Source organism: Microbacterium sp. LWH10-1.2, from assembly GCF_038397765.1.
Taxonomy (GTDB): Bacteria; Actinomycetota; Actinomycetes; order Actinomycetales; family Microbacteriaceae; genus Microbacterium; species Microbacterium natoriense.
The window spans coordinates 3,880,641-3,994,233 of sequence record NZ_CP151638.1; the positions used below are offsets into that span (position 1 = coordinate 3,880,641).

96 protein-coding genes (2 of these 96 only partly in view) are annotated in these 113,593 nt (G+C 70.4%); 50 read left to right on the top strand and 46 right to left on the bottom strand.

Annotation, left to right across the window (positions count from 1 at the left end):
• The 3 genes in view from MRBLWH10_RS18190 to MRBLWH10_RS18200 are tightly spaced (each overlapping or abutting the next) and all read left to right on the top strand, a layout consistent with a single transcriptional unit that may run on beyond the window.
• Positions 1-183: the final stretch of an FGGY family carbohydrate kinase gene (locus MRBLWH10_RS18190; RefSeq protein ID WP_341941011.1), read on the top strand. 1,356 nt of this gene lie to the left of the window's left edge; only the last 183 of its 1,539 coding nucleotides appear in the window; its start codon lies beyond the left edge, outside the window; it ends in the stop codon at positions 181-183.
• The gene (locus MRBLWH10_RS18195; RefSeq protein WP_341941012.1) at positions 180-2,732 is read left to right on the top strand and encodes a GH116 family glycosyl-hydrolase; all 2,553 of its coding nucleotides are present in this window, start codon (positions 180-182) and stop codon (positions 2,730-2,732) included. The genes MRBLWH10_RS18190 and MRBLWH10_RS18195 overlap by 4 nt, the downstream gene beginning before the upstream one ends.
• Positions 2,729-4,366: a fucose isomerase gene (locus tag MRBLWH10_RS18200; RefSeq protein ID WP_341941013.1), complete on the top strand. Its 1,638-nt coding sequence runs from the start codon at positions 2,729-2,731 to the stop codon at positions 4,364-4,366. The genes MRBLWH10_RS18195 and MRBLWH10_RS18200 overlap by 4 nt, the downstream gene beginning before the upstream one ends.
• Before the next feature lie 74 nt (positions 4,367-4,440).
• Here MRBLWH10_RS18200 and MRBLWH10_RS18205 read toward each other — a convergent pair whose 3' ends face one another.
• Positions 4,441-5,706: an endo-beta-N-acetylglucosaminidase family protein gene (locus MRBLWH10_RS18205; protein WP_341941014.1), complete on the bottom strand. Its 1,266-nt coding sequence runs from the start codon at positions 5,704-5,706 to the stop codon at positions 4,441-4,443.
• A gap of 141 nt (positions 5,707-5,847) precedes the next feature.
• Between MRBLWH10_RS18205 and MRBLWH10_RS18210 the strand changes: the two genes are divergently transcribed.
• Positions 5,848-6,870, top strand: a complete 1,023-nt coding sequence (locus MRBLWH10_RS18210; protein ID WP_105676382.1) for a LacI family DNA-binding transcriptional regulator — start codon at positions 5,848-5,850, stop codon at positions 6,868-6,870.
• 57 nt (positions 6,871-6,927) lie between these two features.
• Here the strand turns inward: MRBLWH10_RS18210 and MRBLWH10_RS18215 are convergent, their stop codons facing one another.
• A complete protein-coding gene (locus MRBLWH10_RS18215; protein ID WP_341941015.1) occupies positions 6,928-8,214 on the bottom strand; it encodes a glycosyl hydrolase in 1,287 nt (428 codons plus the stop codon).
• A gap of 158 nt (positions 8,215-8,372) precedes the next feature.
• On the opposite strand from MRBLWH10_RS18215, the gene MRBLWH10_RS18220 reads away from it, so the two are divergent.
• From MRBLWH10_RS18220 to MRBLWH10_RS18240, 5 genes are all read left to right on the top strand, one after another.
• Positions 8,373-9,647: an extracellular solute-binding protein gene (locus MRBLWH10_RS18220; RefSeq protein WP_341941016.1), complete on the top strand. Its 1,275-nt coding sequence runs from the start codon at positions 8,373-8,375 to the stop codon at positions 9,645-9,647.
• A 25-nt stretch (positions 9,648-9,672) separates the two neighbouring features.
• The gene (locus MRBLWH10_RS18225; RefSeq protein ID WP_341941017.1) at positions 9,673-10,620 is read left to right on the top strand and encodes a sugar ABC transporter permease; all 948 of its coding nucleotides are present in this window, start codon (positions 9,673-9,675) and stop codon (positions 10,618-10,620) included.
• Positions 10,617-11,507 (top strand): carbohydrate ABC transporter permease, encoded by an 891-nt coding sequence (locus tag MRBLWH10_RS18230; RefSeq protein ID WP_341941018.1) that lies wholly within the window; start codon positions 10,617-10,619, stop codon positions 11,505-11,507. The genes MRBLWH10_RS18225 and MRBLWH10_RS18230 overlap by 4 nt, the downstream gene beginning before the upstream one ends.
• Positions 11,504-12,964, top strand: a complete 1,461-nt coding sequence (locus MRBLWH10_RS18235) for a family 20 glycosylhydrolase (protein WP_341941019.1) — start codon at positions 11,504-11,506, stop codon at positions 12,962-12,964. The genes MRBLWH10_RS18230 and MRBLWH10_RS18235 overlap by 4 nt, the downstream gene beginning before the upstream one ends.
• A gap of 92 nt (positions 12,965-13,056) precedes the next feature.
• Positions 13,057-16,059 carry a glycoside hydrolase family 38 C-terminal domain-containing protein gene (locus MRBLWH10_RS18240; protein WP_341941020.1) on the top strand — a complete coding sequence of 1,001 codons (3,003 nt, stop codon included), beginning with the start codon at positions 13,057-13,059 and terminating at the stop codon, positions 16,057-16,059.
• A gap of 30 nt (positions 16,060-16,089) precedes the next feature.
• On the opposite strand, the gene MRBLWH10_RS18245 is transcribed toward MRBLWH10_RS18240, so the two are convergent.
• On the bottom strand, positions 16,090-17,430 hold the full coding sequence (locus tag MRBLWH10_RS18245; RefSeq protein ID WP_341941021.1) for a DUF2252 domain-containing protein: 1,341 nt from the start codon (positions 17,428-17,430) through the stop codon (positions 16,090-16,092).
• A gap of 42 nt (positions 17,431-17,472) precedes the next feature.
• On the opposite strand from MRBLWH10_RS18245, the gene MRBLWH10_RS18250 reads away from it, so the two are divergent.
• Entirely contained in the window at positions 17,473-17,883 is a 411-nt protein-coding gene (locus tag MRBLWH10_RS18250; RefSeq protein WP_341941022.1) for a hypothetical protein, read from the top strand.
• A 147-nt stretch (positions 17,884-18,030) separates the two neighbouring features.
• Here the strand turns inward: MRBLWH10_RS18250 and MRBLWH10_RS18255 are convergent, their stop codons facing one another.
• On the bottom strand, positions 18,031-18,621 hold the full coding sequence (locus MRBLWH10_RS18255) for a hypothetical protein (protein WP_105676369.1): 591 nt from the start codon (positions 18,619-18,621) through the stop codon (positions 18,031-18,033).
• Positions 18,622-18,719: 98 nt separating this feature from the next.
• On the opposite strand from MRBLWH10_RS18255, the gene MRBLWH10_RS18260 reads away from it, so the two are divergent.
• From MRBLWH10_RS18260 to MRBLWH10_RS18270, 3 genes are all read left to right on the top strand, one after another.
• Positions 18,720-19,859, top strand: coding sequence for a hypothetical protein (locus MRBLWH10_RS18260; RefSeq protein ID WP_341941023.1), 1,140 nt, complete (start codon positions 18,720-18,722; stop codon positions 19,857-19,859).
• Positions 19,860-19,961: 102 nt separating this feature from the next.
• On the top strand, positions 19,962-21,176 hold the full coding sequence (locus tag MRBLWH10_RS18265; protein WP_341941024.1) for a glycosyltransferase: 1,215 nt from the start codon (positions 19,962-19,964) through the stop codon (positions 21,174-21,176).
• A gap of 16 nt (positions 21,177-21,192) precedes the next feature.
• On the top strand, positions 21,193-22,392 hold the full coding sequence (locus MRBLWH10_RS18270; RefSeq protein WP_341941025.1) for a glycosyltransferase: 1,200 nt from the start codon (positions 21,193-21,195) through the stop codon (positions 22,390-22,392).
• A 16-nt stretch (positions 22,393-22,408) separates the two neighbouring features.
• On the opposite strand, the gene MRBLWH10_RS18275 is transcribed toward MRBLWH10_RS18270, so the two are convergent.
• The 4 genes from MRBLWH10_RS18275 to MRBLWH10_RS18290 are packed head-to-tail and all read right to left on the bottom strand — an operon-like array spanning position 22,409 to position 24,269.
• Positions 22,409-23,041 carry a LysE family translocator gene (locus MRBLWH10_RS18275; protein WP_341941026.1) on the bottom strand — a complete coding sequence of 211 codons (633 nt, stop codon included), beginning with the start codon at positions 23,039-23,041 and terminating at the stop codon, positions 22,409-22,411.
• A gap of 21 nt (positions 23,042-23,062) precedes the next feature.
• The gene (locus MRBLWH10_RS18280; protein WP_341941027.1) at positions 23,063-23,503 is read right to left on the bottom strand and encodes a hypothetical protein; all 441 of its coding nucleotides are present in this window, start codon (positions 23,501-23,503) and stop codon (positions 23,063-23,065) included.
• Between the two features lie 12 nt (positions 23,504-23,515).
• Positions 23,516-24,067 (bottom strand): hypothetical protein, encoded by a 552-nt coding sequence (locus MRBLWH10_RS18285; protein ID WP_341941028.1) that lies wholly within the window; start codon positions 24,065-24,067, stop codon positions 23,516-23,518.
• 40 nt (positions 24,068-24,107) lie between these two features.
• Positions 24,108-24,269 carry a hypothetical protein gene (locus tag MRBLWH10_RS18290; RefSeq protein ID WP_181155953.1) on the bottom strand — a complete coding sequence of 54 codons (162 nt, stop codon included), beginning with the start codon at positions 24,267-24,269 and terminating at the stop codon, positions 24,108-24,110.
• Positions 24,270-24,357: 88 nt separating this feature from the next.
• On the opposite strand from MRBLWH10_RS18290, the gene MRBLWH10_RS18295 reads away from it, so the two are divergent.
• A complete protein-coding gene (locus MRBLWH10_RS18295; protein ID WP_105676360.1) occupies positions 24,358-25,329 on the top strand; it encodes a helix-turn-helix domain-containing protein in 972 nt (323 codons plus the stop codon).
• 91 nt (positions 25,330-25,420) lie between these two features.
• Here the strand turns inward: MRBLWH10_RS18295 and MRBLWH10_RS18300 are convergent, their stop codons facing one another.
• The 12 genes from MRBLWH10_RS18300 to MRBLWH10_RS18355 all read right to left on the bottom strand — a co-directional run bounded on the left by MRBLWH10_RS18300 (position 25,421) and on the right by MRBLWH10_RS18355 (position 35,844).
• Positions 25,421-25,561, bottom strand: a complete 141-nt coding sequence (locus MRBLWH10_RS18300) for a hypothetical protein (protein ID WP_181155952.1) — start codon at positions 25,559-25,561, stop codon at positions 25,421-25,423.
• A 149-nt stretch (positions 25,562-25,710) separates the two neighbouring features.
• Positions 25,711-27,963: a chitosanase gene (locus MRBLWH10_RS18305; protein ID WP_341941029.1), complete on the bottom strand. Its 2,253-nt coding sequence runs from the start codon at positions 27,961-27,963 to the stop codon at positions 25,711-25,713.
• Between the two features lie 109 nt (positions 27,964-28,072).
• Complete coding sequence (locus MRBLWH10_RS18310) at positions 28,073-28,783, bottom strand: NRDE family protein (RefSeq protein WP_341941030.1); 711 nt, start codon at positions 28,781-28,783, stop codon at positions 28,073-28,075.
• Complete coding sequence (locus MRBLWH10_RS18315) at positions 28,783-29,250, bottom strand: MogA/MoaB family molybdenum cofactor biosynthesis protein (protein WP_341941031.1); 468 nt, start codon at positions 29,248-29,250, stop codon at positions 28,783-28,785. Before MRBLWH10_RS18315 ends, MRBLWH10_RS18310 begins: the two co-directional genes overlap by 1 nt.
• Entirely contained in the window at positions 29,247-29,717 is a 471-nt protein-coding gene (gene moaC / locus MRBLWH10_RS18320) for a cyclic pyranopterin monophosphate synthase MoaC (RefSeq protein WP_105676196.1), read from the bottom strand. Before moaC ends, MRBLWH10_RS18315 begins: the two co-directional genes overlap by 4 nt.
• Positions 29,710-30,978 carry a gephyrin-like molybdotransferase Glp gene (gene glp, locus MRBLWH10_RS18325; RefSeq protein WP_341941032.1) on the bottom strand — a complete coding sequence of 423 codons (1,269 nt, stop codon included), beginning with the start codon at positions 30,976-30,978 and terminating at the stop codon, positions 29,710-29,712. Before glp ends, moaC begins: the two co-directional genes overlap by 8 nt.
• Positions 30,979-30,982: 4 nt before the next feature.
• A complete protein-coding gene (locus MRBLWH10_RS18330; protein WP_105676200.1) occupies positions 30,983-31,231 on the bottom strand; it encodes a MoaD/ThiS family protein in 249 nt (82 codons plus the stop codon).
• 57 nt (positions 31,232-31,288) lie between these two features.
• A complete protein-coding gene (locus tag MRBLWH10_RS18335; protein ID WP_341941033.1) occupies positions 31,289-31,933 on the bottom strand; it encodes a hypothetical protein in 645 nt (214 codons plus the stop codon).
• Positions 31,934-31,989: 56 nt separating this feature from the next.
• Positions 31,990-32,619: a hypothetical protein gene (locus MRBLWH10_RS18340; RefSeq protein ID WP_341941034.1), complete on the bottom strand. Its 630-nt coding sequence runs from the start codon at positions 32,617-32,619 to the stop codon at positions 31,990-31,992.
• A gap of 206 nt (positions 32,620-32,825) precedes the next feature.
• Positions 32,826-33,467 (bottom strand): hypothetical protein, encoded by a 642-nt coding sequence (locus MRBLWH10_RS18345; protein ID WP_341941035.1) that lies wholly within the window; start codon positions 33,465-33,467, stop codon positions 32,826-32,828.
• Positions 33,468-33,544: 77 nt separating this feature from the next.
• On the bottom strand, positions 33,545-35,485 hold the full coding sequence (locus MRBLWH10_RS18350) for an alpha/beta hydrolase (protein WP_341941036.1): 1,941 nt from the start codon (positions 35,483-35,485) through the stop codon (positions 33,545-33,547).
• A gap of 17 nt (positions 35,486-35,502) precedes the next feature.
• The gene (locus tag MRBLWH10_RS18355) at positions 35,503-35,844 is read right to left on the bottom strand and encodes a DUF6507 family protein (RefSeq protein WP_341941037.1); all 342 of its coding nucleotides are present in this window, start codon (positions 35,842-35,844) and stop codon (positions 35,503-35,505) included.
• A 118-nt stretch (positions 35,845-35,962) separates the two neighbouring features.
• On the opposite strand from MRBLWH10_RS18355, the gene MRBLWH10_RS18360 reads away from it, so the two are divergent.
• A complete protein-coding gene (locus MRBLWH10_RS18360) occupies positions 35,963-37,165 on the top strand; it encodes a ThiF family adenylyltransferase (RefSeq protein WP_341941038.1) in 1,203 nt (400 codons plus the stop codon).
• Entirely contained in the window at positions 37,162-37,569 is a 408-nt protein-coding gene (locus tag MRBLWH10_RS18365; RefSeq protein WP_341941039.1) for a molybdenum cofactor biosynthesis protein MoaE, read from the top strand. The genes MRBLWH10_RS18360 and MRBLWH10_RS18365 overlap by 4 nt, the downstream gene beginning before the upstream one ends.
• 190 nt (positions 37,570-37,759) lie before the next feature.
• On the opposite strand, the gene moaA is transcribed toward MRBLWH10_RS18365, so the two are convergent.
• The 5 genes from moaA to MRBLWH10_RS18390 all read right to left on the bottom strand — a co-directional run bounded on the left by moaA (position 37,760) and on the right by MRBLWH10_RS18390 (position 42,069).
• Complete coding sequence (gene moaA, locus MRBLWH10_RS18370) at positions 37,760-38,854, bottom strand: GTP 3',8-cyclase MoaA (RefSeq protein ID WP_341941040.1); 1,095 nt, start codon at positions 38,852-38,854, stop codon at positions 37,760-37,762.
• 113 nt (positions 38,855-38,967) lie between these two features.
• Positions 38,968-40,038, bottom strand: a complete 1,071-nt coding sequence (locus MRBLWH10_RS18375; RefSeq protein ID WP_341941041.1) for an ABC transporter ATP-binding protein — start codon at positions 40,036-40,038, stop codon at positions 38,968-38,970.
• Positions 40,035-40,859: an ABC transporter permease gene (locus MRBLWH10_RS18380; RefSeq protein ID WP_341941042.1), complete on the bottom strand. Its 825-nt coding sequence runs from the start codon at positions 40,857-40,859 to the stop codon at positions 40,035-40,037. Before MRBLWH10_RS18380 ends, MRBLWH10_RS18375 begins: the two co-directional genes overlap by 4 nt.
• Positions 40,856-41,665 carry a molybdate ABC transporter substrate-binding protein gene (modA, locus tag MRBLWH10_RS18385; RefSeq protein ID WP_341941043.1) on the bottom strand — a complete coding sequence of 270 codons (810 nt, stop codon included), beginning with the start codon at positions 41,663-41,665 and terminating at the stop codon, positions 40,856-40,858. The genes MRBLWH10_RS18380 and modA overlap by 4 nt, the downstream gene beginning before the upstream one ends.
• The gene (locus MRBLWH10_RS18390) at positions 41,662-42,069 is read right to left on the bottom strand and encodes a TOBE domain-containing protein (protein ID WP_105676275.1); all 408 of its coding nucleotides are present in this window, start codon (positions 42,067-42,069) and stop codon (positions 41,662-41,664) included. The genes modA and MRBLWH10_RS18390 overlap by 4 nt, the downstream gene beginning before the upstream one ends.
• A 240-nt stretch (positions 42,070-42,309) precedes the next feature.
• Here MRBLWH10_RS18390 and MRBLWH10_RS18395 point away from each other — a divergent pair, with 240 nt between their 5' ends.
• Positions 42,310-42,822: a nucleoside deaminase gene (locus tag MRBLWH10_RS18395; protein WP_105676210.1), complete on the top strand. Its 513-nt coding sequence runs from the start codon at positions 42,310-42,312 to the stop codon at positions 42,820-42,822.
• Between the two features lie 131 nt (positions 42,823-42,953).
• On the top strand, positions 42,954-44,465 hold the full coding sequence (locus MRBLWH10_RS18400) for an NCS2 family permease (RefSeq protein WP_105676212.1): 1,512 nt from the start codon (positions 42,954-42,956) through the stop codon (positions 44,463-44,465).
• Positions 44,466-44,674: 209 nt separating this feature from the next.
• On the opposite strand, the gene MRBLWH10_RS18405 is transcribed toward MRBLWH10_RS18400, so the two are convergent.
• The 4 genes from MRBLWH10_RS18405 to MRBLWH10_RS18420 are packed head-to-tail and all read right to left on the bottom strand — an operon-like array spanning position 44,675 to position 50,284.
• Positions 44,675-45,283 (bottom strand): NTP transferase domain-containing protein, encoded by a 609-nt coding sequence (locus MRBLWH10_RS18405; RefSeq protein ID WP_341941044.1) that lies wholly within the window; start codon positions 45,281-45,283, stop codon positions 44,675-44,677.
• On the bottom strand, positions 45,280-48,030 hold the full coding sequence (locus tag MRBLWH10_RS18410; protein ID WP_341941045.1) for a molybdopterin cofactor-binding domain-containing protein: 2,751 nt from the start codon (positions 48,028-48,030) through the stop codon (positions 45,280-45,282). Before MRBLWH10_RS18410 ends, MRBLWH10_RS18405 begins: the two co-directional genes overlap by 4 nt.
• Positions 48,027-48,986, bottom strand: a complete 960-nt coding sequence (locus MRBLWH10_RS18415) for an FAD binding domain-containing protein (protein WP_341941046.1) — start codon at positions 48,984-48,986, stop codon at positions 48,027-48,029. The genes MRBLWH10_RS18410 and MRBLWH10_RS18415 overlap by 4 nt, the downstream gene beginning before the upstream one ends.
• Entirely contained in the window at positions 48,977-50,284 is a 1,308-nt protein-coding gene (locus MRBLWH10_RS18420; protein ID WP_341941047.1) for an XdhC/CoxI family protein, read from the bottom strand. Before MRBLWH10_RS18420 ends, MRBLWH10_RS18415 begins: the two co-directional genes overlap by 10 nt.
• Positions 50,285-50,569: 285 nt before the next feature.
• Between MRBLWH10_RS18420 and MRBLWH10_RS18425 the strand changes: the two genes are divergently transcribed.
• From MRBLWH10_RS18425 to MRBLWH10_RS18440, 4 genes are read left to right on the top strand one after another with little or no spacing between them, the layout of a single operon-like run.
• Positions 50,570-51,919, top strand: a complete 1,350-nt coding sequence (locus MRBLWH10_RS18425; protein WP_341941048.1) for an MFS transporter — start codon at positions 50,570-50,572, stop codon at positions 51,917-51,919.
• A 2-nt stretch (positions 51,920-51,921) separates the two neighbouring features.
• Complete coding sequence (locus tag MRBLWH10_RS18430; RefSeq protein WP_341941049.1) at positions 51,922-52,701, top strand: SDR family oxidoreductase; 780 nt, start codon at positions 51,922-51,924, stop codon at positions 52,699-52,701.
• On the top strand, positions 52,701-53,141 hold the full coding sequence (locus tag MRBLWH10_RS18435) for an RbsD/FucU domain-containing protein (RefSeq protein ID WP_341941050.1): 441 nt from the start codon (positions 52,701-52,703) through the stop codon (positions 53,139-53,141). The genes MRBLWH10_RS18430 and MRBLWH10_RS18435 overlap by 1 nt, the downstream gene beginning before the upstream one ends.
• Before the next feature lie 7 nt (positions 53,142-53,148).
• The gene (locus MRBLWH10_RS18440; protein ID WP_341941051.1) at positions 53,149-53,907 is read left to right on the top strand and encodes an IclR family transcriptional regulator; all 759 of its coding nucleotides are present in this window, start codon (positions 53,149-53,151) and stop codon (positions 53,905-53,907) included.
• A 282-nt stretch (positions 53,908-54,189) separates the two neighbouring features.
• Here the strand turns inward: MRBLWH10_RS18440 and xdhC are convergent, their stop codons facing one another.
• Genes xdhC through MRBLWH10_RS18455 form a run of 3 tightly spaced genes read right to left on the bottom strand, consistent with a single transcriptional unit; the run spans position 54,190 to position 58,846 of the window.
• On the bottom strand, positions 54,190-55,020 hold the full coding sequence (xdhC, locus tag MRBLWH10_RS18445; RefSeq protein ID WP_341941052.1) for a xanthine dehydrogenase accessory protein XdhC: 831 nt from the start codon (positions 55,018-55,020) through the stop codon (positions 54,190-54,192).
• A gap of 8 nt (positions 55,021-55,028) precedes the next feature.
• Complete coding sequence (gene xdhB, locus MRBLWH10_RS18450; protein ID WP_341941053.1) at positions 55,029-57,380, bottom strand: xanthine dehydrogenase molybdopterin binding subunit; 2,352 nt, start codon at positions 57,378-57,380, stop codon at positions 55,029-55,031.
• The gene (locus MRBLWH10_RS18455; protein ID WP_341941054.1) at positions 57,377-58,846 is read right to left on the bottom strand and encodes an FAD binding domain-containing protein; all 1,470 of its coding nucleotides are present in this window, start codon (positions 58,844-58,846) and stop codon (positions 57,377-57,379) included. Before MRBLWH10_RS18455 ends, xdhB begins: the two co-directional genes overlap by 4 nt.
• Positions 58,847-59,004: 158 nt before the next feature.
• Here MRBLWH10_RS18455 and coaBC point away from each other — a divergent pair, with 158 nt between their 5' ends.
• The 7 genes from coaBC (at position 59,005) to MRBLWH10_RS18490 (ending at position 65,401) form a co-directional block, all read left to right on the top strand.
• Positions 59,005-60,234, top strand: coding sequence for a bifunctional phosphopantothenoylcysteine decarboxylase/phosphopantothenate--cysteine ligase CoaBC (gene coaBC, locus MRBLWH10_RS18460; RefSeq protein WP_341941055.1), 1,230 nt, complete (start codon positions 59,005-59,007; stop codon positions 60,232-60,234).
• A 45-nt stretch (positions 60,235-60,279) separates the two neighbouring features.
• Positions 60,280-61,146 (top strand): CoA ester lyase, encoded by an 867-nt coding sequence (locus tag MRBLWH10_RS18465; protein WP_341941056.1) that lies wholly within the window; start codon positions 60,280-60,282, stop codon positions 61,144-61,146.
• A gap of 89 nt (positions 61,147-61,235) precedes the next feature.
• Entirely contained in the window at positions 61,236-61,703 is a 468-nt protein-coding gene (gene bcp / locus MRBLWH10_RS18470) for a thioredoxin-dependent thiol peroxidase (protein WP_341941057.1), read from the top strand.
• Between the two features lie 231 nt (positions 61,704-61,934).
• Entirely contained in the window at positions 61,935-62,438 is a 504-nt protein-coding gene (gene uraD, locus MRBLWH10_RS18475) for a 2-oxo-4-hydroxy-4-carboxy-5-ureidoimidazoline decarboxylase (protein WP_105676241.1), read from the top strand.
• Positions 62,435-62,776, top strand: a complete 342-nt coding sequence (gene uraH, locus MRBLWH10_RS18480) for a hydroxyisourate hydrolase (RefSeq protein ID WP_105676242.1) — start codon at positions 62,435-62,437, stop codon at positions 62,774-62,776. The genes uraD and uraH overlap by 4 nt, the downstream gene beginning before the upstream one ends.
• 7 nt (positions 62,777-62,783) lie before the next feature.
• Positions 62,784-63,677 (top strand): factor-independent urate hydroxylase, encoded by an 894-nt coding sequence (pucL, locus tag MRBLWH10_RS18485; RefSeq protein ID WP_341941058.1) that lies wholly within the window; start codon positions 62,784-62,786, stop codon positions 63,675-63,677.
• Between the two features lie 209 nt (positions 63,678-63,886).
• Positions 63,887-65,401 (top strand): nucleobase:cation symporter-2 family protein, encoded by a 1,515-nt coding sequence (locus MRBLWH10_RS18490; protein WP_341941059.1) that lies wholly within the window; start codon positions 63,887-63,889, stop codon positions 65,399-65,401.
• A 280-nt stretch (positions 65,402-65,681) separates the two neighbouring features.
• Here MRBLWH10_RS18490 and MRBLWH10_RS18495 read toward each other — a convergent pair whose 3' ends face one another.
• Positions 65,682-66,431, bottom strand: coding sequence for an SDR family oxidoreductase (locus tag MRBLWH10_RS18495; protein ID WP_341941060.1), 750 nt, complete (start codon positions 66,429-66,431; stop codon positions 65,682-65,684).
• Positions 66,432-66,487: 56 nt separating this feature from the next.
• On the opposite strand from MRBLWH10_RS18495, the gene aceE reads away from it, so the two are divergent.
• Positions 66,488-69,184: a pyruvate dehydrogenase (acetyl-transferring), homodimeric type gene (gene aceE, locus MRBLWH10_RS18500; RefSeq protein ID WP_341941061.1), complete on the top strand. Its 2,697-nt coding sequence runs from the start codon at positions 66,488-66,490 to the stop codon at positions 69,182-69,184.
• 386 nt (positions 69,185-69,570) lie between these two features.
• On the opposite strand, the gene MRBLWH10_RS18505 is transcribed toward aceE, so the two are convergent.
• On the bottom strand, positions 69,571-70,338 hold the full coding sequence (locus MRBLWH10_RS18505) for an IclR family transcriptional regulator (RefSeq protein WP_105676250.1): 768 nt from the start codon (positions 70,336-70,338) through the stop codon (positions 69,571-69,573).
• Between the two features lie 201 nt (positions 70,339-70,539).
• Here MRBLWH10_RS18505 and MRBLWH10_RS18510 point away from each other — a divergent pair, with 201 nt between their 5' ends.
• From MRBLWH10_RS18510 to MRBLWH10_RS18520, 3 genes are read left to right on the top strand one after another with little or no spacing between them, the layout of a single operon-like run.
• Positions 70,540-71,940, top strand: coding sequence for an NAD-dependent malic enzyme (locus tag MRBLWH10_RS18510; RefSeq protein ID WP_341941062.1), 1,401 nt, complete (start codon positions 70,540-70,542; stop codon positions 71,938-71,940).
• Positions 71,941-71,945: 5 nt separating this feature from the next.
• On the top strand, positions 71,946-73,217 hold the full coding sequence (locus tag MRBLWH10_RS18515) for an aldolase (protein WP_341941063.1): 1,272 nt from the start codon (positions 71,946-71,948) through the stop codon (positions 73,215-73,217).
• Positions 73,214-74,041: a bifunctional allantoicase/(S)-ureidoglycine aminohydrolase gene (locus tag MRBLWH10_RS18520; RefSeq protein WP_105676252.1), complete on the top strand. Its 828-nt coding sequence runs from the start codon at positions 73,214-73,216 to the stop codon at positions 74,039-74,041. Before MRBLWH10_RS18515 ends, MRBLWH10_RS18520 begins: the two co-directional genes overlap by 4 nt.
• 361 nt (positions 74,042-74,402) lie before the next feature.
• Here the strand turns inward: MRBLWH10_RS18520 and MRBLWH10_RS18525 are convergent, their stop codons facing one another.
• Positions 74,403-75,803, bottom strand: coding sequence for an MFS transporter (locus tag MRBLWH10_RS18525; RefSeq protein WP_341941064.1), 1,401 nt, complete (start codon positions 75,801-75,803; stop codon positions 74,403-74,405).
• Between the two features lie 230 nt (positions 75,804-76,033).
• Here MRBLWH10_RS18525 and MRBLWH10_RS18530 point away from each other — a divergent pair, with 230 nt between their 5' ends.
• The 8 genes from MRBLWH10_RS18530 to MRBLWH10_RS18565 all read left to right on the top strand — a co-directional run bounded on the left by MRBLWH10_RS18530 (position 76,034) and on the right by MRBLWH10_RS18565 (position 87,360).
• Positions 76,034-76,819, top strand: a complete 786-nt coding sequence (locus tag MRBLWH10_RS18530) for a TIM barrel protein (RefSeq protein WP_341941065.1) — start codon at positions 76,034-76,036, stop codon at positions 76,817-76,819.
• Positions 76,820-76,844: 25 nt separating this feature from the next.
• On the top strand, positions 76,845-77,723 hold the full coding sequence (locus tag MRBLWH10_RS18535) for a 2-hydroxy-3-oxopropionate reductase (protein WP_105676257.1): 879 nt from the start codon (positions 76,845-76,847) through the stop codon (positions 77,721-77,723).
• Between the two features lie 213 nt (positions 77,724-77,936).
• Positions 77,937-79,724 carry a glyoxylate carboligase gene (gcl, locus tag MRBLWH10_RS18540; protein ID WP_341941066.1) on the top strand — a complete coding sequence of 596 codons (1,788 nt, stop codon included), beginning with the start codon at positions 77,937-77,939 and terminating at the stop codon, positions 79,722-79,724.
• A gap of 9 nt (positions 79,725-79,733) precedes the next feature.
• Positions 79,734-80,849, top strand: coding sequence for a glycerate kinase (locus MRBLWH10_RS18545; RefSeq protein WP_341941067.1), 1,116 nt, complete (start codon positions 79,734-79,736; stop codon positions 80,847-80,849).
• Positions 80,850-80,978: 129 nt separating this feature from the next.
• Positions 80,979-82,511: an NCS1 family nucleobase:cation symporter-1 gene (locus MRBLWH10_RS18550; protein WP_341941068.1), complete on the top strand. Its 1,533-nt coding sequence runs from the start codon at positions 80,979-80,981 to the stop codon at positions 82,509-82,511.
• A 16-nt stretch (positions 82,512-82,527) separates the two neighbouring features.
• Positions 82,528-83,253, top strand: coding sequence for an aspartate/glutamate racemase family protein (locus MRBLWH10_RS18555; protein ID WP_341941069.1), 726 nt, complete (start codon positions 82,528-82,530; stop codon positions 83,251-83,253).
• A gap of 60 nt (positions 83,254-83,313) precedes the next feature.
• On the top strand, positions 83,314-84,708 hold the full coding sequence (gene allB, locus MRBLWH10_RS18560; RefSeq protein WP_223585693.1) for an allantoinase AllB: 1,395 nt from the start codon (positions 83,314-83,316) through the stop codon (positions 84,706-84,708).
• A 438-nt stretch (positions 84,709-85,146) separates the two neighbouring features.
• Positions 85,147-87,360 carry an AAA family ATPase gene (locus MRBLWH10_RS18565; protein WP_341941070.1) on the top strand — a complete coding sequence of 738 codons (2,214 nt, stop codon included), beginning with the start codon at positions 85,147-85,149 and terminating at the stop codon, positions 87,358-87,360.
• Between the two features lie 120 nt (positions 87,361-87,480).
• On the opposite strand, the gene MRBLWH10_RS18570 is transcribed toward MRBLWH10_RS18565, so the two are convergent.
• Both MRBLWH10_RS18570 and MRBLWH10_RS18575 read right to left on the bottom strand, forming a co-directional pair.
• Positions 87,481-88,506, bottom strand: a complete 1,026-nt coding sequence (locus MRBLWH10_RS18570; RefSeq protein ID WP_341941071.1) for a lipase family protein — start codon at positions 88,504-88,506, stop codon at positions 87,481-87,483.
• On the bottom strand, positions 88,503-89,924 hold the full coding sequence (locus MRBLWH10_RS18575) for a M28 family peptidase (RefSeq protein ID WP_341941072.1): 1,422 nt from the start codon (positions 89,922-89,924) through the stop codon (positions 88,503-88,505). The genes MRBLWH10_RS18570 and MRBLWH10_RS18575 overlap by 4 nt, the downstream gene beginning before the upstream one ends.
• An 87-nt stretch (positions 89,925-90,011) precedes the next feature.
• On the opposite strand from MRBLWH10_RS18575, the gene MRBLWH10_RS18580 reads away from it, so the two are divergent.
• A complete protein-coding gene (locus MRBLWH10_RS18580) occupies positions 90,012-90,989 on the top strand; it encodes an AsnC family protein (RefSeq protein ID WP_341941073.1) in 978 nt (325 codons plus the stop codon).
• Between the two features lie 488 nt (positions 90,990-91,477).
• Here the strand turns inward: MRBLWH10_RS18580 and MRBLWH10_RS18585 are convergent, their stop codons facing one another.
• Both MRBLWH10_RS18585 and MRBLWH10_RS18590 read right to left on the bottom strand, forming a co-directional pair.
• The gene (locus tag MRBLWH10_RS18585) at positions 91,478-92,803 is read right to left on the bottom strand and encodes an MFS transporter (RefSeq protein ID WP_341941074.1); all 1,326 of its coding nucleotides are present in this window, start codon (positions 92,801-92,803) and stop codon (positions 91,478-91,480) included.
• Positions 92,804-93,089: 286 nt separating this feature from the next.
• On the bottom strand, positions 93,090-94,451 hold the full coding sequence (locus MRBLWH10_RS18590) for a glucose-6-phosphate dehydrogenase (protein WP_341941075.1): 1,362 nt from the start codon (positions 94,449-94,451) through the stop codon (positions 93,090-93,092).
• Positions 94,452-94,676: 225 nt separating this feature from the next.
• Here MRBLWH10_RS18590 and MRBLWH10_RS18595 point away from each other — a divergent pair, with 225 nt between their 5' ends.
• From MRBLWH10_RS18595 to MRBLWH10_RS18605, 3 genes are all read left to right on the top strand, one after another.
• On the top strand, positions 94,677-96,044 hold the full coding sequence (locus MRBLWH10_RS18595; protein ID WP_341941076.1) for an 8-oxoguanine deaminase: 1,368 nt from the start codon (positions 94,677-94,679) through the stop codon (positions 96,042-96,044).
• Positions 96,045-96,097: 53 nt separating this feature from the next.
• On the top strand, positions 96,098-97,561 hold the full coding sequence (locus MRBLWH10_RS18600) for a nucleobase:cation symporter-2 family protein (protein ID WP_341941077.1): 1,464 nt from the start codon (positions 96,098-96,100) through the stop codon (positions 97,559-97,561).
• Between the two features lie 80 nt (positions 97,562-97,641).
• Complete coding sequence (locus tag MRBLWH10_RS18605; RefSeq protein WP_341941078.1) at positions 97,642-99,438, top strand: glycoside hydrolase family 15 protein; 1,797 nt, start codon at positions 97,642-97,644, stop codon at positions 99,436-99,438.
• Between the two features lie 186 nt (positions 99,439-99,624).
• Here the strand turns inward: MRBLWH10_RS18605 and MRBLWH10_RS18610 are convergent, their stop codons facing one another.
• Positions 99,625-100,212: a nitroreductase family protein gene (locus MRBLWH10_RS18610; protein ID WP_105677248.1), complete on the bottom strand. Its 588-nt coding sequence runs from the start codon at positions 100,210-100,212 to the stop codon at positions 99,625-99,627.
• A gap of 201 nt (positions 100,213-100,413) precedes the next feature.
• Between MRBLWH10_RS18610 and MRBLWH10_RS18615 the strand changes: the two genes are divergently transcribed.
• Positions 100,414-101,127 (top strand): DUF998 domain-containing protein, encoded by a 714-nt coding sequence (locus MRBLWH10_RS18615; RefSeq protein ID WP_341941079.1) that lies wholly within the window; start codon positions 100,414-100,416, stop codon positions 101,125-101,127.
• 138 nt (positions 101,128-101,265) lie between these two features.
• Here MRBLWH10_RS18615 and MRBLWH10_RS18620 read toward each other — a convergent pair whose 3' ends face one another.
• Positions 101,266-102,192, bottom strand: a complete 927-nt coding sequence (locus MRBLWH10_RS18620) for a LysR family transcriptional regulator (RefSeq protein ID WP_341941080.1) — start codon at positions 102,190-102,192, stop codon at positions 101,266-101,268.
• Positions 102,193-102,331: 139 nt separating this feature from the next.
• On the opposite strand from MRBLWH10_RS18620, the gene MRBLWH10_RS18625 reads away from it, so the two are divergent.
• Positions 102,332-105,787, top strand: coding sequence for a bifunctional proline dehydrogenase/L-glutamate gamma-semialdehyde dehydrogenase (locus MRBLWH10_RS18625; RefSeq protein ID WP_341941081.1), 3,456 nt, complete (start codon positions 102,332-102,334; stop codon positions 105,785-105,787).
• A 340-nt stretch (positions 105,788-106,127) separates the two neighbouring features.
• Here the strand turns inward: MRBLWH10_RS18625 and MRBLWH10_RS18630 are convergent, their stop codons facing one another.
• The 5 genes from MRBLWH10_RS18630 to MRBLWH10_RS18650 form a co-directional block, all read right to left on the bottom strand.
• Positions 106,128-107,216, bottom strand: a complete 1,089-nt coding sequence (locus MRBLWH10_RS18630; protein ID WP_341941082.1) for an ABC transporter permease — start codon at positions 107,214-107,216, stop codon at positions 106,128-106,130.
• Positions 107,213-108,109, bottom strand: a complete 897-nt coding sequence (locus MRBLWH10_RS18635; RefSeq protein WP_105677256.1) for an ATP-binding cassette domain-containing protein — start codon at positions 108,107-108,109, stop codon at positions 107,213-107,215. The genes MRBLWH10_RS18630 and MRBLWH10_RS18635 overlap by 4 nt, the downstream gene beginning before the upstream one ends.
• Positions 108,110-108,416: 307 nt before the next feature.
• Positions 108,417-109,586, bottom strand: coding sequence for a benzoate/H(+) symporter BenE family transporter (locus MRBLWH10_RS18640; protein ID WP_341941083.1), 1,170 nt, complete (start codon positions 109,584-109,586; stop codon positions 108,417-108,419).
• Positions 109,587-109,625: 39 nt separating this feature from the next.
• Positions 109,626-110,318: a response regulator transcription factor gene (locus tag MRBLWH10_RS18645; RefSeq protein WP_341941084.1), complete on the bottom strand. Its 693-nt coding sequence runs from the start codon at positions 110,316-110,318 to the stop codon at positions 109,626-109,628.
• Positions 110,315-111,565 carry a histidine kinase gene (locus tag MRBLWH10_RS18650; RefSeq protein WP_341941085.1) on the bottom strand — a complete coding sequence of 417 codons (1,251 nt, stop codon included), beginning with the start codon at positions 111,563-111,565 and terminating at the stop codon, positions 110,315-110,317. The genes MRBLWH10_RS18645 and MRBLWH10_RS18650 overlap by 4 nt, the downstream gene beginning before the upstream one ends.
• A 171-nt stretch (positions 111,566-111,736) precedes the next feature.
• On the opposite strand from MRBLWH10_RS18650, the gene MRBLWH10_RS18655 reads away from it, so the two are divergent.
• The 3 genes from MRBLWH10_RS18655 to MRBLWH10_RS18665 form a co-directional block, all read left to right on the top strand.
• Positions 111,737-112,165: a VOC family protein gene (locus MRBLWH10_RS18655; protein ID WP_341941086.1), complete on the top strand. Its 429-nt coding sequence runs from the start codon at positions 111,737-111,739 to the stop codon at positions 112,163-112,165.
• 1 nt (position 112,166) lies between these two features.
• On the top strand, positions 112,167-112,868 hold the full coding sequence (locus MRBLWH10_RS18660; protein ID WP_341941087.1) for a helix-turn-helix domain-containing protein: 702 nt from the start codon (positions 112,167-112,169) through the stop codon (positions 112,866-112,868).
• A 200-nt stretch (positions 112,869-113,068) separates the two neighbouring features.
• Positions 113,069-113,593 carry the 5' end (the start) of a carboxypeptidase regulatory-like domain-containing protein gene (locus MRBLWH10_RS18665; protein ID WP_341941088.1) on the top strand. The gene runs 1,527 nt beyond the window's last position, so the window shows 525 of its 2,052 coding nt (coding positions 1-525); its start codon is at positions 113,069-113,071; its stop codon lies beyond the right edge, outside the window.

Below are 113,593 nucleotides of genomic sequence, written 5' to 3' on the forward strand. Positions count from 1 at the left end.
GCGACCGCCGAGGGAGAGCTGGCGGAGATCCGCGATTGGAACCCGATCGTCGAGAGCATCAACCCGGACCCTGAGACACGAGCGCTCTACGACGAGCTCTTCGACCGCTACCGGTGGCTGTACGAGTCGTCCAAGGACCTCGTGCACGAGCTCGCCGCAGACCAGAGAGAGGCATCCGCATGACCCGCAGGGCCCGCGGCATCCCGCACACCTCACATGCCACGGCCTTCCCCCTCGGAGGCATCGGCACGGGCAACGTCTCGATCGGCGCCCGCGGAGAGCTGCGCGATTGGGAGTTCGAGAACCTTCCGGACAAGGGGCGCGACAACCCGTACTCCTTCTTCGCGATCCACGCGGCCCCCGAGGGCGGCCCTGCGGTGACCCGCGTGCTGGAGGCGCGGCTCACAGGACGCCACGACGCCGACGCCGGCTACGCCTTCGACCGGCTCTCGGGCCTTCCCCGCCTGGACGCGGCCACGCTGCACGGCGAGTACCCGGTGGTCGACGTCGACTTCGAAGACGCGACGTTGCCGGTCGACGTCTCCCTGCACGCCTTCACCCCGCTCGTTCCCCTCGACGCCGACGCCTCCGGCATCCCCGCCGCGATCCTCCGCTACCGCGTGAGCAACCCCGGCTTCGCGCCCGTCGCCGTGACCGTGGTGGGCAGCGTCTCGCACACCGCCGGCCGAGGTGCGCCCGGTCCCGATGCGCCCTGGGGCATGCGCGCGACGCAGACCGTGCGCTGGCGCGAGGAGGGCGGAGTGCGCGGCCTCGACTTCGGCATCGACCTCCCCGCAGACGACCCCGGGTACGGCACGCTGAGCCTGACCACGACGGATGCCGCCACCACGGTGAAGCCGCAGTGGGTGACCAGCTACTGGCCAGACGGCGCACGGCTGTTCTGGAACGACCTCACCGACGACGGGCTGCTCGCCCCCGAACCGCGGCTGACCCTGGAGGACCGCCCGCGCGGGCTGTTCGCCGAACTCGACGCCGACCCCGACGCTCCGCCGCTGACCGAGGAGGAGATGCTCGCCAAGCTGCCCCGCATCCGCACCGGCTCCCTCGGCATCGTGCACACCCTCGCCCCGGGGGAGAGCCGCGACTTCGAGTTCGCCCTGTCGTGGAGCTTCCCCCACCGGCGGCGCGGGTGGCACGGGCACATCGTGATGGCGGATCCGCCCGGCGACGAGATCGTCCGCAACCGCTATGCGACACTCTGGCCCGACGCGTGGGCCGCGGCCTCGCACCTGCACGAAAACCTCGGTGCACTGGAGTCCGCGACGGATGCCTTCGTCGACGCGCTCTACGGCGGCACCCTCGACCCGGTCCTCGTCGATGCGATCGGCGCGAACATCGCCGCGGCGCGATCGACGACCGGATTCGTGCTGGAGTCCCCGAACCCCGAGCTGGGGGAGGGGCCCGTCTTCGCGGCGTGGGAGGGGTCCTTCGACCACGGTGGCTCGTGCGAGGGCACCTGCACGCACGTCTGGTCGTACGCCCAGACCCTAGCGTGGCTGTTCCCCTCACTCGAGCGCAGCGCCCGCCGGGTCGAGTACCTGCTCGAGACCGACGACGCCGGTGCGCAGAAGTTCCGCGGCAACCGCATCTTCGGCGGCCCCTCCTGGTTCATGGGTCCCGCCGTCGACGGGCAGCTCGGCACCCTGCTGCGCCTGCACCGGGAGTGGCGGTTCAGCGGTGACGAGGGGTTCCTCCGCGAGCTGTGGCCCGCGGCATCCCGCACCCTCGACTACGCGACCCGCGAGTGGGACAGAGACGGCGACGGCCTGCTCGACGGCGAGATGCACAACACCTACGACATCGAGTTCCACGGCGCGGAGCCGCTCGCGAACGGCGTCTACCTCGCCGCGCTGCGGGCGGGGGCGCGGATGGCCTCCCACCTCGGCGAGGCCGAGCGCGCCGCCGCATGGACCGCGCGCGCCGACCACGTCGCCGCCGCGATGGACGAGACGCTGTGGAACGGCGAGTACTACCGGCAGGTCATCGACGATGCCGACGCCCACCGCTACCAGTACGGCGACGGCGTGCTGTCCGACCAGCTGCTCGGGCAGTTCCACGCGTTCGTGAACGGACTCGGGCTCCTCCTCCCGGCGGAGCGCGTCGACTCCGCGCTCGCCGCGATCGCCCGCCACAACCTGCGCGACGACCTCTCCGCCCACGAGAGCACGCAGCGCGTGTACGCCCTGAACGACGAGGGCGGACTGCTCCTCGCGTCCTGGCCGCGCGGCGGGCGGCCGGCGATCCCGTTCGTCTACTCCGACGAGGTGTGGACGGGCGTGGAGCACCAGGTCGCGGCATCCCTCCTCTTCGCCGGCCGCTACGACGACGCCCTCCGCATCGAACGGGCGCTGCGCTCGCGCTACGACGGAGCCCACCGCAGCCCGTGGAACGAGATCGAGTGCGGCAACCACTACGCCCGCTCCCTCGCGTCCTGGGCGCTGCTGCTCGGCGCGAGCGGAGCCCAGTGGGACGCCCCGCTCGGCGTGCTCTCCTTCGCTCCGGCGACAGACGGTCCCTTCCGCAGCCTCTTCACGACCGGCGACGGCTGGGGCCGCGTCGAGATCGACGGAGACGCCCTCACCCTCCGCCTCGACGGCGGATCCCTCGACATCGACGATCTGCGGCTGCACGGCCGCAGCGTCGACCGCGGCATCCGACTCCGAGCCGGGGAGTCGCACACCACCCCCATCCAGACACCGGAGGCATCATGACCACCTACACCCTGCCGACGCCGGTCACCCGGCCGGCATCCGCCCCGAAGACCGCCTACCTCATCACCTCCGGCGATCTCCGCGAGTCGGCGAACGTCGCCGGCTGGCCCACCCAGGTCGAGCTCGAAGAGGGCGTCACAGGGGTGCTCGACGGCCTCGGCTGGACCGTCATCCGCCCCTTCGGCGTCGACCCGGCGACCGGGCACGGGTTCATCTCCAGCCAGCGCATGGGTCTGGAGGTCTTCAGGGACATCCCCGTCGACGCGCCGCTCGTGGTGGCCATCGCCAACTGGCAGTACTCCCACCACGTGCTCGCGGGCCTCCGCACGCACGAGGGGCCGATCCTCACCGTGGCGAACTTCGCGGGCGACTGGCCGGGGCTCGTCGGCCTGCTCGGTCTCAACGCGGGACTGACCAAGATGGGCAAGCCCTACGCCACCACGTGGTCGGTCGACTACACGGACGCCTGGTTCACCGACGCGATCAGGGAGTGGACCGAGACCGGCTCCATCACGCACGACGACTCGCACGTGCGCCCCCTGCCCGAGCTCCCTGACAGCCCGGAGAAGCGGCTCGGCGAGGCGCTCGCCGCCCAGCTGCGCGCGGAGAAGGCCATCATCGGCGTCTTCGACGAGGGCTGCATGGGCATGTACAACGCCATCTTCGACGACGAGCTGCTCAACGGCACGGGCATCTACAAGGAGCGCCTGTCGCAGTCCGCGCTCTACGCCGAGATGCTCGACGTCACGGAGCAGGAGGCGGATGCCGCCTACGACTGGCTCGTCGCGCACGGCATGACGTTCAAATACGGAGAGGATGCCGCGACCGAGCTCACCCGCGAGCAGGTGCAGTGGCAGATGAAGATGTACATCGCCGCGCTCCGCATCGCCGACGACTTCGGACTCGACGCCGTCGGCATCCAGTACCAGCAGGGGCTCAAGGACCTCGTGCCCGCGTCGGACCTCGCCGAGGGCATCCTGAACTCCACCGAGCGCCCTCCCGTGACCTCGCGCGACGGCTCGCGCGTGCTGCACGAGGGGCGGGCCTTCCCGCACTTCAACGAGGCCGACGAGGGCGTCGCGGTCGACGCGCTGGTCACCGATCGCGTGTGGCGAGCGATGGGGCTGGTGCCGGACAACACCCTGCACGACGTGCGCTGGGGCGAGGACTACGACGGCGAGTTCGTGTGGGTGTACGAGATCTCGGGCTCGGTGCCGGCCTCGCACCTGGGCGGGTGGCAGAACGCCGAGGGCTGGCGCCAGGGTCACGTGTTCTTCCCGGCGGGAGGGGCGACGATCAACGGCGTCTCGAAGCCGGGCGAGATCGTGCTGTCGCGGGTGTTCATCGCCGACGGGGCGCTGCAGGCAGACATCTTCCGTGCATCCGTCGTGGAGCTGCCGGAGGAGGAGACCCGGCGCCGCAAGGAGGCCACCAACCCCGAGTGGCCGATCGCGCACGTCGTGCTGCACGGGCAGACGCGCGATCAGTTCATGGCGCGTCACAAGGCCAACCACGCGCAGCTCGTCTACGCCCCCGACGCCGAGACCGCCGATCGGGCGCTGGTCGCGAAGGCCGCGATGTTCGCGGGCATGGGCATCCGCGTCAACCTCGTGGGGGACGTGACGTCGCTCTGACGCAGCAGTGAGGGGCCAGTGAGTGCGGCATACGGGTCTCTCGACCCCGCACTCACTGGCCCCTCACGTGATCGTCAGCGACGGAAGAGCACCGTCACGGGGGCGGATGCCGTGCCCTTCACGCTCTGCGTCACGGCGACGGACTGCGGCCGCGTCAGCTTGCGGTCGAGGACCAGCGCCCAGGTGCCGTCGGCGGCGACAGACGCGGTCGCGGGTGATGCCGTGCGCCCCGGGCCGCTCGTGAGCGCCGTGACCTCGGCGCCGGCGACGCCGGTGCCGCGGATCGTGATGCGGTCGCGGTCGAGCGCGGCGGTCGGCGCGGCCGGCGGCTGCGGGGTGACTCCCGCGGCCTCGTCCTGCACGGCGGAGAGGTTCGTCATCCACGTGAAGTCGGTCTTCGTGATGCTGTTGTCGCCGAACACCTTGCCGTCACGATCGACGGCGTAGGCGAAGAAGCCGCCCTTCGCGCCCTCCTCCGGCTGCCAGATCGCGTACTGGTATGCGGTCGACGACGGCGCCGTGGCCGGGTCGTAGATGCCCTCGGCGTCGCCCCAGTGGGTGCGGTCCTGCTCCTCGTAGAAGGAGAAGCCGGGGAGGAAGCGGCACGGCGCGATGTCGTCGGCGAACGTCTCCCACGTCGCCTGCATGCCGCCCGTGCCGCGCCCGTACGCCTGCAGCAGCACGTAGGAGACGGTGTCGGAGACCGCCTCGAACAGTGCGGTGTCTCCGTCCTGGTTGGTGTCGTAGATGAAGATCCGGTCGGTGCCGGACTTCGGCCCGATGAGCTCGCCGAGGGCTCTGAACACGCCGATCGCGCGGGTGAGCTCGTCGCCCTGGGGGTAGGACTCGACGTCGATGTCGATGCCGTCGAGCCCGTACGGCGTGACGTAGGTGTCGACGAGCTCCTGCGCGTAGGCGGCGTAGGCGGCATCGGTCAGGGGGATGTCGGCCTTGGCGAGCCGGTCGATCCACAGCGTGTAGACGACCTTCGTCCCGCGCGCGTGCAGCGTGGGCACGTAGGTGTCGCGGAGCGTCGGCCAGTAGTCGGTGCCGGCGGTGGCGCCGGCGTCGAACACCATCGCGACGTCGATCTCGGACGGCAGGTCGGTCATGCGCGTGACGTTCGGGTCGGGCAGGTTCGAGTTCGCGCTCTGCGGCACCGTGACGTCGCGCCAGGTGCGGTAGTACGCCATGGTCTGCGGAGTGCTCTCGCACTGCGCGGTGCTGGAGGCGGAGGATGCCGCCGGAGCTGCGGTCGTGTCGGCGACGGCGGGTTGCGCGGCGAAGGCCGCGAGTCCGGTCAGCAGTGCGCTCAGTGCGAGCGCCGTCGTTCGCTTCATTGCTCTCTCCTTCGAGGGGTGGGGTGCTCAAGAGCGGCGAGTCGGCCGCCGCTACTTAAGCGCTTTAGTGGCACCGTAGCAGAGCGCAACTGTTGTGCCCAGTCCAATTTCACGATCGGCCTTGATCGCTACAGTTGTGGAATGTCCAAAGCCAAGCGCGTGACCATCACGGACATCGCCCGTCTGGCCGGGGTCTCTCCCGGCGCGGTGTCCTTCGCGCTGAACGGGCGCCCCGGAGTCAGCGAGCAGACGCGCCAGCGCATCCTCGACATCGCCGAGGAGCACCAGTGGCAGCCCAGCTCCGCCGCCAGGGCGCTGGTCGGAGCCCGCGCGGGGGTCATCGGCTTCGCGGTGAACCGTCCAGCCGACACGCTTGGCAACGAGGCCTTCTTCACCGACCTCATCGCCGGCGCCCAGTCGGCCCTCGCCGCCCACCGCATCGCCATGCAGATGGTGCTCGTCTCCTCGATCGAGGAGGAGGTGGCGACCTACCGCCGCTGGCGCAGCGCCAATCAGGTCGACGGCGTGATCGTGATCGATCCGCGCGACGACGACCCGCGCCTCGCCGTGCTCCCCGAGCTGGACATGCCCGCCGTCGTGATCGGCAGCCGTTCCTCCGAGGAGGGGCAGCCTGCGTCCATCTGGCTCGACGACAGCCAGGTGGCCCACTCGCTCTTCGACTACCTCTCGGCGCTGGGACACCGCTCGATCGTCTACGTCGCCGGCCCCGAGGAGTTCCAGCACACGCGGCTGCGCATCGACGTGCTGGCCGGTCTCGCCGCCCGCGGCGTGACGGGAGAGGTGATCACGACGGACTTCTCGCCGCTCGCGGCATCCGCCACCATGCGCCGTGTGCTGAGCCGCCGCGATCGACCCACCGCCGTCGTGTTCGACAACGACGTGATGGCCATCGCCGGACTCCGCATCGCGCAGGAGATGGGCGTCTCGGTGCCGGGCGACCTCTCGATCGCCTCCTTCGACGACTCGGTCGTCGCAGGGCTCATGCACCCCTCGATCACCTGCGTCACGCGCGACACCTTCGGCCTCGGAGCGGATGCCGCGGCCTTCCTCCTCGAGCAGATCGAGGTGCCGGACGTGCTGCCCGACCGGGTGGGCGCGCTGCCCGTGCTCACCGTGCGCGAGAGCACGAGCGCCCCGCGCTAGCGGCTTCCCCTTCGGGACGGAACGGGCCGGAACGGCGCGGCGGCGGATGCGGTGCGGTCAGACGACCGTGTTCTGCGAGGCGTACGCGGGGCCGCCGACTCCGGGGCGCACGAGCTCGGTGATCCCTCGCGCCGCGAGGACCTCGGGCTTCTCGGCATCCGCCGACGTCACGAACGCGGGGTCGACGCCCGACTCGCACGCATCGACCCAGGCCTGGAACACCGCGCCGCCGGGACCCAGGGCCGCGCGGCTGACGGGGGTCTCGTCCTCATCGACCTCGACGACGATGCCGAGGGTCCGTGCCGGAGCGTCCTGACGCTCGCGCAGCTCGGGGATGAGGTCGGCGAAGCGGCGGCCGATCGGCTTGGCCGATCCGTCCTGATCGATCAGCCCGAGCGTGTACTCCAGCTCGGGGAAGTCGGCGAGGCTGCGGCTGACGTCGTGGGAGCACCACCACGTCACGCCCCACAGGTTCTCGGTGCGGGCGGCCGAGCGCAGCGTCGCCTCGAGGAACCCGGGCGTCTGCTCCGGAGTGAGGCAGTTGGAGGGCGCGCCGACCTCCTGCAGCCAGATGGGCCGCGCGGGGTCGGTGGCGAAGCCGCGGGCCAGCTCGATCATGTACTCGGCGTGGCGGTCGGATGCCGTGGATCGGCCGCCGTAGCGCTGCGCCGTGCCGTTGAAGATCCAGGAGTGCACGGTCGTGATGTCGCCGAGCCGCGACGCGAGCCGCGGGGTGAAGCCGTGACCGTCCATGTACCAGGCGGCGTCGTACTCGCTGTGCACGTGCTGCTGCGCGGGGGCCGCTGCGCGGGCGGCGTCGAGGAGCGTGGTGATCCAGTGCGCGGCCTCGGCCTCGGTCACCGGCCACGGCGACGGGTGCGTCTCCGCGGAGAACTGGTTGGTCTCGTTGCCCAGCGTGAAGCCGAGGAAGTTGCCCGCCTCGCTGAGGTTCGCGCCCAGCCGGGTGACGAGCTCGGCCTGGCCGCTCAGCGCGTCGGGGTGCGTGAACATGTTCTTGTCGTGCCAGGTGAACAGCCACGAGGGGATGAAGTCGAAGCTCGACAGGTGCCCCTGGATGACGTCGACGCTCGCGTCGAGCCCGAACTCCCCGGCCATCTCCACCACGGCGCGCACGTCGTCGATGGCGTCGCTGCGGATCAGGGTGCGGTTGGGCTGGAGCTGCGTCCACAGCGGGAAGATCCGCACGTGGTCGAGCCCGAGTCCGGCCAGCGCCTCGAAGTCGCGGCGGACCTCGTCGAGGTCGAGCGACATCCAGGAGTGCATCCACTGCGAACGCGGGGTGTAGTTGGCGCCGAAGCGCAGCGGGGCGACGAGACGGGGCATCGCTGTCCTTTCGAGAATCGACGCTGACACGAAGCATCCCGTGGCTGGACCGTCATGGCGACGGTGTGGCATGCTAAGGTCACTATACCGTTTTAGTACGGGTTGTGACAGCGACTCGAGCGAGACGCGCCAGCCTGGCCACTTCGAAGGAGAAGTCCATGAAGCACCGTTCCACAGCAGTCGCGGGCCTCGCGGTCGCGGCATCCCTCGTCCTCGCCGGATGCACCGGCGGCGGCGCCTCCGCCCCGTCGGGTGGCGACGGCGAGATCGGCGGGGAGATCACCTTCCAGACCTGGTCTCTCAAGAATGACAAGTTCACGCCGTACTTCGAGGACGTCGTCGCGGCGTTCGAGAAGGAGCACCCCGGCACGAAGGTGAAATGGATCGACCAGCCCGGCGACGGGTACGAGGACAAGATCCTGCAGCAGGCCGAGTCCGGCGAGCTGCCCGACGTGATCAACCTGCCGCCGGAGTACGCGTACTCGCTGGCATCCGCCGATCAGCTGCTCGACCTCGGCAGCGCATCGAAGGTCATCGACGACTACGTCGCCGGCGGCGTCGCGGCCTACCAGTACGACGGCGTCGAGGGCTCGTTCGCCTTCCCGTGGTACCTCGGGACCGAGCTGAACTACTGGAACAAGGCGCTGCTCGCCAAGGGCGGCGTGACCGAGGCGCCGAAGGACTTCGACGAGACCCTGGATGCCGCCGAGAAGCTCGCCGCTGCCGGCGTGCCGATGTTCTCCTCCGTGCCCAGCCCGAAGACGCTGCAGATCGTCGGCGCCTCGCCCGACATCTTCAAGGACGGCGAGTTCGTCTTCAACACCCCCGAGGCCGCGAAGATCGTCGACCGCTACGCCGAGCTCTACAAGGCGGGCGCCATCACGGCCGAGGCTCTGCAGGGCGCGGGAACGGCGAACTCGAACATCAACATCTTCAACACCGGCGGCGTCGCCTGGACCACGGCCGGCCCGAACTACATCGACAAGGACGTCGCGGTCAACGCGCCGAACCTGCTCCCCGACGTCGACGTGACCAACGGCTTCGGCAACCCGCCGCTGTTCGTGCAGGGCATCAGCGTCTCGAAGAACTCGAAGAACTCCGCCACGGCTCTGGCGTTCGCCGAGTTCGTCACGAACACGGAGAACCAGATCGCGTTCGTGAAGCTCGCCGCGGGCTTCTTCCCCGGGACGATCGCGGCGAACGCCGACCCGTCCGTGTTCGCCGAGGCCCCGGTGAACGAGCTGCAGGGCACGGCGACGACGCTCGCCGCCGCGCAGATGGCCGATGCGAAGCAGACCGGCGCCCCGCAGTACACCGAGGCGATGGAGACCTACGCCAAGCAGCAGATCGCCCTCGCCATCACCGGCGAGATCTCCGGCCAGGAGGCGCTCGACAAGGCTGTGGAGTACGCCCAGCAGAACCTCGTCGGCTGAACGACGCGGCGGAGAGGACGAGACCGTGAAGAGACAGAGATGGTTCACGCCGTATCTGCTGGTGCTGCCGGCGGTGATCTGGGTGTTCGTGTTCGCGCTGTGGCCGTTCCTGAACACCGTGATGCTGGCCTTCACGGATGCTCGTCCGCTCCGCCCCGCCGAGTTCGTCGGGCTCGCGAACTTCGCGAAGCTCTTCGAGGACGAGCGGTTCGGCTACGCGCTGTCGACATCGCTCGTCTACGTCGTCGTGTGCGTGCCGCTGCTGACGTTCCTGCCGCTGCTGCTCGCGATGCTCGTGCACAACAAGATCCCCGGCATCGGGTTCTTCCGCACGACGTTCTACTTCCCGGTGATCGCCTCGGCCGTGGTCGTGGCGATCGTCTGGGAGTTCCTGTTCTCCGGCAGCGGCACCGTGAACTCGGCGCTGAAGTTCTTCGGGCTCGCCGACCGGCCGATCGAGTTCCTCTCCGACCGCTGGCTGCTGATCGGCTGCGCGATCGGCCTCACGGTGTGGAAGGGTCTCGGCTACTACATGGTCGTGTACCTCGCGGCCCTCGGGAACGTCGGCCGTGAGCTGCACGAGGCGGCGGCGATGGACGGCGCCGGTCGCTGGCGCCGGTTCTGGTCGGTGACCGTCCCGGGGGTGCGCGGCCCGATGATGCTCGTCTCGGTGCTCGTCTGCGTGGGGGCGATGCGCGTGTTCACCGAGCTCTACGTCCTCTCCAACGGCTCGGGCGGCCCCGGCGGGCGCGCGATGAGCATGGTGATGCTCATCCAGTCGATGGGCAAGGGCCTCAACGGCCAGGTCGGCTACGCATCCGCCATCTCCCTCGTGCTGTTCCTGCTCACGCTCGTGCCGCTCGCGGTCGTCGGCATCCTCAACAACAGCGACACGATCAAGGAGGCGCTGGCGACCAGGCGCACGGCCAAGGCCGCGAAGGTCGCCCGCCGCGCGCAGGAGGTGGCCCGATGAGCGTTGATCAGAAGCTGCGCCGTGAGCGCCCGTACCGCACGAGCGGATCGGTCGACATCATGAAGCCGTCGCTCGGCGGCCTGATCGGCAAGTACGCACTGCTGCTCGTCGTGCTCGCCGTCATGGTGTTCCCGTTCCTGTGGCAGATGTCGACGTCCTTCAAGGGCGCCACCGAGAACATCTACGACTTCCCGCCCTCGCTGATCCCGCAGGCGCCGACGCTCGACAACTACGCCGAGGTGTTCCGCACCATCCCCGTGCTCGACTACGCCTGGCATTCGCTGCTGGTCGGCGTGGGCACGGTCATCACCAACGTCATCTTCGCCACCATCGGCGGCTACGCGCTGGGGACGATGCGCTTCCGCGGCAAGTGGATCGTGCTGGCGATCATCTTCTCGACGCTCCTGCTGCCCGGGGAGGTCACGCTGACCAGTCAGTACCTGACGGTGAAGTCGCTGGGGCTCGCGAACACGCTGTGGGGGGTCTTCCTCCCCGGAGCGATCGCCGCGATCAACGTGCTGCTGATGATGGCGGCGTGCCGCATGATCCCTCCGGACACCCTGGACGCCGCGACCATCGACGGCGCCAACACGATGCAGCGGCTGCGTCACATCGTGTGGCCGAACGTGCGGGGCATGGTCTCGGTCGTGGCGCTGTTCGCGTTCATCGGCGCGTGGGACGACTTCCTCTGGCCGCTCGTCGTGCTCTCCGACCCGGCGAACTACACCCTCACCGTCGGCATGCAGTACCTCAGCTCGAACTTCTCGGCGAACCCGCGCGTCATCGCGGCGGGCACGATGATCGCGCTCGTGCCGATCATCCTGCTCTTCGCGGCGCTGCAGCGGCAGTTCTTCAAGGGCGTCGAGGAGGGCAGCGTCAAGGGATGACAGCGGATGCCGAGAACACACCGCGCTGGCTGGCGCTCCCGCAGCCTCGGACGGCGACGCTGACCGGAGGGCTCTGGCGCCCGGCATCGGTGCGCGTCGTCGCCGACGACCCCGCGTTCGCGCGGGAGGCCGTGCGACTGGAGGCGGAGCTCGCCGCGCGGGGGATGCCGAGCGGCGACCGCTCGATCATCCGCCTGGTGGCCACCGCTCCGAGCGCGGCCTCGACGGAGGCGTTCGAGATCGACATCGCCGACGACGTCGAGGTGCGCGCGTCGAGCCCGGTCGGGATCTTCCGTGCGACCAGGCAGCTGCTGCACAACCTCCGAGCGCAGGGCGCCGTGCCGCACGGGGCGGTGCGCTCCGCGCCGTCGGTGGCGGAGCGCGGCCTCCACCTCGACGCCGCCCGCAAGCACTTCCCGACCGAGAGCATCCTCGCCCTCCTCTCCGCGCTCGCCGACGTCGGCCTCACCTCCCTCCAGTGGCACGTGTCGGAGCACGAGGGCTTCCGCATCGGATCGGAGGCGTTCCCGGAGGTCGTCTCGGCGGAGCACGTCTCGCGCACGGACGCGGCGGTCATCGCGGAGGCGGCGGCGGATCTGCACATCGACCTCATCCCGTCACTCGACATGCCGGGGCACCTCGGGCGCGTCCTCGCCGCGCACCCGGAGCTGCGACTCCCCGCGGCGGACGGGAGCCCGATCGAGGGAGCCCTGGACATCACCCGCGACGAGGCCGTGGCGTTCGCATGTCGGCTGATCGATGACGTCGCCCCGCTGTTCCCGCACAGCACGCGGTGGAACCTCGGCGGAGACGAGTTCGTCGACTTCACCCGCATCGACGACCATCCGGCCCTCGCGAGGGCTGCGCGTGAGCGCTTCGACGACCGCGCGACGGGCTTCGACCTGCTGACCGACTTCGTCAACCGCATCGCCGCGCACCTGCGCGATCACGGCTTCGCCGCGCGGGCGTGGAACGACGGGATGCTGCGCGGCGAGGTCGTCCCGCTCGACCCCGACGTGACGCTCACGTGGTGGACCAACTGGCACGTCGACATGCGCCCGCTCTCCGCGGCGCTCGCGGCGGGCGCCCGGCTGGTCAACTTCCACGACGGCCTCTTCTACTACGTGCTGGGGGAGAAGGCCGGCTACCGCTACCCGACGAGCGCGCGGATCTGGGAGGCCGAATGGCACCCCGGGCTGTTCCCCTCGCTGCCGGACGGGACGCGTCAGGAGATCGCGGCGCCCTACCCGGCGCTCCTGCTCGGCTCGTTCTTCTCGGTGTGGTCCGACGACTCCGACGCGCAGAGCGTGGAGCAGGTGCTCGACGGCATCCGCTCACCGCTGCGGGCGATGGCGGAGCGCGCGTGGACCGGCGGCTCGCGCCTCCGGCTCGCCGAGTTCGACGAGATCGACGCGCGGATCGGTGTCGCGGCTCCGCCCGCGTCAGCGGCCCGGTAGCGTCGAGGCGTCGAATCGATTCCGTGCGCTCCATCGAATTAATAAAGTAATCTGAGTAATCCCCCGACCCGTCAAACGGAGACACCCCCCTCATGCATGACGACACCTCTCTCACCGTCGGCCGCGTCAAGCGGGTGCTCGATGAGCGCATCCGCCCCGCCATCCACTCGGCCTCTGTGCCGCTGACGGTGGAGCGCAACGAGCTGCCGGGCGAGCCGATCGTGCCCGCAGAGGGCCTGGCGCTGCCCTTCGCCCCGGACTCCGTGCCGAGCGTGTGGGGACCCGCCTGGTCGACGACCTGGTTCAAGCTCACCGGTCGCGTGCCGGCGGAGTGGGCCGGCCGCAGGGTCGAGGCCGTCATCGACCTCGGCTTCGACATCAACATGCCGGGCTTCCAGTGCGAGGCGCTCGTCTATCGCGCTGACGGCACCCCGGTGAAGAGCATCAACCCGCGCAACCAGTGGCTGCCCATCACCGAGACCGCCGACGGCGACGAGCCGGTCGAGCTGTACCTCGAAGCCGCCGCCAACCCCGTGCTGCTCGATTACCACCCCTTCCTGCCGACGCAGGAGGGCGACATCCGCGCCTCCTCCACCGAGCCGCTGTACCGCACGCGCCGCATCGACCTCGCCGTCTTCGAGAGCGAGGTGTTCGAGCTCTCCCTCGACCTCGAGGTGCTGTTCGAGCTGCAGGCCGAGCTCCCCGCGACCTCCCCGCGCCGCATGCGGATCCTGCAGGCGATGGACGATGCCCTCGACGTGCTCGATCTGCAGCGCATCGCCGCCACGGCATCCGATGCCCGCGCGCGGCTCGCCGACGTCCTCGCGGCGCCCGCCGAGGCGAGCGCCCACCGCATCTCGGCCATCGGGCACGCCCACATCGACTCCGCCTGGCTGTGGCCCGTGCGCGAGACGATCCGCAAGGTCGCCCGCACCACGTCCTCGATGACGACGCTGCTCGAGGAGCAGCCCGAGTTCCAGTACGGCATGTCGAGCGCACAGCAGTACGCGTGGCTCAAGGAGCACCGCCCTGAGGTGTACGCGCGGGTCAAGGCCGCCGTCGCCGACGGCCGCTTCCTTCCGCTGGGCGGCATGTGGGTCGAGTCCGACACCGTGATGCCGACGGGTGAATCGCTCGTGCGGCAGTTCTCCTACGGCCAGCGGTTCTTCGAGAGCGAGTTCGGCATCCGATCGAAGGGCGTGTGGTTGCCCGACAGCTTCGGCTACTCGCCCGCCCTTCCGCAGCTCATGCGCAGGGCCGGGTTCGAGTGGTTCTTCACGCAGAAGATCTCGTGGAACCAGCAGAACGTCTTCCCGCACCACACCTTCCTCTGGGAGGGCATCGACGGCTCGCAGATGTTCACGCACTTCCCATCGATGGACACGTACAACTCGCAGCTCAGCGGCATGGAGGTGGCCAAGGCCTCGCGGCAGTTCAAGGAGAACCGCCTGAGCTCGCGCTCGATCGCCCCCGTCGGCTGGGGAGACGGCGGGGGAGGCACCACCCGCGAGATGACCGGCAAGGCCACCCGCCTCGCCGATCTCGAAGGCAGCGCCCAGGTCGTGTGGGAGCACCCCGACGTCTTCTTCGACGCCGCGCGCGCCGAGCTGCCGCACCCCGCGGTGTGGGTCGGCGAGCTCTACCTCGAACTGCACCGCGGCACGCTCACCAGCCAGCACGCCACGAAGGCGCTGCACCGCTGGGCCGAGCACGCGCTGGTCGAGGCCGAGCTGTGGGCCGCGACGGATGCCGTGCGCACCGGCGCCGCGTACCCGCAGGAGGCGCTCGACCGCCTGTGGCAGACGGTGCTGCTGCACGAGTTCCACGACATCCTCCCCGGCACCTCCATCGCCTGGGTGCACCGCGAGGCCGTCGAAGTGCTGTCCGGGGTGCTCGACGAGGCGCGAGCGCTCGCCGACGACGCCCGTCGCTCCCTCGCGGGGGAGGGCGACCGCGAGCTGCGCTTCGTGCCCAGCTCCGTCGGTGCGGGCGGTGCGGGTCGGGCGCTGGGCGCCGTGTTCGCCGAGGCCCCGGCCGCGGCATCCGTCTCCCTCGCCGAGGAGAGCGGCGGCTGGCGTCTGGAGAACGACCTCGTGTCGGTGCTCATCTCGGCCGACGGGCTGATCGTCTCCGCGGTCGACCGGGCCTCCGGGCGCGAGGCCGTCGCCGAGGGCGCCGCCGCGAACCTGTTCCAGCTGCACCAGGACTTCCCCAACATGTGGGACGCGTGGGACATCGACCGTTACTACCGCAACAGCGTCGACGACCTCACCGAGGTCTCCGAGATCACGGCATCCGTGGTCGACGGCGCCGCCGTCGTGAAGGTCGTCCGCCCGTTCTCGGAGTCGTCGATCGCGCAGACGATCATCCTCCGCCCTGGATCGCGCACGGTGCTCCTGCGCAACGAGATCGACTGGCACGAGACCGAGAAGCTGCTCAAGCTCGCCTTCCCTCTCGACATCCAGGCCGCGCACACCGAGGCCGAGACGCAGTTCGGGTACCAGTCGCGCGTGACGCACACGAACACCAGCTGGGAGGCCGCCAAGTTCGAGACGTCCATGCACCGGTTCGTGCTGGTGCGCGAGCAGGACTTCGGCGTCGCCCTGGTGAACGACTCCATCTACGGCTACGACACCTCGCGCGAGGTCCACGACGACGCGGTCACCACGACGGTGCGGCTCTCGCTGCTGCGCGCCCCGCGCTTCCCCGACCCCGACACCGACCACGGTCACCACGAGATCGAGATCGGCTTCGTGATCGGGGCGGATGCCGCGATCGCCACCGCCGAGGGCATCGCGTTGAACTCCCCGGCGACGGTCGTGCAGGGCGCCCGCGAGGTCGCGCCGCTCGTGTCGGTGCAGGGCGACGGCATCGTCGTGTCGGGCGTGAAGCTCGCCGACGACGGCTCGGGAGACGTGATCGTGCGGCTCTACGAGGCGCTCGGACGCCGTGCGACGGGTTCGATCACGGCGGACTTCGAGCACAGCGGGATCCGCGAGGTGAGCCTCATCGAGGACGCGCTGGACGAGCCGCGTCTCGGCGGCGAGCTGCGGCTGCGTCCCTTCGAGGTGCGCACGCTGCGCATCGTGCGCTGAGCCCTCGCGACGGGAGCAGGCGGCGTGTCCTCAGGAGGCGCGGAACGCCTCGAAGTCGGCGCGCGAGACGTCGGCGTAGGCGCGGGCCCAGTCGAGCAGCGCCGACGCGACGGCGCGGCCTCCGCCGATGTACCCCGCGACCTCGGATGCCGTGACCGACTGGCTGTGCGCGCGGGCGACGGTCGCCGCGCACGCCTGCGCGTAGGTCACGAAGGGGCCGTCGTCGAGGTCCTCGACCTCGATGCTGCCCTTCATGTCGTGGAACTGCCGCACGTAGAAGTCGGCGTTCGGCGACCGCAGGTGACCGAGGAACGGGTCGGAGAGCGCCTGCAGGATGCGCTGCATCGACACGACACGGGCCCCCTCTCCGTGAGCCTCGATCAGCTCCTGCAGCGCGGGCGGCTGCTCGACGCGGCCGTACTCGACGAGCACGCTCTGCGCGGCCTCCTTCGGCTGCATCAGCACGGTGCTGTCCTCGCCGTCCTGGAAGAGCACCAGGTAGCAGCGGGTGCCGACGCTGCCGACCCCGACGACGCGGCGTGCGACGTCGCTGACCGTGTAGTGCTCGAACAGCAGCGCCACGTCGGGGCTCGCCGTCCGGCGGTACTGGTCGACGAGGTCGTGCACGACGGCGAGCAGGCCGTCTGCGACGGGTGCGGTCGTCGGCTCCTGGTGGAGGAAGCGCCGGCGTCCGTCGGCATCCGCCTGCGTCAACCGCCGGACCGCGCGCTCGCCGGTGCGACGCTCGGCCTGCTTCACCGCGCTGCGGATCGCCTTCTGCGACGCCTTGTCGAGCATGCTGCGGGTCTGGTCGACGTCGAAGTGCGTGAAGTAGCGGTCCTTCGGGCTGAGCGCGGTGGCCCTCGCGATGCCGCGGGAGTAGGTGGTGACGGCGGCGAGGGCGGCCTGGTCGATCACGGCATCCGTGCGTCCTGACGCCTGACCGCCGATCACGATGCTCGCGACGAGCCGCTTCACGTCCCACTCCCACGGCGCCCAGGCGGCCTCGTCGAAGTCGTTGAGGTCGAACATGAGGCTGCGCTGCGGCGACGCGTAGAAGCCGAAGTTCGACACGTGGGCATCGCCGCAGGACGCGACGAGGATGCCGCTGTGCGGAGCATCGGCGAGATCGGCCGCCATGAGCGCCGCTGTTCCGCGGTAGAAGGCGAACGGGCTCGCCGACATGCGCTCGGTGCGCAGCGGCACGAGGTCCTGCAGCCGTGTGCGGTTCTGCCTCTCGAGGATGCCGAGCGGATCGCGAGCGCCCGTGGAGTGCTCAGCCAGCATGCGCCGCGGTGTGCTCTTGCGCGCCTCGGCTCCCTTCTGGAGGAGGGTGGCGTGCGAGGGCGGCGGTGTCCACAGAGCGACCATTCCGTCATTGTGGCAGGAGTCCGCGCGGAGGACGATGGCGGGATGGCGAACATCGACGACGTGCGGGAGATCGCGATGGCGCTCCCCGGGGTGGAGGAGCGCACCGGCGGTCACACGGGGGAGCCGGTATGGCGGCTGAAGAGCGGTCAGATCGCGTGGATCCGCGGGCCGAGGGCGACGGACCTGCGCCAGCTGGAGGAGCTCGGCCGCTCCTGGCCGGACGGCCCTGTGCTCGGGGTGCGCGTCGGGTCGCTGGAGGAGAAGGCGGCGCTGCTCGCCGCCGAGCCGGATGCGCTGTTCAGCATCCCCCATTTCGACGGGTACCCGGGGCTGCTCGTGCGACTCGATGCGATCGACCGCGACCGTCTGGCGGAGATCATCGCCGACGCGTGGCTGCTGCGCGCTCCGGCGCGGATCGCGAAGGAGTGGCTCGCGGAGCGCGGGCTGGAGTAGGGCCGCTCCAGGACTCCGGACAATCGGGCGGAATCCGGGCGGGAAGAGGCGCGGCCGGTGTTCTTCGGAGCCGATCTCCGGAGTTCTGGAGCCAGCGCGGGGCTACCGGGGCTACCGGGGCTGCCGGGGCTAGCGTCCGCCGCCGACTCAGGCCGGAGGCAGCCGCAGCACCTCGGGCGACTCCCCGCCGGTGAGGTCGTCGGCGATGCGGATGCTGCGCGCCAGCTCGTCGAGCGCGCCGATCAGGGTGCCGAAGCGCTCGCGCTCGCCGCAGATCGCCGTGAGCGTCACGAGATGCGTTCCGGTGTCCCACGTGTAGGACGCGAAGGGCGGAGAGGAGGGCGACGCCGGCATCGGCACGACGAGCTTCTCACCCCGGCCGAGCCAGCGGCTCTGGAACGACTCGGTGTCGTCGTAGTCCATCGGCATCGACGCCCGCGCGATGCGCACGTCGGGGGTGAGCGCCTGCGCCGTGACCATCGCGACGACGAGCTCGGGGTCGGCCTTCCACGTCCACACCAGCACGCGGCCGTCCGCGCGCTTCATGAGCAGCGGCGCCGCCTGGCTCATCACCCATGCGCCGAACTTCGACCCGGGGCGCTCGACGGCGCCCAGAGCGGAGTTCGCCTGACCCAGCAGCATCCGGATCGCGGCCTTGCGATGGCGGCGGCCCTTGAATCCGAGCGAGTCCGTCACGGGGATCCAGAGCTGGGGGTCGGCGTCGGCGATCAGTCGCATGACACCACGGTAGGGGGTGAGCCTGTGCGGATGCCGGTGCACGAACGGAACAGGACGCCGCTATCGTGACCGTGGGCGGAGTTCTGGGAGGGCAGCGCATGAGCGGGTTCGAGCGTCGGACGATCACGATCGATCGCCGCGATCAGCGGGCCGTGCTCGGCGGCCACCTCAGACAGTCGCGCAGGGTGTTCGTCCTGCTCGGGGTCGTCGTCGTGCTGTTCGCCGTGGCGGCCGGGCTCAGCGCCCTCGACGGTTCGCCGTCGTCCGTCTGGGGGATCGCCGTGGGCAGCGTGTGCCTCGTCGTCGCGCTGGTGGCGCTCCTGGTCGGGAATCAGGCCCTGATGGTCCGCCGGCAGCTGCCGCTCGGCGCCGAGTTCAGCCTCACGGTCTCCGATGACACCCTCGACATCGACGGCCCCGGCGGCGCCGATCGCATCCGGTGGCGTCAGCTGTCGAACCTGACGAGGATCGGCGGCGGCGTCTACGTCACGATCGCCCCGTCGAACGCGCGCCTCGGGCTACCGGGGCGACTCATCGACGATGAGGCGCTGGCGGAGGCCGTGGAGTCGATCCGCCTGGCCGACGGCGTCGGTGGTCGGGCGGACGACATCGCTTCCGCAGACGCGCCCGCTTCCGCTTCTGCTCGCGCGGACGCTCCCGCTCGCGCGGACGCTCCCGCTCGCGCAGACGTGCCCGCATCCGCTGTCGCAGACGCTGTCCCGTCGGCTCCCGCGCTCAGCGCCTCCATCGTGTTCGCGGCGGGCGACCAGCGCGTCGCGCGCGCCGCGCTGCTGCGTCGGTCGGGACCGCTCCTCGCCGTCTTCGGGGTCCTCGGTGCGGTCGGCATCGCCGGACTCGCGGCGGGAGCCACCGGCATCCTGCCTCGCGACACGATGGGGTTCTCGGCCGTCATCGCGGCGATCGCCGTCGTGTGCCTGATCGTCCTGGTCGTGGCGGTGAGCCGTGCGGTCACCCGGACCCTCGCGCTCGGTACGGCGCAGACCCTCACGCTCGCTCCGGACGCTCTCGAGCTGACAGGCCCCGGTGGCGAGACGCGACTGCTCTGGAATCAGCTGTCCGGGCTCAGGCGCGCGGGGCGCGCCGTGACGGTGAAGACGGCGCCGTCGCGGACGACGCTCCTGTTCGTCGGGCGCCTCATCGACGACGAGATGTACGCCGCGATCGAGCAGCGCATCGAGTCGGCGCAGAGGAGCGGAGCGGACTCGCACCGGGTCTGACTGTGCCGATGCCGGTACGCCTGAGCCGCGGGATCAGGGGCCTCCGGTAAAGTGGCGACCGCCCGACCAGGGCTTTCCTTGGCCGCCGAACCGTAAGGCAGCATGTCCTCTTCTCCCATCGATTCGACGAGTGCCCCCGCACCCGCGCCTCGCGCGCTGAAGATCCTCATCGGGTGCGACACCTTCTCGCCCGACATCAACGGCGCCGCCCGCTTCGCCGAGCGCCTCGCCGCCGGACTCGTGCAGCGGGGCCACGACGTGCATGTCGTCGCCCCCAACCAGGCCTACCGTCGTGCCGCTGCGCGCACCGAGGTCATCGAGGGTGAGCCCATGACGCTGCACCGTCTGCCGTCGGTCCGCTGGGTCGCGCACGACTGGATCCGCTTCGTGTGGCCGTGGCGCTCGAAGCACTACGCGCGTCAGATCATCGACCAGGTGAAGCCCGACGTGGTGCACATCCAGTCGCACATCGTCATCGGCCGCGGGCTCGCCCGCATCGCCCACGAGCGCGGCATCCCCGTCATCGCGACGAACCACGTCATGGCGGAGAACATCCTCGACCACTCGATGATGCCCAAGTTCATCGACGACCTCGTGCTCAAGTACGCGTGGGCCGACGCGAAGAACACCTTCGACCTCACCCGCGCGGTGACCACCCCGACGCGTCGCGCGGCGGACTTCCTCGAGAAGACGGTCGATGTGAAGGGCGTGATCCCGATCAGCTGCGGCATCGACCGCACGCAGTACACCCCGGTCATCGGGCCGCGCGAGAAGAACCGCATCATCTTCGTCGGGCGACTCACCGCCGAGAAGCAGGTCGAGGTCATCCTGCAGGCGATGACGAAGCTCGACCCGGGGCTCGAGGCGACGTTCGACATCGTCGGCGGCGGCGACCAGCGCAAGAACCTCGAGAACCTCGCGGTCAAGCTCGGGCTCGGCGACCGCGTCACCTTCCACGGGCGCACGACCGACGAGCAGCTGCGCGCACTGCTGTCGCGGGCCTCGGTGTTCGCGATCGCCTCGATCGCCGAGCTGCAGTCGATCGCGACGATGGAGGCGATGGCGTCGGCGCTCCCGATCGTCGCCGCGGATGCCGTCGCCCTCCCGCACCTCGTGCACGACGGCGAGAACGGCTACCTGTTCGAGCCGGGGAACGTGGAGGAGCTGGCCGCACGCCTCACCGACGTGCTGACCGCCGACAAGGCGGAGTACGAGCGGATGCAGCAGGCATCCCTCGACGGCGTCGCGATCCACGACATCAACCGCACCCTCGATACGTTCGAGGCTCTGTACCGCGACGAGAAGCTGCCCGAGTAGCGGGCGGCCCGGCGCGATGCACATCGTCTTCTTCGGCGATCAGCACCTCGACTCCCTCGGCGGGGCGCAGGTGTCGATGCGGCTGCAGCGCGAGTTCCTCGAACGCGCCGGTCACACGGTCACCGTCGTCGCGCCGAGGATGCACGGACCGCGCGCCGGCGGCTTCGACGCGGCGAACGTCGATCTGCCGTCGATGCCGATCACCGCAGACCGCGAGTACGCGATGAGCTGGCCGGGGCGCTCCACCGACCGCTTCCTCGACCGCGCGATGACGCGGCGTCCGCCCGTCGATCTCGTGCACGTGCAGGCCGACTTCTGGGGCGGCTTCATCGGACACAGGTATGCGGAGCGCCACGGCATCCCCGTCGTGCACACGATGCACAACCGCGTCGACGTCGGCATCCGCGCGGTCACGCCTCTCGCCGCCCCCGTGCTGGCCTTCCTGAACGCGTGGCGCCGTCGTGCGCTGCGCGGCTCGGGATCGGGGACCGACGGCTGGGCGTTCCTGCGGGGGCTCGCCGCCGGAGCCGCCGCGGTCACGGCGCCCTCGACGCACTTCGCCCGCAGGCTCGAGGAGCACGACGTGTTCTCCCCGGTCGACGTGGTGTGGAACGGCATCGACGACGACGTGCGCGAGGCGACCCTCGCGGCGGCGCCGGAGGAGCGGGCGCCCGGCCGGCCGCGCTTCGTGTGGCTCGGACGGATGAGCCCCGAGAAGCGGCTGCTCCCGTTCCTGGAGGCGTTCGTCGCCGCGGGAGTCGACGCCGACCTCGAGATCATCGGAGGCGGTGCGCAGCGAGCAGCCGCGGAGAAGATCGTCGCGGGGCTCCCGCACGTGCGGTTCGCAGGAAAGCTCAGCTACCCCGAGACGCTCGCCCGCATCGCGGCGGCCGACGCCCTCGTGCAGACCTCGATCGGCTTCGAGACCCAGGGCATGACCCCCTTCGAGGCGGCGACCCTCGGCACCCCGTCGGTGATCAGCGATCCGGACATCGCGGCAGAGCTCGGCGGCGGCCTGTGGGCGGTGCCGGATGCCGACGGCGACGAGCCGCGACGCATCGCCGCGCTCGCGGAGACGCTGCGGCAGGCGGCATCCGACATCGCGGGAGGCACCGCACCCGTGCCGCTGCCGTCCGTCGCCGAGGCGTTCCGTCAGTCGTCGCGCACGGCGGCGATGGTCGAGGTGTACGAGCGGGTGCTCGCCGGAGCTCGCTGAACCGGACTCGCGGTCGTCAGCTCTTCGCGCCGGTCAGGGCGAGTGTGCCGCCGAGGCCGATCATCATGACGCCGCCGGCGCCGGAGAGCGTCGACATGCGCCGCGGAGAGCGCCCGAACCACGCGCGGGCCGTGCCGGCCACGAGGACCCACATGCTGTCGCAGACCATGGCAAGGGTCTGGAAGATCAGCCCGAGCAGCAGGAGCTGCGCCCACACCGGCCCCGCGGCGGGAGAGACGAACTGGGGCAGAACCGCGACGAAGAACGCGATGGTCTTCGGGTTGGTCGCGCCGACGATGAAGCCCTGGCGCAGGAGCTTTCCGGCGGATGCGGGCTCGCGCGGGGCATCAGCGCGGTGATCGTGCCGGTGGCGGATCGCCTGGATGCCGAGCCACACGAGGTAGGCGGCGCCGACGATCTTGATGATCGTGAAGGCGAGCACGGACGAGGCGACGATGGCTCCGACGCCGAAGGCGACGGCGACGACCGCGGGGACGGTGCCGAGCGCGTTGCCCACGACGCTCAGCGCACCGGCGCGGCGGCCGAGGGAGAGGGAGCGTCCGATGACGAACAGCACGCTCGGGCCGGGGATGACGATGATCACGACCGAGGTGACGACGAACGCCACGAGGCTGTCCAGAGGGATCATGAGCTGACCCTACACCTCGGTTCAGAGGAGCGTGTAGGCGAGGTTCACCGCCCAGCCGCCGAGATGTGCGACGACCGTCGCCCCGGCGATGCCGACCGCGATGGCGGCGGCGAGTCGCGGTTCCGGGCGGCGCAGTGCGATGATCCCGAGGACGAGAGCGACCGCGCCCGCGATCAGCACGACGAGAGCGACGACACTCGACAGCACACTCACGATGCCGTAGCCGCCCCTGGTGATGAGGAAGGGGTAGATCAGGCCCGAGAGGGAGCCGATGCCGGCGGTGATCACGGCGATGAGCAGGGCGATCCGGCCGAGCGGGTTCCCGGGCTCCGTCAGACCGGCGTACATGGGCGAGGTCGGATACGGCGGAGTGAGGGGATGCGGGGGGCCTCCGGCCGACGTCGGGTACTGCGGCGGAGCGCCGTACGGCTGTCCGGGGCTCGGCTGGTGCGGATCGCTCATGAGGTCTCCCGGTCAGATGAAGGTGTAGACGACGGTGGAGAGCCAGGACACGATGGTGCCGAACAGCTTCGCGGCAGCGATGCCGATCGCGATGCCCGCGAGCACCCGCGGCCCCGGGCGCCGGAGCGCGGCCAGACCGAGAGCGAGAGCGACCCCGGCGGCCGCCAGGGTGATGACACCGATGAGTGCGGAGAGCACGCCCATGCTGATCGGCGTGGAGAAGTCGAGCAGGCTGCTCGCGAGCGGGTAGGCGATCGTGCTCAGGGTACCGACGGCGAGGCTGACCAGGGCGATGATGAACGCGGTGCGCCCGAGCGCGCCGCTCGATGTCGGAGGTGAGGGAGGGCCGGCGGGCCCCGAGGCCGGGAATTGCGCGGGATGCGGGGCGCCGACGGGGTGACCGACCCGCTGATACGGTGCGGTCTCGGGCGGATGGCCCTGCGGGCCGCCGTACGGCTGAGGAGGATCCGGTGTGGACTGCGGCTGCGGCTGATGCGGTGCGGACTGCGGCTGAGGACTCGGCTGTCCGTACGGCGGGACAGGAGGCTGCAGGGGCTCGCTCATGCAGTCGAGCGTAGCCCCGGCATCCGACGGACGGGGAGACCTACCTGTACACGTGCCCGAGCTCGGCCCGGTCGAGGGCATCGTGCTCGGCGACGCGGTTCCAGTCGGTGGGGGTGCGGCGGTAGCCGTCGCGACGCAGTTCGATGACGGTGGCGATGAGCCCCCACACGCTGAGGGCGATGAGTGCGAAGACGAGTATCATGGCAGAAACACTACGATCAGTGTTGATCCGCCACGAGTGGCAGAATAGACTATGAACGCATGAAATCTGCCAAAGAACGGACGTGTGCATGAAGACGGTCGCCTGCATCATCCAGGACGGTTTCGCCCCCTTCGAGTTCGGCGTCGCCTGCGAGGCCTTCGGTCTCGACCGCAGCGACGAGGGGGTGCCGAGCTTCGACTTCCGCGTCGTCGCGCCGCGGGCCGGTGTCGTGAACTCGAAGATGGGGTTCTCGGTCAACGTCGAGAACGACCTGTCCTTCGCCTACGAGGCCGACCTCGTCGTCTTCTGCCCGCTGCCGCGCGAGTACTGGGCGCAGATCGATCCGCTGCTGCTCGATGTCGCGCGCGACGCCGTGGCCCGAGGCGCGTGGGTCATGAGCGTGTGCAGCGGCTCCTTCATCCTGGGGGCTGCGGGCGTGCTCGACGGACGCCGGGCCACCACGCACTGGATGTACGCGCACCACATGGCGGAGATGTACCCGCAGATCGACATCGATCCCGATGTGCTGTTCGTGCAGGACGGCCGCATCATCACGAGCGCCGGCACCGCCGCCGGCATCGACGCGTGCCTGCACCTGCTGCGGCTGGAGATCGGCGCCGAGCTGACCAACCGCGTCGCCCGGCGCATGGTCGTCCCCCCGCAGCGCGACGGTGGGCAGGCGCAGTTCATCGATCGCCCGATCCCGCACGGCAACGGGGACTCGCTGTCGGCGGTCGCGGACTGGGCCGTCGAGAATCTGCGCGACGATCTGGGCGTCGAGAGGCTGGCCGCGAGGGCGCTCATGTCGCCCCGCACCTTCGCCCGTCGGTTCAAGGCCGAGTACGGTGCGACGCCCGCGGCCTGGCTCGGCCGACAGCGGATCATCCACGCGCAGCGGATGCTGGAGCGCACCGACCTCGCGCTCGATCAGATCGCCGACGAGTGCGGTTTCGGCTCCGCGGCCGTGCTGCGGCAGAACTTCACGCGCATGCTCGGCACGACGCCGACCGCCTACCGCGCGCGCTTCTCCTGCGCGTCCGACGAGGCCTCCGCGGCGTAGCGCCGCATCCGTTCACGTTCCCGTCGCAATAAGTCCCGGTTTCCGCTTCTCGTAGCGGGATCTTTTGCGACGGGAGCGGACGCAGCGAGGCTCAGGAGGCCTTGGGGAAGAGGATGCGGAAGGCGCGCAGGTAGCGGTCGGTGCGCTCGGGCATGGAGAAGTCGGGGTCGATGTAGACGAGCGGGGACTCGCGGTCGTCGCGGACCTTCGGCGTCTGGTCGTCGTGCGTCATGTCGGTCACCTCTCCGTTGAGCTAGATTCCATGATTCGGAAGTTTACTTCTGATTTATGGAAGAGTAGCGCGACGGTCGCGATCCGGTCAAGGGGGTGCACGCCGAAGCGCCCGGGCCGGCAGGCGACCCGGGCGCTTCGTTCGGAGGATCAGCTGCAGGTCATCGACCCTGCGCGCAGGGCGTGGCCTCCCGTGTCGCCGTCATCCGCCCAGACGGCGTAGCGAGATCCGCTGACGCACTGCGGGGCGAGGGCGAATCCCTCGTTGTTGATGTTCGGCATCCCGCTCGGGCGGTCGTGGTGCGCGACCTCCGTGAACGAGCCGGAGGTGATCTTCAGCGCAGCCACCTCGCCATCGCAGGTGTCGTCGCACACGCTCCACAGCGTGTGCGTGCTCGGCTGGTACTCCAGCTCCATGACGGCGTCGAAGCCCGAGCCGAAGGTCGCGACCCTGGTGAAGCCGCCGCTGAGGTTCAGCGCGTAGGCGTAGACGTCGCCCGTGGCCTCCAGGCCGACGAAGAACAGGCCGCCGCCGTGGTTCGCGTAGGACGAGGGCGAGTACGCCGCCCCCGTGCGCTGGTCGATGAAGCCGTCTGCGACGAGGTCGGCATCCGGGATCCAGGCGATCGACTCGAGGCTGTCGTTCGCGCCCACCGAGGGCAGGTCGGACGTGAGGTTCCACTCCTTGACCGCCGTCAGCGATCCGGAGCCCGATCCCGGCTGGTAGCGCAGGATCGACGGGCGGCTCGTGCTCTTGCTCGATCCGTTGCGCTCAGAGGCGACGAACAGGTCGGTTCCGACGGCCGCGACGCCCTCGGCGTCGACCGTGCCCGAACCGCTCGGGAAGCGCAGGGTGCGTCCGCCCGACCAGCCGGAGGAGTCCACCCAGGTCGTGCCCTGGCGGACGAGGCGGTGCAGCGTGCCGGAGCCGTTGTTCACGGCCCACAGCACGGAGCCGTCGGCGGAGAACGACAGGCCGCTCATGTCGGTGTCGAACGTGTCGGTGGCGTCGGCGACCGTGATCTGCGACGAGCCCGGCCATGCCGGTCCGGTCGGCGTCGTCGGAGTCGGAGTCGGAGTCGGGGTGGGCGTCGGGGTCGGCGTCGGCGTGGGGGTGCCGCCGCCGGTGAGGCTGTAGGCCTCGACCTCGAACAGGGAGTACCCGTAGGAGGTGCCGCGTGCGGTGCCGTAGATGCGGAGGTAGCGGCCGGTGCCGTTGAGTCCGGTGAACTCGTCGGTGCCGCCGTTGCCCGCGGCCTCCGTGGCCAGGGTCGTCCAGGTGGTGCCGTCGGCGGAGACCTCGACGCGGTACTTCGACGCGTACGCGGCCTCCCACTTCAGGACGACCTTGTCGACCTTGGATCCTGCGCCCAAGTCGATGCGGATCCACTGCGGGTCCACGCCTTCGACGCTCGACCAGCGGCTCGTCGCGTTGCCGTCGACCGCCTTCGCGCCCTCGAAGCCCGAGCCCTCGACGGAGGATGCCGTGACCGGCTTGTTCTTCGAGATCAGCGTCGCGGTGCCGGGTGTGGGCGTCGGCGTCGGTGTGCTGGTCGGGGTCGGCGTGGGGGTCGGCGTCGTACCTCCGACGGGCCAGTGCGGGGTGGGGTTGGTGGGGATCGAGTACGGGTCGCCGTAGACCGACCAGTTCAGCGGGGTGTTGAGGTTGAGGTTGCCGGCGTTGAGCCAGACGCGCTGCGCGTTCTCGATGCGGCTGACGTCCTCGTGCGCCTCCTCCTTCTTCATCTCGACCACGCGCGCGTCGAGGAAGGCCTTGAGGTAGGCGGTCTCGGTGCCGCCTGCGGCCGGCGTCTTCGCCTTCTTCTTCGCCTGGGTGCGCACGTCCTCGAGTCCGGAGTAGCCGTGCACGACGGCGGCGTCGTAGTACGCGAACTGCCCGAGCGGACCGACGCCGTCGGCGATCGCGAGGTCGACCGCGGGGTCGAAGTACTGCACGGTGACCTCGTCGCGCTGCGCCTGCTGGAACGCGGGCACCGCACCCTCGGCGCGCCAGTCGGCCATGTACGCCTCGCCGAGCGGCGCCGTGTTGTCGGTGCCGTCGACCTGCTCCAACTCGTCGATCCACTTCGCGAGGCGATTGTTCGGGTACTTCTGGGTGTAGTTCTGCACGAGCACGAGCATGTCGTGGGTGCCGGACGTGAAGCCCACGATGCCGGCGGTGAGGCCGCGGCCGTCGGGGTAGGGCTCGATGTAGCTGTACTGGTCGTACCAGTTCAGCGAGGAGTTCTCAGCCGAGGTGATGATCTCCTGGGCGATCTCCCGCTTCACGGGGTCGCGCAGGGTGATGGTCGTCGTCGCCTGGGCCGAGGTGGCGATCAGGCCGGTGAGCGGTAGTGCGACTGCGGCTGCCAGCAGGGCCAGCAGTGGTCGACGGTGGCGCATTGTTCCTCCGGTGGGGTGGGGGCAGAACCTTTAGGAAACGTTCTTTACGAAGAGTTATACCCGAGGAACCCGCCCGGAGCAATGGGTCGAGGCGAGAAGGCGCGACGCGTCAGGACGTCGGCGCCGCCCAGTGCGCCGGCGTCGGCAGCGCGTGATAGTCCAGGTCGATGCCCCGGTCGGAGACGGATGCCGTGCAGTACAGCAGCGACTGCGTCGGATACCCGTGGGGTCGGTTGTCGCGGATGATGGCCCTGTCGTCTTCGGGGGAGAGGCGGGCGGATGCCGCCAGCATCCCCACCCATTCCGCTCGCCAGTCGGCGCTCGCGGAGGTCGGTCCGAGAGAGCGGAACTCCGGCAGCCACGCCGCGATGCGCGGCGTCTCCTCGTCGTCGAGATCGTCGTGCGCGATCATGTGCGTGCCGGGCTCGATGGGCGTCTGCCGCAGCGTCGCGCCATCCCAGCTGAGCACGCGGGCGCCCTCCGGACCGACCTCCAGGAGGTTGAAGCCGTGCATCCTCTCGGGGGCGACGGGCGAGCGCCCCATGACCGACTCCAGGGCGAGCGACCCCCGCGACAGCGCCTGATCCGCGGGCAGATCGAGCACGTCGGCACGGTTCAGCAGCACCGCGAGACGGCGCTCCGCCGGGTTCGCGGCGAGCCAGGCCCCTCCGGCGCGGCGGTCGCGGATGCCGATCACGCCCGGATGGCTCTCCGGCCACCAGGCGCCGGGCTCGTCCCAGTCGCGCTGCGGGTCCTCATCGCGCACAGCGAGCAGACGGACGGATGCCGCGTCTGCCGCGTCGACGATGACGGTGCACATCAGTGGTCCCCTCCGGAGAGCTGGTCGAGCACGTGGTCGAGCACGCCGTCGAGCACGGCGAGACCGTCGCGGACGCCCCCCGAGGATCCGGGCAGGTTCATCACGAGGCATCCGCCGGCGATGCCCGCCACGGCCCTGCTGAGCACGGCGGTCGGCGTCACGGCGGCACCGCGGCGCCGGACCTCCTCGACGATGCCCGGCAGCTCCGCATCGAGCAGAGCGCGGGTCGCCTCTGGAGTGCGGTCGTCGGGCGAGATCCCCGTGCCGCCGGTCGTGAGCAGGACGGACGGATGCTGCGACAGCAGCGCCGCGAGGGCATCGGCGACCCCGGCATCCGCCGTCACCTCGACCCGCACGTCGAAGCCGCGCTCACGCAGCCACTGCGCGATCACCGGGCCGGTGCGGTCGTCGTACACGCCGCTCGCGGCCCTGGTCGACACCACGAGCACGTGAGCCGTGCGGGTCACGGGCGCGACCAGTCGCCGCTCTTGCCGCCCGACTTCGCGAGCACGAGCACATCGGTGATGACGGCGTGCTTGTCGACGGCCTTGATCATGTCGTACAGCGTCAGCGCCGACACGCTCGCCGCCGTGAGGGCCTCCATCTCGACCCCGGTGACGCCGTTCGTCACGGCGGTCGCGACGATGCGCACCCGGTCGCCCTGGGGCTCCAGGTCGACCGACAGCTTCGTCAGCGGCAGCGGATGGCACAGCGGGATCAGCGTCGACGTCTGCTTGGCGCCCATGATGCCGGCGAGCCGCGCCGTGCCCAGCGCCTCGCCCTTGGGCAGCGAGCCGTCGGCGATCATCGCCACGACCTCCGGCGTCGTCACGAGCACGGCCTGTGCGGACGCCTCTCGGCGGGTCACCTGCTTCTCGGTGACGTCGACCATGTGCGCCGACCCGTCTGCTCGCAGGTGCGAGAGCTCACTCATCGATCCTCCAGACCTCGACCTCGGCGCCGGCGGGAAGCGCGGCGATGCCCGTCGGCACATGAACCAGAACCGTGGCGCGCGCGTAGTCGTGCAGCAGATGCGACCCCGGCGCCCCCACCGCGACACTGCCGTCGTCGCGCAGCATCCCTCGGCGGATCTGGTGCTTGCCCTGCGGGGACTCGATCGCGTGCGCGAGCGGCAGCCACGACACCTCGCGCCGTTCGCGCAGACCCGCAGCCCGCCGCAGCAGCGGGCGCAGGAACATCTCGAAGGACAGCAGCGCCGACACCGGGTTGCCGGGGAACGCGATGACCGGAAGGTCCGGGAGCCCCTCGCGTCGGAGGAGGCCCGCGCCCTGCGGCCCGCCCGGCTGCATGGCGACGTGCCCGAAGCTCACGCCGCGGGGTTCGAGGGCGTCGCGCACGACCTCGAAGGCACCGGCGCTCACGCCGCCGGTCGTGACCAGCAGGTCGGCCTCGGGGTGCGCGGCGACGACCGCCAGCAGGGCGGCCGCGTCGTCGGGGGCCGCCGCACAGGCGACCTCGGCGCCGACGTCGACGAGGGATGCCGCGAGCGAGGCCGTGTTCGCGTCGTGGATCTGACCGGAGTCGAGAGGTTCGCCCGGGGCGCGCAGCTCGTGCCCCGTCGAGACCAGGAGCACCCTGAGGCGCGGACGCACCGGTGCGGACGTGAGGCCGACCGCGGCGAGGGCGGCGAGCTGCGCGGGGCCGAGGCGCGTGCCCGCGGCGAGCAGCGACTGCCCCGCGGTGACATCGCTGCCGACCTCGCGCACGAAGGCCCCCGGCGCCACGGGGGCCGAGAACGCCACCCCGTCGCTCGGATCGCCCTGCGCGCCGCCGATGCCGAGGAAGCGCGGGGGATCCACCGCCTCGATCTGCACGACCGCATCGGCGCCCTCGGGGATGGCTGCTCCCGTCATGACCGGGGTCGCCGTGCCGGGCTCGTGCACGCCCGCGGCATCGCCCGCCGCGCGCACGCGTCCGATCGGGAGCCGCACCGGCCGCGCCTCGGTCGCCGCGGCGAGGTCGGCGGAGCGCACGGCGTAGCCGTCCATCTGCGAGTTGGTGAACGGAGGAACCGGGATCGGGCTGGCGATGTCGGCGGCCAGCACGCGGCCCCTGGCCGGACCTGCAGGAGCGAGCGGCACGGTCTCGGCGTGCGCGGGATCGGCGAGCGCGGAGAGCACGGGAGAGAGCAGCGCGGCGACGGCGGCTGCGTGTTCGTCGAGGGTCACGGTCATCGCGTCACCCGCCCGCGAACGGGGGGAGGATGTCGACGCGCTCGCCGGCGGGCAGTGCCGGGTCGCGGCGCACGACGCCGTCGACGAGGAACGACCCGCTCTTCAGCACGCGGGACATGGGGTCGCCGTAGCGGCCGATGAGCGCATCGCGAAGCGCCCCGAGGGTGTGGTCGGCCCCGAGGTCGAGCTCTTCCGCCTCGCGCCCCGCGGCCTCGGCGGCCGCGGCGAAGTACCGCAGCATCACGATCGCCATGCCGCTCATCCTATGACGAGCGGTGACGTCGATCGGTCAGGGGCGGACGCCGAACTGTCAGGGGGTTGGGGAAGGTGTCGGGGTGGGGGTGTCGGTCGGGGTGGGGTAGGTGATCGGGGCGGGGCGCGGACCCGGTGTCGGAGAGTCCGGCGCCATCCCGAAGAACGGCTCGGCCGACGGATGCTCGGACAACGGTGAGGTGTAGTCGGAGAGACCGCCCGGGAACATCAGGTCTGCAAGAGTGTCCACATTGCCGGGTTCGCAGGTGGTGGTGGCGTCGAGGGTGATTGCGTCGAGATTCTTGCCTGGGGAGATGGTGATGAGGAGGTCGTCGATGTGGGCGTCGGGTTTGCGGGTGGTGATGGTGACGTCGGTGACGCCGCCGGTGTAGGAGCGGAACACGATCCCGGTCCAGCCGTGCTCCTTCAACCAGGCTGTGATGTCCTCGGCCTGCGCGTCCACCGTTCCTTGCGGCAAACGCCACGGGTCATTTTTGGAACCGGCTTTTGACCGGCTGAACGAGAACCGATACCCGTCGGCGCCGCAGGATTCAGGGATCTCGCCGTAGGTGTCGACGTCCCAGTCGCCGTCGAACAGGTAGAGCTGCAGTTCGGCGACGGCGTGTTTCGCGGTGGCGTTCACTGTCTGCGCCTGGGTGAAGAGGTCTTTGCCGGTGGGGGCGCATCCGGTGGTGGTCATCATGATCGCTGCGAGCAGGGTCGTGGTGAGGGCGGCGGCTCGTGGGTGTCGGGTCGGTTTCACGGGTTCGGGGTCGGTGTGTCGGTCGGGGTGGGGTAGGTGATCGGGTCGGGGCGCGGGCCCGGGGTGGGGGAGTCGGGTGCCATGCCGAAGAACGGTTCGGCGGTCGGATGCTCCGACTGGGGTGTTGTGGCTCCCTCATACCCGTTCGGAAACATCAACTGGCGAAGACCATAGGCGTTTCCGGGTTCGCAGGTGGTGGTGGCGTCGAGGGTGATTGCGTCGAGATTCTTGCCGGGGGAGATGGTGATGAGGAGGTCGTCGATGTGGGCGTCGGGTTTGCGGGTGGTGATGGTGACGTCGGTGACGCCGCCGGTGTAGGAGCGGAACACGATCCCGGTCCAGCCGTGCTCTTCCAACCAGGCTGTGATGTCCTCGGCCTGCGCGTCCACCGTTCCTTGCGGCAAACGCCACGGGTCATTTTTGGAACCGACTTTTGACCGGCTGAACTTGAACCGATACCCGTCGGCGCCGCAGGATTCCGGGATCTCGCCGTAGGTGTCGACGTCCCACTCGCCGTCGAACAGGTAGAGCTGCAGTTCGGCGACGGCGTGTTTCGCGGTGGCGTTCACTGTCTGCGCCTGGGTGAAGAGGTCTTTGCCGGTGGGGGCGCATCCGGTCAGTGTCATGGTCACTCCTAGAACGGTCGCGAAAGCCCACGCGAGTCGTCGTGTGGTCGTCGTGCGGTGAGGCGTGGTGCGGTGGGTCATCCGTGTTCCTCGATCCGGGTCATGAAGTCCGCGACCGCCTGCTTGAACGACTGGCTGCGCGGGTCGAGATAGCCGACACTGTCACCAGGCATCGTGAGCACCCCGCAGAACGATCCGCCGAATTGTCAGGGGGTTGGGGAAGGTGTCGGGGTCGGTGTGTCGGTCGGGGTGGGGTAGGTGATCGGGGCGGGGCGCGGGCCCGGCGTCGGAGAGTCCGGCGCCATCCCGAAGAACGGCTCGGCCGACGGATGCTCGGACAACGGTGAGGTGTAGTCGGAGAGACCGCCCGGGAACATCAGGTCTGCAAGAGTGTCCACATTGCCGGGTTCGCAGGTGGTGGTGGTGCGGAGGTTGATGCTGTCGGTGGCTTCGCCGGGGCCGATGGTGATGAGGAGGTCGTCGATGTGGGCGTCGGGTTTGCGGGTGGTGATGGTGACGTCGGTGACGCCGCCGGTGTAGGAGCGGAACACGATCCCGGTCCAGCCGTGATCCTCCAACCAGGCCGTGATGTCCTCGGCCTGCGCCTCCACCGATCCTTGCGGCAAACGCCACGGTGCGTCGTAGTTGCCGATTGCGGACCGGGTGAACTTGAACCGGTATCCGTCGGCCCCGCAGGATTCAGGGATCTCGCCGTACGTGCCGATGTCCCAGTCACCATCGAACAGGTAGAGCTGCAGTTCGGCGACGGCGTGTTTCGCGGTGGCGTTCACTGTCTGCGCCTGGGTGAAGAGCTCTTTGCCGGTGGGGGCGCATCCGGTCAGCGTCATGGTCACTCCTAGAACGGTCGCGAAAGCCCACGCGAGTCGTCGTGTGGTCGTCGTGCGGTGAGGCGTGGTGCGGTGGGTCATCCGTGTTCCTCGATCCGGGTCATGAAGTCCGCGACCGCCTGCTTGAACGACTGGCTACGCGGGTCGAGATAGCCGACACTGTCACCAGGCATCGTCAGCACCCCGGCGATGGGGCCCACCGTCGCCACGCTCAAGGGGTCTACGCGGTGGATCCGGTAGAGGAGGTTGGTGCTCGCCCCCTCATTGTGCCCCTGTGTGGGAAGGCCTGTGTCACCACCCGGGCCGAGGTAGCCGTCGACGGGGCCGCCGTCGGATCCGAACACGTCGACACCCGGCAGATCGGCGGGGTTCACCGGGTGCTCGGACACCCCGGGCACCCGCCCCCACATCGCGATCCAGTCGAGGTCGGCGGACGTGGATGACACGGTGAGGTCGCCACTGGCGATCTGCTCGTCGAGATTGGTGCCGGCGCCCGGGGTGAGGCCGGCCGACCCGAAGAGGGTCACGTGATCGAACACGCCGGGGGACTGCAGCACGGCGTCGGCCGTGGTGGTCGTGCCCAGCGAGTGCGCCCATCCTTCCTGCCAGGCGGACGGGTTCACGAACCGGAATCCCTCGATCAGTGCGACCTCACGGGCGGCGCCGTCTTGCGGACGGTCCGCACCCTGCACCGTGACCATGTCACCCGAGTCCCACTCCATGAACAACACCACCGCCGTCGACGAATCCAGATGACGCTTTCCGGTTTGATCCAGAAGCGCCTCGGTGAGGTCGTCGCCGATCGTTCCCCAGTCCTCGAGTTGTCCGAGGTCGGTGGCGATGCCGTGCGTGATCGTGATGATCTGATCCGCCGTATCTGCGTCTCCCCACACGAGCGACGCCCGCGGGTCACCATCCGTGTCCAAGAACACGGACAACAGGGTCACGCCAGCGGCAGCGGCCTTGCGATCGAGGAGCTTCAGCTTGGTCTTCTGGTCACCGGTGAGGTTCGGGTCGGCGAGCAGGCGCTGCAGCTCCTGCTCCGCGAATGGGGAACGCTCCGAGACCTTCAGGCCGTTGAGGTTGCCGATCGCGCCGGGCGCGTTGCTCCACAGGGTGCCCAGTGGCCCGGTCGTCCACGCGCCGGACGTGTCTTGCGTCGACCGCGCCTTCAACGAGGCGAACAACGCCGCCGCAGCCGCGGGAGGCACGAACCCGACGGTCTCCATGAACTCCGGGTGATCGTTCAGCCACGCCTCGACCTTCTTCGGGGCGGCGTCCGCAAGCCACTGGATGCGTGTGTCGACCGACGAGGTCACCGCCTGCGCGAAGTAGTCCTCCAGGCTCAGCGGTTCGCGCCGGCTGTCGAAGCCCTGCGAACGACCCGGCGGGACGATCCCCCAGTACATCTGCGAGCTGTGCACCTCTGACCCATCCGAGCGCCTCACGGTGTCGCCACCGGTGATGCTCCTCAGCGTCGTCGCCAGCGCGGCCTCAGCCTCGTCGAGGTCTCGATGGAACCGGTCGACGTCGAGCGCCAACGTCTCCGCCTCGTCATCGAGGATCGACAGGTTCGCTTTCGCGTTGCCGTAGGCGGTGGTCTCGGGGTGATTGCGTCCTGTGATCACCGGATCGTTCGCGGGGTCGGCGCGAAACTCCGCGATCTCCTCGCGCAGCGCGGCCTGGTGATTCGCGTGACGCTGGTTGAGGTTGTCGATCCGCCCGAGGAGATCCGCGCGTCTCACCTCCAGCGGCCCGAAGTCGTGGAAGCTCGCATTGCCCAGCGCCGACTTCGCCGCCGCCATCGCGTCTGAGAAGTCAGACATCGAACTCTGCGGCGTGATCAGCATCCCTGACACCGGAACCGCAGGGATGAGCACGAACGCGTCGTCGAGCAGCTTCCACTGCGTGACCACCGCATCGAACGTGTCGCTCACCCTCTGACCGAGGGCTGCGGCATCTGTCGCGAGCGAATCCATCGCCGACGCCGACGGCACCGCCTTCAGCGAGAACGACACGAAATCTCCCGACGAGGTCACATCGAACCCCAGCCGTCGACGAAGGACTGCGAGTTCTTGGCCTGCCACTCCGCAGCCATCTCATCGTCGCCCGCGGCGATCGCCGTCGTTCCCTCCACGATCGCCTGCGCCGACGAGGCGATCACGTCGATCGCTTTTCCCGGTATCAGCGAACGCAGATCGAGAAAGTCGCTCCATGCATCAGACAGCACCGAGCGTCCACCGGCGACGAGATCGGCCTTTCGGGCGAGCAGGTCGCTCGCAGCGATCACCATCGCCTCCAACGGCTCGCCCTCGCGATCCACCGCCGCCAGCACCCCGACCACCTGATCCGGCGCCACCGACCAGCCATCCATCATCTTGCATCCCCCCGGATCCACGGGCCCGCTTGCCGACCCCGGGACGAGCCTAACCGAGCAGCCGACATGAGCGGGCGAGCGAAGGGCGGACATCGATGCCCGGTCGTAGACTCTCGGCATGACTCCGCCCGTCGACACAGAGTTCGTCCGTTCTGGGCTCATCGAACCGGGGCCGGCGCTGGAGCCCGACCGCATCACCCGGTACAGCCGTCAGCTCATGCTGCCCGGCTTCGGCGAGACGGCGCAGCGACGGCTCGCCGCATCCCGCGTCCTGGTGATCGGCGCGGGCGGCCTGGGGAGCGCCCTCGTCCCCGCGCTCGCCGGAGCCGGCGTCGGCACGATCGGCATCGTCGACGACGACCTCGTCGAGCTCTCCAACCTGCACCGCCAACTCAGCCACGGCGTGGCCGACATCGGTCGGGCGAAGGTCGACTCGCTGGCTGAGACCGTGCGGGCGATCGACCCCGCCTGCACCGTGCACCGGCACCGCGAGCGGGCGGTGGCGGCGAACCTCCCCGGACTCCTCGCCGACTACGACCTGCTCGTCGACGGGAGCGACAACTTCGCCACCCGCTACCTCGCGAACGACGCCGCGGAACTGGCGGGGAAGCCCCTGGTGTGGGGGTCGATCCTGCGCTTCCACGGTCAGGTGGGCATCGCGTGGAAGGGGCACGGCCCGACGTTCCGCGACCTGTTCCCCGCGCCGCCCCCGGCCGACGAGGCGCTCTCGTGCGAGCTCGGCGGAGTGCTGCCCAGCCTGTGCACGGCCATCGGATCGCTCATGGCGACCGAGGTCGTCAAGCTGATCACCGGCGTCGGAGAGCCGCTGCTCGGCCGCGTGCTGTTCTACGACGCGCTCACCGCCCGCACCCGGGAGATCGCCTACGCGGTCGACGAGACGCGCGAGGAGCTCACGGGGCTCGACGACTACGAGGTCCTGTGCGGTACGGCACCCGACCCCGGCGCCTCGATCTCCGCGGCCGAGCTCCTGCGCAGGCGGCGGGCGGGGGAGCGGATGCTGCTGCTCGACGTCCGCGAGGCCGAGGAGGCCGCGCTGCGTCGGATCCCCGGAGGGAGCCTCCTCCCGGTCGGACGGATCGACGCGGGGGAGAGCCCGGAGACCGCCCTGCCCGTCGTGGTCTACTGCGAGAAGGATCCGCGCTCCCGCCGGGCCGCTGCGGCGCTGCGCGAACGCGGATTCGACGCGGTCCACGTCGTGGGCGGCATCCGCTCGTACGTCGAGATCGGCGGAGAGGTCGTCGGCGACGCCGACCGCCTGACAGACACGTCCGCCGCGCGCGGAGAAGGAGTTCCCGCATGACCTTCGCCCTGATCACCGACGAGCCGATCGACGAGGCGGCCGTCCGCGGCGCCGTGGGCGGAGACGCCGACGGCGCGGTCGTGATGTTCTGCGGCGTGGTGCGTGACCACGACGGCGGACGGGCGGTGCGCGCGCTGGACTATCGGGCGCACCCCGACGCCGAGCGGTTCCTGCGCGAGATCGTCGAGCGCACGGCATCCGAGACCGGGATGAGGGTGGCGGCGGCGCACCGCATCGGCGATCTGCGCATCGGAGACATCGCGCTGTTCGCGGCGGCATCCGCCGGCCACAGGGCCGCCGCGTTCGAGGCGTGCGAGCGCCTGGTCGAGGAGATCAAGCGCGGCGTGCCCATCTGGAAGCGCCAGCACTACGACGACGGCGTCTCCGAGTGGGTCGGCCTCTGACCTCCAGCGGCTTCCCCCGTGGTCGTTGAGCGAGGAGCGCATGACGAGACGAAACGTCGTGTCAGCTGTACGACGCGGGGCTGCGCGTGCCGTGTCTGCGTTTCGTCTCGCTGCGCTCGCTCAACGACCGGGGGTTGGGGGTGGGGCGTGTCGTCTCCCGGCGCTCGCCTAACGACCGGGGCGGCCGCGGTCAGCCGCCGATGTAGCTCATCTCGATGCGCTGGCGTGCGGCGCGCAGCTCGGGGGTGAGGTCGGCGCGGATCTCGGAGTAGCGGTCGTCGCGCGCGGCCCAGATGCCCGCCATCGCCGCGGACAGCTCGTGGTCCGACGCGCCGCCGCGGAGCAGTGCGCGCAGGTCGTGCCCCTCGGTCGCGAACAGGCAGGTGAAGAGCCGTCCCTCGGTCGAGATCCGTGCGCGGTTGCAGGTGCCGCAGAACGTGTTGGTGACCGAGGAGATGATCCCGATCTCGCCCGAGCCGTCGGCGTAGCGCCACCGCTTCGCGGTCTCGCCCGTGGCCCTGGCTCCCACCGGCTCGAGCGGGAACAGCGCGCCGATGCGCTCCACGATCTCGGCCGCCGAGACCACCTCGTCCAGCTCCCAGCCGTTCGAGGTCCCGACATCCATGTACTCGATGAACCGCAGCGTGTACGGGGTGTCCTTGAAGCGGGCGGCCATCGCCTCGATCTCGCCGTCGTTGAGCCCTCGCTTGACGACCATGTTGATCTTGATGGGGCCGATGCCCGCCGCCCGCGCGGCCCCGATGCCCTCCAGCACCCGTGACACGGGGAAGCGGACGTCGTTCATGCGCTGGAACAGCTCGTCGTCGAGGGTGTCGACCGAGACGGTGAGCCGGTCGAGCCCCGCGTCCTTGAGCGCCTGCGCCTTCACGGCGAGGGCGGAGCCGTTCGTGGTCAGTGCGATCTCGACCCTGTCGCCGTCCGGCGTCCGCAGCGCCGAGAGGCGGGAGATGAGTTCCTCGATGCCGCGGCGCAGCAGGGGCTCCCCGCCGGTCAGCCGCAGCTTGCGGACGCCGTGGTCGACGGCGATCCGCGAGAGATGCTCGATCTCGTCGAAGCTCAGCAGCTCGTCGCGGTCGAGGAAGGCGTAGTCCCGCCCGAACACGGCACGCGGCATGCAGTACACGCAGCGGAAGTTGCAGCGATCGGTCACCGAGATGCGCAGATCGCGCAGCGGACGATCACGGGCGTCGAGGAGGCCGACGGAGGGCAGGCGCAGCGCTCCGGCGGTGCCTGCACCGGTTCCGTGAGACGGCGTGATCCTCATCGTCCACCCTTTCGAGTGGCTACGGTAGCACCGGATGCCGGGAGTGCCTCTCCCGCCCCCGGTCGTTCCGGTGGCGTTCACCGCCGTCCGCACCGCGGGGCGGCGACGGATGCTCAGGCGGGGGCATCCGCGTCGCGCCGCAGAGAGACATCGGCGGCATCGACGCGGAAAGCGAGGGCCGCACCGGGGCGGATGCCGAGGGCTGCGGCGGTCCCGGACGGGCAGTCCACCGCCAGCTGCGGATGCTCGGCGGTGAACAGGCGCACGCCGCCGGCGACGGCCTCCATGACCGCGACCGTCCCGAGCCAGGAGTTCTCTCTCGGGGGCGGGGCCGTGCCGGCATCCGCCGAGATCCGCACCGACGAGGGGGCGAACACCGCCGATCCCGCCTCGCCGACCGCGAGCGCGTCGCCGTGGCCGATGAGGCGGAGGCCGCTCTCGGCCTGCAGGGCGTTCCCGGTCGCACCGGATCCCGTGATGAGGTTCACCCCGGCGATGGCCGCGGCGAAGCGAGAACGCGGATGACCGAGCACCTCGGCGGTCGGCCCGTGCTGCACGACGCGCCCCTCGTCGATCACGACGGTGCGCGCGGCCAGCATCACCGCGTCGAGCGGATCGTGCGTCACGATCACGATCGGGATGCCGAGGCGGTCGCGCAACTGCGTGACCAGCCGGCGGGCCTGCGTACCCGTCTCGGCGTCGAGGGAGGCGAAGGGCTCGTCGAGCAGCAGCGCGAGCGGGTCGGCAGCGAGGGCGCGCGCGAGGGCGACGCGCTGCTGCTGGCCTCCGGAAAGCTCCGCGGGGCGGCGCCCCGCGATGTCGTGCAGGCCGACCCCGTCGAGGTGCACGAGCGCTCTGCGCCGTGCCTCGGGGGCGGCCACGCCCTGGGCGCGCGGGCCGAAGGCGACGTTCTCCAGGGCCGTGAGGTGGGGGAACAGCAGCGCGCGCTGACCCAGCAGGCCGATCCGTCGCCGCTCTGGGGGAGTCGACGCGGCGATCGGCGAGCCGTTCAACGCGATCGTGCCCTCGGCGTGCGGAGCGTGACCGGCGATGGCCGCGAGCAGCGTGGACTTGCCCGCGCCGTTGGGTCCGAGCAGCGCCAGCGCCTCGCCCGGCGCGACGGCGAACGCCGCAGCCACGCGGAAGGCACCGGCCCGAGCCGTGATGTCGACGTCGAGGGTCATCGCACGGCATCCGCTCGCCAGCCGCGCATCAGCAGGAGCACGGCCACCGCCACGAGGATCAGCAGCAGCGACAGCGCGATCGCGGTGTCCTCCTGCACGCCCGCTCCGTTGAACGCCGTGTAGATCGCGAGCGGCATGGTCCTGGTCACACCGGGCGCGTTGCCGGCGAACAGGGCGGTGGCCCCGAACTCGCCCATCGCCCGCGCGAAGCAGAGCACGGCGCCCGCGATGAGACCCGGTGCGGCGAGCGGCAGGGTCACCCGGCGGAACACGGTCAGCGGGCGAGCGCCCAGGCTCGCGGCGACCGCCTCGTGCCCCGTGCCGACGGCGCGCAGCGCCCCCTCGACCGAGATCACGAGGAACGGCAGCGCCACGAAGACCTGCGCGATCACGACCGCGGCGGTCGTGAACGGGATGCGGATGCCGAGCACCGCGAGAGCGCCGCCGAGAAGCCCGTTGCGGCCGAGGAGCGACAGCAGCGCGATGCCGCCGACGAGGGGCGGCAGCACCAGCGGCAGCGTGGTCAGGGTGCGCAGGACCGCGGCGAGGGCGCCCGAGCTGCGCGCGATCACGAGGGCGAGCGGCACGCCGAGCAGCACGCACACGGTGGTCGCGACCGCCGCGGTGGACAGCGAAAGGCCGAGGGCCTGCAGGGCCGCCGGTGCGGTGATCGCCGCGGGCACGGCCGTCCAGTCCAGGCGGATCAGGAGGGCGACGAAGGGCAGCGTCAGCACGAGGGCGCCGAGCACGGCCGGCACCCAGAGCCAGGGCGGCACCCGTCGATGGATGCCGCCGCGCCGCCCTTCGTCGTCGCCGCTCACGGAGCGCCGAAGCCGAGGGTCGTGAGCACCTTCTGTCCGGCATCCGACAGCACGAAGTCGACGAACGCCTTCGCGGCCTCCGGATTCTTCGTGCCCTTCAGAGCGGCGATCGGGTAGACGTTGGTCGCGGCATCCGCGCCGTCGATCGCGATGCCGGTCACCGCGTCGCCCGCGGCCTTCACATCGGTCGCGTACACGAGCCCCGCGTCGGCCTCGCCCGACTTCACCTTGGACAGCACGGCTGTCACGTTCTGCTCCTCGCTGGCCGGGGTCAGCGTCACGCCCGCGGCGTCGAGCAGAGTGCGCGAGGCGCTGCCGCACGGCACCTCGGCCGCGCACACGACCACGGTGAGGGCGGGGTCGGCGAGATCTGCGAGGGTCTCGACGCGCGTCGGGTCGCCAGGGGCGACGGCGATCTGCAGCACGTTCGTCGCGAACGCCTCACCGGACCCGGCGAGCCCCGCGTCGGTGACCTTGGCGAGGTTCTTCTCATCGGCCGAGGCGAAGACGTCGGCCGTGGCGCCCTCGATCAGCTGGGTGGCGAGCACCGAGGAGCCGTCGTAGCTGATCGGGAGCACGTCGACGTCGGGATGCTGCGCCTCGAACTCGGCGGCGAGCTCGTCGAAGGCCGCGGTGAGCGAGGCGGCCGCGAAGATCGTCAGCTCGCCGCTGAGGGCGTCGGCCTCGGTGGTGGCCGCGGGGGAGGCCGGAGCGGAGTCGGGCGCAGGGGTGCTGCAGCCGACCAGGGCGGCGAGGCCCACGGCGGCCAGGGCGGCGAGCGCGGAGGCGCGGATGGTGCGGGTCACGGAGTGTTCTCTCTCTCGGTCTCGACGACCACCATGGTCGCCTTGATCACGGCTGTCGCCTTGCTGCCGACCTCGAGCGCGAGCTCGCGGGCGGCCTCGGCGGACATCAGGGACACGACGCGGTGCGGACCGCTCTGCAGCTCGACCTGCGCCATGAGGCCGTCGATCTGGACGGACGTCACGAGTCCGGTGAAGCGGTTGCGGGCGCTGCGGCGGACGGGGTCGTCGTCGGCCGCTTCTCCGGCGAGCCGCTGAGCCTGCGCGGCGAGGTCGGCTCCCGCCACCACCTGGCGCCCCGAGGCGTCGGGAACGGCGGGCAAGATGCCGTCGCCCACCCAGCGGCGCACGGTGTCGTCGCTGACGCCCAGAAGATGGGCTGCTTCACTGATCCGGAAATGCGTCATGGCGATGACCATAGTTCCGCATCTGCGGAATCACAAGACACGATTTCGCATTGCGGAATGTGAATTTCACAAACTTCTGGACGTTCGGCTCTCACGGGGGTACAGTCGGTGCTGGCTGGACGACCGATGATGGTCGCCCGTCACGAAAGCACAACCTAGCGGTTCGACGTATATCTCGAGGCCGACCCCCACAGGGCCTGCCGGAAGCCGTATCACTGCGACGACAGCAAGGAAGCCTTCATGAGCAGCATCAGCGCGCCCGCCATCGACTCCCAGCCGACTCCGGCCGAGTACCTCTCCCGGGCCGTCGCCCTCGCCACCGAGAACGTCCGCGACGCGGGCGGTCCGTTCGGGGCGATCGTCGTCTCGGCGGACGGACAGGTCTTCGAGGGCGTCAACCGGGTCACGGCGAACCTCGACCCCTCGGCGCACGCCGAGGTCACGGCGATCCGCAACGCCTGCCAGGGGCTCGGCACGTTCGACCTCACCGGGGCCACTCTCTACACGAGCTGCGAGCCCTGCCCGATGTGCCTCGCCACCTCGCTCTGGGCCCGCATCGACCGGGTCTACTTCGCCGCCGACCGCCACGACGCGGCAGACGCCGGCTTCGACGACGCGGTGTTCTACCGCTACTTCGAGGGCGGCCCCGAGGACCGGGCCATCATGCCCGTCGGCCAGGAGGCCCTGGCCCCCGCCGAACGCGTCGCCCCGTTCACCGAGTGGAACGCCAACGTCTCGCGCATCGACTACTGACGCGCACCGCTGACGCGCGCCGAAGGCCGACGCGCACCGACCGCTGACGGGCCCCTGCGCCCGCGGCGACCACCGGGAGCCGCTCCTTCGGCGAACCCGAGCACCACCTCCGCACAACAAAACTGGAGCCGATGATGTCTTCACATGTCTTCAACGACCCCGAGACCGGCGCGATCCCCGCGCCGGAGCTCCCGCCCCTGGCCACCGGAGCGACCGCCACGGTCGACGCCGAGCCCAAGAACGCGTTCGACCGATTCTTCGAGATCACCCGTCGCGGGTCGACGGTGGCCCGCGAGATCCGCGGAGGCATCGTCACCTTCGTGACGATGGCGTACATCGTCATCCTCAACCCGCTCATCCTCGGCGGCGTCGAGGACGTCGCGGGCAACGCCCTGAACGGCGCGCAGATCGGGGCGGCCACCGGCCTCACCGCCGGCGTCATGACGATCCTGTTCGGACTCATCGCACGACTCCCGTTCGCGCTCGCCGCGGGACTCGGCATCAACTCCTTCCTCGCCGTGTCCGTCGTCGGACAGGTCACCTGGCCCGAGGCCATGGGGCTCGTGGTCATCAACGGCATCCTGATCGTGCTGTTCGGAGCCACCGGCATCCGGACCGCCATCTTCAACGCGGTTCCCGCCCAGCTCAAGGCGGCGATCACGGTCGGCATCGGCCTGTTCATCGCCTTCATCGGCTTCGTCGACTCGGGCTTCGTGAACCGCACGGCCGGCGGCCCGCCCGTGCAGCTCGGCGACGGCGGATCGATCACCTCGATCCCGACGCTCATCTTCCTCATCGGGCTCGTGCTCATCGGCGTGCTCGTCGCGCGCAAGGTGCCCGGCGGCATCCTCATCGGCATCGTCGCCTCGACCGTCCTCGCGATCATCGCGCAGGCGATCTTCAAGCTCGGCCCGAGCTTCGAGAACCCCGGCGGCTGGCACATGACGATCCCGGAGATCCCGACGGCGCTCGTCACGATCCCCGACTTCGGCCTCATCGGCCAGTTCGACCTCCTCGGATCCTTCGGCCGCATCGGCGCCCTGTCGGCCACGATGCTCGTCTTCACCCTCGTGTTCTCCAACTTCTTCGACGCCATGGGCACCATGACGGGGCTCGCGAAGAACGCCGGTCTCGCGTACAAGGACGGCACGTTCCCGCGGCTGCGCTCGGCGTTCGTCGTCGAGGGCCTCGGCGCCGTCGCCGGTGGTGCGACCTCTACCTCCTCGAACACGGTCTACGTCGACAGCGCCTCCGGCATCGGAGAGGGGGCGCGCACGGGTCTGGCCGCGGTCGTCGTCGGCATCCTGTTCCTGCTCTCGATGTTCTTCACCCCGCTCACCCTCGTGGTGCCGATCGAGGTCGGATCCGCCGCGCTCGTCGTGGTCGGCGCGATGATGATGGGGCAGATCAAGGAGATCAAGTTCACGAACTTCGCCGTCGCCCTGCCGGTGTTCCTCACGATCGTCACGATGCCGCTGACCTATTCGATCGCCAACGGCATCGGCGTCGGCTTCATCTCCTGGGCGCTCATCAACGCGCTCTCGGGTCGTGCCCGCAAGGTGCACTGGCTCATGTGGATCGTCGCGGCGGGCTTCGCGCTCTACTTCGTCCGCGGTCCGATCGAGGCGGCGCTCGCAGGCTGAGCCTCCTCTTTCTCTGCCGACGCCCCCTCTGATCTGATCTGCCGACGCCCCGTCTGGTCGTCCCGCCCCACCGGGCGGACGTCGCCCAGGTGGGGCGTCGGCGTGCGGGAGGGGCGTCGCGCTCACGAGGGCGTCGCGTTAGGAGGGCGTCGCCTGCAGGACGAGGAGCCGCAGCGGAACGGGCTCCGGAGCGCGGGAGACGGGACGGCTCAGCCGAGCTCGGGCCAGGCCGCGAGGTCGGCGGGGACGTCGATGTCGGCTCCCGAGCCGAGGTCTCCGCACTCGACGTCGTCGACGAGCTGCGGATGCATCGCCATCCACACCCTCGCCCCGGAGTCGCCGAGCGCGGTGTCGGCCGCGTCGAACAGGTCGTCGATGTCGAACACGACGGGGGTGCCCGGCACGCCGTCCCACGCCGCTCTTGTCGCTCGACCCGGCCTGTGCGCGTCGAGGAGCCGTCGGATGACCGGCTCGCCGACCCCCGGCTGATCGACGAGGAGCACGATCACCACGTGGGGCCTCTCGCCCGCCGACCGGAGATGCCGGGCGGCGGCGCGCAGCGAGGCGCTCATGCCGAGCTCGGCATCGTGCACGTACACGGTGATCGCCGACGATGAGCGCCGACGCAGCCAGCGCCGCACCGTCGCCGCCTCGGGACCGATCGCGATCGAGACGCTGCAGCCGGCGAGGGCCGCAGCCCGAGCGGCCCTGGTCGCCAGCACCTCGTCGTTCCAGGGCAGCAGCGCCTTGGGTCCGAGGCCGAGACGCGATCCGCGCCCCGCGGCCAGCACGATCGCGTGACGGTGGTGCAGCGTCATCCGTCCGTCCCCCTCGTCGCATCGCGCTCGAGGATCGCGGCGTGGATCACGTCCCGAGTGAAGGGCGTCGTCGTCAGGCGGATGCCGGTGGCATCGCGGATCGCGGCCGCCAGCGCGGGGGCGACGGGGTTGAACGGCGACTCGCTCATCGACTTCGCCCCCAGGGGGCCCAGCACGTCGCTCGTCGTCGCGAAGGAGATCTCCGACCGTGGCACATCGGCGAACGCGGGCACGTGATACTGCCGCAGGATGTCGCTGGTCACGCGGCCGTTCTCGTCGACGTGCACGATCTCGTGCAGCGCGGCGCCGATCGCCTGGGCGATGCCGCCCTCGATCTGCCCGCGGCACTGCTCCGGATTCACCACCACCCCGGCATCCGCCGCGTGGATCGAGCGGAGGATGCGCAGCTCACCCGTGGCCTCGTCGATCGCGACGCGGAACCCCTGCACGTTGAACGCCACCGACCGCGGGGTCCCGCCCCAGTAGCCGGCCGCCTCGAGGGGGCCGGCGGCGGCGAGGTCGATGAGCGAGACCGAGTCCCCTCCGCGCATGACGCGGTCGCCCGTGAGCAGGCACTCGTCGACGGGGGCGCCGAGCAGGGCGGCGGCGCGGGCGCGGAGCTTCTCGGCGAGCGAGGTCGCCGCGGCGTGCGTGGCGCGGCCGGCGACCACGGTGCCGGTCGAGCCGAACGCGCCGGTGTCGTGCTCGACGAGGTCGGAGTCGGCCTGACGCAGCCGCACCCTCCTCGTCGTGGTCTGCAGCACCGTGGCCGCGATCTGCTGGTGCACGGTCGAGGTGCCGTTGCCGAACTCCGCGGTGCCGACGTCGAGCCCGAAAGCCCCGTCCGCCTCCAGGCGGATCGTGACGTGCGAGTGGTGTCCGCGCGGAGGCACCGTCGCGATCATGGCGACGGCGGCGCCCTCGCCGATCGTCCAGCCGGGCGCGAGGGCCACGGCATCCGCCTCCCTGTTCCTCGCGAGACCCGCCTGCACGTCTCGCACGCACTCGTCGAGACCGTAGCTGCCGATGATGAGGTCGGGCTCCTCGTGCGCGGCGATCATCGCGTCGTCGGCGCCGATGAGGTTGCGGGTGCGCATCTCGAGCGGATCGAGGCCGAGCCTGCGGGCGAGTTCATCGACCGTCGACTCGATCGCGAAGATCATCTGGCTCAGCCCGTAGCCGCGGAACGCGCCGGACGGGATGGAGTTCGTGTAGACGACGGAGGCGTCGATCTTCTTCGCCGCGGCCCGGTAGACGGCGATCGACTCGCCCACGCCGTGGAACATGACCCCCGGGCCGTGGTTGCCGTAGGCGCCGGTGTTGGAGCGCACGTCGACGGCGATGCCGGTGATCGTGCCGGAGGAGTCGGCGCCCATGCGCACGCGCATGCGGAACGGATGCCGCACGGTCGTCGCCGTGAGCACCTCCTTGCGCGAGAACTCGATGCGGACGGGGCGGCCCGTGGCCCTCGTCGCGAGCAGGGCGAGGTCTTCGGTGAGCATCTCCTGCTTGCCGCCGAAGCCGCCGCCGACGCGGCCCGTGTACACGCGCACCTCGTCCTTCGACAGTCCGAACACGCGCGCGAGCGCCCGCCGCACGAGGAACGGCACCTGCGTGCTGCTGCGCACGACGTAGCGGCCGTCGGCATCCTGCCAGGCGATCGATCCATGGGTCTCCAAGGCCGTGTGCGAGACGCGGTGCGTGTGGAAGGTGCGGTCCTCGACGATGGCGGATGCCGCGAGTGCCGCCTCCAGGTCGCCGACCTCGGAGTCCATCCGCATCACGATGTTGCTGTCTCCGTGCAGGACAGGCGTGTCGGGGCGATCGGCGACCTCGGGGTCGAGGTTGAAGGGCAGCACCTCGTACTCGACCTCGACGAGGCGCGCCGCACGGTCGGCGGCCCGCTGGGTCTCGGCGACCACGAGGGCCACGCGCTGGCCGACGAAGCGCACGACGTCGTCGAACACCATCGTGTCGTCGGGGTCGTCTTCGACGAGCTCGTGCTGGGCGGTGGAGAACGGCGTGCGGGGCGCGTCGGCGGCCGTGAGCACCCGCACGACACCGGGGGAGGAGAGGGCGCGGGCCGCGTCGATGCGGACGACGCGGGCATGCGCGTGCGGACTGCGGACCACGGCTCCGTACAGCAGCGCCCCCGGCAGCTCGTCGGGGTCGACGTCCATCGTGTACCGGACCGTGCCGGTCACGACGCCGAGCGCCGCGGGGGTGCCCGTCGCGTGACCGACGCCACCCGCACGGTCGTCGATGTTCTCGACGCCGTGCACCGCGTCCTCGATGCTGCGGTAGCCGGTGCAGCGGCAGATGTTGCCCTTGAGGGTGCGGTCGAGGTCGTGCTCGGCGCCCTCCGGCATCCCGGCGACCGTGCACACCATCCCGGCTGTGCAGAACCCGCACTGGAAGCCGGCCGCCCTGCGGAAGCGCTCCTGCACGGGGTGCGGATGCTCGGGGGTGCCGAGTCCCTGTACCGTCACGATGTCGCGGCCCGCCGCGCGGTGCGCCGGATACACGCAGCTGTGCACGGGGTCGCCGTCGACGATCACCGTGCAGGCACCGCAGTCACCGCCGTCGCATCCCTTCTTCACCCCGTACGAGCCCTGGTCGCGCAGCCAGGTGCGCAGGCACTGACCGGGTTCGGGGGCGACGTCGACCTCGCGCCCGTCGAGCGTCGCGGTGTGCACGGCTGCGGCGACCGCGGCATCCGCGCCGACCCTGTTCTCGATGATGCTCATGCCGATGTCCTCTCCATGCGCAGATCGCCGGTGACGCGGCCTCTCGCCCCGTCGACCCCGGTCGCGCCGGGGAGCAGCTCGGCGAGGATCTCGTCGCCGAGACGGTGGGTCATCAGGCGGCGCCAGGCCGGATCACCGTGGATGTCGTCGTACCAGCCGCCCGTGCCCGCCGCGGCCACGTCGATCGCGGCGCGCCAGGCGGCGGCATCCGCGGGAGTGGGGCGGTCCGCGCGTCGACGCCTCGCCTGCCCGTCGTCGGCGTGGAGGTCGAGCAGGACGGGACGGAAGACGGATGCCGTGACCGAGAGCCGCAGCGAGCGATCGGACGTGCGGCGGCCGATCAGCAGCGCCGCCGAGCGGCCGCGCTCGGTGAGCGAGAGGCGACGGAACGCGTGCCGCTGCCGCAGCGCCTCCGCGGGGACGAGGAAGCTGCGGATGAGCTCGCCGTAGCCGAGACGCGTCCTGGCGGGGCCGACGACGAGGTCGGCGACGGCGGCGCGGCGACGGCGCCCGTCGGGGCGCAGGATCAGAGCGGTGGCGCCCCACGCGGTGAGCAGCGAGATCATGGGGCCGGCGGGCAGGGCGGTGGCGACGTTGCCGCCGACGGTGGAGACGTTCCAGATCTTCCACGAGGCGACGAAGGAGTCGCACGCCGGCGGGATGACGTCGAGCCCCGGCAGCTGGGCGCGGGGGATGCCGCCGGGGAGCGGGTCGTCGGCGAGGGCGCGCAGCTCGGCGATGCGGCAGGTGGCGGCGATCTCGAGGTCGCCGTCCGGCGTCCAGGCGAGGGGCGCCCAGCCGGCGCCCGTGATGTCGAGCAGGCGGGTCGGGGCGCCGCGGGTGATGTCGGTGCCGTAGGAGTAGATGACCGTGCCGCCGGCGAGCCAGGAGTCGCCGGGGCGCCAGCTGCGCGGATCCGCGCACATCAGGACCTCGTCGACGCTCGTCACGTCCATGCGAGCGCCTCCTCCGTGCTCCGGGGTTCTGCGCCGGGCCCTCGTGCGCCCTGCGGGTCGGGATGCTGCGGCGCGGGGCGCTGCGGGTCGTCGACGCGCAGGTCGACTCCGTGCGGCGCGACGAGCTGCGGCTCCGGCGCGCAGACGCGGCGCGCGTCATGGACATCGCCTGTGGTGTCGCGCAGCTTGCGCTGGGGCGACGAGGTGAGGCCGGTGCGCGCGGCGGTCTCGACGAGGATCAGCTCGGCGAGCACGGACACCGCCACCTCCGCAGGGGTGCGAGCGCCGAGGTCGAGTCCGATCGGGGAGTGCAGCCGATCGAGGTGCGCGTCGGCGAGGCCGCCCGCGCGGAGCTCCTGCAGGCGCTTCTCGTGGGTCACGCGCGACCCCATGGCGCCGACGTAGGCGAGGTCGGCCCGGAGCGCGCGGTCCAGCACGGGCAGATCGAAGCGGGGGTCGTGGGTGAGCACGACGATCGCGGTGCGGGAGTCGATGCGACCGGCATCCGTCTCCGCGGCGAAGTGCTGCGCCGGATGCGCGAGGACGACCTCGTGCGCGCCGGGGTGCCGCGCCCGGGTGGCGAAGACGGGACGGGCGTCGCACACCGTGACGTGCCGGCCGAGCACGGCGGCGGCCTGGGCGAGCGCGGCGGAGAAGTCGTTCGCCCCGTAGATGACGAGGCGGGCGGGCGTCGCGCTCGACTCGACGAGCAGTCGGCGCGCGGCCGGGCACTCCGGAACGGAGCGGTCGGTGATCTCCACGACGTGCGCGCCGCCCAGGTCGAGGGCCGCGCGGACCCGGTCGCCGAGGTCCGCCGCCGTGTCGCCAGGGAGGAGAACGCGCGCTCGGGAGGAGGCATCCGCCGCAATCGTCCTCCCGAACGTGAGAACTCCTCCGTTGCGGGCGGCATCGTCGAGCGGCAGCTCCCGCACGAGCCGCAGGGCGCGGTCCGGGTGAGCGAGGGCGGAGAGGATGCCGGCGGGCAGGGTGCGCAGCGGCTGCACGAGCACGCGCACGTCCCCTCCGCACATCAAGCCGACGGAGATCCCGTCGTCGTCGGCGTAGCCGAAGGAGTGCAGCTCGACCTCGCCGGTGTTCAGGCATCCGATCGCCGCGTCGACCACGGCGCCCTCGACGCAGCCGCCCGAGATCGAGCCGATCGTGCGGCCGTCGTCCCGCACGGCCATGGAGGTCCCAGCGGGGCGCGGGACGGAGCCGGAGACTTCGACGATCGTGGCGATCGCCCAGCGATCGGGGTCGGCCAGGCAGTCGGCGTAGTCGTGCAGACGGTCGAGCATGGAGCACCTCCGGGTCACAATCCGCGGCGTCTTCGCCGCTGGTTGCCCGGTAGATGGTTGTGAGAACCCGCCTAGGCCTGAGGAGATTCTAGATCAGGCTCGGGGAAGTGTCCATAGTGCGGAGTCAGGATTCCGGATGGTGGAGATCTATCTCTCTGAGTGCAGGATTCAGGCTCGAGCCGCACGCAACAAAGTGCATCTATTGCACCGCTAGTGCGATAGATGTATCGTAAATCGGGAGCACAGTCGCTCACACATCCATCGACACTGCGCCAAAGGAGCCTCATGTCGAACGTCGTCAGTCCTCCATCGACCGCGCTGAGTCGCGCAGTGCGCAAGGCGCGGTGGCGCATCCTTCCCCTCATCTGCGTGCTGTACTTCATCGCCTACCTCGACCGCAACAACGTCGGCTTCGCGCGAGAGGCGATGAGCGCCGACCTCGGCCTCACCGCCTCCGCTTTCGGTCTCGCCGCCGGACTCTTCTTCATCGGGTACACGCTGTGCGAGATCCCCAGCAACGCGGGCATGCACCGGTTCGGCGCCCGGCGATGGATCTCCCGCATCCTGATCCCCTGGGGGCTGTTGGCCATGGGCACGGCGTTCGTCGTCGACGAGACGTCCTTCGCCGTTCTCCGCTTCCTCCTGGGCATCGCCGAGGCGGGGTTCTTCCCCGCCGTCGTCTTCTACTTCACCCTCTGGTTCCCCGTGCGCGAGCGGGCGGCCGTCCTCGGGGTGTTCGTGCTGGCTCAGCCGATCGCGAACATGATCGGAGCGCCCCTGAGCGGTGCGCTCCTCGAACTCGACGGCCTGGCGGGTCTGCACGGCTGGCAGTGGATGTACCTCATCCAGGGGCTCCCGGCGGTGCTGTTCGGCCTCGTGGTGCCCTTCCTCCTCACCGACCGGCCCGCCGCCGCGCGGTGGCTGACCACGGAGGAGAAGGACGCCCTGGATGCCGTCATCGCCCACGACGACGCCCGTGTCACCGCCGCGGACCACAGGTTCCTTCCCGCGCTGAAGGACCTTCGGGCCTGGGCCTACGCCCTGCTGAACTTCGGCATGGTCCTCGGCATCTACGGACTCGCGTTCTGGCTGCCGTCGATCGTCGGAGAGCTCGGCGAGTTCCCGCCGTTCCAGCGCAGTCTCGTGGTGGCGATCCCGTACGCGGCGGCCGCGTGCTTCGTGCTGTGGTGGAGCCGACGCGCCGACCGCACGGGCAAGCGCGCCTGGCACGTCGCGGTCAGTCTCGGCGTCGCGGCGATCGGCCTGCTGAGCGCGGGCATGACGCTCTCCGTGTCGCCCTGGCTCGCGATGGTGTCGCTGTCCGTCGCCGCGACCGGCATCTACACGGCGATCGGCCCGATGCTCTCGATGTCTGCCAGCCTCTTCGCCGGCGCCGCTGCGGCCGCCGGCATCGGACTGGTCGGAGCCGTGGGCAACATCGGAGGCTTCGTGTCGCCCCTGGTCGTCGGATGGCTGACCGACGCGACCGGATCGACGAAGGCCGGAGTGCTGCTTCTCGCCGGCGCTCTCGCGCTCACCGCCCTCGGAACGTGGCTGTTCGCCGGCCACCGTCCTGAGGGGGACACGACATTGGCCCTGGGGCCGAACGACACCCGCACCGAATCGGAGGCATGATCATGACAGACACGCAGGAACACGACCGCGCGCTCGAGCTGAGCGGACGGACGGCACTCGTCACCGGGGGCGGCATCGGCATCGGCGCCGCCATCGCGGAAGAGCTCGCGCGTCGGGGTGCGCGAGTCATCGTCACCTATCGCTCCCACGAGCCGGACGGAGACGCTCTCGCACGGCTGCGAACTCCGGACGGTCGGGACGCCATCGCCCTCCGCGTCGATCTGACGGTCGAGGACGAGGTGCGGCAATTGCGCGACAGCGTCGCGGGCAGGGGGATGCTCGACATCCTCGTCCACAACGCCGGCGGGCTCATCGAACGATCGACGATCGCCGAGATGCCCTACCCGCTGTTCCGCCGCGTGCAGGCGCTCAACGTCGACTCCGTGTTCCTCGTGACCCACCACCTGCTCCCGCTCATGCGCGAGGGCGGTCGCATCGTCACGGTGGCCTCGCTGGCCGGACGCACGGGAGGGCATGCGGGGGCGACCGCCTACGCCACGGCGAAGGCGGCGCTGTTCGGCTTCACGCGCGGGCTCGCGGCGGAGCTCGCCCCGCAGGGGATCACGGTGAACGCGGTGGCTCCCGGCTTCATTGAGGCGACACCCTTCCACGACACCTTCACCACCGCCGACTCGAAGGCCGCGACGGTGCAGGGAATCCCCGTCGGTCGCGCCGGCAGCCCCGCCGATGTCGCATCGGCGGTCGCCTGGCTCAGTTCGCCAGGCGCCTCGTTCACGACCGGCGTCGTGCTCGACGTCAACGGCGGACAGCACTTCAGCTGATGCTGCGCACACCGATCACGCACCCGGAGGTGCTGAGGGCGCTCGCCCGGGCGGGACACGGGTCGCTCGTGCTCGTCGCCGACGCGCACTTCGCATCGGCGACGGCCGTGAACCCCAGAGCGGTCGTCGTGCACCTCGCCCTCGCGCCGGGCTCGCCGCTCGTGCCGTCCGTCGTCGCTCTCGTGGCGGCGACGATCGAGATCGAGGCGGTCACCTCGATGGCCGCCCCCGACGAAGAACTCGGAGCGGTCGGACGGGAGGCCGCGTCGGCGGTCGGCGCGGCGCCGCACGGGTCGGTGCCGCGTGCGGAGTTCACCGCGCTCACCCGCTCGGACGACCTCGCGCTGTGCATCGTCACCGGCGACACGCGGCGGTTCGCGAACGCCATCCTGCGGGTCGGCGTCACCGCTCAGCGCAACCCCGGGCCGGAAGCGGCATGATCGGTACATGAGCTCGACCGTCTCACGCGCGATAACCATCCTGGAACTGTGCAGCGCCGAGCCCCGGAGCGCCGGGGACATCGCGACGATCCTGGGCGTGCACCGGACCACGGTGCTGCGCACGCTACTCACCTTGCAGGATGCCGGGCTCGTACGACAGACGAGCCCCGGGGTGTTCGGGACCGGCTTCCGTCTCGCCGCCCTCGCGAAGTCGGCCATGGCGCACTTCGATCTGCGCGGCATCGCCCACCCGCACCTGAAGGCGCTCAGCGACGAACTGCGTCTCACCGTGCAGTTCGCGGTCCTGGACGGCGATCGCATCCGCTACGTCGACAAGATCGAGCCTCAGGACTCGATCGTGCTGAACACGGAGATCGGCGGCGAGGTCGTGGTCAGCACCGCGGGCGTCGCGAAGGCGATTCTCGCTCACGTGCCGAGCGGCACGCGTCGTACCGTCCTGGATCGCGTCGCGTTCCCCGCCTACACTGCACGGTCCCTCACCGATCGGGAGAGCTACGAGCGAGAGCTGACCCGGGTCCAGGAGCGCGGCTGGGCCGTCGACGACGGAGAGTACGACGATCTGTCGAACTGCATCGCCGCCCCCGTGCGCGATCACGCCGGCGAGGTCGCGGGTGCGGTGTCGGTCACTGCCTTCCGGAGCCGTGTCGACCTGGACCAGCTCCGAGGTCACCTCGACACGCTCCTGGCGACGACCGAAGCGATCAGCCACCAGCTCGGCTACCGGCGCGAGGTCTCGGGCGACTGAACGGCGGAAGGCATCCGCAGTGGGGGCCGAAGGGAGTGCCGTTCGCCGGGGAGACTCCGTCGCGCCGACCCGTCGGACTACGCGCGGGCGTCGTGCACCCAGGTGCGCCCGAGCTCGAGGAGGACGTGGTCCGCGGTGAGCAGCGGCATCCCGTCGGCGAACGACTGCGCGAGAAGGAAGCGGTCGAAGGGGTCGTGGCGGGCCAGCTCCGGCTCCTCGCGCAGTGCGTTCGCATGGCGGGATGCGAGAGGAAGTTCCAGGAGACCCGAGCCAGGCCCGCAGCTATCCGCTCTGCCGTGCCTGCTCGTCGATCAGCTGCAGCATCCGTGCGGCGACGCTGACCGCGATCGCCGCCGGCTGCTTGCCCGCCACCTCGGGGATGCCGATGGGCGTGGTGACGCGCTCCAGGTCGGCATCCGTCTGCCCGAGCTCGCCGAGCCTCTTGCGGAACCGCGCCCACTTCGACGACGAGCCGATCAGGCCGATCGAGCCGAGGTCCGGGGTGCGCAGCGCCATGTCGACCACGGCCAGGTCCTCGACGTGGTCATGCGTCATGACGAGCACGTGAGCCCCCGCCGGCAGCGCGGCCAGCGCCGACTCCGGCACGGGGGCGTGCGTGATGTGCACCCGGGCCACGGCATCGGCGAGCACCCCGCTGCGGCCGGGTTCGCCCAGCCGTGCGACGTCGAGCATCGCCGGTCGCGAGTCGATCAGGTGCAGGTCGAGCTCGTGCCTGGCGAGGATGCGGGCGAGCTCGATCCCCACATGTCCGATGCCGAAGACGGCGACGGTCGGGACGACCCTGATCGGCTCCAGCATCATGGTGACCTCTCCTCCGCAGCACTGCACGCCGTACTCGGTCACGGCCTTGTCGCTCAGGGTCAGCGTGAGCAGCTCGGGCTCGGCGGAGCCCGCGGCCAGCATCTCCCTGGCGCGATCGATCGCCGTCTCCTCGAGGTTGCCTCCGCCGACCGTGCCGAAGACGGCACCCGGGGAGACCACCATCTTCGCCCCGCCGTTGCGCGGGGCGTGACCTCGCACGACCGCCAGGGTCACGACGACCGCGGGGCTGCGTCGTGCACGCAGCTCCTGCAGGGCGTCGAGCCAGTCCATCCGGATCCTCAGACGGACGCGAGCGCGGGCTGCGCCGCCTGTTGCGCCGTGCGCACCGCCCAGAACACCGCTTCCGGTGTCGCGGGCGACGCGAGCTCGACCGAGTGGCCTGCCGGTCCGAAGGCGGCCACGGCGTCGCGGAGCGCCTCGCGGGCGCTGAACGCGAGCATGAACGGCGGCTCGCCCACGGCCTTCGATCCGTACACGGCGCCCTCCTCGCGGGCGTTCTCGAACAGGCGCACGTGGAACCGCTCCGGCATCTCCGAGAAGCTGGGCAGCTTGTACGTCGATGCCGACTGCGTCTGCAGGCGTCCGCGGTGCGGGCCGTCGCTGGTGTCCCAGCGCAGCTCCTCCAGGGTCAGCCAGCCGACGCCCTGCACGTACGCGCCCTCGATCTGCCCGATGTCGAGCATGGGGGAGAGCGAGTCGCCCACGTCGTGCACGATGTCGACCCGGCGCACCCGGTACGCGCCGGTGAACGCGTCGACCTCGACCTCTGTGGCCGCCGCCCCGTAGGCGAAGTACTTGAACGGGGAGCCCTGCATGATCTCCGGATTCCAGTGCAGGCCCTCGGTGCGGTAGTACCCGGCGGCGAACAGCTGCACGCGCTGCAGATAGGCGGCCTTGGCGACCTCGGCGAACGACACCTTCTTCACCGGGGCGCCCAGCGCCGTCACGTACCCGCCGCCGAAGCGCACGTCGCGCTCGTCGACGCCGAGCAGGCGTCCGGCGACCGCCGCCATCCGGTCGCGGATCTGCTCGCACGCGTTCTTCACGGCGCCGCCGTTGAGGTCGGCGCCGGAGGATGCCGCCGTCGCCGAGGTGTTCGGCACCTTGTCGGTGCGCGTGGGGGCGAGTCGCACCGCGTGCAGCTCGACGCCGAGGGCGGTGGCGGCGACCTGCAGCATCTTGGTGTGCAGGCCCTGGCCCATCTCGGTGCCGCCGTGGTTGATCAGGATCGAGCCGTCCTTGTACACGTGCACGAGGGCGCCCGCCTGGTTGAAGGCGGCGAAGTTGAACGAGATGCCGAACTTGATCGGCGTCATCGACAGCGCGCGCTTGGCCTGCGGGCTCGTCGCGTTGAACTGTGCGATCTCGGCTCGGCGCGCGTCCACCTCGGCCTCGGAGGCGAGCTGGTCCCAGATCGTCGACATGCGCTCGGCGTCCTTGACGACCTGCCCGTACGGGGTGGTCTGCCCCTGCCGGTAGAAGTTGCGCCGACGCAGGTCGAGCGGATCGATGCCGAGCTGCGGCGCGACGCGACCGAGGATGTCCTCGATGAGGAACACGCCCTGAGGTCCGCCGAAGCCGCGGTAGGCGGTGTTCGAGGTCTTGTTGGTCTTCGCGATCTGCCCGTAGGCGTGCACGTTCGGGATCCAGTAGGCGTTGTCGATGTGGCACAGAGCCCGACCGAGCACCGGTTCGGAGAGATCGATAGACCATCCGCCGTCGCAGGTGAGCACGGCGTCCAGCGCCTGCAGCATTCCCTCCTCGTCGACGCCGACCTTCCAGGCGATGTGGAACGGATGCCGTTTGCCGGTCATCGTGATGTCCTGCGTGCGGTTCAGTCGCAGCCGGACGGGGCGTCCGGTGAGCTTCGCGCCGAGGGCCGCGATGGCCGCGAAGCCGTGCGGCTGCATCTCCTTGCCGCCGAAGCCGCCGCCCATGCGCAGGCACTGCACGGTGACCTCGTTGGAGTGGATGCCGAGCACGTGCGAGACGAGCTCCTGGGTCTCGGACGGATGCTGGGTGGAGCACTGGATGAAGTACTGCCCCTCCGAGTCGCGGATCGCGAAGGAGGCGTGCGTCTCGAGGTAGAAGTGCTCCTGGCCGCCGAACTCGGTGACCCCCTCGAACACGTGCGCGGCGGTCGCGAGGCCGGCGGCGGCGTCTCCGCGCTGCACGGTGCGCGGCGTGCCCTGGAACGACTGCGCGTCGAGGGCGTCCTGCACCGTGATGACGGAGGGCAGCGGCTCGTACTCGACCGTCACCCGCTCGGCGCCGAGGCGGGCGGCCTCCTGCGTCTCGCCGAGCACCCACACGAGCGCGTGGCCGTAGAACATGGCCTCGCTGGGGAACAGCGGCTCGTCGTTGCGGATGCCGGCGTCGTTGAGGCCCGGCACGTCGTCGGCGGTGAGCACGCGCACGACGCCGGGCACCTCGTAGGCGCCGGAGACGTCGATCGTGACCTTCGCGTGCGCGTTCGTGGACTGCACCGGCCACGCGGTGAGCACCCCGGCGGTGTGCTCGGCGACGTCGTCGGTGTACATGGCGGCGCCGGTGACGTGCAGTGCGGCGCTCTCGTGGGCGGCGCGCAGGCCGACGACGGGGTTCTCGGGGCGGTCGGCGAGCGTGCTCATGCCGGCACCTCCTTCGATTCGATGACGGTTCGGCTGTACAGCTTCAGCAGCGCGGTGTTGAGCATCAGCGAGCGGTACTCCGAGCTGGCGCGGTGGTCGGACATCGGCGTGCCCTCGGCGCCCAGGACCTCGGAGGCCGCGCGCACGGTCTCCACGTTCCACGGTCGCCCGATCAGCGCGGCCTCCGTGGCGGTGGCGCGCAGCGGCGTCGCGGCGACGCCGCCGAGGCCGATCCTCGCGGCGGTCACGACACCGGTGTCGATGTCGAGGGCGAAGGCGACGGCGACGCTGGAGATGTCGTCGAAGCGGCGCTTGGCGATCTTGTGGAAGGCGGTGACCCCCGCCAGCGGGAGCGGGATGCGCACGGATTTGATGAGCTCTCCCGGCTGGCGGACGGTCTGCCGGTACCCGGTGAAGTACTCCGACAGCTCGACCTCGCGCTCCACGACGTCTCCGTCGGGCCCCGCGCTCGCGAGCACGAGCCGGGCGCCCAGGGCGAGCAGCGCAGGGGGAGTGTCGCCGATGGGGGAGCCGGTGCCGAGGTTGCCGCCGAAGGTGCCGCGGTTGCGGATCAGGCGGGAGGCGAACTGGGGGAACAGCTCGGCGAGCAGCGGCACGGCGCCGTCGAGGCCCTTCTCGACCTCCGAGAGGGAGAGGGCGGCGCCGATCTCGACCAGATCCTCGGTCACGGTGAGGCCGCGCAGCTCGGGGAGGTGCTCGATCGCGACGACGAAGGGGGCGCGGCGGCCGCGGATGTTCACCTCGACGCCCCAGTCGGTCGACCCGGCGACGAGGAGGGCGTCGGGCTCGTCGCGCAGCATCCGCACGGTGTCGCCGAGGGACGCCGGTCGCACGAAGCGCGATCCGCCGACCTCGACGTCGGTGGCGACGGCGGCGGGCGCGGGCTGTGCGAGGCGCTGCTGGAGGGGGTCGTCGCTCTCGGGTGCGCCGAGGGCGTACGCGGCGTCGCGGATCGGGCGGTAGCCGGTGCAGCGGCACAGGTTGCCGCTGAGCGCGTGCAGGTCGAAGCCGTTGGGGCCGTGCTCGGCGTCGTGGACGGGGCACTCCTCTTCCGGCGCGGCGCGATCCGCGCGGTAGTACTCGCCGGCCATGCTGCACGCGAAACCGGGGGTGCAGTAGCCGCATTGCGAGCCGCCGGCCTCGGCGAGCTTCTCCTGCACGGGGTGCAGGCGCTCGGGGTCTCCGAGGCCCTCGGCCGTCACGATCTCCTGCCCGTCGAGGGCGTAGATGGGGACGAGGCAGGCGTTCACCGGCGTCCACGCGGTGCCGCCGTCAGGCGCTGGCGTCGCGAGGAGCATGGCGCAGGCGCCGCACTCGCCCTCGGCGCAGCCCTCCTTGCTGCCGGAGAGGCCGCCTCCGCGCAGCCAGTCCAGGGCCGTCGTGTGCGTCGCGGTCTCGGAGAGGGCGCGACGCACCCCGTTCACGGTCACGGCGGAATCGCTCATGGGCGTCTCCTCTTCGTCGAGGGCGGGTCAACATTCCGAGATGCGGAACTCTGTTTCTGAGTTCTGAAAGTAGCATTCGGGGTTCTGAAAGCCTATGACCACGGTCGGAGGTGGTCAAGGCGACCCGCGCGCGCGGCTGCTGAGGCAGAATCGAGAGCGTGAACATCGTCGTCGGGGTCACTGGCGGAATCGCCGCGTACAAGTCCGTGCAGCTCGTCAGGCTGCTGATCAAGGCCGGACACGAGGTGACGGTCGTCCCCACGGAGGACGCGCTGCGCTTCGTCGGACTGCCCACCTGGGAGGCGATCAGTCGCAACCCGGTGACCACCAGCGTGCACGACGACGTCGCCAGGGTGCGGCACGTCGCGCTCGGCCAGGGCGCCGATCTCATCGTCGTGGCGCCCGCGACCGCGAACACGATCGCGAAGATGACCGCGGGCATCGCCGACAACCTCCTCGGCACGACGCTGCTCGCCACCGAGGCGCCGGTGCTCATCGCCCCCGCGATGCACGCGGAGATGTGGCGGCATCCCTCGACCCAGGCGAACATCGAGACCCTGCAGCATCGGGGCGTGCACATCCTCGGCCCGGCCGTGGGCGAGCTCGCCGGCGGCGACAGCGGGCCGGGGCGGATGGTCGAGCCCGAGGACATCGCGGATGCCGCGCTCGCGCTGCTCGCCCCGAAGGACCTCGCCGGTCTGCGGGTCGCGATCTCGGCCGGCGGCACGCGGGAGCCCATCGACCCCGTGCGCTACCTGGGCAACCGCTCCAGCGGACGGCAGGGCGTCGCGCTCGCCGCGGAGGCCGCGGCCCGCGGCGCGGAGGTGACGCTCATCGCGGCGAACATCGCCGGTGACGTGCTGGCCGGGGCGCGGCATCCGTCGATCCGCATCCGACAGGCGGGCACCGCATCCGAGCTGGCTCTGGCGATGGCGGATGCCGCGGAGACCGCCGACGCGCTGGTGATGGCGGCGGCCGTCGCCGACTATCGGCCCGTCGAGGTGGCGCATCGCAAGCTGACCAAGGAGTCGGGCGGGATCCCGGTGATCGAGCTCGTGGAGAACGAGGACATCGTGGCCGGGCTGGTGCGTGCGCGCCGGGAGGGTCAGGTGATCGTCGGCTTCGCGGCGGAGACGCCGGAGACCGCCGGCGACGAGGAGGAGCTGCTCGCCCGGGCTCGGCGCAAACGGCAGCGCAAGGGCGTCGATCTGCTGGTCGTGAACGAGGTGGGCTGGGAGCGCGGCTTCGAGGCGGGCGAGAACGAGGTGATGGTGCTCGGGCGCGACGGTCTCGTGACGGCGACGGCATCCGGCTCCAAGCGCGCGGTCGCCGCTGTCGTCCTCGACGCGCTGCGACCCCTCTGGACGGCTGGGCGCACCTCGGTTTAGACTTTTCGGAATGTAGAAAGTGATTTTCACAGAACGGAAATAGTTATGAACGCTCCTCTGGCTCCGCTGGCGCCGGTGACCGCGCGCGAGGTCGCGCCTGAGCTCGCCCGCTCCTGGCTGCTCGTCGCGGCCACCCGTCCGGAGACCTTCGACGAAGCCGCCGCGTCCCACGCCGACGCCGTCGTGCTCGACGTCGAGGACGCTGTCGACGCCAGTCACAAGGACTCCGCGCGTCAGGATGTCGTGGACTGGCTGAGCTCCGGCGGCAGCGCGTGGGTGCGCATCAACGACGCCACGAGCGAGCACTGGGCCGCCGACATCGAGGCGCTGCGCGCAGCCCCCGGCCTGCGCGGCGTGATGCTGGCCAAGACCGAGTTCGGCGGGCAGGTCATGGACACCTATAACCGCCTCGGCGCCAAGGTGCCGGTGGTCGCGCTCGTGGAGTCCGCGATCGGCATTGAGAACGCGACCGAGATCGCCCGCGCCAAGGGCGCGTTCCGTCTCGCCTTCGGCAGCGGAGACTTCCGCCGCGACACCGGGATGTCCGCCGACCGTGAGGCCATGGCGTACCCCCGCGCCCGCCTCGTGATCTCCAGTCGTGCGGCCGGCCTCCCCGGTCCGATCGACGGCCCGACCGTCGGCTCCAGTCATCCGCTCCTGCGGGAGCAGTCGGCGATCACGGTCTCGATGGGGATGACGGGCAAGCTGTGCCTGTCGCCCGATCAGGCGCCCGTCGTCAACGAGGTCATCAGCCCTACTCGCACCGACGTCGAGTGGGCGTTCGAGTTCCTCGAGGACTTCGAGGCCAGGGGCAGGATCGTCCGCGACGGCAGCGATCTGCCTCGCCTGGGCAGGGCCCGCAAGATCATGCAGCTCGCCGAGGCGTTCGAGGTCCACATCGTGGTGCGCTGAGGCGCGCCTCCTCTCATCGCGGCGCTCCTCGCTCGACGACCGGATGCGCACCGCATCCTCACCCCAGACCGGACACACAAGGAGAGATCATGACCGACACGCTCGCCCCGGGGGACACCGCCCCCGCGTTCACCCTCGCCGACGCCGATGGCAAGGACACGTCGCTCGCCGATTACGCCGGCCGCAACGTCGTCGTCTACTTCTACCCGAAGGCCGCGACGCCGGGGTGCACGACCGAGGCGTGCGACTTCCGCGACAGCCTGTCGTCGTTGAACGCCGCGGGCTACGCCGTGATCGGCGTCTCGCCCGACAGCGTCGACGAGATCCGCGCCTTCGCGGATGCCGAAGCGCTCACCTTCCCGCTGCTGGCCGACTCCGATGCCTCCGTGGCGAAGGCGTGGGGCGTCTGGGGGCAGAAGACCGTGGGTGACCGCACGTTCGACGGCGTCATTCGCTCGACCTTCGTGCTCGACGGCGACGGCGTCGTGCAGCGCGCCGAGTACGGCGTGGATGCCGACGGCCACGTCGCCCGCCTGCGCGCCGAGCTCGGGGTCTGACCGTCTGATCGAAGCGGCGGGGCGCGGTGCGTCCCGCCGCTTCGTCGTGTCGCACCGCGCCGAAATCTGGGAAAGTAGGCGGAGAGGGTTGACACGGTCGACCATCCTGCTCATACTGTTTACACATGCTGAAATAACAGTTCCGGCATACGGAAAGAGTAAGGCTCCTCGACAGGGGAGATTCCGTATAGTCTTACGCGCCGGATGCCAGTATGTGCTTGAGGATCAAAGATGTTGCTCGAGGAGTTCAACTCCAGCACCCGCGATGACGCTCTGAGCATCGCGAAGCCTGCACTGGACATTCCCCGCTGGTACGACGCGATCGTCGACGGCCGCCCCTACGCCTCGGTCGAGGCGCTCACGGATGCCGCGATGGCGGTCGCCGCGCCCCTCTCCGAGGGAGAGCTCGACGCCGCACTGGCGCATCACCCCCGCATCGGGGAGCGCGCTCAGGGCGACAGCGCCGAAGCGGCGCACGCCCGCAGCGAGCAGGCGGGCGTCGACGCCGGCGCTGCCGACGCCCTCGCCGCAGGCAACAGGGCCTACGAGGCGAAGTTCGACCGGGTGTACCTGGTCCGCGCAGCCGGTCGCACGGCCGACGACATCCTCGCCCTGCTGCAGGAGCGCCTGGGCAACACGCCCGCGCAGGAGCTGGTCGTCATCGACCAGCAGCTGCGCGAGATCGCCGCGCTCCGGCTCGCCGGCGCCATCGAGACAGAAGGAGCGCGCGCATGAGCGTCTCTCACGTGACCACCCACATCCTGGACACATCGATCGGGCGCCCCGCGCCCGGCGTCGCCGTCGTACTCGAGGCCCGAGTCGGCGACGGATGGTCGGGGATCGGTACGGGCCTCACCGATGCCGACGGGCGGGTGAAAGCGCTCGGCCCGGAGCGGCTGGAGAGCGGTGCCTACCGCCTCCGGTTCGACACCGCGGCCTACTTCGCCGGCATCGACACGGACACCTTCTTCCCGGAGGTGGTGTTGACCTTCCTGGTCGACTCTGAGCAGGCGCACTACCACGTGCCGCTTCTGCTGAGCCCGTTCGCCTATTCCACTTACCGAGGAAGCTGAGTAGAAAATGACCGAGATCATTCTGGGCAAGAACCAGTACGGCAAGGCCGAGAACCGCGTCGTCCGCATCACGCGCGACACCGCTCGCCACGAGATCGAAGACCTGAACGTCACCTCGCAGCTGCGCGGCGACTTCGAGGCGGTGCACTTCGAGGGCGACAACGCACACTGCGTCGCCACCGACACGCAGAAGAACACGGTGTACGCGTTCGCCAAGGACGGCATCGGCAGCCCCGAGGAGTTCCTGCTCCGTCTGGGTCGCCACTTCACGGGCGAGTTCGACTGGGTCACCGGTGGCCGCTGGGCTGCCGAGCAGTACACCTGGGCCCGCATCGAGGGAGATCACGGTCCCCACGACCACGCCTTCGTGCGCGCGGGCACCGAGACCCGCACCGCCGTCGTGCAGATCGACGGCGACGACACGGTCGTCATTGCCGGTCTGCAGGACCTCACGGTGCTCAAGTCCACCCAGAGCGGCTTCGTCGGCTACCCGCGCGACAGGTACACGACGCTGCCCGAGACCGAGGACCGCATCCTCGCCACCTCGGTCACGGCCAAGTGGCGCTACAACCGCAACGATCTCGACTTCAACGAGACCTTCGCGGACGTCCGCCGACTGCTCCTCGCAGGCTTCTCGCGCAACTACTCGTACGCGCTGCAGCACACGCTGAAGGAGATGGCGGAGGCCGTTCTCGAGGCGCACCCCGAGATCGACGAGATCCGCTTCTCGACCCCGAACAAGCACCACTTCGTCGTCGACCTGTCGCCGTTCGGCCTGGAGAACCCCAACGAGGTCTTCTTCGCCGCCGACCGTCCCTACGGCCTCATCGAGGCGTCGTTCCTGCGCGACGGAGCGGACACCGACCACTGGTCCTGGAGCGGCATCGCCGGCTTCTGCTGATCGTCAGGGCGGGGAGCCGCTCCGCTCCTCGCCCTGAACACTGCGCCGGATGATCGTCCGGCGCCGAGGGCGGGTCCGTTTCCCGACGCACCGGGCCCGCCCCCGACCCTCGCCATGCCCGCTCCCCCCGAGCGAGCATCATTCGTCATGCCCATCACGCCCATCATGCCCACCCCGAAGAGCGGGTCCCGGACAAGGAGGTCCACCAGATGTTCGCTGCACGCAGTTCCAGCAAGACCAAGACCAAGACCACTGCCACGACCGAGTCGGACCGGCCGGAGGACGAGCGCCTCGGTCTCGGCACCGCCTTCACGTTCGGGCTCCAGCACGTCCTCACCATGTACGGCGGCATCATCGCGCCGCCGCTCATCATCGGCGCGGCTGCAGGCCTGACCCCCACCGAGGTCGGTGTGCTCGTCGCGGCCTGCCTCTTCATGGGCGGTCTCGCGACGCTCCTGCAGACCCTCGGCATCCCCTTCTTCGGCTCGCAGCTCCCGCTGGTGCAGGGCGTCTCGTTCGCGGGGGTCGCGACGATGCTCGCGATCGTGAACCAGGGCGGCGGGCTGCCGGCCGTGTTCGGCGCCGTCATCGTCGCCTCGCTGATCGGCCTCGTGATCGCGCCGTTCTTCGCGCAGATCGTGCGGTTCTTCCCGCCGGTCGTCACCGGAACCGTGATCACGATGATCGGCCTCTCGCTCGTCCCCGTGGCGGCGCGCTGGATCACCGGCGCCAACCCCGAGGCCGACAACTACGCCGATCCGGTGTTCGTCGGCATCGCCGGGTTCACGCTGCTCGTCATCATGCTGCTGAGCAAGCTCGGCAACTCGACGATCTCGCGCCTGTCGATCCTCCTCGCGATGGTGATCGGCACCGTGTTCGCGGCCCTCATCGGCAAGGCCGACTTCTCGAAGGTGTTCGAGGGGCCGATCTTCGCCTTCCCGACCCCGTTCGCATTCGGCGTCCCGACGTTCGACCTCGCCGCGATCGTCTCCATGACCATCGTCGTGCTGGTGATCCTCACCGAGACCACCGCCGACATCATCGCCGTGGCCGAGATCACCGGCTCGAAGGTCGATCGCAAGCGCATCGCCGCCGGTCTCCGCGCCGACATGGCGTCCAGCGCCATCTCGCCGATCTTCAACTCCTTCACCCAGAGCGCCTTCGCGCAGAACGTCGGCCTGGTCGCGGTCACGAAGATCAAGAGCCGCTACGCGGTCGCCGCAGGCGGCGTCATCCTCATCATCCTCGGCCTGCTGCCGGTGCTCGGACGCATCGTGGCCGCCGTGCCCACCGCCGTCCTCGGCGGCGCCGGCCTGGTGCTCTTCGGCACCGTGACGGCATCCGGCATCCGGACGCTCTCGAAGGTCAAATACGACGGCAACATGAACCTCATCATCGTGGCGGCGTCGCTGTCGTTCGGCGTGCTGCCCGAGGTCAACCACGACATCTACTCGAACTTCCCGACGTGGTTCCAGGTGATCTTCGGATCGGGCATCAGCTCGGCGGCGATCATGGCGATCCTGCTGAACCTCGTGTTCAACCACTTCTCGAAGGGCACTCCCGGCAACCCGTCGGTCTTCGCCGCGAGCCCCGTCAGGGCCGTGAAGACAGACGTCATCCGGGTGCTCCGCGAGGGTGACCGCTACGAGGGCGGCACGCTCATCGACGCGAAGGGCACGCCGATCACGGTCGTCGACGAGGAGCCGGAGGACTCCGGCCACTGACGCGGTTCCCTGCGGGGTCCGCGCGGCTCGACGGGCGCACGGACCCCGCGGAACCTTGACAAGAGCTCCGCTGATCGACACACTAGTTACACATACTGAAAGTATTATTCCATAATACGGAATGTATGTACTCGGGGGTGCACCGGATCCGATGCCGGCGCATCGGGGGTGAGCTCGTTCGATGACGCACCGGGCTCACCCCGAACCCCGCAGCCACCCGATGCCGACACCGGCGAGAGGACGAGGAGGTCCCGAGATGAACAGGACCCCCGCGCTCCTCTCAGCCGCGGCCCCCGTAGGGCATGCCGGATGCTGCGACCGTGAGGCTCGCGACGTTCGCCTCCGCCGGCAGCTGCGCCATGAAGAGCACGGCCCGCGCGGCATCCGCGACGTCGAAGGTCGGCTCCACCCGACGCGAGCCGTCGGCCTGCAGGGCGCCGTCGCCCACGCCGATCTCCGACATGATCGACGTCCGGGCATTGCCGATGTCGATCTGCCCCGCCGAGATCCCGTGCCGCCGCCCGTCGAGGTCGATCGACCGGGTGAGCCCCGTGATCGCGTGCTTGCTCACCGTGTACGCGACCGACAGCGGCCGCGGCACCTGAGCGGAGATCGAGCCGTTGTTGATGATGCGGCCGCCCGACGGCCGCTGCGCGATCATCGCCCGCATGGCCGCACCGGCGCACAGCAGCGAGCCCGTCAGGTTGACGTCGAGGGTGCGCCGCCAGTCGGCCGGGGAGATCTCCGCCGCGGATGCCGTCGGCCCGAACGCCCCGGCGTTGTTGAACAGCACGTCGACGCGTCCCCACTCTGCGACCACACGGTCGAAGAGGGCCTCGACCTCGGACTCCACGGTGACGTCCGTCGGCACGACGAGAGCATCCGCATGCCCGTCCGCGGTCTCCCGCAGCGCCTCCTCCCGTCTCCCGGCCAGCGCCACGCGGAAGCCGTCCTCGAGCATCGCGCGTGCGACCGCCCGTCCGATCCCCGACCCCGCGCCTGTGACCACGGCGATCCGTCCCTTGTTCATCGCTGACTCCTCTCCTGAACTCGACGCATGACCCATCTAACAAGAAAGGCCGAATCGTGACCGACAATCGCGCCTCCGCCGCCCTCCCCGCCGACCTCGACCCCGAGGAGACCGCGGAGTGGCTCGAATCCCTGGACGCCCTGATCGCAGAGCGCGGCACCGACCGCGGCGAGCAGATCGTCCGCACGCTGGTCGATCGCGCCGGCATCCGCTCCGAGCCGATCGCGACCACCGACTACATCAACACGATCTCCGTCGCCGATGAACCCGAGTACCCCGGCGACGAGGAGCTCGAGCGCCGCTACCGTGCCTGGATGCGCTGGAACGCCGCCGTCATGGTGCACCGCGCGCAGCGCCCTGGCATCGGTGTCGGCGGGCACATCTCCACCTACGCGGGCGCCGCCACCCTGTACGAGGTCGGCTTCAACCACTTCTTCCGCGGCAAGGACCACCCCGGCGGCGGCGACCAGATCTACTTCCAAGGCCACGCCTCTCCCGGCATGTACGCCCGCGCCTTCATGGAGGGCCGCCTCAGCGAGGAGGACCTCGACGGATTCCGCCAGGAGAAGTCGCGCGAGGGTCACGCGCTCTCGTCCTACCCGCACCCTCGGCTCATGCCGGAGTTCTGGGAGTTCCCGACGGTGTCGATGGGCATCGGCCCGATGAACGCGATCTACCAGGCGCAGTCGAACCGCTACCTGCACGGGCGCGGCCTCAAGGACACGAGCGACCAGCACGTGTGGGCCTTCCTCGGCGACGGCGAGATGGACGAGCCCGAGTCGCGAGGGCTGCTGCAGCTCGCGGCGAACGACGGCCTCGACAACCTCACCTTCGTCGTCAACTGCAACCTGCAGCGGCTCGACGGCCCCGTGCGCGGCAACGGCAAGATCATCCAGGAGCTCGAGGGCTTCTTCCGCGGCGCCGGATGGAACGTCATCAAGGTCATCTGGGGGCGCGAGTGGGACGGCCTGCTCGAAGCGGATGCCGACGGCGCCCTGGTCGACATCATGAACACCACGGTCGACGGCGACTACCAGACCTACAAGGCCGAGTCGGGCGGGTTCATCCGCGAGAACTTCTTCGGCCGCGACGAGCGCACCCGCGCCCTCGTCGACGGGCTGACCGACGACCAGATCTGGGGCCTCAAGCGCGGCGGCCACGACTACCGCAAGGTCTACGCGGCCTACGAGCAGTCGATGCAGCGCAACGGCAAGCCCACCGTCATCCTCGTGAAGACCGTCAAGGGGTACGGCCTGGGGCAGCGCTTCGAGGCGCGCAACGCGACGCACCAGATGAAGAAGCTCACGCTGCAGGACCTCAAGGACTTCCGCGACCACCTGCGGGTGCCGATCACGGATGCTCAGCTCGAGGCCGACCCGTACCAGCCGCCGTACTACCACCCTGGTGCGGATGCTCCGGAGATCCAGTACCTGCACTCGCGGCGGCGGGCGCTCGGCGGCTTCGTGCCGGAGCGGCGACCGCACGCATCCGGCGAGATCGCCCTGCCCGATGCCAAGGCGTACGAGGTCGCCGCGCGCGGCTCCGGCAAGCAGCAGGCGGCGACGACCATGGCGTTCGTCCGCGTGCTGAAGGACCTCATGCGCGACCCGGAGTTCGGCAAGAGGATCGTCCCGATCATCCCCGACGAGGCCCGCACCTTCGGCATGGACGCGTTCTTCCCCACCGCGAAGATCTACAACCCGAACGGTCAGAACTACCTCGCCGTCGACCGTGACATCGTGCTGTCGTACAAGGAGTCGACGAGCGGGCAGATCGTGCACGTCGGCATCAACGAGGCCGGGTCCATCGCCGCGTTCACGGCAGCGGGAACCTCGTACGCCACGCACGGTGTGCCGCTGATCCCCGTGTACGTCTTCTACTCGATGTTCGGCTTCCAGCGCACCGGCGACTCGCTGTGGGCGGCGGCCGACCAGATGGCCCGCGGCTTCCTCATATCGGCCACGGCGGGGCGCACGACCCTGACGGGCGAGGGCCTGCAGCACGCGGACGGGCACTCCCCGCTGCTCGCGGCGACGAACCCGGCCGTCGTCACCTACGACCCTGCGTTCGGCTACGAGATCGGGCACATCATGCGCGCCGGCATCGAGCGCATGTACGGACCGGACTCGACCGACCGCAACCGCATCTACAACCTCATGGTCTACAACGAGCCGATCGTGCAGCCGGCGGAGCCCGACGGCGTCGACGTGGACGGCATCCTCGGCGGCATCCACCGCATCTCTGCCGTCGAGAACCCGCAGACGCACCTGCTCGCCTCCGGCATCGGCGCGACCTGGGCGCTCGAGGCGCAGCAGCTGCTGCGCGACGACTGGGGCGTGCGGGCCGACGTCTGGTCTGTCACCTCGTGGACAGAGCTGCGCCGTGACGCGGTCGCCGCCGAGGAGGACGAGTTCCTCGGACGTGGCGCGCGCACGCCGTTCCTCGTCTCGCAGCTGGCGGGGGCGGAGGGGCCGATCGTCGCCGTGAGCGACTACGCCAAGGACCTGCCAGACCAGGTGCGCCAGTTCGTGAAGAACGACTGGGCGACGCTCGGCGCCGACGGCTTCGGCTTCTCCGACACCAGGGCCGCCGCGCGGCGCTTCTTCAAGATCGACGGTCCGTCGATCGTCGTGCGGACCCTGCAGCTGCTCGCGAAGCGCGGAGAAGTGGATGCCACGGCCCCGGCCCAGGCGGCGGAGAAGTACCGCCTCCTCGACGTGAACGCCGGCACGAGCGGCTCCGACGCGGAGTAGCCGGCGCGCGCGTTCGGGAGGAGAAAGCACGTTCGGGCTGAGGATCTTCGTGGATTCGTCAGCCCGAGCGTGCGTTCTCAGCCCGGGCGTGCGGGGTCAGCCCCGGGGTGTGCGGGGGTGCGAGTGTCCCCGGTGCGGAGCGGTCGTCGCCGCCTCGGGAGGAGAAAGCACGTTCGGGCTGAGGATTCTCGTGGATTCGTCAGCCCGAGCGTGCGTTCTCAGCCCGAGCGTGCGGGGTTAGCCGGGTGTGCGGGGTTAGCCCGAGCGTGCGGGGTTAGCCGGGCGTGCGTTCTCAGCCCGAGCGTGCGAAGGCATCGGAGCTGGTGGATGCCGGTGCGGTGTCGCGCAGGGGAGTGCAGTGCGAAGCCGCGAGTGTCGGTCGGGCCTCAGTCGTTGAGCTCGGCGACGATCGCCTCGGCCGCGCGACGCAGCAGCGGCACGGCGCGGCCGCCGAAGGCCTCATCGACGCGCGAGATCGGGCCCGAGACCGACACGGCGGTCGGGGTCGGAGCATCCGGCACCGCCATCGAGAAGCAGCGCACGCCGATCTCCTGCTCCTGGTCGTCGATCGCGTAGCCGCGCTCGCGGATCACGTCGAGCTCGGCCAGCAGATCCTCGACCGTGCCGATGCTGTGCTCCGTGGGGGTCGGCATCCCGGCCCTGCTGACGATGCCGCGCACGGTGTCGTTCGGGAGCTGCGCGAGGATCGCCTTGCCCACGCCGGTGTCGTGCAGGTGCGCGCGGCGGCCGACCTCGGTGAACATGCGCATGGAGTGCAGCGACGGCACCTGCGCCACGTAGACGACCATGTCGCCGTCGAGCACCGCCATGTTCGCGCTCTCGCCGAGCGCGTCGACCAGGCCCTTGAGCTGGGGGCGGGCGAGGGCGCCGAACTGACGCTGCGCTCCCTCGCCGATGCGGATCAGCCTCGGGCCGAGCGCATAGCGCCGGTTCGGCAGCTGCCGCGCGTAGCCCAGCGACACGAGCGTGCGCAGCAGGCGGTGGATCGTCGGGAGGGGGAGATCGGTGGATGCTGCGAGCTCGCTCAGCGTGACATCGCCACCGGCATCCGTCACCAGTTCCAGGAGCTCGAAGACGCGCTCGACCGACTGCACTCCGGATCCGGCGCTCTTCGGGGTCTTGCTCTCAGCCATTGAAACCTCCCAGTGTCGCGATCATTCCATCATGCGAGAGCCCCGTGTCGAAAATCTCGTCTCGAATACCTCGACTCTTGCGTCGAACTTCCATAAAGTAGATAATAGACTCCACGATACGAAAATCGTTGAAGATTTCTGAAGGAAAGCATCTCGTGTGCCACGGCGACTCGGCCGGGCTCACCTCGACGAGGAGGAAACATGGCGAATCCCGGACCAGGAAACTCGATCACCCTGCGGATCGACGCGCCGTCCAAGTTCAGCGTCACCAGCGAGCTCGCCGCGGCGGCCGCGGAGGCCGGCGCAGCCGTCACCGCCCTCGACGTCGTGGAGTCGCACCCGACCACGATCGTCGTCGACCTCACCTGCAACACCACGGGCGAGGAGCACGCCGACCGCGTGCGCGCAGCCGTCGACGCCCTCGAGGGCGTCACCGTGCGCCTCGTCAGCGACCGCACGTTCCTCATGCACCTCGGCGGCAAGCTCGAGGTCAACCCGCGGGTTCCGCTGCGCAACCGCGACGACCTCTCCCGCGCCTACACGCCGGGCGTCGCCCGTGTCTGCCTTGCCATCGCCGAGGACAAGAACCTGGCCCGCAAGCTCACGGTCAAGCGCAACACGATCGCCGTCGTGACCGATGGCACCGCCGTCCTCGGCCTCGGAGACATCGGCCCCGAGGCCGCGCTCCCGGTCATGGAGGGCAAGGCCGCCCTCTTCAAGCAGTTCGCGAACGTCGACGCGTGGCCCGTCTGCCTCGACACCAAGGACACCGAGGAGATCATCCGGATCGTCAAGGCCATCGCCCCCGTCTACGGCGGCGTGAACCTCGAGGACATCGCGGCTCCCCGCTGCTTCGAGATCGAGGCCCGTCTGCGTGAAGAGCTCGACATCCCGGTCTTCCACGACGACCAGCACGGCACTGCGATCGTCACTCTCGCCGCCCTGCGCAACGCGCTCAAGGTCGTCGGCAAGACGATCGGCGAGGTCCGCATCGTCGTCTCCGGCGTCGGCGCGGCAGGCAACGCGATCATCCAGCTGCTCCTCGCCGAGGGCGCGCACGACATCGTCGCCGCCGGCCGCGACGGAGCGATCCACGCCGGCGGCGAGTACGCCGACGCGCACCGCACCGAGATCGCCGCGACGACCAACCCGCGCGGGTTCCAGGGCTCGCTCAAGGAGGCCGTGGTCGGCGCCGACGTCTTCATCGGCGTGAGCGCACCGACCGTCCTCGACGAGAGCGACATCGCCGCGATGGCCGACGACGCGATCGTGTTCGCCATGGCCAACCCGACCCCCGAGGTCGACCCGATCGTCGCGTCCAAGCACGCCGCCGTGGTCGCGACCGGACGCAGCGACTTCCCGAACCAGATCAACAACGTGCTCGCCTTTCCCGGCTTCTTCCGTGGTCTGCTCGACGCGGGCGTGTCCGACATCACGCCGCCTATGCTGGTCGCAGCCGCCGAGGCCATCGCCTCCCGCGTCGGCGAGGACGAGCTCAACGCGAGCTTCATCATCCCGAGCGTGTTCGATCCGCTGGTGGCCGGCGCGGTCGCCGAGGCGATCGTCCGCGTCGTCGAGTCCTCCGCCTCGAACGAGGAGTGAGCACCGTGGCAGCAGGAACCCTGGGTGACGCCGACCTCGTCGACATCGACGCGCAGCTCGCAGGCACCGACGCGCTGCTGAGGACCGAGTACCAGGGAGACGACGGCACCCGCCAGCCCGTGCACACCCTGTACGTGCCGGCGGACCGGTTCACCCCGGAGCTTCCCGCGGCGTACGGGGCGAAGGCGGCTGCGGCCGTCGCCGCGGTCGGCGGCACGGTCGCGCTCGCCGAAACGGTCGGCCTCGGGCGCCTCGCCTCCGAGCTCGCACCCCTGGTCGACGCGAAGCTCGTCGCCGAGCCGATCGAAGACCTCCGCCTCGACTTCGAAGACGGCTACGGCGCCCGACCGGACGCCGAGGAGGACGCGGATGCCGTGCTCGCCGCCGAGCGCGTGGCGGCAGCCGTGGCCGCCGGCGTCGCTCCGCCGTTCATCGGCATCCGCTTCAAGTGCTTCGAGGCGCCGACCCGGCGCCGCGGCATCCGCACCCTCGATCTGTTCCTGACGACCCTCGCCGGTCTCGGTCCGCTGCCCGCGGGGCTCGTGCTCACGCTGCCCAAGGTGACGACGGTCGCGCAGGTCGAGGCCATGGTCTCGCTGTGCGAGAGGTTCGAGGAGCGCCTCGGCCTGCCCGCAGGGCGCCTCCGCTTCGAGGTGCAGATGGAGACGCCGCAGCTGATCGTCGCGGCCGACGGGTCCGTGCCGGTCGCCACGCTGCTGCACCGTGCGAACGGACGCGTGTCGGCCCTGCACTACGGCACCTACGACTACAGCGCCTCGCTGCAGATCGCCGCGGCGTACCAGTCGATGGAGCATCCGGCCGCCGACTATGCGAAGCAGGTCATGCAGGTCGCCGTCGCCGAGACGGGGGTGCGGCTCTCCGACGGATCGACGAACGTGATCCCGATCGGGGAGAACGCCCTCGACGCCTGGAGGCTGCATGCGCGCCTCGTGCGGCGTTCGTTGGAGCGCGGCTACTACCAGGGGTGGGATCTCGCCGCCGAGCAGCTGCCCACCCGGTACCTCGCGACCTACGCGTTCTACCGCGAGGGCTTCGCCGCCGCGGCGAAGCGCCTCGACAACTACCTGCACGGCGGCGACGCCGCCATCATGGACGAGCCGGCGACGGCTCGGGCCCTCGCGCGCTTCGTCGTGCGCGGGCTGGAGTGCGGTGCCGTCACCGAGGCGGAGGTGCGGGATGCCGCGGCCGCCACGCCCTCCGAGCTGATCAGGCTCGCCCACCCGAAGCTCGCCGTCTCCGAGGAGGACAACTCATGAGCACCGACACCCGCACGTACTACACGCCCGCCGGCGGACTCCCGCCGCAGAGCGACCTGCTCACCGACCGCGCGGTCGTGAAGCTCGCGTACACCTTCATCCCGAAGGGCGTGCTGCGCGACATCGTCACCAGCAGCCTCCCCGGCTTCACAAACACGCGCGCATGGATCATCGCCCGCCCGACCCCGAGCTCGGCGACCACGTTCTCGCAGCTGATCGTCGAGATCGCTCCGGGCGGGGGAGCGGCGAAGCCCGAACCGGAGGCCGGTGTCGAGGGCGTCGTCTTCGTCACCACGGGACGGCTCACGCTCACGCTCGACGGGGAGCGCCACGTGCTGGAGGAGGGCGGCTACGCGTTCCTCGCACCGGGGGCGAAGTGGTCGCTCGCGAACGAGGGCGACGAGATCACCAGCTTCCACTGGATCCGCAAGGCCTACGAGTGGCTCGACGGCGTCGACGCCCCGGCATCCTTCATCACCAGCGACAAGGACATCGCGCCGGTCTCGATGCCCGACACCGACGACGTCTGGGCCACCACGCGCTTCTCCGACGCCAGCGACATGGCGCACGACATGCAGGTGAACATCGTCACCTTCAAGCCGGGCGGGTCGATCCCGTTCGCGGAGACGCACGTGATGGAGCACGGGCTGTTCGTGCTGCAGGGCAAGGCCGTCTACCGCCTGAACGACGACTGGGTCGAGTGCGAGGCGGGGGACTACATGCTGCTGCGCGCCTTCTGCCCGCAGGCGTGCTACGCCGGAGGCCCCGAGGACTTCCGGTACCTGCTCTACAAGGACATGAACCGCCAGATCACCCTGACCTGACGTCTTCCGTCAGCCTGAAGGCGCCGTCCCGCTGCTGCGGGACGGCGCCTTCGTCGTGTGTGACCCGGTCGTTGAGCGAGCGAAGCGAGACGAAACGCTGAGTTGAGATGCACGACGGATGCCGCGGCTGAAGTTGTACGCCCCGTGAGGCGTTTCGTCTCGGTCGCTGGGGCTCCCTCGCTCAACGAGCGACGGCAGGGGCGCGACGGATGCCGCGGCTGAAGCCGTACGTCCCGGGAGGCGTTCGTCTCGGTCGCTGGCGCGTCCTCGTTCAACGACCGGGGACTGCTCGATGGACGGGGGGCCGAACGTGTGAGAGGAGCGGGGCCCGGGGGCCCCGCTCCTCGACCTATCCGTCGGGTCAGGCCTTCGCGACAGCGTCGGCGGCGCGCTCCTCGACGGTCGGGATCTGCTCGATCCGGCCGAGCACCACCGTGTAGAACACGATGCCGATGACCAGCATGATGCCGGCGACGATGAACGCCCAGGCGAAGCTGCCGGTGAACTGCACGATGAATCCGGTGACGATCGGAGCGGTCGTGCCGATGAGGTTGTTCACCGTGTTCATGACGGCGCCGGTCGCGCCCACCGCGCCCTCGGGGGCGATCAGGGCGGGGAGCGAGTTCGTCACGCTGAACGTGATGGTGATGCCCGTGATCCCCAGGGTGATCCAGACGAGCGACCAGACGAGGTCGGTGGTGAACGCCGTCCCGACGATCGTGGTGGCGAGCAGCATCCCGCCGATGATGAACACCCGCCTGACCGCGGTGCTGGACCTGCCGTTGCGGACCATGCGGTCCAGCAGGTAGCCGGGGAGCAGGTACTGCACGACGACGGCGAACAGCCAGGGGACGGCGGTGAACAGGCCCGACTTCGCGACGTCCATGTGCATCTGCGACTGCAGGAAGCCCGGCAGCCAGGTGAGCAGCATCCACTGCACGTAGCCGGCGCAGCCGAGGCCGAGGGACATGCCCCACACCTTGCGCTGGCGCAGGATGTATCCGAGGTTGGCGAGCGGGTTCGGCGTCGGCGCGTCTTCGTGCTGCGCACCGCCGTCGAGGATGTGGTTCAGTTCGGCGTCGCTCAGCCGGCCCTTGCGGTTCATCTCCTTCGGGTCGCGGTAGAAGACGAAGAACACGATGAAGTAGACGAGGCTGAGCACGCCGATGGTGATGAACGCGCCGCGCCAGCCGAACAGGGCGACGGCGGCGCCGACGAGCGGGAAGCCGATCACGTTGGACAGGCGCTGGCCGCTGTCGAAGATCACGGTGGCCATGCCGCGCTCGCTGCGAGGGAACCAGTAGCTGGTGGTCTTCATGGCGCCGGGGAAGATCGGCGCCTCGGCGAGGCCGAGGATCAGCCGGGCGATGAGGAGCAGCCCCATGCCGCTGATCATGGCGGTGAGGAAGCAGGAGACCGCCCACAGCACGGTCGCCGCCCGCATGACCCACTTGATGCCGATCTTGTCCAGCAGCATGCCCATCGGGATCTGCATGAGCGCGTACGACCAGCCGAAGCTGCCCAGGATGATGCCGATCTGGCCCTCGGTGAGGCCGAACTCCATCCGCATGTCGTGTTCCGCGATGGACATCGAGCTGCGGTCGATGTAGTTGATCAGCACCGCGAAGAACAACAGGAACCCGATGGCCCAGCGGACGCGGCCGACCTTCTTCGCCTTCGGGACGATCAGTCCGGTGCGGGGGATCAGGTCGTTCCGCCCTGAGGGCGGCCCTGCGGGATCGCGAGGATCGGTGGATGACATGTGAGACCTCTCTTGCTCATCGTCGAGTTGAGTCTGGACGCTCCCAGACGGGGCGCCCGGTCACTGTATCCCCGCGGCGATAGTTTTCGGAAGAGGGAATTCAATATCCACATAGCGGAAAGGTTGGTATATCACTCGAGGCTCCGCATCGTTGACACGTCGAGCCTTCCCGCGTAGTCTTTTCATTGCTAGGAATTTTTCTTCCACGATTCGAAATCAAGGATGATCTCATGAGCTACACCGTCAACGCCTCGATCCTGCTGACCGAGTTGCCGATCACCGAGCGCCCCGCTGCGGTCAGGGCGGCCGGTTTCGACGCCGTCGAGTTCTGGTGGCCGTTCTCCTCCGCGGTTCCCGCGCAGGAAGAAATCGATGCCTTCGTCGCGGCGATCCAGGATGCCGGCGTGCAGCTCACCGGCCTCAACTTCTTCGCGGGCGACATGCCGGCGGGCGATCGCGGCCTCGTCTCCTGGATCGGCCGCGAGGACGAGTTCCGTGCCAACGTCGAAGTGGTCGTCGCCATCGGCGAGCGGCTCGGCACGAAGGCCTTCAACGCCCTCTACGGCAACCGCATCGAGGGCGCCGACGCTCAGGCGCAGGACGACCTCGCCGTGCAGAACCTCGCGATCGCGGGTGCCGCCGTCGCGAAGATCGGCGGCATCGTGCTGCTGGAGCCGGTCTCGGGCATGGACGCCTACCCGCTGAAGACCGCGGCTGACGCGCTCGCGATCATCGCCAGGATCGCGGACGAGCACGGCGTCGACAACGTGAAGCTGCTCGCCGACTTCTACCACCTGGCCGTCAACGGAGACGACGTCGCGGCGGTCGTCGCCGACCACGCCGCCGAGTTCGGTCACATCCAGATCGCCGATGCCCCCGGCCGCGGCGAGCCCGGCACCGGAGACCTGCCGCTCGCGCAGTGGATCGCCGACGCCCAGGCGGGCGGCTATGCCGGACCCATCGGACTCGAGTACAAGGCCACCCAGGCGGACCCCTTCGCCTGGCTCCAGAACTGACACCCCCTCGCGAAGGAGCGACGACATGACCAGCATCGCCATCATCGGCCTCGGCATCATGGGCCTCCCCATGGCCAAGAACCTCGTCTCGGCCGGCTACGACGTGACCGGATTCAACCGCAGCCAGCAGGCCATCGACACGCTCGTCGAGGCCGGAGGCACGGGCGCGACCAGCATCGCGGATGCCGTGAAGGACGCCGACGTCGTGATCACGATGGTCCCCGACTCCCCGGACGTCGAGGGCGTCGTGCGCGGCGAGGACGGCGTCTTCGCGAACGCGAAGGCGGGCGCCCTGTGGATCGACAACTCCTCCATCCGCCCCGATGTCGCCAAGACGCTGGCGGAGGAGGCCGTCGCGGCCGGCTTCGGCGCCGTCGACGCCCCGGTCTCCGGCGGCGAGCAGGGCGCGATCGACGGCGTGCTGTCGATCATGGTCGGCGGATCCCCTGAGGACTTCGCGAAGGCCGAGCCCGTGCTGAACGCGATCGGCAAGACCATCGTGCACGTCGGCCCCGCCGGCGCCGGTCAGACCGTCAAGGCAGCCAACCAGCTCATCGTCGCCGTCAACATCCAGGCGCTCGCCGAGGCGGTCACGTTCCTCGAGGCGTTCGGCGTCGACACGGATGCCGCCCTCACGGTCCTCGGCGGCGGCCTCGCCGGCTCCAAGGTCCTCGACCAGAAGGGGCAGAAGATGCTGAACCGCGACTTCGCCCCCGGATTCCGCCTCGCCCTCCACAACAAGGACCTGGGCATCGTCACCGCAGCCGCGCGCTCCGTCGGGGTCACCGTCCCGCTCGGCGCCGCCGTCGCACAGCTCGTGAACGCCCTCGTCGCCCGCGGCGACGGCGGCCTCGACCACTCGGGCCTCTTCAAGCTCACCGCAGAGCTCTCCGGTCGCGACTGAGCGACCCCACACCACGCAATCTCCCGTTCGTTGAGCGGAACCCCTCCCCGCTCGTCGAGCGGGACCTTCTACCCGGTCGTTGAGCGAGCGGAGCGAGACGAAACGCCTCATCCGGCGTTCGATGTCAGAACAAGGCGTTTCGTCTCGTCGCTTCGCTCCTCGCTCAACGACCGGTGGCGGACGCTCGACGACCGAAATGAAAAGGACACTCTCATGACCCGCATGCGCGCAGTGGACGCCATCGTCCAGATCCTCGTGAAGGAGGGCGCCACCGAGGCGTTCGGCCTGCCCGGCGCCGCCATCAACCCGCTCTACTCGGCGATGCGCCAGAACGGCGGCATCGGTCACACCCTCGCCCGCCATGTCGAAGGCGCCTCGCACATGGCCGACGGCTACAGCCGCACCGGCGACGGCCGCATCGGCATCTGCATCGGCACGTCGGGCCCCGCGGGCACCGACATGATCACCGGCCTGTACGCCGCGATCGCCGACAGCATCCCGATGCTCTGCATCACCGGACAGGCTCCGGTCGCGAAGCTCGACAAGGAGGACTTCCAGGCCGTCGACATCGCGTCGATCGCGAAGCCGGTGACGAAGTTCGCCAAGACCGTGCTCGAGGCGGGGCAGATCCCCGGTGCCTTCCAGACCGCGTTCCAGGTCATGCGCTCCGGTCGCCCCGGTCCTGCGCTGCTCGATCTGCCGTTCGACGTGCAGATGACCGAGATCGAGTTCGACATCGACACCTACGAGCCGCTGCCCGTGGCGAAGCCCGTCGCGACCCGCGCGCAGGCCGAGAAGGTGCTCGACATGCTCATCGCGGCGACGCACCCCGCGATCATCGCGGGCGGCGGCATCGTGAACTCCGGGGCCTCCGCGAAGCTCGTCGAGCTGGCCGAGACCCTGGGCGTGCCCGTGTTCCCGACCCTGATGGGCTGGGGTGCGATCGGCGACGACCACCCGCTCGCCGGGGGCCTCGTCGGCATCCAGACCTCGCAGCGCTACGGCAACGCGAGCTTCCTCGAGAGCGACTTCGTGCTCGGCATCGGCAACCGCTGGGCCAACCGCCACACCGGCGGCCTCGACACGTACCGCACGGGCCGCACGTTCGTGCACGTCGACATCGAGCCCACCCAGATCGGCCGCGTGTTCGCGCCCGACTACGGGGTGGTGTCCGACGCCGGTGCGTTCATCGACGCGCTGCTCGAGGCCGCGCGCGACCGCGTCGCCGAGCTGCCCGACTACAACGGCTGGGCTCAGGAGTGCCGCGACCGCAAGGCGCGTCTGCAGCGCAAGACGAACTTCGACGACGTGCCCATGAAGCCGCACCGCGTGTACCAGGAGATGCTCTCGGCCTTCGGCCACGACACCACCTACGTCACCACGATCGGCCTGTCGCAGATCGCGGGCGCGCAGCTGCTGCACGTCTACGGCCCCCGCCAGTGGATCAACGCCGGCCAGGCCGGACCCCTCGGCTGGACCCTGCCCGCAGCGCTGGGCGTCGTCCGCGGCAAGCCGGAGCAGCCCGTCGTCGCGCTGAGCGGCGACTACGACTTCCAGTTCATGATTGAGGAGCTCGCCGTGGGCGCGCAGCACAAGCTGCCCTACATCCACGTCGTGGTGAACAACAGCTACCTCGGTCTGATCCGCCAGTCGCAGCGTCCGTTCGAGATGGACTACGAGGTCTCGCTGGCCTTCGACAACATCAACACGCCGCAGGACTCCTCCAGCATCGCCACGGGCTACGGCGTCGACCACGTCAAGGTCGCCGAGGGACTGGGCTGCAAGGCGCTCCGCGTCGAGCGCCCTGAGGACCTCGCCGCGGGCTTCGCCGAGGCCGAGCGCCTGCGGGACGAGTTCCAGGTGCCGGTGGTCGTCGAGGTCATCCTCGAGCGCGTCACCAACATCGCGATGGGCGCCGACCTCGACACCATGAACGAGTTCGAGGACCTCGCGACGTCGCCCGCCGACGCCCCCGAGGCCGTCTACGCCCTGCTGGACTGAGACCGGTCCATGCGCATCCTGATCGCCTCCGACAAGTTCAAGGGCTCCGCCACCGGGGCCGAGGTCGCGGCGTCGCTCGCCGACGGCATCCGGACGCTGATCCCGGATGCCGTCGTCGAGGCGGTTCCCGTCGCCGACGGCGGCGAGGGTACGGTCGACGCGGCGATCGCGAGCGGGTTCGACCCCGTGACCGCGACGGTGACGGGCCCCGTCGGGCAGTCCGTCACCGCGCGGTTCGCGGTGCGGGGCTCCGAGGCGATCATCGAGATGGCGGCCGCGAGCGGGCTCGACCTGCTGCCGAACGGCGAGAAGGCCCCGCTGACGGCGACCAGCCGCGGCACGGGCGAGCTGATCGCCGCGGCCCTCGACCACGGGTGCACGACGATCGTGCTCGGCGTCGGCGGAAGTGCGAACACCGACGGCGGCGCCGGGATGCTGCAGGCGCTGGGCGTCTCCCTCCGGACGGAGGATCGTCCGGTGCGGGCCGGCGGCGCCGCGCTCGTCGAACTCGTCTCTGCTGATGTGTCGGGGCTCGATCCGCGGCTCGCCGAGGCGGAGATCGTGCTGGCGAGCGACGTCGACAATCCGCTCCTCGGGGACCGGGGGGCGGCCGCCGTGTTCGCGCCGCAGAAGGGGGCGAGCGCCGACGACGTCGTCGCCCTCGAGGCGGGCCTCGCACGATTCGCCGCCCTCCTCGAGCAGCAGCCGGGGGTGCGGCCCTCGGCATCCGACCCCGGCGCCGGCGCCGCTGGGGGCGTCGGGTATGCGGCTCTGGCGGTGCTCGGCGCACGCCGCGAACCCGGCATCGACGTCGTGCAGCGGCTCACCGGACTCGCCGATCGCATCGTCGGCGCCGACCTCGTCATCACGGGCGAGGGCAGTCTCGATGATCAGAGCCTCGGCGGCAAGACGCCCCTCGGGGTGGCCGCCGCCGCGCGTGCGGCGGGGGTGCCCGTCGTGGCCGTGTGCGGGCGGTCGACGCTGTCGGCGCAGGAGGCGACGGATGCCGGATTCCACCGTGTGCACGCGCTGAGCGCGCTCGAACCGGACCCTGCCACGAGCATCGCGAACGCGAAGACGCTGCTCGTCGAGGTCGGCGCCCTCATCGCTCGCGATCTCCTCTGATTCTGGTATGCCAAAGCATTGACACGACATCACCGCGTGTGGTGAAATTTCTTTAGTTGAAAACTAGATTCCATATTACGGAATTACCCTGCAACATCTCTTACCTGACGGAGCGGTCAAGGAAAGGCAATGATGTCCACCGAAGAGTTCGTCCACATCCCGAGCAGAGCGTCAGAGGGCCTCGACGAGGCGCCCTCCATCACCATCGCTGTGCAGGCCGGCATCAGCCCCCGCCTGTACAACACCGACCTCGCGCCCACGACCCGCGAAGGTCGCCACTGGAGCGCCTACAGCATCTTCACCCTGTGGGCCAACGACGTCCACAGCCTCGGCAACTACGCGTTCGCGATCGGCCTGTTCGCCCTCGGCCTCAGCGGCGGCGCGATCCTCGGCGCACTCGCCTTCGGAGCGCTGTTCCTGTTCCTGCTGCTCACCCTCTCCGGGTTCATGGGGGAGAAGACGGGCGTCCCGTTCCCCGTCATGAGCCGCATCGCCTTCGGCGTCCACGGTGCGCAGATCCCCGGCCTGCTCCGCGGCATCGTCGCGATCGCGTGGTTCGGCATCCAGACCTTCCTCGCCTCGCAGGTGCTCCAGGTCGTCATCCTCGCGATCGCCCCCGGCGCGGCATCCCTCCAGGAGGGGTCCTTCCTCGGGCTCTCCGCCCTCGGCTGGATCACCTTCGTCGTGCTGTGGATCGTGCAGGTCATCATCGTCAGCTACGGCATGGAGATGATCCGCAAGTACGAGGCCTGGGCCGGCCCCATCATCCTCGCCACCTTCGTCGCCCTCGCCGTATGGGTGCTCGTGCAGAGCGGCTTCCAGATCAACTGGGCCCCGCACGGCACCGCAGAGGGCGGGGAGCTGTGGCTCAAGATGCTAGGCGCCGCCTCCCTCTGGGTCTCGATCTACGGCACCTTCGTGCTGAACTTCTGCGACTTCACCCGCGGCGCGAAGTCACGCAAGGCGATCATCAAGGGCAACTTCTGGGGCATCCCGATCAACATGCTGTTCTTCGGCGTGATCGTCGTCGTCCTCGCCGGCGGCACCTTCCAGATCGACGGCACCGTCATCACCTCCCCGGCCGACGTCGTCGCCGCGATCCCGAACACGTTCCTCCTCGTGCTCGCCTCGCTCGCACTGATCGCACTCACGGTCGCCGTCAACCTCATGGCCAACTTCGTCGCCCCGACCTACGCCTTCACGAACCTGCTGCCCAAGCACCTGAACTTCCGCAAGGCGGCGATCCTCTCCGCGGTGATCGGACTCGTCATCACGCCCTGGAACCTGTACAACTCGCCGATCGTCATCAACGTGTTCCTCGGCGGCCTCGGCGCCCTGCTCGGCCCGCTGTTCGGCATCATCATGGTCGACTATTGGCTGATCAAGAAGCAGCAGATCAACGTGCCGGCGCTGTACTCGACGTCGCCGGTGTCGGAGTACGCGTACTCCCGCGGATTCAACCCCCGCGCGATCATCGCCCTCGTGGTGGCCGGTGGCATCTCGCTGCTGCTCACCTTCCTCCCGGTCTTCGAGTCGGTGCGCGAGTTCTCCTGGTTCTTCGCCGCGGGGCTCGCGGCCATCGTCTACGGTGTGATCGCCGACCGTCGCGGCCCGTTCCACGACGTCGACGCGGGCGACATCGCCGTCACCCCGACCCACTGACCCAGGGAGAACGATCATGCGCATCCTCGTCGCGAACGTGAACACCACCCAGACGATGACCGACGGCATCGCCGAGGCCGCGAGAGCGGTCGCATCCCCCGGCACCGAGATCATCGGGCTCACCCCCGACTTCGGCGCCGAATCGTGCGAGGGCAACTTCGAGAGCTACCTCGCCGCGATCGCGGTGATGGACAAGATCGTCCGGTACGACGGCGAGTACGACGCGGTCATCCAGGCGGGCTACGGCGAGCACGGGCGCGAGGGGCTCCAGGAGCTGCTCACGGTCCCGGTCGTCGACATCACCGAGGCCGCGGCATCCACCGCCATGTACCTGGGGCGCTCGTACTCCGTCGTCACGACGCTCGACCGTGCGGTGCCGCTCATCGAGGACCGTCTGATCCTCGCAGGGCTCCATGACCGCTGCGCCTCGGTCCGGTCCTCCGGTCTCGGCGTGCTCGAGCTCGAGTCCGACCCCGAGCGCGCGATCGAGGCCATCGCCGCCGAGGCGCAGAAAGCGGTCGAGATCGACCGTGCCGAGGTGATCGTGCTCGGCTGCGGCGGCATGGCCGAGCTCAAGGACCGCGTCGTCGAGCTGTGCGGCGTGCCCGTCGTCGACGGCGTGCAGGCCGCGGTGGCCGTGGCCGAGGGGCTCGTGCGTCTCGGTCTCACGACCTCGAAGGTGCGCACGTACGCGCCGCCGCGCCCCAAGCGCATCACCGGCTTCGGACCCGCCGCGCGCTGAAGCGCGCACAATCGATACAACGGACATCGTCGGCACCGCAGCCGGCAGAAGGGAAGCGACATGTCGCAGGAGAACGAGCACCAGGATGCCGGAGCGGTGTCGCTCGACCCGACGGGGGAGCACTACGACCTGGTGATCCGCGGGCAGCGCGTGCTCACCTCGGCGGGTGTCCGTCCCCGTGAGGTCGGCATCCGCCACGGCGTGATCGTCGCGATGCAGCCCCTGGGCAACAACCTCGACGGCGCCGAGATCATCGAGCTCGCCGACGACGAGACCCTCATCCCGGGCCTCGTCGACACCCACGTGCACGTGAACGAGCCCGGCAGGACCGAGTGGGAGGGCTTCGCCTCCGCCACGCGCGCCGCCGCCGCCGGCGGGGTCACGACCATCGTCGACATGCCGCTGAACAGCATCCCGCCGACCATCAGCGTCGAGGCGCTGAACATCAAGCGCGAGGCCGCGAAGGGGCAGACCCACGTCGACGTGGGCTTCTGGGGCGGCGCCGTGCCCGGCAACACCGCCGACCTCCGCCCGCTGCACGACGCCGGGGTCTTCGGATTCAAGAGCTTCCTGCTGCACTCCGGTGTGGACGAGTTCCCGCCGCTGGACGCCGACGAGCTCGAGAAGGATATGCGGGAACTCGCGACGTTCGACTCGGTCATGATCGTGCACGCCGAGGACTCCCGCGCGATCGACCGCGCCCCGCAGCCCGAGGGCGACGACTACGCGAAGTTCCTCGCGTCGCGCCCCCGCGGCGCCGAGAACCTCGCGATCGCCGAGGTCATCGAGCGTGCGCGCTGGACGGGTGGACGCGCGCACATCCTGCACCTGTCGTCGTCGGATGCGCTGCCCATGCTGCGCTCCGCCAAGAACGACGGACTCAAACTCACGGTCGAGACCTGCCCGCACTACCTCACGCTCACGGCCGAGGAGATCCCGCACGGCGCCACGCAGTTCAAGTGCTGCCCGCCGATCCGCGAGGCGGGCAACCGCGAGCAGCTGTGGCAGGGCCTGGAGGACGGCACGATCGACTTCATCGTGTCGGACCACTCGCCGTCGACCCTCGACCTCAAGGACCTCGAGAACGGCGACTTCGCCGTGGCGTGGGGCGGCGTCGCGTCGCTGCAGCTCGGCCTCTCGCTGATCTGGACCGAGGCCCGTCAGCGCGGCCTCTCGCTCGAGACGGTCGTCGCGTGGATGAGCGAGCGCCCTGCGCAGTTCGCCGGGCTCACGGGCAAGGGGCGCATCGCCCCCGGCTACGACGCCGACTTCTCGATCTTCGCGGCGGATGACGCGTACGTCGTCGACGTGAAGAAGCTGCACCACAAGAACCCGCTCACCCCGTACCACGGCAAGGCCCTCGCGGGCGTCGTGCGCAAGACCTGGCTGCACGGCGAGGTCATCGACTTCGAGACCCCGCGCGGTCGTCTGCTTCGTCGCGGGATGACCGAGTAGCGGCATCCGCTTTTCGGGGCGGGTCCGGGCGCTGCGCTCGGGCCCGCCCCTTTTCGTGTGCGGCTGCTCTGTGTGCGGGTATCTCGTGGGACGGCGCCCCTGCTCTGCGTATCGGCGTCTGGAGTTGCGTGACGGCATCCGAGATTCGGACGGTTGCAGGGAATTCGGATGATTCAGACGCGTGCGTCCGAGGAAGGTGACGGCATCCGAAATTCGGACGGATGCGCGGAATTCGGATGATTCCGACGCGAGCGTCCGAAAATCCTGCGATCGTCCGAAAGGAAGGGGGGGATGGAGAACCGGGGAGAGTGTGGGCGGCCCGTCGGAGGGATGCCGTGGGCATTGACGGGAGGGAGGGGAGAGGAGTAAAGTTGAGCCAACACCACTCAACTTTGATCCATGACGGATCCGCCAGAAGGAGACTCCCCAGGAGGACGAATGACCACCCCTCAGACCGAAGACCAGCAGTCCGCACTCGAGCAGTTCGGGATCAACCTCACCGACCGCGCCCGCCAGGGCAAGCTCGACCCCGTGATCGGCCGTGACAACGAGATCCGCCGTGTCAGCCAGGTGCTCACCCGCCGCACCAAGAACAACCCGGTGCTGATCGGCGAGCCCGGCGTCGGCAAGACCGCCGTGGTCGAGGGGCTCGCCCAGCGCATCGTCGCGGGCGACGTCGCCGAGTCGCTCAAGGACAAGGAGCTGGTCTCGCTCGACATCTCCGCCCTCGTGGCTGGAGCCATGTACCGCGGCCAGTTCGAAGAGCGTCTGAAGAGCGTCCTCAAGGAGATCACCGAGTCCGACGGGCGCGTCATCACCTTCATCGACGAGCTGCACGTGCTCATGGGCGCCGGCGGCGGCGAGGGATCGGTCGCGGCATCCAACATGCTCAAGCCGATGCTCGCCCGCGGCGAGCTGCGTCTCATCGGCGCGACCACGCTCAACGAGTACCGCGAGTTCATCGAGAAGGATGCCGCGCTCGAACGCCGCTTCCAGCAGGTGTACGTGGGCGAGCCGACCGTCGAGGACACGATCGCGATCCTCCGCGGACTCAAGGGCCGCTACGAGGCGCACCACGGCGTCACGATCTCCGACAGCGCCCTGGTCGCCGCCGCCGCCCTGTCGAACCGCTATCTGCCCGCACGGCAGCTGCCGGACAAGGCGATCGACCTGATCGACGAGTCGATGTCTCGCCTCAAGATGGAGATCGACTCGTCTCCGGTCGAGATCGACCAGCTCAAGCGCCAGGTCGACCGCATGAAGCTCGAAGAGCTCGCCCTCAAGCGCGAGAAGGACGCCGCATCGAAGGAGCGCCTGAGCGCCCTGCGCGAGCAGCTCGTCGGCATGGAGAAGCAGCTCGCAGGGCTCGAGGAGCGGTGGGCGCGCGAGCGGCAGGGGCTCAACCGCGTGGGCGAGCTGAAGAAGCAGCTCGACGACGCGATCACGCAGCGCGACCTCGCGATGCGCAACGCCGACTACACGAAGGCGTCGAAGCTCGAGTACGAGACGATCAAGCGCCTCGAACGCGACATCGCGGAGGCCGAGCAGGCCGAGGCCACGACCTCGACCGAGCCCCGCATGGTCAACGAGCAGGTCACCGACGAAGACATCGCCGCCGTGATCGCCGCGTGGACCGGCATCCCCGTCGGCCGCCTCATGCAGGGCGAGAGCGAGCGTCTCCTGCACCTGGAGTCCGAGCTGGGCAAGCGCCTGATCGGGCAGAAGGATGCCGTGAAGGCCGTGTCGGATGCCGTGCGCCGCTCCCGCGCGGGCATCAGCGACCCCGGTCGCCCGACCGGCTCGTTCCTGTTCCTCGGACCGACCGGTGTCGGCAAGACCGAGCTGGCGAAGGCCCTCGCGGACTTCCTGTTCGACGACGAGCACGCCATGGTGCGCATCGACATGTCGGAGTACGGCGAGAAGCACTCCGTGTCGCGGCTCGTCGGCGCACCTCCCGGATACGTCGGCTACGAGCAGGGCGGTCAGCTCACCGAGGCCGTGCGGCGTCGCCCGTACAGTGTGATCCTGCTCGACGAGGTCGAGAAGGCGCACCCCGAGGTGTTCGACGTGCTGCTGCAGGTGCTCGACGACGGGCGTCTCACCGACGGCCAGGGTCGCACGGTCGACTTCTCCAACGTCATCCTGATCCTGACCTCGAACCTCGGCTCGCCGATCCTCATCGATCCGACGCTGTCGCCCGACGACAAGCGCGAGCAGGTCATGGCGCTGGTGCGTCAGGCGTTCCGGCCCGAGTTCCTGAACCGCCTCGACGACATCGTGATGTTCTCGGCGCTGAGCGAAGACGACCTCGCCCAGATCGTCGAGCTCACGGTCGACGCGCTGCAGAAGCGGCTGCACGACCGCCGTCTCACGCTCGCGGTCACCCCGGATGCGCGGACCTGGCTCGCCGAGCGGGGCTACGACCCGGTGTTCGGTGCACGTCCTCTTCGCCGCCTCATCCAGAGCGAGGTGCAGAACAGGCTGGCGACCGCGCTGCTGTCGGGCAATGTGCACGACGGTGACACGGTGCGGGTCGACATCGCCGCCGACGGGTCGGGCCTCGTGCTCACCGCCGAGACCCCGGAGCCGCCGGCCCCTGGCGCCCCGGCATCCGACGACGACGTGATCGAGGCCGAGCTCCTCGACGACTGAGTGCCGCACGCGGTTTGACGCGGGTGAGGGGTCAGAGAATGCCGCTGCGGGGATGCCCGTGGCGGCACTCTCTGGCCCCTCACCGTGTGCGGCGGGGGCGTTTCGTCTCGCTGCGCTCGCTCAACGACCGGGGGCGAAGCGGTCGGCGATCCAGGCGGCGGCCTGCGAGGGGGCGTGCTGCGGATGCATCGTTCCGGAGTGGTGGGTCGGCCACCACGCGGAGGTCAGCGCCACGCCCGTCGCGCGGTACCGGCGCAGCAGGCGCGCGGTCAGGGGCGCGGGGGCGACCTCGTCGAATCGCGCGGCGTCGATCCGCACCGGCGCGCGCAGCCCCGTGAGCGACGCGACCTCGTTCGCACGGAAGCTCGCGGCGAGACGTGCGAACAGCTCGTCGCCCGCGCGTCCTCCGATGCGGCCGGGGGCGATGCCTCCCCATGACGTCCGGGCCGCGAGCTCCGTCAGACACAGCTCGTCGAGGTCGGGCCAGAGCTCCGCGGCGCGAGGGCTGAGGCCGTCGGAGGTGATCAGCTCCTGCATCCGCTCGTCCGTCGTCGCGGCGCCGCGGAGCATCAGGGCGATCAGCGCCGACACCACTCCCGAGCCCGCGAAACGCGCGCCGATCCTGCGGGAGAGGCCGATGCTGAGGTCCATCCGGGTGACGGGGGCGAACGCCGCCGTGCCGACCAGCCGCGCACCCGCGACGGGGGCGACCGAGGCGTGCAGCGCGGCCACGGCGCCCTCGGAGTGACCGGCCGCCACCCACGCGTCACCGAGGTCGGCGTCGAACGACGCGCGCGCCCGCACCATCGCGTGCATCGATTCCGCCAGGGACGCACCGATCAGGTACGGATGGATGCCGGGGTCGCCGATGCCCTCGTAGTCGGGGCGCAGCACGGCGATGCCCCGCGCGACGAGCATCCGGCACAGGGCGTCTCCCTGCGACATCCGCCGCCACTCCGGATGCTCGGGGCTTCCGATGCTCGGCGCCGACCGCGGCGAGCCGCCCGTCGTCATGTGCCCGTAGACGACGACGGGTCGGCCGCCCGCGGGCGCAGGCCCGTCCGGAACGTGCAGCAGCCCGGTCTGCTCCTGCACCGAGCCGTCGATCCCCGCAGCGGGGAAGGTGACGACGCGACCAGGGATCACCAGCGCCCCCGCGGCAGCCTCCGCCGCAGCGCCGCGGGCATGGTGCCCAGCATCCGTCCGTTCCGCCTGTCGGCGTCGTCGACGAGGTCGGCGAAGAAGCGGGCGACCGGCACCAGCTGCGCGCGATCGATGCGCTCGATCGTGTCGGCGTCGTCATAGAGGTAGAGGGGGCCGGAGATGAGGCTGATCGTCGGCACCCCCGAGACGAACGTGAACGAGGCGTCGGTGGGGATTCCGCCGGCGAAGAACTCCAGCATCCCCGCGCCCATGAGGCTCGTGCCGTGCAGGCGATGGCGTCGGATGCTGCGGGCGATCCGCCACGTGAAGGCCGGGTTCACGTTCACGAAGATACCGCGCGGCTCGGTCTCGCCCGTGCTCTCGAAGCCGCCGTCGCGGCCCTCGACGGCCCGCAGCCCGATGTGCTCGATCGTGGCGTTGAGCACGACGTTCCACGGGGAGTCCGGCGACAGGACGTAGCGTCGGGCGAACTCGCGGTGCGCCTGATACCCGGTGAAGTGCGTGTCGAACGTGACGAACAGCAGCGTCTTCTCGCGCACGACCCCGGATGCCGCGGCGGCGCCGTAGTGCTCGGCGAGCGCGATGACCTCGGCGGTGCCCGAGGCGTCTTCGACCGCACCGGGGCCGATCGAGTCGTGGTGCGACTGGATCATCACGGCATCCGACGTGCGTCCGGGGAGGACGCCGATCACGGTGCGCGACACGACCTCCTCGCGCGTGATGTCGAGGGTGAGCCGTGCCGCGGGGTGCGCGGCGAGGAGCCGCCGCAGCCGCGCCCCCTCGGCGCGCGTGACCCAGGCGCCGGGGAGCGTGAACAGCGTCCGCCGGTAGTACTCGTTGTGGTAGTTGCGGGAGTCGGGGTAGTCGCGCAGCACCCCGATCACGCCCACGGCGCCCGCCGTGGCCGCGTCGGTGATCGTGCGGGCGAGGGACGTGACGTAGGGATTGCGGCTGCCGAGCACCTCGCGGCGCATCACCCGACGGCCGGGGTCGTGCAGGTACATGGTCAATGGCAGCGAGTGCGCCACCGTCATGTCGAACGTGAGGTCGAACAGCACGATCGCCCCGCGCACGTCGTGGCGCCGCACCCGGTCGGCGCCGATGTCGACCACGCGCGCGTCGATGCGGTGCTCTGCAGTACCGGTCCAGTCGTGCGCGGCGAGTCCGGAGTGCAGGATCGGCGAGCAGGCCAGATCCTCGTCGCCCACGCGGATGCTGCAGGCGTCGGCCCTCCACGAGAACGAGGGCACCTCCATCACCTGCGTCTCGAGACCCGCCCCCGCGAAGCGCTCCGAGACGTACGCGGCAGCGGACTCGCCGCCCGAGGTCCCGGTGGCGCGCGGTGCCATCGCGACGAGATCCTCGATGCTCGCCATGATCGACTCTTCGCTCATACCCATGAGGTGAGGCTAGGGAGAACGACGCGATACGGGAACAGTCATGCTGAATCCTTCACTTCTCATGGGGAGATGCTTACGATTCGTCACATGGACAGTCTCCGCGACCTCGGCGAGCTCGACCTCGCCATCGTGCATGCCCTGCAGATCGACGCCAGAGCGCCCTGGACGCGCGTCGCAGCGGTGGTGGGAGCGGATGCCGCGACCGTCGCCCGGCACTGGCAGGCCCTGCGCGAGGAGTCGCTCGCGTGGCTCACGGCCTGGCCGACGCCGGAGCGCTTCTCGTCGACCACCGATGTCGCGATGGTGCTGCTCGACCCCCGCACGAGCGCCGACGCGGTCGACGGCATCGCGCGGCTCCCGTGGGTGCTGAGCGCCGACGACACCTCGGCCGGCGTGCTCGTGCTGGTCGCGGGAGCAGGAGGCCTCGCCGTGCTCGGCGACCGTGTGCGCGCCGTCGCCGAGCGGGGGGCGCGCGTGCGACGGATGGACGTGGCCGCGGCGATCGTGGCCGAGGACTCGACGTGGCGGCTGCGCGTGCTCTCGCGACAGCAGCAGCGGGCGCTGCGGGATCCGTCGCGGCCCGACGAGGCCCGCCCGCCGAGGGCGGAGATCGTCGCGGAGGTCGCCGAGGCCCTCGACGAGGATCCGCGGATGCCGGCGGCATCCGTCGCGAAGATCCTCGGGGTCTCCGAGGCCACCGCCCGCCGCACGGTCGACAGGGCCGTCGCCGCCGGGCTGCTGCGACTCGGCTGCGACCTCGCGATGCCGGCCGCCGGGTACCGTCGGGGTGCGATCCTCTGGGCGCGTTCCGCCGACGCCGAGGGGGCCGCCGCACGAGCCGCACGCCTGCCGGAGGCGCATCGCGTCGGCATCCTCGTCGGGCGCGCTCCGCTGTTCGTGGGGGTGCGCGCGCGGTCGCTGACGAGCCTGCAGCAGATCGAACAGGCCTGGGGAGACGACATCGACGTCGTCGACCGCTGGACCGTGTTGCGCGGCATCAAGCGCAACGGCCACCTGCTCGACGCCTCCGGCCGATCACGTGAGCGCGTGCCGCTGCGCTGGTGACGCGGAGGGGCTGTGGGGGTGCCTGGGGTGCTGGGTGCTGCGGGTGCGTCACGGGGTGCCGCGTGGGGTGCGGGTGCAGCGGGTGCCGCGCGGAGATGCGTGCGTTCGGGAGGAGAAAGCAGGTTCGGGAGGAGAGTTCAGCCCGATTGCTCCTCCCGAGAGTGAGTTCTCCTCCCGGGCGGGTGGGCGTGCGGGTGAGCCGCGGGAGCCTCAGGAGCCGCAGTTGCCACGCGTGGGTTGCGTGCGTTCGGGAGGAGAAAGCAGGTTCGGGAGGAGGGTTGAGCCGGATTGCTCCTCCCGAGCGTGAGAACTCCTCCCGAGCGGGTGGCGGCTTCCGGCGCGGGATGAGCGGATGCCGCGGCGCGGGATGAGCGGATGCCGCGGCGCGGGATGAGCGGATGCCGCGGCGCGGGCAGGCCGTGTCGGTCAGCGTGTGGCGCGGTCGGCCTGCAGCGCAGGCAACCCCCGGCGTGGGCAACCCGGCGCGGTCAGGCGTCGGCGCGGGCCTCGGCGCGCAGGCGGGCGTCGAGGCGATAGCGCGAGAGCGGCACCAGGCTCGCGGCGCACAGGGCCGCGGGGATCACCGACACTCCCAGCACGATCGCCCACTGCGCGGCATCAGACTGGACGATCTCGTCGCCGGTCGTGGCGACGTAGCCGCCGACGCTCAGGACGAGCCCGAGCAGCGCGGGTCCGAGGGCGTAGCCGAGCAGCTCGAACCCCGACCAGACGCCCGAGATCATGCCGATGCGGTTGGTTCCGCTGCGTCTGGCGTCTTCCGCCGCGACGTCGGGGAGCATCGCGAGCGGGAAGAGCTGCGCCCCGGCGTAGCCGACGCCGACGATGCCCGAGGCGATCAGCAGCGGCAGCGGCTCACCTGATCGCGCCGTGAGCAGGGCGAGGAGCCCGATGGTCATCACGACCGTGGCGACGGCGAACCCGCCCTTCTTGCCGATCCTCCGCCCGAGCAGCGACCAGACGGGGGTCAGCACGACGGCGGGGCCCACGAAGCACACGAACGCGATCGTGGCGACGCCCGGATCGTGCACGACATGCCGCGCGACGTAGACGACGCCGCCGAGCACCATGCCGATGGCGACCGCCTGCAGCACGTAAGAGACGATCAGCGTGCGCGAGTCCTTCTCGCGCAGCACGATCGCGAGCTGTTCGAGCAGCCGCCCGCCGGCGACCTCATCGCGCGTCAGGGCGACGCGCCTCGTGCCCCACCACACCCCGATCGTGCCGACGAGGATCAGCACGGCCATCGCGCCGGCCATGATCCGGTACCCGGCGACGCCCCCGACTGCCTCGACGAGCAGGGGCGCCGTCGCGCCGGAGACGAGGATCGCGAGGGTGAACACGATCACCCGCCACGTGATGAGCCGCGTCCGCTCGGAGTAGTCGTCGGTGATCTCGGCCGACATCGCGAGGTACGGCACCTGGAAGAACGCGTACACGGTGGCCGTGGCGAGGAACAGCACGAGCACCCAGAGCGCGGCCGCGACCGGCGGTGCGGTCGGTCCGAAGAACATGGCGAGGAACGCGAGCGCGAGGAGGATGCCGGCGCGGAGGATGAACGGCCGACGTCGGTCGTGCGGATGCCGTGAGCGATCGCTGATGCGCCCCGCGATCGGGTTGAGGAAGAAGTCCCACGCCTTCGGGGCGAACACGATCATCCCGGCGATCGCCGCCTCCACGCCGAGCAGGTCCGTGAGGAAGGGCATCAGGATGAGCCCCGGCACCGTGCCGTAGGTGCCGGAGGCGATCCCGCCGAGGGCGTAACCGGCTCTGGTCCGCCGCGAGAGGGCTGTCATGCAGCCGATCGTAGGACCGGTCGCTCACTCCGGTCCGTGTTCTGCCCTCGTTCCGTCATCTGATCCGATCCTGTGCCCGGGATCGGTCAGAAGCGCATCCCGGATGCCGACGGCGGACGCGTCCGGTCCGATCGGCGCGGTCAGCGGAGAGCAGGCAGCGGACAGCGTGCCCGGCAGCGGGCAGCGGGCAGCGGGCAACGGAGAGCGGAGAGCCGGGAGCCGGCACCGGGGAACGGCGAGCGCGATGCACGCGAACCGATGCGCGCGAACCGAGGCCAGGGGAGGGTCAGAGGTGCGGCCAGGCGGCGGGGCCGGACGAACCGGCGGGGTACTCCTCCAGCGGGGTCTCGCCCCGGGCCCACGCGTCGCGCACCGGCTGGATGATGCGCCAGCACTCCTCGGCCTCGTCGGCTCGCACCGACAGGGCGACCTCGCCGTCGAGCAGCTCGTCGAGGACCTCCTCGTAGGAGCGTCGCTGGCCCTCGCCGAGGTCGGCCGTGAGGTCTTCGTCGCGGAGGGCGAACGGGTCGTCCCCGCCTGTCATGTGCAGTCGCAGCGCCAAGGTGTCTGGGCCGAGCGAGAACGTGAGGCGGCCGCCGTCCTCCGGTGTGCCGTGGAGTCCGGCCGGGATGTGCCGCACGCGCTTGAAGGTGATGACGACCTCCGACTTCTTGGCCTCCAGCGCCTTGCCGGAGCGCAGCACGAACGGCACGCCCTCCCAGCGGTCGTTCGCGACCTCGAAGGTCACCTCCGCCAGGGTCTCGGTGCCGCGCGCGGCATCCACGCCCTCCTCATCCGCGTACGCCGGCAGGTCGCGGTCCCCGACCCGCCCCGCGGTGTACCTGGCGCGGCGGGCGGCGTCGGCGATGTCCCCGCGCACGCGAGTGGCGCGCAGCACCGCGGCCTTGGCGTCGCGCAGGTCGCGCTCGCCGAGGGTCGCGGGAGGGTCCATCGCGAGCAGCGCCAGCACCTGGAGCAGGTGGCTCTGGATCATGTCGACCATCGCGCCGGCGCTGTCGTAGTACCGGGCGCGGCCCTCGAGCGCGAGCGACTCGTCGAAGCGGATGTGCACGGATTCGATGTGCTCGGCCGACCACACCGGCTCCCACATGCGGTTCGCGAGCCGCACGCCGAGCAGATTGAGCAGCGTCGACCGGCCGAGGAAGTGGTCGACCCGGAACACCTGCTGCTCGGGGACGAGCGTGGCCAGCTGCTCGTTGAGCTCTCTGGCACTGGCCTCGTCGTCGCCGAAGGGCTTCTCCATCGCGAGGAGCGTGCCCTCCGGCAGCGACATGCCCTGCATCGCGTCGATCGCCCTGCGGGTGACGGCGGGCGGCAGGGCGAAGTAGAGGACGGTCCCCGGCTGCAGCGACCCGACGATCCGGCCGACGGCGTCGCGATCGGTCACGTCGGCGGCGGCGTAGTCGCCGACCGTGACGCGATCGAGCGCACCGGGGGAGTCGGCGAACGCGGTCGCGACGACCTGCTGCCACTTCGCGGCAACCCAGTCCTCCGTGCCGGCGCCGCGCAGGGTGATCTTCCGCTGCGGCTGGCGGGCCAGCAGGGCGGCCAGCGACGGCAGCAGCAGCCGGGAGGTCAGGTCGCCGGATGCGCCGAGGATGAACAGGGTCGTGGGAGTGCTGGCCATGGGCGCGAGGCTACCGGGCATTGCCGGGGATTCCCAGCCTGCGGCTTGACTTTCGCATCTTGGAATTAAGCGTCCGAGATGTGAGATTAGTTCTTGACGGGCGTGCGGCGCGGCTGATAGACCTGAAGAGTCCCGATGAGGGGGCTCCTGGATCAGCAGACAGGACACAACTGAGCTGGCCCTGTGGGGCCGGCACGCGGCTCCACCGTACGGAAGGAGTCCACCATGTCGCAGCATCCGGCCACCACCTGGCTCAAGAATCCGCTCGGCGTCTACACGGGCACGGATGCCGACGCCTCGGGCGGAATCGTCGTCGAGGGCTCGCGCATCCGCGAGCTCGTACCTGCGGGGGGAGCGCCGAGCGCCCCCGTCGACGAGGTGCTCGACGCGTCGCGGCACGTCGTGATCCCCGGCCTCATCAACACGCACCACCACTTCTACCAGACCCTCACCCGCGCCTGGACGCCCGTCGTGAGCGCCGAGCTCTTCCCCTGGCTGAAGGGGCTGTACGGGGTGTGGGCCGGGCTCACGCCGCGCGACCTGGAGCTCGCGACCACCGTGGCGCTCGCCGAGCTGCTGCTGTCGGGGTGCACCACAGCGGCCGACCACCACTACCTGTTCCCGAACGGCCTGGAGGACGGCATCGACGTGCAGGTCGACGTCGTCAAGAGGCTCGGCATGCGTGCCACGCTCACCCGCGGCTCGATGTCGCTCGGCGAGGACGACGGCGGACTCCCGCCGCAGCGCACGGTGCAGGATGCCGAGACCATCCTCGCCGACAGCGAGCGGCTCGTCGGCGCCTACCACGAGCGCGGCGACGGGGCCTTCGTGCAGATCGGACTCGCCCCGTGCTCGCCGTTCTCGGTGACCACGGGCGTGATGCGCGACACCGCCGACCTCGCCGAGCGCCTCGACGTGCGCCTGCACACGCACCTCGCCGAGACCCTCGACGAGGAGGACTTCTGCCGCGAGACGTTCGGCCTGCGCACTGTCGACTACCTGGAGAGCGTCGGCTGGCTGTCTGACCGCACCTGGCTGGCGCACGGCATCCACTTCGACGACGCCGAGATCGCGCGTCTCGGCGCAGCGGGGACCGCCGTGTCGCACTGCGCGACCTCGAACATGCGCCTCGCCTCCGGCATCGCCCGCACCCTCGAGCTCGAGGAGGCCGGCGCTCCCGTCGGACTCGGCGTCGACGGCTCCGCCTCGAACGACGGCTCGAACATGATCCAGGAGGTGCGTCAGGCGCTGTACCTGCAGCGCCTCCGCTACGGCGCGGCCGCCGTCACCCCGGAGCGCGCGCTCGGCTGGGCGACCGCAGGATCCGCCCGTGCGCTCGGACGCAGCGACATCGGAGCCCTCGCCCCGGGGATGCAGGCCGACCTCGCCATGTTCACGCTCGACGAGCTGCGCTTCTCCGGCAGCCACGACCCCGTCGCCGCCCTGCTCCTGTGCGGAGCCGAGCGCGCCGACCGGGTCATGGTCGGCGGGCGCTGGCGGGTGATCGACGGCCTCATCGACGGCCTCGACATCCCCCGGCTCATCGCCCAGCACAGCGAGGCGGCGCGCGGCCTCCTCGCACGGCTCTCCTGACCCACCATCCGCACGACGACAGACAACCGGCAACAGACGACGAAGAGGTCGACATGAACACCACGAAGACGGCATCCCTCCGCCCGGAGGACGAGCGCCTGCCGCTCGGCTCCACCATCGCCTACGGCATCCAGCACGTGCTCACGATGTACGGCGGCATCATCGCCCCTCCGCTCATCATCGGCTCGATGGCGGGTCTCGACGGCGCCGAGATCGGCGTGCTGATCACGGCCTGCCTCTTCATGGGCGGGCTCGCGACGGTGCTGCAGACCGTCGGCATCCCGTTCTTCGGCTCGCAGCTGCCGCTCGTGCAGGGCGTCTCGTTCGCTGGTGTGGCGACGATGGGCGCGATCGTGACGAGTGGCGGCGGGCTCCCCGCCGTGTTCGGGGCGGTGATCGTGGCGTCGATCATCGGCCTCCTCATCGCGCCGGTGTTCGCGACGATCATCCGGTTCTTCCCGCCCGTGGTGACCGGCGTCGTCATCACGACCATCGGCCTCACGCTGCTGCCGGTCGCGGCGGGGTGGGCGATGGGCGGCAACAGGGAGGCGGCGGACTTCGGCTCGCCGCAGAACCTGCTCCTCGCGGCGATCACCCTGGTCATCGTGCTGGTGCTGAGCAAGGTGCCGGTGGGGGCGATCTCACGGCTGGCGATCCTGCTCGCGATCGTGATCGGCACGATCGTCGCGGCCCTCCTCGGCCGGGTCGACTTCGGCGCGGTCGGCGACGGTCCCATCTTCGCCCTGCCGAGCGTGTTCGGATTCGGGATGCCGACGTTCGAGATCGCCGGCATCATCTCGATGTTCATCGTGATCCTCGTGACGCTCACCGAGACGACCGCCGACATCCTCGCCGTCGGCGAGATCGTGGGCACGAAGGTCGACTCGAAGCGCATCGCCGCGGGACTCCGCGCCGACATGCTCTCCAGTGCCGTGTCGCCCGTGTTCGGCTCGTTCACGCAGTCGGCCTTCGCGCAGAACGTCGGCCTCGTCGCGATCACGGGAGTCAAGAGCCGCTTCGTCGTCACCGCGGGCGGCGTCGTGCTGGTCGTGCTCGGCCTCCTCCCCGTGCTCGGCAGGGTCGTGGCCGCCGTGCCGAGCCCGGTGCTCGGCGGCGCGGGCATCGTGCTCTTCGGGTCCGTCGCCGCCAGCGGCATCCGCACGCTCGCGAAGGTCGACTACCGCGGCAACATGAACCTCGTCATCGTCGCCACCGCGATCGGCATCGGCATGCTGCCCATCGCCGCGCCGACGATCTACGACCAGATGCCGGCGTGGTTCGTCACGATCTTCCACTCCGGGATCAGCTCGGCCGCGGTCGCGGCGATCCTGCTGAACCTCGTGTTCAACCACCTCGGCGCGCGTCCGAACAAGGATGCGTCCGTGCTCGCGGCGGCGCCGACGCGCAGCATCCCCGTCGCGTACCTCGACGCGCTCGAAGACGGCGACTCCGTCGTCGACGGCAGGATCGTGGATCGCGAGGGCAAAGAGGTCGAGGTGGATCGCACCGACCACTGACCCGCGAGCCTCCGCGCCCGTCCCGTTCGCGCGGGGCGGGCGCGGTGGCGTTCGCGGGCGCGTCGTGACAGGCTCGGGACGTGGCTGCGCGCATCGAGGACTACGCCCTTCTGAGCAACTGCCGGACCGCGGCGCTGGTGTCGGATCAGGGGAGCATCGACTGGCTGTGCCTGCCGCGCCTCGACTCGGCGTCGGCGTTCGGCGCGATCCTCGGCGACGAGGCCCAGGGCAGGTGGCGGCTGCGCCCCGCCGACCCGGATGCCGTGAGCTCCCGCCGATACGACGGCGACACGTTCGTGCTCATCACCCGCTGGGAGACCGCGGATGCCGTGGCCGAGGTGCACGACTTCATGCCGATCGGCCTCGATCCCGACGTGACCGTCGGCCGCACCGATCTCGTGCGTCGCATCGTCGGGGTGCGCGGCGAGATGACGTTCGCGCAGCGGCTGAGCATCCGCCTCGACTACGCGCGTGTCATACCGTGGGTGCGTCAGACCGGCACCGAGGAGGAGCCGTGCCTGGTGGCCATCGGGGGACCGGATGCCGTCGCCCTCCGCGGCGCGCAGCTGACGGCATCCGATCACCGGCACGAGGGTGAGGCGACCGTGACGGCGGGGGAGGTGCGCGACCTGCAGCTGACGTGGTTCCCCTCGCACCGCGATCTCCCGCCCGCGCTCGACGCCGACGAGGAGGTCGAGCGCACGAAGAGCTGGTGGCAGGAGTGGGCCGACCGGATCTCGCACGACGGCGCCCGCCGCGGCGACGTCGTGCGGTCGCTGCTGATCCTGCGCGCGCTCACGAACCACGAGACCGGGGGCATCGCCGCCGCGGCGACCATGTCGCTCCCGGAGGAGATCGGGGGCGTGCGCAACTGGGACTACCGGTACGTGTGGCTGCGCGACGCGGCCCTCACCCTCGAGGCCCTGTTGGATCACGGCTTCGTCGCGGTCGCCGGGCGCTGGCGGGAGTGGCTGCTGCGCGCCGTGGCCGGAGACCCCGGAGATCTGCAGATCATGTACGGGCTCGCCGGCGAGCGCGACCTCCCCGAGCGGGTGCTGCCCGAGTTCCCCGGATACGAGGGGTCGGCGCCCGTGCGCATCGGCAACGGCGCCTCGGCGCAGTACCAGGCGGACGTCGTCGGAGAGGTGCTGGTGACGCTGTCGGCCGCCCGCGCCGCCGGCCTCGGCGAGTCGGAGTTCTCGTGGCCGCTGGAGCGCCAGCTCGTGCGCTTCGCCTCGGAGCAGATCGAGCGGCCGGACCAGGGCCTCTGGGAGATCAGGGGCGAGCCGCACCGCTTCACCCACTCGCGCGTGATGATCTGGGCGGCGTTCGACCGGGCGGTGCGCGCCGTGGAGGAGTTCGGCCTCGACGGACCCGTGGAGCGCTGGCGCGGGCTGCGCGACCGCATGAGGGAGGAGATCGACCGGGACGGCGTCGTCGACGGGTGCTTCGTGCAGTACTACGGCACGACCGAGGTCGACGCGTCGCTGCTGCTCCTGCCCCAGGTCGGCTACTGCCGTCCGGACGACCCGCGGATGCTGGCCACGGTCGCGCGCATCGAGCAGACGCTGATGCCCGACGGCCTGGTCCGCCGCTACCGCACGGGCACCGGGGTCGACGGGCTGACGGGCTCGGAGGGCGCGTTCCTCGCGTGCTCGTTCTGGCTGGTGGAGCAGTACGCCGTCACCGGCCGGCACGAGGAGGCCCACGACCTCATGGACCGGCTGTGCGGGATCGCGAACGACGTGGGGATGCTGTCGGAGGAGTACGACCCGGTGTCGGGTCGACAGCTCGGCAACACGCCGCAGGCCTTCTCTCATCTCGCGCTCGTGCGCGCCGCCGACGCGCTGGCCCGTGCGGAGCACCGCCCCCGCTGACTGCTGGACCGCGGCATCCCGTGCATCGGCATCCCCGGCTGCGGCATCCCGTGCCCTGGCGCCCCTGACGCCCCGGCATCCCGTGCAACGCCGACGCCCCACCTGGCTGCCGACGCCCCCTTCGCAGGCGGCTGCGAGGTGGGGCGTCGACGCGCAGATGGGGCGTCGGATGGGGTGAGCGGATGCTCAGGCGCTGAGGATGACCGTCTCGGCGATCGGGCGGCGCACGCGCGGAGCGACCTCGCGCTCCTGCAGGACCTCGGGAAGGGCCTCGACATCGCCGAACTCGCCGACGGCGATGGCGGTGATGGCCGAGAAGCGCGGCGCCAGGTCGGCGACCTCGCGGACGACCTCGGGGTCGAAGCCGCTCATCTGGTGCACGTAGAGGCCGTCGTTGTGCGCCTGCACGGAGAAGTGCGCCACGGCCTGGCCGAGGTCGTACACGGCGTGGGTGATCGGGGTGCCGTCTTCGGTGGCGGTCTCGGCGACGGCGATGATCAGCACCGCGGCGTTGCCGGCCCAGGCCTGGTTGAAGCCCATGAGCGCGTCGACGATCTGCGCGTGCAGGGCGGTGCCGCGGCGGGCGACGATGAAGCGCCACGGCTGCGTGTTGTTGGCGGAGGGGGTCCAGCGGGCAGCCTCGAGGGCGGCGGACAGCTTGGACTCGTCGATCGCGGTCTCGGCGTCGAAGGCGCGCGGGCTCCAGCGGCCGGCGAGCACGTCGAGGACGGGGTGCTCGGTGGGGGCGGTGCGGTCGATCACGGGAGTGCTCATGGAAGTGCCTTTCAGAAGGAGCGGATCGGACTCCTTCGTCCGGGTACACGGGGGTGAACACATGTATGTGCATGCATATTCCCGCCCGAAATCGAGAAGTCGTTCCGTGTCCGTTCGCCCTCTGTTCATCTCCGCGGGCGCCTCCGACGGAACATCCGCGTCGTCCTGTCCGTTGCCCCGAGGGAGAGGAAGAGGTCGAACATGGAGACACGAGAGCGGATGGCTGTCGAGCACCGCAATGCAGAGGGTGCGGCCGTCGGGGGAGCGCTCCTTCGAGCATCCGGGCTGCTGTGGATGCTCGCCCCTCTCTGGTACGTGCTGAGCGAGGCGATCGCCGCGGCGGGATTCCGCGGGTACAGCTACGCCCAGAACTACATCAGCGACCTCGGGGTCCCCGGCACCGGTCAGCTCGACGGTCGCGACCTCGACTCGACGATGTCCGCGGTCATGAACGCGGGGTTCATCGGCGAGGGGCTCCTCGTGGTGCTCGCCGCGGTGCTGCTCTACGCGGCGCTCCCGCCGCTGCGCGGGCGCTCCGTGCTCCTCGTGCTGGTGCTCGTGCATGCGGTCGGCATCAGCATCGTCGGACTCGTGCACGGGTCTCCCGCCAATCTCGAGAACGGCCTCATGGCCGTGCACGGCCTCGGGGCCGTTCTCGCGATCGGCGCGGGCAATCTCGGGGCCATCGTCGCCGGGGCCTTCGCGCTGCGAGATGTGCTCCCGCTGCGCCTGCGCATCGCGGGCATCGTGCTGGGCGGGCTGGGGTTCCTCAGCGCCTTCCTCCTGACGGCGCACCTCTTCTTCCCCGACGGCGTGACCGAGCGGGTGGCCGTGTACACCGTGATGCTGTGGCACCTGGCGCTCGGCATCGCCCTGCTCGCCCGCACTCGTACTCGCCCGCTCGCGCGCCCCTGAGCGTGTGAGGGGTCAGAGAGCGCGGGGCGCGGAGGGGCGTTTCGTCTCGCTGCGCTCGCTCAACGACCGGGCGCGCGTCCTCGGTCGTTGAGCGAGGAGCGCAGCGACGAGACGAAACGGGGTCCCTGGCGTGAGGCGTCAGCCGGGGAGGATCACGGATGCCGCATCCGCGAGCGCGCGACGCACGGCCCTGATCGACGGCGCGTCGGCCGATACGCGCCGTGCGGACGAGAAGATCTCGCGCCGCGGCGAGCCGGGGAGCGCGCTGAGCGCCACGGTCGGGGCGTCGCCCGCCCAGACGAGCTCCGGAAGGAGGCCGACGGCGAGCCCGGCCCTGATCAGCCGGATGTGCGTCGTGAGGTCGGCGACCTCGAAGTGCACGTCGGGTTCGAATCCGGCGGTGCGGCAGAGCTGCTCCGCCCATGCGCGAGACGCCGTGCCCGCCGGCTCCAGCACCCAGGGGTCGTCCCGCATCGCCCATAGAGATGCCGCGGCATCCGCTCCTGACGGCTCGGAGGTCGCGTCCGCGCCTCCTGCCCGCCCGGCCAGGGCGATCGTGTCGTGGGCGAGGACGACGCGGTCGAGCTCGGCGACGATCGGCCGCGTGCGCCCCGGATACTGCTCGGCGAGCATGAGGTCGAAGTCGCGTCCCGCGACGCCCACGAGTCCGGTCTCGGGGTCGCACTCGGTGACGTCGACGCGGAGCGACGGATGCTGAGCCTGCAGCGCGAGCAGAGCCGGAGGCAGCAGCGCGTGGGCCGCGGTCTGGAACACCGCGACCCGCACGGTCCCGGTGACCTCGGCGAGGGATTCGGCCACGGCGACCTGGGCGTGCTCCAGCTGGTCGAGGATGCCGATCGCCTCGGCCACGAGCACGTCGCCCTGCGGTGTCAGCTGCACGCCGCGGCCGACCCGGCGGAGGAGCGGCACGCCGACGTCGCGCTCCAGCGCCGCGAGCTGCTGCGACACCGACGCCTTGCTGTACGAGAGGGCATCGGCGACCGCGGAGAGCGTGCCGCGGCGGCTGAACTCGACCAGCATCCGCAGTCGATGGACGTCGAGCATCCGGCCCTCCCTATTGTTCACTCTGGCTGAACGGAAATCACGCAAATCGGTTGATAGACGTAGCCTACCCGCGAGCCCGAGAATGTTCCGAGCCGCACATGATCCCGGGTGTGCGCTCCCCCTGGAAGGTTCCCCGCCAATGTCTGTCGTCGACACCACCACCCCGCGCACCGAAGAGGTCGCCGCCCTCGTGCAGCGCTGGCTCGCCGAGAGCGAGACCCACCCCGTCGAGCCCGCCGCCCAGCGCCTCTCCGAGGTGCTCAAGGACCCCAACGGCCTCGCCTTCACCGTCGGCTTCGTCGACGGCGTGATGCGTCCGGAAGACCTCAGCGTCGCCGGCCGCAAGCTCGCCGACCTGGCCGACATCACCCCGACCCTCCTGCCCGGCTACCTGCGCGCGGCGATCAAGACCGGCGGCTTCTGGGCGCCCAAGCTGCCCGGCGTCGTCGTGCCGATCTCCCGCCGCGTGCTGCGCGCCATGGTCGGCCACCTCGTGCTCGACGCGACGCCGTCGAAGCTCGGCCCCGCGATCGCGAAGCTGCGCAAGAGCGGCAACCGACTGAACCTCAACCTGCTCGGCGAGGCCGTGCTGGGCGACCGCGAGGCGGGTCGCCGCCTGAAGGGCACCTACGACTTCCTGGCCCGCGACGACGTCGACTACGTGTCGATCAAGGTGTCGAGCGTCGTCAGCCAGCTCTCGATGTGGTCGTTCGACGAGGCCGTCGCCGACGTGGTCGAGAAGCTCACCCCGCTGTACCGGCTCGCGGCCGACGCCGAGGCCAAGGGCACGGCGAAGTTCATCAACCTCGACATGGAGGAGTACCGCGACCTCGACCTCACGATCGCGGCCTTCACGAGCATCCTCGACCAGCCGGGGCTGGAGAACCTCGAGGCCGGCATCGTGCTGCAGGCCTACCTGCCCGACGCGCTCGGTGCCATGCAGCACCTGCAGGAGTGGGCATCCGCCCGCCGCGCGAAGGGCGGCGCCCCCATCAAGGTGCGCGTCGTGAAGGGCGCGAACCTCGCGATGGAGGAGGTCGACTCGAAGATCCACGACTGGCCCCTCGCGACCTACGGCACCAAGCAGGACTCCGACACCAACTACAAGCGCGTGCTCGACTGGGCCATGACCCCCGAGCGCCTCGACGCCGTGCGCATCGGCGTCGCCGGCCACAACCTGTTCGACATCGCGTACACCTGGCTGCTCGCCACCGCCCGCGGAGTGACGGATGCCGTCGAGTACGAGATGCTCCTGGGCATGGCCACCGGCCAGGCAGAGGCCGTCCGCAAGGACGTCGGCCGCCTGCTCCTCTACACGCCGGTCGTGAACCCGGCCGAGTTCGACGTCGCGATCGCCTACCTCGTGCGTCGCCTGGAGGAGAACGCGAGCCCCGAGAACTTCATGTCGGCCGTGTTCGAGCTCGCCTCCAACCCGCAGCTGCTGGCGCGCGAGCGGGAGCGCTTCGAGCGCTCGCTCGCCGCCCTCGAAGCCGACCGCAGCGTGCCGGCATCCCACCGCGTCCAGGACCGCACGCGGGAGCAGGCGGATGCCGTCACCACCGGCTTCCACAACCAGCCCGACACCGACCCCGCGCTCGCCGCCAACCGCGCCTGGGGCCGCGACATCCTGCAGCGCTCCGTGTCGACCACGCTGGGCGAGGGGGCCATCTCCGCCGCCCGCATCGACACGGCCGAACAGCTCGACGACGTGTTCGCCGCCGCGACCGCCGCCGCCGCGAAGTGGGCCGCTCTCCCCGCAGCCGACCGGGCAGCCGTGCTGCACCGCGCCGGCGACGAGCTCGCCGCCCGCCGCGGCCAGCTGCTGGAGATCATGGCTCACGAGGCCGGCAAGACGATCGCCGAGGCCGACCCCGAGGTCTCCGAGGCCATCGACTTCGCGCACTACTACGCCGAGCGCGCCCTCGACCTCGAGGCCGTCGCGGGCGCCGAGTTCGTGCCGTCGAAGGTCACCGTCGTCACCCCGCCGTGGAACTTCCCGGTCGCGATCCCCGCCGGTGGCGTGCTCGCGGGCCTCGCCTCCGGTTCCGGCGTCATCATCAAGCCGGCCAAGCTCACGCAGCGCTGCGGCGCGGTGATGGTCGAGGCGCTGTGGGCCGCCGGCGTGCCGCGCGACCTGCTCGCCCTCGTCGACCTCGCCTCCCGCGACCTCGGCACGCAGCTCGTCTCCAGCCCGTCGGTCGACCGGGTCATCCTCACCGGTGCCTACGAGACGGCCCAGCTGTTCCGCTCCTTCCGCTCCGACCTGCCGCTGCTCGCCGAGACCAGCGGCAAGAACGCGATCATCGTGACGCCGTCGGCCGACCTCGACCTCGCGGCCGCCGACGTCGCCCGCAGCGCCTTCGGCCACGCGGGGCAGAAGTGCTCCGCGGCATCCCTCGTGATCCTCGTCGGATCGGTCGCCGAGTCGAAGCGGTTCGAGCGTCAGCTCGTGGATGCCGTGCGCTCCATGCGCGTGGGCCTTCCCGACGACCCCGCCACGCAGATGGGGCCGATCATCGAGCCCGCATCCGGCAAGCTGCTGAAGGCGCTCACCACGCTCGATAAGGGCGAGCGCTGGCTCGTCGAGCCGAAGAAGCTGGACGCCGACGGGAAGCAGTGGACGCCCGGTGTGAAGACCGGTGTCGCCGCCGGCTCGACGACCCACCTGACGGAGTTCTTCGGCCCCGTGCTCGGCATCATGCGCGCGAAGGACCTCGACGAGGCCATCCGCCTGCAGAACGCCGTCGACTACGGCCTCACCGCCGGCCTTCACTCGCTCGACTCCGACGAGGTCGCCACCTGGCTCGACCGGGTCGAGGCGGGCAACCTCTACGTGAACCGCGGCATCACCGGCGCGATCGTGCAGCGTCAGCCGTTCGGCGGCTGGAAGCGCTCCGCGGTGGGCGCCGGCGCCAAGGCCGGCGGGCCGAACTACCTGTTCGGTCTGGGCGAGTGGGTCTCGGCCGAGCTCCCGGCCGCCGCCGCGGGCGCCGCGGTGACCCCGGCCGTCGAGGCGCTGCTGAAGGCGGCATCCGCCGACCTCGACGCCGTCGAGATCGAGTGGCTGCACCGTGCGGCCGCATCCGATGAGCAGGCGTGGACCGGCGAGTTCGGCATCGTGACCGACAAGTCCGGCCTCGGCGTCGAGCGCAACGTCTTCCGCTACCGCCCGGTCTCGGTCGACGTGCGCATCGCCGAGCAGGCTCCTCTGGTCGACGGCATCCGCGTGCTCGCGGCCGCGCTGCGCAGCGGCAGCCCGTTCACGGTGTCCGCCCCCGCGCTCCCGTCCTCGGTCGAGAAGGCGCTGCGCGCCCACGGCGTGACGGTGAAGCACGAGAAGGACGCCGCCTGGGTCAAGGGCTACGCGAAGGCGCAGGCCAAGGCCGAGCACAGCTGGAACCGCGTCCGTCTCGTCGGCGGAGACGCCTCGGCGCTGTTCGAAGCTCTCGGTGGCACCCCCGACGTCGCGGTCTGGTCGCACGCGGTGACCGGCGCCGGCCGCGTCGAGATCCTGCCGTTCCTGCACGAGCAGGCCGTGTCGATCACGAACCACCGCTTCGGCAACCCCACCACCCTCTCCGAGGGTGTGATCTGACCCCCACGACACCCGGTCCCCACGGGTTCCCCGGATAGCGCCGAGTCTCCCCGCTCGGCGCGGAAGACCCCGCCTGCTGGTTTCCGCAGGCGGGGTCTTGTTCTTCGGCCTTCGGGAGCACGGGCACCGGTTCGGAGCGGAGACCCGGGCACAGGTTCGGAGCGGAGTCGTGGGCACAGCTTCGGAGCGGAGTCGTGGGCACAGCTTCGGAGCGGCGAGGATGACACGCCGCAGGAACGACGGATGCCGCGGCCTGTCGGCCGCGGCATCCGAAGCTGTGCCAGATCGAAGGGCAGGGGTCCGATTCGAAGAATCCGATTCGAGGAGTCGGGACGCCGGGTCAGCCGCGCAGCGCCTCCGCGAGCTTGACGCGCGTGCCCATGCGCAGCAGCGAGTTCTCGTAGATCTTCGCGCCGATCAGGATCGCCGCCACGCACGAGGCGAGCAGGATCACCAGGCTCACCAGCGGCTCCCACCACTGGGCCTCTCCGACGAACAGGCGCATCGGCATCCCGACCGGAGCCGAGAACGGCACGTACGACATGATCGTCAGCACCAGCGGGTTGTCGTTGAAGAAGATGACCAGGAAGTACGGCGCCATCACGAGCAGCATGATCGGCGTGGTGGTCGAGCCGATGTCCTCCATGCGCGAGACCATCGACGCGGCCGCGGCGTACAGCGCCGCCAGCAGCACGAACCCGAACAGGAAGAACACCGCGAACCAGATGATCGGGGCGCCGAGGCTCGACAGCACCTCCTTCTGACCCGTCACGATGAGTCCGACCGTGGCTATCGCGGCGAGGGCGATGATCTGCGCCATCGCGAGGACCGTGTTGCCGATCACCTTGCCGGCGAGGAGGGTGCGGGGCGAGATCGACGACAGCAGCACCTCGACCACGCGCGTCTGCTTCTCTTCGACGACGCTCTGCGCGATGGTGGCGCCGAACGTCGACGCGGCCATGAAGAACACCAGTCCGAAGCCGATCGCGATGAAGTACCGCAGCAGCGGGTTCGTCGTCGCCGGGTCCAGGATCTCGACGGACGGCGACACGGACAGGCCGCTCACGATCGAGCCCGGCGCGTCCTTGAGAGCGACGACCGTGTACCCGGTGGGGCCGTCGCCGGGCAGCACCGCCGCCTCGACCTTCTCGGAGCGCAGCAGCTCCTCGGCCTCGTCACGGCCGGTCACCTCGGTGACCTTGACGTTCGGCAGGGCCTCGACGACGGATGCCGTCTCGCTGGTCACCGCGACGGCCGTGGCCTCGGGGTTCTTGCTGGTGAAGCCGCCGATGAGGATGCCGACGAGCGCGAGCAGCAGCAGGATGCCCGTCGAGATCATGAAGGCCTTGCTGCGCAGCTTCGAGGAGATCTCGCGTTCGGCGACGAGCCAGATGCCGTTGGTCGCGCGGGCGGTGGCTGACGTGCTCACTGGATGACCTCCTTGAAGATCTGTGCGAGGGACGGATGCTTCGGGGCGAAGCTCGCGACATCGCCGCGCTCCACGGCGGCGCGCAGCACACGCTGCGCGGTCTCGGGACCGTCGGCGTCGAACAGGGCGTAGCCGCCCTCGAAGTCGAGCACCGTGACGCCGGGCTCGGTGCGCAGCCAGCCGGCGTCGCCGGCGGAGACGAGCTCGTAGCGATCGCTCGCGTGCTCGGCGCGCAGCGCGTCGCGGGACCCGGAGGCGCGGATGGTGCCCCCGGCGAGGATGACGAGGTCGTCGCAGAGACGCTCGACCACGTCGAGCTGGTGCGAGGAGAACAGGATCGATGCGCCCTTCGCGGCGCTCGACTGCAGCACCCCCGCGACCACATCGACCGCGAGCGGGTCGAGTCCGGAGAACGGCTCGTCGAGGATCAGCACCTCGGGGTCGTGCACGAGCGACGCGGCGATCTGCGCGCGCTGCTGGTTGCCGAGCGACAGCGACTCGATCGTGTCGCCGAGGCGGGCCTCGAGCCCGAGCTCGGTGAGGAGCGCGGTGGCGCGGGCCGTGGCATCCGCCTTGCTGAAGCCGTGCAGCCGGGCGAGGTAGACGATCTGCTCGAGCACCTTCATCTTCGGGTACAGGCCGCGCTCTTCCGGCATGTAGCCGAAGTGACGGCGGTCGTCGGCGGTGAGGAGGGAGCCGTTGAGCTCCACGCGACCTCCGTCGGCCGAGAGCAGCCCCAGCACGATCCGCATGGTCGTGGTCTTCCCCGCGCCGTTGCCGCCGACGAAGCCCGTGAGGCGCCCGGGGGCGACCTCGAAGGACACGTCGTCGAGCACACGCCGCGAGCCGTAGCTCTTGGTGATGCCGCTCAGTTCGAGCTTTCCTGTCGTCACTTCGCCTTACTCCGTTCGCTCAGCACATCGCATGCCTCTCACGCTACGGACGGCGGCGGCCCGGGGCATCCCCCGCGCGGCGGACTCGGCCGGGTCCACCGCGGGGAGGACCGGGGAGTGCGCGCCGTCGCTGCTCCAGAACTCCGGGAATCCGGGCTGGTCCGTCGCTGAGAGTCCCGGGACAGACGGATCCCCGCGCACAACTCCTCAAGAACTCCGGAGTTCTGGGGGCTGCGGCCCCTTTTCGGCGCTCGGGGGCCGATTCTTGAGGAGTTGTGAACCGCGCCCGGCGAGCGCGGGAGACGGGTCAGCGTCGGGCGTGCAGCACCGTCCGCACCAGGAGGCCGGCGACGAGCGCCCAGAACGCGGCGCTCACGCCGAGCACGGAGATCCCGGATGCGGCGACCAGGAACGTCACCACGGCGGGGAGGCGCTCGCCGGGGTCGTCGATCGCCTGCTGCACGGCCGACCCGAACGCCGCGAACAGGGCGAGGCCGGCGACCGCGGGGATGACGGCATCCGGCGCGAGGAGGACGAGCGTCGCGAAAGCGGCCGAGGCGCCGCCGAGCACGAGGTAGGACGCGCCCGTCGAGACCCCGGCGACCCACCGCCGTGCCGGGTTCGGGTCGGCGTCGGGGGAGGCCGCCAGCGCCGCGCTGATCGCGGCGAGGTTGATCGCGTGCCCTCCGGCCGGAGCGCCGAGCGCGGTGCCGATGCCCGTCACCAGCATCGCCGGACGCCAGGGCACCTCGTAGCCGAAGCTGCGCATGATCGCGATGCCCGGCACGTTCTGCGAGGCCATCGTCACGATGAACAGCGGCAGGGCGATGCCGACCGCCGCGCCGAGGGTGAAGGTCGGGGCGGTGAGCTCGATCCGCGGCAGCAGCAGGGCCGGATCCACCGGCGCCCCGTTCTGCACGAGCGAGACGGCGACGACGATCGACGCCGTGACGAAGGCCAGCGGCACGGCCCATCGCGGCGCGAACCGCGCGCACACGAGCCACGTGAGGACGACGGGGACGACGCCCCACGGGTTCGCGACGAGCCCGGTGATCGGCGCGAGACACAGCGGCAGCAGGACGCCGGCGAGCATCGCCTGGGCGATCGACGGAGGGATGCGGGCGATCAGCGCGCCGAGCGCCGGCCACAGCGCGGTCAGCAGGATCAGCGCGGATGCCAGGAGGAAGGCGCCCACCGCGGCGGGCCAGCCGCCGTCGACGGCTCCGGTCGCGGCGAGCAGCGCCGCCCCCGGGGTGGACCAGGCTGCGGTGATCGGCATCCGGTACCGCCACGCGAGGACGATGCACGCGAGCCCCATCGTCAGGCTCACCGCGAGCAGGCCGCTCGCCGCCTGGGCGGGGTTCGCGCCGACCGCGGCGAGTCCGGTCAGCACGACCGCGAACGAGCTCGTGAAGCCGACGAGGGCCGTGACGACGCCCGCGAGGATCGGTCGGGAGAGCGGTGCGGCCTCGGGCATGACTCAGAGGCTATCGTGCAGGCGGCGCGTGCCCCGGTGTCAGGCGAGGCCTCTCCGGTGGGCGATCACGACGGCCTGCACGCGGTCGCGGGCGCCCAGCTTCTGCAGGATCCGCGAGACGTGGGTCTTCACGGTGGCCTCGCCGATGAAGAGCGCCGTCGCGATCTCGGCGTTGCTGCGCGCGTCGGCGAGCAGCACCAGGACCTCCGCCTCGCGCTCGGTCAGCGGCTCGGCCAGCGGAGCGGTCGCCGTCGCCTCCGGCCCTCGGGCGACGGTGTTCGCGCTCGGGGCGGATGCCGCGGCCGGTGCTGCGGACGAGAAGCGCGCGAGCACCCTCCGCGTGACCTCGGGCGACAGCATGCCGTCTCCGGCGGCCAGCGCGCGCACCGCGGTGATGAGGTCTTCGGGGCCCGCGTTCTTCAGCAGGAAGCCGGCGGCTCCGGCGTCCAGCGCCTGGTGCAGGTAGTCGTCGCGGTCGAAGGTCGTCACGATCGCGATCGCCGCGGCCACCGCGGGGTCGGCGACGATCCGCCTGGTCGCCTCGATGCCGTCCATGTCCGGCATCTGCACGTCCATCGTGATGACGTCGGGGAGCAGAGCGGATGCCGCGGCCACAGCCTCGGCGCCGGTGCCGACCTCGCCGACCACCGCGATGTCGGGCTGGCTCTCCAGGATCGTGCGGAACCCGGCCCGCAGCATGGCGTGGTCGTCGACCAGCAGCACCCGGATCATGAGACCTCCGCCGTCGCGGAGGTGAGCGGCACGCGGGCGCGCACGCGCAGTCCGCCGAGCGTGCGCGGCGTCACCTCGAGGGTGCCTCCGGATGCGGCTGCGCGCTCGCGCATGCCGAGCTGACCGAGCCCGGGGCGCAGCTGGGCGACGTTGCGGCCGGTGTTCACGATCTCCAGCTCCACGCCCTCGTCGTCGTAGCGGACCCGCACGTCGGCGGTGGCGCCGACTCCCGCGTGGCGGCGCGCGTTCGTGAGCGACTCCTGGGCGATCCGGTAGAGGTTGACGGCGACCATCGGGGGCACGGGCACCGGGTCGCCGATCACGGAGTAGTCGGACGGCAGGCCGGCCTCGGTCGAGGCGGCCACGAGCGACTCGATGTCGGCGAGTCCGAGGGTGGAGGCGGCATCCGTCGTCTCCCCTCCCGGCGTGCGCAGCGTCTCGAGGAGCTGGTGCAGTTCGCGGATCGCGTCGCGCGCCGAGGTCTCGATGCCGGTGAGGAGGTTCTTCGAGGCGTCCGGGTCCTGCTCGATCATGAGCCGGGCGGCGCCGGCCTGCACGCCCATCACCGACACGTGGTGCGCGACGACGTCGTGCAGCTCTCGGGCGATGCGCACGCGGTCGAGCGCCACGGCCTGCGCCGCGGTGACCTCGCGTTCGCGCTCGAGCTCGACCGTGCGCTCCTCGAGGACCGACCTCTGGGCCGCGGCGAGCCAGGAGCGCTCGCCGAAGTAGTAGGCGCCGCCGAAGTAGAGGATGTTCAGCAGCAGCTGGATCATCATGTAGGCGACGTAGGGCGAGAACGCGCCCGCGGCGACGTCGGCCTTGTCGGCCTCGCTGATCGCGTCGCGGTACATCGTGATGAGCAGCCACACGAACATGCCGACGATGATGCCGATCCGCACGATCAGCGCGCGGCGGCGGTCGTTCATCCAGGCGCCGACCGTGTAGAGCCCGACGAACATGGCGATGTTGCCGACGTAGATCTCGGGGATCTTCAGCGTGACCGCAGTGAAGTAGGCCAGGGCGACGAGGACGGCGACGGTGGCGGGCCAGCGTCGGCGCACGGCGAGGGGAACCGAGATCACGACGGCGTAGACGAGCGCGGTCCACAGCTCCTGCGCGTCACCGCCGTAGACCTGCGCGATCGACGACAGCGCGGCGCTGAGCACGGCGCCGACGAACATGACGACGGCGAGCACCAGATCGCCGCGGTACTCGCGCTCGGTGGGCGTGCGGATGAAGGGCATGCTCCCCACGGTACGGGCAGGGGGATGCCGCGGCATCCCCCGTACGGCGGATGGGGTTCTGGCGTCGCCGAGAACTTGCTATTGACAAGCGTGCTTGTTTTTAACAAGCTATCTGCGTGAGGTCGGCGCCGCCGGCCGGCATCCGACAGAAAGACCGACAAGGGAGTCATCATGACCAAGGTGTTCGTCAACCTTCCCACCACCGACCTCGAGCGCTCGAAGGCCTTCTACACGGCCCTCGGCTGCGAGATCAACCCGCTGTTCACCGACGAGAACGCGGCGTGCATCGTCTGGAGCGACGATGTGTTCTTCATGGTCCTCAAGCGCGAGTTCTTCTCCACCTTCACCGACAAGCCGATCGCCGACCCCAACGAGGTCGTCCAGGTCTCGGTGTCGTTCTCGAAGGACTCCCGCGAAGAGGTCGACGCACTGCTCGAGAAGGGCCTCGCCGCCGGTGGCACCGAGCCCAAGCCCGCGCAGGACTACGGCTTCATGTACTCGCGCGACCTCGACGACCCCGACGGCAACTCGCTCGGCTTCCTGTACATGACGCCTGAGGCCGTCGAGAACGGCCCGGAGCACGTCGCCGAACAGGGCTGACATGGCCGCGCGCAGTTACGGCCAGTACTGCGGTGTGACGACGGCCGTCGAGCTGATCGGGGAGCGGTGGGCGCTGCTCATCGTCCGCGATCTGCTCGTCGGCCCTCGACGGTACACCGACCTCAAGCTGGGTCTGCCGCGCATCCCCACCAACATCCTCTCGACGCGTCTGAAGGAGCTGCAGGAGGGCGGGGTGGTGCGCCGCGTGCCCCTGCACAACTGCGGACTCGTGTACGAGCTGACCCCGTACGGCAGGGCGCTCGAGCCGATCGTGCTCGCGCTCGGCCGCTGGGGCTTCCAGACCATGGGCGACCCGCAGGAGGGCGACGTGGTGACGGCCGATTCGCTGACGATGGCTCTGCGGACCGCGTTCCGACCGGATGCCGCCTCCGATGCCGAGTATGAGCTCCACGTGGGAGATGTCGCGCTGCGCGCCTCGGTGCGCTCCGGGGTTCTGTCCGTCACCCAGCTCGCTCCACCCGCGCCCCCCGTGGGCGGCCGCCCCCCTGAGGGCGAACCGGATGCCGTCATCGTCGCGGGTCCCGGCATCCGCCGTCTGATCGCGGGGGAGATCACCCCCGATGAGGCGATCGCGCAGGACGTGCTCGCCGTGGTGCGCGGCGACGCGGGCGTGCTCGCACCTTTCGCCCGCACGTTCCACATCTCCCCTCTCGCCGCGCTCGAGAAGGAGGGCGCCGCGTGACCGGACGCACCGACCCGTTCACCACGATCGACGGCGCCGCGGGAGCATGATGGCCCGTCGATCCTCGGAGTATCTCCGGAGGATCGACTATTCACTTCCTGTGCGATTCCCAATAGATTCGGACAGCACCCCGTCGCATCGTCGGCGGATGGCCTGCTGTCCTGCGCCCCGGCGCCTTGAGTCCTGAGGAGGACCCGACGATGCTGTCACGACGATCGAACAGAGGCGCAGCGGCGCGGATGCTGCTCTCCGGGGCCGCGGCAGCGGCGCTCGTGTTCAGCGGCGCGGTGTCTGCCGTCGCGGAGGATGCACCCGAAGCCACGGTCTCCGGCCACGTCACTCGCGAGGACGGCGGCGCGCCGGTCGGACTCGTGACGGTGTTCGTCAACAGCACGGACGGCCTCCACAACGGGTCGGACGTCACGGATGCGAACGGCGACTACACCGTGACCGGGCTCGCTCCGGGCCAGTACACCGTCCGATTCTCCACGGAGCCGACAGGCACCGGACTCGCCTCCGAGTTCTGGGACGGGGCGACGACCTCGGCGACGGCGGAGCGCATCGCGATCGCGGGAGGGGAGTCGATCACCGACATCGACGCGACCCTCCGGGAGGGCGGCGTGATCGCCGGCCGCGTCACGCACGAGAGCGATGACTCACCGGTCGCCGGCGTGGTCGTCGCGGCGTGGAGCGACGGCGGGATGCCTGGGCAGACGACGACCGAC

Excerpts from the sequence above, each read along its gene's own strand:
- MRBLWH10_RS18195 (WP_341941012.1), top strand. The coding sequence starts at position 180 with ATGACCCGCAGGGCCCGCGGCATCCCGCACACCTCACATGCCACGGCC.
- MRBLWH10_RS18200 (WP_341941013.1), top strand. The coding sequence starts at position 2,729 with ATGACCACCTACACCCTGCCGACGCCGGTCACCCGGCCGGCATCCGCC.
- MRBLWH10_RS18205 (WP_341941014.1), bottom strand. The coding sequence starts at position 5,706 with ATGAAGCGAACGACGGCGCTCGCACTGAGCGCACTGCTGACCGGACTC.
- MRBLWH10_RS18210 (WP_105676382.1), top strand. The coding sequence starts at position 5,848 with ATGTCCAAAGCCAAGCGCGTGACCATCACGGACATCGCCCGTCTGGCC.
- MRBLWH10_RS18215 (WP_341941015.1), bottom strand. The coding sequence starts at position 8,214 with ATGCCCCGTCTCGTCGCCCCGCTGCGCTTCGGCGCCAACTACACCCCG.
- MRBLWH10_RS18220 (WP_341941016.1), top strand. The coding sequence starts at position 8,373 with ATGAAGCACCGTTCCACAGCAGTCGCGGGCCTCGCGGTCGCGGCATCC.
- MRBLWH10_RS18230 (WP_341941018.1), top strand. The coding sequence starts at position 10,617 with ATGAGCGTTGATCAGAAGCTGCGCCGTGAGCGCCCGTACCGCACGAGC.
- MRBLWH10_RS18235 (WP_341941019.1), top strand. The coding sequence starts at position 11,504 with ATGACAGCGGATGCCGAGAACACACCGCGCTGGCTGGCGCTCCCGCAG.
- MRBLWH10_RS18240 (WP_341941020.1), top strand. The coding sequence starts at position 13,057 with ATGCATGACGACACCTCTCTCACCGTCGGCCGCGTCAAGCGGGTGCTC.
- MRBLWH10_RS18245 (WP_341941021.1), bottom strand. The coding sequence starts at position 17,430 with ATGGTCGCTCTGTGGACACCGCCGCCCTCGCACGCCACCCTCCTCCAG.
- MRBLWH10_RS18250 (WP_341941022.1), top strand. The coding sequence starts at position 17,473 with ATGGCGAACATCGACGACGTGCGGGAGATCGCGATGGCGCTCCCCGGG.
- MRBLWH10_RS18255 (WP_105676369.1), bottom strand. The coding sequence starts at position 18,621 with ATGCGACTGATCGCCGACGCCGACCCCCAGCTCTGGATCCCCGTGACG.
- MRBLWH10_RS18260 (WP_341941023.1), top strand. The coding sequence starts at position 18,720 with ATGAGCGGGTTCGAGCGTCGGACGATCACGATCGATCGCCGCGATCAG.
- MRBLWH10_RS18265 (WP_341941024.1), top strand. The coding sequence starts at position 19,962 with ATGTCCTCTTCTCCCATCGATTCGACGAGTGCCCCCGCACCCGCGCCT.
- MRBLWH10_RS18270 (WP_341941025.1), top strand. The coding sequence starts at position 21,193 with ATGCACATCGTCTTCTTCGGCGATCAGCACCTCGACTCCCTCGGCGGG.
- MRBLWH10_RS18275 (WP_341941026.1), bottom strand. The coding sequence starts at position 23,041 with ATGATCCCTCTGGACAGCCTCGTGGCGTTCGTCGTCACCTCGGTCGTG.
- MRBLWH10_RS18280 (WP_341941027.1), bottom strand. The coding sequence starts at position 23,503 with ATGAGCGATCCGCACCAGCCGAGCCCCGGACAGCCGTACGGCGCTCCG.
- MRBLWH10_RS18285 (WP_341941028.1), bottom strand. The coding sequence starts at position 24,067 with ATGAGCGAGCCCCTGCAGCCTCCTGTCCCGCCGTACGGACAGCCGAGT.
- MRBLWH10_RS18290 (WP_181155953.1), bottom strand. The coding sequence starts at position 24,269 with ATGATACTCGTCTTCGCACTCATCGCCCTCAGCGTGTGGGGGCTCATC.
- MRBLWH10_RS18295 (WP_105676360.1), top strand. The coding sequence starts at position 24,358 with ATGAAGACGGTCGCCTGCATCATCCAGGACGGTTTCGCCCCCTTCGAG.
- MRBLWH10_RS18300 (WP_181155952.1), bottom strand. The coding sequence starts at position 25,561 with ATGACGCACGACGACCAGACGCCGAAGGTCCGCGACGACCGCGAGTCC.
- MRBLWH10_RS18305 (WP_341941029.1), bottom strand. The coding sequence starts at position 27,963 with ATGCGCCACCGTCGACCACTGCTGGCCCTGCTGGCAGCCGCAGTCGCA.
- MRBLWH10_RS18310 (WP_341941030.1), bottom strand. The coding sequence starts at position 28,783 with ATGTGCACCGTCATCGTCGACGCGGCAGACGCGGCATCCGTCCGTCTG.
- moaC (WP_105676196.1), bottom strand. The coding sequence starts at position 29,717 with ATGAGTGAGCTCTCGCACCTGCGAGCAGACGGGTCGGCGCACATGGTC.
- glp (WP_341941032.1), bottom strand. The coding sequence starts at position 30,978 with ATGACCGTGACCCTCGACGAACACGCAGCCGCCGTCGCCGCGCTGCTC.
- MRBLWH10_RS18330 (WP_105676200.1), bottom strand. The coding sequence starts at position 31,231 with ATGGCGATCGTGATGCTGCGGTACTTCGCCGCGGCCGCCGAGGCCGCG.
- MRBLWH10_RS18335 (WP_341941033.1), bottom strand. The coding sequence starts at position 31,933 with ATGATGACCACCACCGGATGCGCCCCCACCGGCAAAGACCTCTTCACC.
- MRBLWH10_RS18340 (WP_341941034.1), bottom strand. The coding sequence starts at position 32,619 with ATGACACTGACCGGATGCGCCCCCACCGGCAAAGACCTCTTCACCCAG.
- MRBLWH10_RS18345 (WP_341941035.1), bottom strand. The coding sequence starts at position 33,467 with ATGACGCTGACCGGATGCGCCCCCACCGGCAAAGAGCTCTTCACCCAG.
- MRBLWH10_RS18355 (WP_341941037.1), bottom strand. The coding sequence starts at position 35,844 with ATGATGGATGGCTGGTCGGTGGCGCCGGATCAGGTGGTCGGGGTGCTG.
- MRBLWH10_RS18360 (WP_341941038.1), top strand. The coding sequence starts at position 35,963 with ATGACTCCGCCCGTCGACACAGAGTTCGTCCGTTCTGGGCTCATCGAA.
- MRBLWH10_RS18365 (WP_341941039.1), top strand. The coding sequence starts at position 37,162 with ATGACCTTCGCCCTGATCACCGACGAGCCGATCGACGAGGCGGCCGTC.
- moaA (WP_341941040.1), bottom strand. The coding sequence starts at position 38,854 with ATGAGGATCACGCCGTCTCACGGAACCGGTGCAGGCACCGCCGGAGCG.
- MRBLWH10_RS18375 (WP_341941041.1), bottom strand. The coding sequence starts at position 40,038 with ATGACCCTCGACGTCGACATCACGGCTCGGGCCGGTGCCTTCCGCGTG.
- MRBLWH10_RS18390 (WP_105676275.1), bottom strand. The coding sequence starts at position 42,069 with ATGACGCATTTCCGGATCAGTGAAGCAGCCCATCTTCTGGGCGTCAGC.
- MRBLWH10_RS18395 (WP_105676210.1), top strand. The coding sequence starts at position 42,310 with ATGAGCAGCATCAGCGCGCCCGCCATCGACTCCCAGCCGACTCCGGCC.
- MRBLWH10_RS18400 (WP_105676212.1), top strand. The coding sequence starts at position 42,954 with ATGATGTCTTCACATGTCTTCAACGACCCCGAGACCGGCGCGATCCCC.
- MRBLWH10_RS18405 (WP_341941044.1), bottom strand. The coding sequence starts at position 45,283 with ATGACGCTGCACCACCGTCACGCGATCGTGCTGGCCGCGGGGCGCGGA.
- MRBLWH10_RS18410 (WP_341941045.1), bottom strand. The coding sequence starts at position 48,030 with ATGAGCATCATCGAGAACAGGGTCGGCGCGGATGCCGCGGTCGCCGCA.
- MRBLWH10_RS18415 (WP_341941046.1), bottom strand. The coding sequence starts at position 48,986 with ATGGACGTGACGAGCGTCGACGAGGTCCTGATGTGCGCGGATCCGCGC.
- MRBLWH10_RS18420 (WP_341941047.1), bottom strand. The coding sequence starts at position 50,284 with ATGCTCGACCGTCTGCACGACTACGCCGACTGCCTGGCCGACCCCGAT.
- MRBLWH10_RS18425 (WP_341941048.1), top strand. The coding sequence starts at position 50,570 with ATGTCGAACGTCGTCAGTCCTCCATCGACCGCGCTGAGTCGCGCAGTG.
- MRBLWH10_RS18430 (WP_341941049.1), top strand. The coding sequence starts at position 51,922 with ATGACAGACACGCAGGAACACGACCGCGCGCTCGAGCTGAGCGGACGG.
- MRBLWH10_RS18435 (WP_341941050.1), top strand. The coding sequence starts at position 52,701 with ATGCTGCGCACACCGATCACGCACCCGGAGGTGCTGAGGGCGCTCGCC.
- MRBLWH10_RS18440 (WP_341941051.1), top strand. The coding sequence starts at position 53,149 with ATGAGCTCGACCGTCTCACGCGCGATAACCATCCTGGAACTGTGCAGC.
- xdhC (WP_341941052.1), bottom strand. The coding sequence starts at position 55,020 with ATGGACTGGCTCGACGCCCTGCAGGAGCTGCGTGCACGACGCAGCCCC.
- xdhB (WP_341941053.1), bottom strand. The coding sequence starts at position 57,380 with ATGAGCACGCTCGCCGACCGCCCCGAGAACCCCGTCGTCGGCCTGCGC.
- MRBLWH10_RS18455 (WP_341941054.1), bottom strand. The coding sequence starts at position 58,846 with ATGAGCGATTCCGCCGTGACCGTGAACGGGGTGCGTCGCGCCCTCTCC.
- MRBLWH10_RS18465 (WP_341941056.1), top strand. The coding sequence starts at position 60,280 with ATGAACGCTCCTCTGGCTCCGCTGGCGCCGGTGACCGCGCGCGAGGTC.
- bcp (WP_341941057.1), top strand. The coding sequence starts at position 61,236 with ATGACCGACACGCTCGCCCCGGGGGACACCGCCCCCGCGTTCACCCTC.
- uraD (WP_105676241.1), top strand. The coding sequence starts at position 61,935 with ATGTTGCTCGAGGAGTTCAACTCCAGCACCCGCGATGACGCTCTGAGC.
- uraH (WP_105676242.1), top strand. The coding sequence starts at position 62,435 with ATGAGCGTCTCTCACGTGACCACCCACATCCTGGACACATCGATCGGG.
- pucL (WP_341941058.1), top strand. The coding sequence starts at position 62,784 with ATGACCGAGATCATTCTGGGCAAGAACCAGTACGGCAAGGCCGAGAAC.
- MRBLWH10_RS18490 (WP_341941059.1), top strand. The coding sequence starts at position 63,887 with ATGTTCGCTGCACGCAGTTCCAGCAAGACCAAGACCAAGACCACTGCC.
- MRBLWH10_RS18495 (WP_341941060.1), bottom strand. The coding sequence starts at position 66,431 with ATGAACAAGGGACGGATCGCCGTGGTCACAGGCGCGGGGTCGGGGATC.
- MRBLWH10_RS18505 (WP_105676250.1), bottom strand. The coding sequence starts at position 70,338 with ATGGCTGAGAGCAAGACCCCGAAGAGCGCCGGATCCGGAGTGCAGTCG.
- MRBLWH10_RS18510 (WP_341941062.1), top strand. The coding sequence starts at position 70,540 with ATGGCGAATCCCGGACCAGGAAACTCGATCACCCTGCGGATCGACGCG.
- MRBLWH10_RS18520 (WP_105676252.1), top strand. The coding sequence starts at position 73,214 with ATGAGCACCGACACCCGCACGTACTACACGCCCGCCGGCGGACTCCCG.
- MRBLWH10_RS18525 (WP_341941064.1), bottom strand. The coding sequence starts at position 75,803 with ATGTCATCCACCGATCCTCGCGATCCCGCAGGGCCGCCCTCAGGGCGG.
- MRBLWH10_RS18530 (WP_341941065.1), top strand. The coding sequence starts at position 76,034 with ATGAGCTACACCGTCAACGCCTCGATCCTGCTGACCGAGTTGCCGATC.
- MRBLWH10_RS18535 (WP_105676257.1), top strand. The coding sequence starts at position 76,845 with ATGACCAGCATCGCCATCATCGGCCTCGGCATCATGGGCCTCCCCATG.
- gcl (WP_341941066.1), top strand. The coding sequence starts at position 77,937 with ATGACCCGCATGCGCGCAGTGGACGCCATCGTCCAGATCCTCGTGAAG.
- MRBLWH10_RS18545 (WP_341941067.1), top strand. The coding sequence starts at position 79,734 with ATGCGCATCCTGATCGCCTCCGACAAGTTCAAGGGCTCCGCCACCGGG.
- MRBLWH10_RS18550 (WP_341941068.1), top strand. The coding sequence starts at position 80,979 with ATGATGTCCACCGAAGAGTTCGTCCACATCCCGAGCAGAGCGTCAGAG.
- MRBLWH10_RS18555 (WP_341941069.1), top strand. The coding sequence starts at position 82,528 with ATGCGCATCCTCGTCGCGAACGTGAACACCACCCAGACGATGACCGAC.
- allB (WP_223585693.1), top strand. The coding sequence starts at position 83,314 with ATGTCGCAGGAGAACGAGCACCAGGATGCCGGAGCGGTGTCGCTCGAC.
- MRBLWH10_RS18565 (WP_341941070.1), top strand. The coding sequence starts at position 85,147 with ATGACCACCCCTCAGACCGAAGACCAGCAGTCCGCACTCGAGCAGTTC.
- MRBLWH10_RS18575 (WP_341941072.1), bottom strand. The coding sequence starts at position 89,924 with ATGGGTATGAGCGAAGAGTCGATCATGGCGAGCATCGAGGATCTCGTC.
- MRBLWH10_RS18580 (WP_341941073.1), top strand. The coding sequence starts at position 90,012 with ATGGACAGTCTCCGCGACCTCGGCGAGCTCGACCTCGCCATCGTGCAT.
- MRBLWH10_RS18585 (WP_341941074.1), bottom strand. The coding sequence starts at position 92,803 with ATGACAGCCCTCTCGCGGCGGACCAGAGCCGGTTACGCCCTCGGCGGG.
- MRBLWH10_RS18590 (WP_341941075.1), bottom strand. The coding sequence starts at position 94,451 with ATGGCCAGCACTCCCACGACCCTGTTCATCCTCGGCGCATCCGGCGAC.
- MRBLWH10_RS18595 (WP_341941076.1), top strand. The coding sequence starts at position 94,677 with ATGTCGCAGCATCCGGCCACCACCTGGCTCAAGAATCCGCTCGGCGTC.
- MRBLWH10_RS18600 (WP_341941077.1), top strand. The coding sequence starts at position 96,098 with ATGAACACCACGAAGACGGCATCCCTCCGCCCGGAGGACGAGCGCCTG.
- MRBLWH10_RS18610 (WP_105677248.1), bottom strand. The coding sequence starts at position 100,212 with ATGAGCACTCCCGTGATCGACCGCACCGCCCCCACCGAGCACCCCGTC.
- MRBLWH10_RS18615 (WP_341941079.1), top strand. The coding sequence starts at position 100,414 with ATGGAGACACGAGAGCGGATGGCTGTCGAGCACCGCAATGCAGAGGGT.
- MRBLWH10_RS18620 (WP_341941080.1), bottom strand. The coding sequence starts at position 102,192 with ATGCTCGACGTCCATCGACTGCGGATGCTGGTCGAGTTCAGCCGCCGC.
- MRBLWH10_RS18625 (WP_341941081.1), top strand. The coding sequence starts at position 102,332 with ATGTCTGTCGTCGACACCACCACCCCGCGCACCGAAGAGGTCGCCGCC.
- MRBLWH10_RS18640 (WP_341941083.1), bottom strand. The coding sequence starts at position 109,586 with ATGCCCGAGGCCGCACCGCTCTCCCGACCGATCCTCGCGGGCGTCGTC.
- MRBLWH10_RS18645 (WP_341941084.1), bottom strand. The coding sequence starts at position 110,318 with ATGATCCGGGTGCTGCTGGTCGACGACCACGCCATGCTGCGGGCCGGG.
- MRBLWH10_RS18650 (WP_341941085.1), bottom strand. The coding sequence starts at position 111,565 with ATGCCCTTCATCCGCACGCCCACCGAGCGCGAGTACCGCGGCGATCTG.
- MRBLWH10_RS18655 (WP_341941086.1), top strand. The coding sequence starts at position 111,737 with ATGACCAAGGTGTTCGTCAACCTTCCCACCACCGACCTCGAGCGCTCG.
- MRBLWH10_RS18660 (WP_341941087.1), top strand. The coding sequence starts at position 112,167 with ATGGCCGCGCGCAGTTACGGCCAGTACTGCGGTGTGACGACGGCCGTC.